The organism is Pseudomonas sp. PDM27, assembly GCF_019219205.1.
GTDB classification, from domain to species: Bacteria; Pseudomonadota; Gammaproteobacteria; order Pseudomonadales; family Pseudomonadaceae; genus Aquipseudomonas; species Aquipseudomonas laurylsulfatiphila.
The window spans coordinates 1-115,343 of sequence record NZ_JAHUWF010000001.1 but is presented as its reverse complement, the minus strand read 5'-3'; the positions used below and the strand labels follow the sequence as shown (position 1 = coordinate 115,343).

General features: G+C 60.0%; 99 protein-coding genes (1 of these 99 running past the window's edge). 35 read left to right on the top strand and 64 right to left on the bottom strand.

What is annotated here, in order from left to right; genetic code table 11:
• A protein-coding gene (locus tag KW838_RS00495; RefSeq protein WP_218500004.1) for an enoyl-CoA hydratase crosses the window boundary here: on the top strand, positions 1–60 show its final stretch. 714 nt of this gene lie to the left of the window's left edge; the window shows 60 of its 774 coding nt (coding positions 715–774); its start codon lies off the left edge, out of view; its stop codon occupies positions 58–60.
• A 213-nt stretch (positions 61–273) separates the two neighbouring features.
• Here KW838_RS00495 and KW838_RS00490 read toward each other — a convergent pair whose 3' ends face one another.
• The 3 genes from KW838_RS00490 to KW838_RS00480 all read right to left on the bottom strand — a co-directional run bounded on the left by KW838_RS00490 (position 274) and on the right by KW838_RS00480 (position 3,593).
• Positions 274–1,425, bottom strand: a complete 1,152-nt coding sequence (locus KW838_RS00490; protein WP_218500003.1) for an acyl-CoA dehydrogenase family protein — start codon at positions 1,423–1,425, stop codon at positions 274–276.
• Positions 1,426–1,428: 3 nt separating this feature from the next.
• Complete coding sequence (locus KW838_RS00485; RefSeq protein ID WP_218500002.1) at positions 1,429–2,535, bottom strand: enoyl-CoA hydratase/isomerase family protein; 1,107 nt, start codon at positions 2,533–2,535, stop codon at positions 1,429–1,431.
• A gap of 164 nt (positions 2,536–2,699) precedes the next feature.
• Positions 2,700–3,593 (bottom strand): LysR family transcriptional regulator, encoded by an 894-nt coding sequence (locus KW838_RS00480; RefSeq protein WP_218500001.1) that lies wholly within the window; start codon positions 3,591–3,593, stop codon positions 2,700–2,702.
• Between the two features lie 101 nt (positions 3,594–3,694).
• On the opposite strand from KW838_RS00480, the gene KW838_RS00475 reads away from it, so the two are divergent.
• Both KW838_RS00475 and speB read left to right on the top strand, forming a co-directional pair.
• Complete coding sequence (locus KW838_RS00475) at positions 3,695–4,786, top strand: polyamine ABC transporter substrate-binding protein (RefSeq protein WP_218500000.1); 1,092 nt, start codon at positions 3,695–3,697, stop codon at positions 4,784–4,786.
• 21 nt (positions 4,787–4,807) lie between these two features.
• Complete coding sequence (gene speB / locus KW838_RS00470) at positions 4,808–5,767, top strand: agmatinase (RefSeq protein ID WP_095966674.1); 960 nt, start codon at positions 4,808–4,810, stop codon at positions 5,765–5,767.
• Between the two features lie 114 nt (positions 5,768–5,881).
• Here speB and KW838_RS00465 read toward each other — a convergent pair whose 3' ends face one another.
• Positions 5,882–6,934: an aldo/keto reductase gene (locus KW838_RS00465; RefSeq protein WP_102700765.1), complete on the bottom strand. Its 1,053-nt coding sequence runs from the start codon at positions 6,932–6,934 to the stop codon at positions 5,882–5,884.
• Positions 6,935–7,092: 158 nt separating this feature from the next.
• Between KW838_RS00465 and zapE the strand changes: the two genes are divergently transcribed.
• From zapE to KW838_RS00450, 3 genes are all read left to right on the top strand, one after another.
• Positions 7,093–8,211, top strand: a complete 1,119-nt coding sequence (gene zapE / locus KW838_RS00460) for a cell division protein ZapE (protein ID WP_218499999.1) — start codon at positions 7,093–7,095, stop codon at positions 8,209–8,211.
• Positions 8,212–8,226: 15 nt separating this feature from the next.
• Positions 8,227–8,808, top strand: a complete 582-nt coding sequence (locus KW838_RS00455) for a DinB family protein (protein WP_218499998.1) — start codon at positions 8,227–8,229, stop codon at positions 8,806–8,808.
• Between the two features lie 117 nt (positions 8,809–8,925).
• Positions 8,926–9,417, top strand: a complete 492-nt coding sequence (locus KW838_RS00450; protein ID WP_015094987.1) for a GNAT family N-acetyltransferase — start codon at positions 8,926–8,928, stop codon at positions 9,415–9,417.
• Between the two features lie 347 nt (positions 9,418–9,764).
• Here the strand turns inward: KW838_RS00450 and KW838_RS00445 are convergent, their stop codons facing one another.
• From KW838_RS00445 to KW838_RS00435, 3 genes are all read right to left on the bottom strand, one after another.
• Entirely contained in the window at positions 9,765–9,974 is a 210-nt protein-coding gene (locus KW838_RS00445) for a hypothetical protein (protein WP_102700763.1), read from the bottom strand.
• 153 nt (positions 9,975–10,127) lie between these two features.
• The gene (locus KW838_RS00440; protein WP_218499997.1) at positions 10,128–11,864 is read right to left on the bottom strand and encodes a phosphoethanolamine transferase CptA; all 1,737 of its coding nucleotides are present in this window, start codon (positions 11,862–11,864) and stop codon (positions 10,128–10,130) included.
• Between the two features lie 199 nt (positions 11,865–12,063).
• Positions 12,064–12,246 carry a DUF6026 family protein gene (locus KW838_RS00435; RefSeq protein WP_218499996.1) on the bottom strand — a complete coding sequence of 61 codons (183 nt, stop codon included), beginning with the start codon at positions 12,244–12,246 and terminating at the stop codon, positions 12,064–12,066.
• Between the two features lie 273 nt (positions 12,247–12,519).
• Between KW838_RS00435 and gnd the strand changes: the two genes are divergently transcribed.
• Both gnd and zwf read left to right on the top strand, forming a co-directional pair.
• The gene (gene gnd / locus KW838_RS00430; RefSeq protein ID WP_102700761.1) at positions 12,520–13,500 is read left to right on the top strand and encodes a phosphogluconate dehydrogenase (NAD(+)-dependent, decarboxylating); all 981 of its coding nucleotides are present in this window, start codon (positions 12,520–12,522) and stop codon (positions 13,498–13,500) included.
• On the top strand, positions 13,497–15,011 hold the full coding sequence (zwf, locus tag KW838_RS00425) for a glucose-6-phosphate dehydrogenase (protein WP_102700760.1): 1,515 nt from the start codon (positions 13,497–13,499) through the stop codon (positions 15,009–15,011). The genes gnd and zwf overlap by 4 nt, the downstream gene beginning before the upstream one ends.
• Positions 15,012–15,541: 530 nt before the next feature.
• Here zwf and nhaB read toward each other — a convergent pair.
• The 3 genes from nhaB to KW838_RS00410 all read right to left on the bottom strand — a co-directional run bounded on the left by nhaB (position 15,542) and on the right by KW838_RS00410 (position 18,962).
• The gene (gene nhaB / locus KW838_RS00420; RefSeq protein WP_218499995.1) at positions 15,542–17,044 is read right to left on the bottom strand and encodes a sodium/proton antiporter NhaB; all 1,503 of its coding nucleotides are present in this window, start codon (positions 17,042–17,044) and stop codon (positions 15,542–15,544) included.
• Positions 17,045–17,122: 78 nt separating this feature from the next.
• Positions 17,123–18,412, bottom strand: a complete 1,290-nt coding sequence (locus KW838_RS00415) for a hypothetical protein (protein WP_218499994.1) — start codon at positions 18,410–18,412, stop codon at positions 17,123–17,125.
• Between the two features lie 283 nt (positions 18,413–18,695).
• Entirely contained in the window at positions 18,696–18,962 is a 267-nt protein-coding gene (locus KW838_RS00410) for a hypothetical protein (protein WP_007983639.1), read from the bottom strand.
• A gap of 342 nt (positions 18,963–19,304) precedes the next feature.
• On the opposite strand from KW838_RS00410, the gene KW838_RS00405 reads away from it, so the two are divergent.
• Positions 19,305–20,630, top strand: a complete 1,326-nt coding sequence (locus tag KW838_RS00405; protein WP_102700757.1) for a sigma-54 dependent transcriptional regulator — start codon at positions 19,305–19,307, stop codon at positions 20,628–20,630.
• A gap of 465 nt (positions 20,631–21,095) precedes the next feature.
• Here the strand turns inward: KW838_RS00405 and KW838_RS00400 are convergent, their stop codons facing one another.
• The 8 genes from KW838_RS00400 to pnuC all read right to left on the bottom strand — a co-directional run bounded on the left by KW838_RS00400 (position 21,096) and on the right by pnuC (position 27,348).
• Positions 21,096–22,403: a hypothetical protein gene (locus tag KW838_RS00400; protein ID WP_218499993.1), complete on the bottom strand. Its 1,308-nt coding sequence runs from the start codon at positions 22,401–22,403 to the stop codon at positions 21,096–21,098.
• A gap of 45 nt (positions 22,404–22,448) precedes the next feature.
• Complete coding sequence (locus KW838_RS00395; RefSeq protein WP_102700756.1) at positions 22,449–23,213, bottom strand: hypothetical protein; 765 nt, start codon at positions 23,211–23,213, stop codon at positions 22,449–22,451.
• 26 nt (positions 23,214–23,239) lie between these two features.
• Positions 23,240–23,920 (bottom strand): C39 family peptidase, encoded by a 681-nt coding sequence (locus KW838_RS00390; RefSeq protein WP_102700755.1) that lies wholly within the window; start codon positions 23,918–23,920, stop codon positions 23,240–23,242.
• Positions 23,921–23,983: 63 nt separating this feature from the next.
• The gene (locus KW838_RS00385) at positions 23,984–24,814 is read right to left on the bottom strand and encodes a heme utilization protein (protein WP_102700754.1); all 831 of its coding nucleotides are present in this window, start codon (positions 24,812–24,814) and stop codon (positions 23,984–23,986) included.
• A 64-nt stretch (positions 24,815–24,878) separates the two neighbouring features.
• A complete protein-coding gene (locus KW838_RS00380) occupies positions 24,879–25,469 on the bottom strand; it encodes an adhesin (protein ID WP_218499992.1) in 591 nt (196 codons plus the stop codon).
• Between the two features lies 1 nt (position 25,470).
• Positions 25,471–25,917: a hypothetical protein gene (locus KW838_RS00375; RefSeq protein ID WP_218499991.1), complete on the bottom strand. Its 447-nt coding sequence runs from the start codon at positions 25,915–25,917 to the stop codon at positions 25,471–25,473.
• Positions 25,918–26,263: 346 nt separating this feature from the next.
• A complete protein-coding gene (locus KW838_RS00370) occupies positions 26,264–26,788 on the bottom strand; it encodes an AAA family ATPase (protein ID WP_218499990.1) in 525 nt (174 codons plus the stop codon).
• Complete coding sequence (gene pnuC / locus KW838_RS00365; protein WP_218481743.1) at positions 26,785–27,348, bottom strand: nicotinamide riboside transporter PnuC; 564 nt, start codon at positions 27,346–27,348, stop codon at positions 26,785–26,787. The genes KW838_RS00370 and pnuC overlap by 4 nt, the downstream gene beginning before the upstream one ends.
• Positions 27,349–27,582: 234 nt before the next feature.
• On the opposite strand from pnuC, the gene KW838_RS00360 reads away from it, so the two are divergent.
• Both KW838_RS00360 and KW838_RS00355 read left to right on the top strand, forming a co-directional pair.
• Entirely contained in the window at positions 27,583–28,413 is an 831-nt protein-coding gene (locus tag KW838_RS00360; RefSeq protein WP_102700749.1) for an undecaprenyl-diphosphate phosphatase, read from the top strand.
• Positions 28,410–28,841, top strand: coding sequence for a DUF1294 domain-containing protein (locus KW838_RS00355; RefSeq protein ID WP_102700748.1), 432 nt, complete (start codon positions 28,410–28,412; stop codon positions 28,839–28,841). Before KW838_RS00360 ends, KW838_RS00355 begins: the two co-directional genes overlap by 4 nt.
• An 8-nt stretch (positions 28,842–28,849) precedes the next feature.
• Here KW838_RS00355 and KW838_RS00350 read toward each other — a convergent pair whose 3' ends face one another.
• Positions 28,850–29,209 (bottom strand): MmcQ/YjbR family DNA-binding protein, encoded by a 360-nt coding sequence (locus KW838_RS00350; protein WP_218499989.1) that lies wholly within the window; start codon positions 29,207–29,209, stop codon positions 28,850–28,852.
• Positions 29,206–30,114, bottom strand: coding sequence for a LysR substrate-binding domain-containing protein (locus KW838_RS00345; protein ID WP_218499988.1), 909 nt, complete (start codon positions 30,112–30,114; stop codon positions 29,206–29,208). The genes KW838_RS00350 and KW838_RS00345 overlap by 4 nt, the downstream gene beginning before the upstream one ends.
• A 131-nt stretch (positions 30,115–30,245) precedes the next feature.
• On the opposite strand from KW838_RS00345, the gene KW838_RS00340 reads away from it, so the two are divergent.
• Positions 30,246–30,857 (top strand): FMN-dependent NADH-azoreductase, encoded by a 612-nt coding sequence (locus KW838_RS00340; protein WP_102700745.1) that lies wholly within the window; start codon positions 30,246–30,248, stop codon positions 30,855–30,857.
• Positions 30,858–31,025: 168 nt separating this feature from the next.
• Positions 31,026–32,063 (top strand): dienelactone hydrolase, encoded by a 1,038-nt coding sequence (locus KW838_RS00335; protein WP_218499987.1) that lies wholly within the window; start codon positions 31,026–31,028, stop codon positions 32,061–32,063.
• Between the two features lie 28 nt (positions 32,064–32,091).
• Here KW838_RS00335 and KW838_RS00330 read toward each other — a convergent pair whose 3' ends face one another.
• The 3 genes from KW838_RS00330 to KW838_RS00320 all read right to left on the bottom strand — a co-directional run bounded on the left by KW838_RS00330 (position 32,092) and on the right by KW838_RS00320 (position 35,735).
• On the bottom strand, positions 32,092–32,580 hold the full coding sequence (locus tag KW838_RS00330) for a tail fiber domain-containing protein (RefSeq protein WP_256358685.1): 489 nt from the start codon (positions 32,578–32,580) through the stop codon (positions 32,092–32,094).
• Positions 32,581–32,682: 102 nt separating this feature from the next.
• Positions 32,683–33,879 carry an MFS transporter gene (locus tag KW838_RS00325; RefSeq protein ID WP_218499986.1) on the bottom strand — a complete coding sequence of 399 codons (1,197 nt, stop codon included), beginning with the start codon at positions 33,877–33,879 and terminating at the stop codon, positions 32,683–32,685.
• A 269-nt stretch (positions 33,880–34,148) separates the two neighbouring features.
• Positions 34,149–35,735, bottom strand: a complete 1,587-nt coding sequence (locus KW838_RS00320) for an ABC-F family ATPase (protein ID WP_033044478.1) — start codon at positions 35,733–35,735, stop codon at positions 34,149–34,151.
• Positions 35,736–36,206: 471 nt separating this feature from the next.
• On the opposite strand from KW838_RS00320, the gene lpxO reads away from it, so the two are divergent.
• The gene (gene lpxO, locus KW838_RS00315; protein ID WP_102702518.1) at positions 36,207–37,106 is read left to right on the top strand and encodes a lipid A hydroxylase LpxO; all 900 of its coding nucleotides are present in this window, start codon (positions 36,207–36,209) and stop codon (positions 37,104–37,106) included.
• A 50-nt stretch (positions 37,107–37,156) separates the two neighbouring features.
• On the opposite strand, the gene KW838_RS00310 is transcribed toward lpxO, so the two are convergent.
• Positions 37,157–38,017 (bottom strand): Ku protein, encoded by an 861-nt coding sequence (locus tag KW838_RS00310; RefSeq protein WP_218499985.1) that lies wholly within the window; start codon positions 38,015–38,017, stop codon positions 37,157–37,159.
• 193 nt (positions 38,018–38,210) lie between these two features.
• Here KW838_RS00310 and KW838_RS00305 point away from each other — a divergent pair, with 193 nt between their 5' ends.
• Complete coding sequence (locus tag KW838_RS00305) at positions 38,211–38,558, top strand: hypothetical protein (protein WP_218499984.1); 348 nt, start codon at positions 38,211–38,213, stop codon at positions 38,556–38,558.
• A 65-nt stretch (positions 38,559–38,623) separates the two neighbouring features.
• Entirely contained in the window at positions 38,624–39,775 is a 1,152-nt protein-coding gene (locus KW838_RS00300; protein WP_218499983.1) for a PQQ-dependent sugar dehydrogenase, read from the top strand.
• A 101-nt stretch (positions 39,776–39,876) separates the two neighbouring features.
• Here the strand turns inward: KW838_RS00300 and KW838_RS00295 are convergent, their stop codons facing one another.
• Positions 39,877–40,974 (bottom strand): GNAT family N-acetyltransferase/peptidase C39 family protein, encoded by a 1,098-nt coding sequence (locus tag KW838_RS00295; RefSeq protein WP_218499982.1) that lies wholly within the window; start codon positions 40,972–40,974, stop codon positions 39,877–39,879.
• Positions 40,975–41,067: 93 nt separating this feature from the next.
• Here KW838_RS00295 and KW838_RS00290 point away from each other — a divergent pair, with 93 nt between their 5' ends.
• On the top strand, positions 41,068–42,654 hold the full coding sequence (locus tag KW838_RS00290) for a RimK family protein (RefSeq protein WP_256358684.1): 1,587 nt from the start codon (positions 41,068–41,070) through the stop codon (positions 42,652–42,654).
• Positions 42,655–42,661: 7 nt separating this feature from the next.
• The gene (locus KW838_RS00285; protein ID WP_218499981.1) at positions 42,662–43,585 is read left to right on the top strand and encodes a magnesium transporter CorA family protein; all 924 of its coding nucleotides are present in this window, start codon (positions 42,662–42,664) and stop codon (positions 43,583–43,585) included.
• Positions 43,586–43,660: 75 nt separating this feature from the next.
• Here the strand turns inward: KW838_RS00285 and KW838_RS00280 are convergent, their stop codons facing one another.
• A complete protein-coding gene (locus tag KW838_RS00280; RefSeq protein WP_218499980.1) occupies positions 43,661–43,996 on the bottom strand; it encodes a DUF2834 domain-containing protein in 336 nt (111 codons plus the stop codon).
• A 247-nt stretch (positions 43,997–44,243) separates the two neighbouring features.
• On the opposite strand from KW838_RS00280, the gene ilvA reads away from it, so the two are divergent.
• Positions 44,244–45,257, top strand: a complete 1,014-nt coding sequence (ilvA, locus tag KW838_RS00275; protein ID WP_218499979.1) for a threonine ammonia-lyase, biosynthetic — start codon at positions 44,244–44,246, stop codon at positions 45,255–45,257.
• Positions 45,258–45,288: 31 nt separating this feature from the next.
• On the opposite strand, the gene eco is transcribed toward ilvA, so the two are convergent.
• On the bottom strand, positions 45,289–45,771 hold the full coding sequence (eco, locus tag KW838_RS00270; protein ID WP_218499978.1) for a serine protease inhibitor ecotin: 483 nt from the start codon (positions 45,769–45,771) through the stop codon (positions 45,289–45,291).
• A gap of 294 nt (positions 45,772–46,065) precedes the next feature.
• Here eco and KW838_RS00265 point away from each other — a divergent pair, with 294 nt between their 5' ends.
• Positions 46,066–46,332: a DUF1652 domain-containing protein gene (locus tag KW838_RS00265; protein ID WP_102702507.1), complete on the top strand. Its 267-nt coding sequence runs from the start codon at positions 46,066–46,068 to the stop codon at positions 46,330–46,332.
• Here the strand turns inward: KW838_RS00265 and KW838_RS00260 are convergent.
• The 14 genes from KW838_RS00260 to KW838_RS00195 form a co-directional block, all read right to left on the bottom strand.
• Entirely contained in the window at positions 46,329–46,724 is a 396-nt protein-coding gene (locus KW838_RS00260) for a hypothetical protein (RefSeq protein WP_095966704.1), read from the bottom strand. The genes KW838_RS00265 and KW838_RS00260 overlap by 4 nt on opposite strands.
• Before the next feature lie 91 nt (positions 46,725–46,815).
• Entirely contained in the window at positions 46,816–47,082 is a 267-nt protein-coding gene (locus KW838_RS00255) for a DUF2790 domain-containing protein (protein ID WP_218499977.1), read from the bottom strand.
• A gap of 289 nt (positions 47,083–47,371) precedes the next feature.
• The gene (locus tag KW838_RS00250; RefSeq protein WP_218499976.1) at positions 47,372–48,316 is read right to left on the bottom strand and encodes a carbohydrate kinase; all 945 of its coding nucleotides are present in this window, start codon (positions 48,314–48,316) and stop codon (positions 47,372–47,374) included.
• 13 nt (positions 48,317–48,329) lie between these two features.
• On the bottom strand, positions 48,330–49,826 hold the full coding sequence (gene xylB, locus KW838_RS00245) for a xylulokinase (RefSeq protein ID WP_218499975.1): 1,497 nt from the start codon (positions 49,824–49,826) through the stop codon (positions 48,330–48,332).
• A gap of 146 nt (positions 49,827–49,972) precedes the next feature.
• Complete coding sequence (locus KW838_RS00240; protein WP_218499974.1) at positions 49,973–51,445, bottom strand: mannitol dehydrogenase family protein; 1,473 nt, start codon at positions 51,443–51,445, stop codon at positions 49,973–49,975.
• A 16-nt stretch (positions 51,446–51,461) separates the two neighbouring features.
• Entirely contained in the window at positions 51,462–52,565 is a 1,104-nt protein-coding gene (locus tag KW838_RS00235; RefSeq protein WP_218499973.1) for an ABC transporter ATP-binding protein, read from the bottom strand.
• A gap of 155 nt (positions 52,566–52,720) precedes the next feature.
• Positions 52,721–53,551, bottom strand: coding sequence for a carbohydrate ABC transporter permease (locus KW838_RS00230; RefSeq protein WP_095966710.1), 831 nt, complete (start codon positions 53,549–53,551; stop codon positions 52,721–52,723).
• 8 nt (positions 53,552–53,559) lie between these two features.
• Complete coding sequence (locus KW838_RS00225; RefSeq protein ID WP_218499972.1) at positions 53,560–54,486, bottom strand: carbohydrate ABC transporter permease; 927 nt, start codon at positions 54,484–54,486, stop codon at positions 53,560–53,562.
• 153 nt (positions 54,487–54,639) lie between these two features.
• Positions 54,640–55,950 (bottom strand): sugar ABC transporter substrate-binding protein, encoded by a 1,311-nt coding sequence (locus KW838_RS00220; protein WP_218499971.1) that lies wholly within the window; start codon positions 55,948–55,950, stop codon positions 54,640–54,642.
• 340 nt (positions 55,951–56,290) lie between these two features.
• The gene (locus tag KW838_RS00215) at positions 56,291–57,196 is read right to left on the bottom strand and encodes an AraC family transcriptional regulator (RefSeq protein ID WP_218499970.1); all 906 of its coding nucleotides are present in this window, start codon (positions 57,194–57,196) and stop codon (positions 56,291–56,293) included.
• Between the two features lie 108 nt (positions 57,197–57,304).
• Positions 57,305–58,183 (bottom strand): phospholipase, encoded by an 879-nt coding sequence (locus KW838_RS00210; protein ID WP_218499969.1) that lies wholly within the window; start codon positions 58,181–58,183, stop codon positions 57,305–57,307.
• Between the two features lie 177 nt (positions 58,184–58,360).
• Positions 58,361–59,236: a phospholipase gene (locus tag KW838_RS00205; RefSeq protein ID WP_218499968.1), complete on the bottom strand. Its 876-nt coding sequence runs from the start codon at positions 59,234–59,236 to the stop codon at positions 58,361–58,363.
• A gap of 212 nt (positions 59,237–59,448) precedes the next feature.
• Positions 59,449–60,744, bottom strand: a complete 1,296-nt coding sequence (locus KW838_RS00200; RefSeq protein WP_102701667.1) for a glycosyltransferase — start codon at positions 60,742–60,744, stop codon at positions 59,449–59,451.
• A gap of 74 nt (positions 60,745–60,818) precedes the next feature.
• Positions 60,819–61,181: a response regulator gene (locus tag KW838_RS00195; RefSeq protein ID WP_102701666.1), complete on the bottom strand. Its 363-nt coding sequence runs from the start codon at positions 61,179–61,181 to the stop codon at positions 60,819–60,821.
• A 257-nt stretch (positions 61,182–61,438) separates the two neighbouring features.
• Here KW838_RS00195 and KW838_RS00190 point away from each other — a divergent pair, with 257 nt between their 5' ends.
• The 5 genes from KW838_RS00190 (at position 61,439) to KW838_RS00170 (ending at position 67,965) form a co-directional block, all read left to right on the top strand.
• Entirely contained in the window at positions 61,439–64,930 is a 3,492-nt protein-coding gene (locus KW838_RS00190) for a response regulator (protein ID WP_218499967.1), read from the top strand.
• Complete coding sequence (locus KW838_RS00185; RefSeq protein ID WP_102701664.1) at positions 64,930–65,745, top strand: protein-glutamate O-methyltransferase CheR; 816 nt, start codon at positions 64,930–64,932, stop codon at positions 65,743–65,745. The genes KW838_RS00190 and KW838_RS00185 overlap by 1 nt, the downstream gene beginning before the upstream one ends.
• A complete protein-coding gene (locus tag KW838_RS00180) occupies positions 65,742–66,335 on the top strand; it encodes a chemotaxis protein CheB (protein WP_102701663.1) in 594 nt (197 codons plus the stop codon). The genes KW838_RS00185 and KW838_RS00180 overlap by 4 nt, the downstream gene beginning before the upstream one ends.
• On the top strand, positions 66,329–67,510 hold the full coding sequence (locus KW838_RS00175; protein ID WP_102701662.1) for a hybrid sensor histidine kinase/response regulator: 1,182 nt from the start codon (positions 66,329–66,331) through the stop codon (positions 67,508–67,510). Before KW838_RS00180 ends, KW838_RS00175 begins: the two co-directional genes overlap by 7 nt.
• Before the next feature lie 77 nt (positions 67,511–67,587).
• Positions 67,588–67,965 carry a response regulator gene (locus KW838_RS00170; RefSeq protein ID WP_007970583.1) on the top strand — a complete coding sequence of 126 codons (378 nt, stop codon included), beginning with the start codon at positions 67,588–67,590 and terminating at the stop codon, positions 67,963–67,965.
• Between the two features lie 4 nt (positions 67,966–67,969).
• Here KW838_RS00170 and KW838_RS00165 read toward each other — a convergent pair whose 3' ends face one another.
• The 3 genes from KW838_RS00165 to KW838_RS00155 form a co-directional block, all read right to left on the bottom strand.
• On the bottom strand, positions 67,970–69,640 hold the full coding sequence (locus KW838_RS00165; RefSeq protein WP_218499966.1) for a response regulator: 1,671 nt from the start codon (positions 69,638–69,640) through the stop codon (positions 67,970–67,972).
• Positions 69,637–71,139 carry an ATPase domain-containing protein gene (locus tag KW838_RS00160; protein ID WP_102701660.1) on the bottom strand — a complete coding sequence of 501 codons (1,503 nt, stop codon included), beginning with the start codon at positions 71,137–71,139 and terminating at the stop codon, positions 69,637–69,639. The genes KW838_RS00165 and KW838_RS00160 overlap by 4 nt, the downstream gene beginning before the upstream one ends.
• Before the next feature lie 184 nt (positions 71,140–71,323).
• A complete protein-coding gene (locus KW838_RS00155; protein WP_102701659.1) occupies positions 71,324–72,379 on the bottom strand; it encodes a tetratricopeptide repeat protein in 1,056 nt (351 codons plus the stop codon).
• A gap of 277 nt (positions 72,380–72,656) precedes the next feature.
• On the opposite strand from KW838_RS00155, the gene KW838_RS00150 reads away from it, so the two are divergent.
• The 4 genes from KW838_RS00150 to KW838_RS00135 all read left to right on the top strand — a co-directional run bounded on the left by KW838_RS00150 (position 72,657) and on the right by KW838_RS00135 (position 80,300).
• Positions 72,657–76,919, top strand: coding sequence for a hypothetical protein (locus KW838_RS00150; protein ID WP_218499965.1), 4,263 nt, complete (start codon positions 72,657–72,659; stop codon positions 76,917–76,919).
• Between the two features lie 85 nt (positions 76,920–77,004).
• Complete coding sequence (locus KW838_RS00145) at positions 77,005–79,140, top strand: FUSC family protein (protein ID WP_102701657.1); 2,136 nt, start codon at positions 77,005–77,007, stop codon at positions 79,138–79,140.
• Complete coding sequence (locus KW838_RS00140) at positions 79,130–79,330, top strand: DUF1656 domain-containing protein (RefSeq protein ID WP_095966728.1); 201 nt, start codon at positions 79,130–79,132, stop codon at positions 79,328–79,330. Before KW838_RS00145 ends, KW838_RS00140 begins: the two co-directional genes overlap by 11 nt.
• A 4-nt stretch (positions 79,331–79,334) precedes the next feature.
• A complete protein-coding gene (locus KW838_RS00135; protein WP_102701656.1) occupies positions 79,335–80,300 on the top strand; it encodes an HlyD family secretion protein in 966 nt (321 codons plus the stop codon).
• Between the two features lie 206 nt (positions 80,301–80,506).
• Here the strand turns inward: KW838_RS00135 and KW838_RS00130 are convergent, their stop codons facing one another.
• Genes KW838_RS00130 through mexE form a run of 3 tightly spaced genes read right to left on the bottom strand, consistent with a single transcriptional unit; the run spans position 80,507 to position 86,373 of the window.
• A complete protein-coding gene (locus KW838_RS00130) occupies positions 80,507–81,928 on the bottom strand; it encodes an efflux transporter outer membrane subunit (protein ID WP_041474859.1) in 1,422 nt (473 codons plus the stop codon).
• Positions 81,928–85,107 (bottom strand): efflux RND transporter permease subunit, encoded by a 3,180-nt coding sequence (locus tag KW838_RS00125; protein WP_102701655.1) that lies wholly within the window; start codon positions 85,105–85,107, stop codon positions 81,928–81,930. The genes KW838_RS00130 and KW838_RS00125 overlap by 1 nt, the downstream gene beginning before the upstream one ends.
• 12 nt (positions 85,108–85,119) lie before the next feature.
• A complete protein-coding gene (mexE, locus tag KW838_RS00120) occupies positions 85,120–86,373 on the bottom strand; it encodes a multidrug efflux RND transporter periplasmic adaptor subunit MexE (RefSeq protein WP_218499964.1) in 1,254 nt (417 codons plus the stop codon).
• A 459-nt stretch (positions 86,374–86,832) separates the two neighbouring features.
• Between mexE and KW838_RS00115 the strand changes: the two genes are divergently transcribed.
• A complete protein-coding gene (locus KW838_RS00115) occupies positions 86,833–87,840 on the top strand; it encodes an Ldh family oxidoreductase (protein ID WP_218499963.1) in 1,008 nt (335 codons plus the stop codon).
• Positions 87,841–87,965: 125 nt separating this feature from the next.
• Here the strand turns inward: KW838_RS00115 and KW838_RS00110 are convergent, their stop codons facing one another.
• The 16 genes from KW838_RS00110 to KW838_RS00035 form a co-directional block, all read right to left on the bottom strand.
• The gene (locus KW838_RS00110; RefSeq protein ID WP_218499962.1) at positions 87,966–89,546 is read right to left on the bottom strand and encodes an aldehyde dehydrogenase (NADP(+)); all 1,581 of its coding nucleotides are present in this window, start codon (positions 89,544–89,546) and stop codon (positions 87,966–87,968) included.
• Positions 89,547–89,686: 140 nt separating this feature from the next.
• Positions 89,687–91,081: a fosfomycin efflux MFS transporter AbaF gene (gene abaF, locus KW838_RS00105; RefSeq protein ID WP_218499961.1), complete on the bottom strand. Its 1,395-nt coding sequence runs from the start codon at positions 91,079–91,081 to the stop codon at positions 89,687–89,689.
• Between the two features lie 72 nt (positions 91,082–91,153).
• Complete coding sequence (locus KW838_RS00100) at positions 91,154–92,071, bottom strand: dihydrodipicolinate synthase family protein (protein ID WP_102701650.1); 918 nt, start codon at positions 92,069–92,071, stop codon at positions 91,154–91,156.
• An 89-nt stretch (positions 92,072–92,160) separates the two neighbouring features.
• Positions 92,161–93,225 carry a proline racemase family protein gene (locus KW838_RS00095; RefSeq protein ID WP_218499960.1) on the bottom strand — a complete coding sequence of 355 codons (1,065 nt, stop codon included), beginning with the start codon at positions 93,223–93,225 and terminating at the stop codon, positions 92,161–92,163.
• A 117-nt stretch (positions 93,226–93,342) separates the two neighbouring features.
• On the bottom strand, positions 93,343–94,065 hold the full coding sequence (locus KW838_RS00090; protein ID WP_047530195.1) for an amino acid ABC transporter ATP-binding protein: 723 nt from the start codon (positions 94,063–94,065) through the stop codon (positions 93,343–93,345).
• Entirely contained in the window at positions 94,058–94,708 is a 651-nt protein-coding gene (locus tag KW838_RS00085; RefSeq protein WP_007997727.1) for an amino acid ABC transporter permease, read from the bottom strand. Before KW838_RS00085 ends, KW838_RS00090 begins: the two co-directional genes overlap by 8 nt.
• A 10-nt stretch (positions 94,709–94,718) precedes the next feature.
• Positions 94,719–95,384, bottom strand: a complete 666-nt coding sequence (locus KW838_RS00080; RefSeq protein ID WP_007997725.1) for an amino acid ABC transporter permease — start codon at positions 95,382–95,384, stop codon at positions 94,719–94,721.
• Positions 95,377–97,155: an aconitase X gene (locus KW838_RS00075; protein ID WP_218499959.1), complete on the bottom strand. Its 1,779-nt coding sequence runs from the start codon at positions 97,153–97,155 to the stop codon at positions 95,377–95,379. Before KW838_RS00075 ends, KW838_RS00080 begins: the two co-directional genes overlap by 8 nt.
• A gap of 10 nt (positions 97,156–97,165) precedes the next feature.
• The gene (locus tag KW838_RS00070) at positions 97,166–97,984 is read right to left on the bottom strand and encodes a transporter substrate-binding domain-containing protein (protein ID WP_218499958.1); all 819 of its coding nucleotides are present in this window, start codon (positions 97,982–97,984) and stop codon (positions 97,166–97,168) included.
• 377 nt (positions 97,985–98,361) lie between these two features.
• The gene (locus tag KW838_RS00065) at positions 98,362–99,111 is read right to left on the bottom strand and encodes an AraC family transcriptional regulator (RefSeq protein ID WP_102701648.1); all 750 of its coding nucleotides are present in this window, start codon (positions 99,109–99,111) and stop codon (positions 98,362–98,364) included.
• Positions 99,112–99,185: 74 nt separating this feature from the next.
• On the bottom strand, positions 99,186–100,442 hold the full coding sequence (locus tag KW838_RS00060) for an FAD/NAD(P)-binding oxidoreductase (RefSeq protein WP_218499957.1): 1,257 nt from the start codon (positions 100,440–100,442) through the stop codon (positions 99,186–99,188).
• A complete protein-coding gene (locus tag KW838_RS00055; protein ID WP_218499956.1) occupies positions 100,439–100,675 on the bottom strand; it encodes a 2Fe-2S iron-sulfur cluster-binding protein in 237 nt (78 codons plus the stop codon). Before KW838_RS00055 ends, KW838_RS00060 begins: the two co-directional genes overlap by 4 nt.
• Positions 100,668–101,783 carry an FAD-binding oxidoreductase gene (locus tag KW838_RS00050; protein WP_218499955.1) on the bottom strand — a complete coding sequence of 372 codons (1,116 nt, stop codon included), beginning with the start codon at positions 101,781–101,783 and terminating at the stop codon, positions 100,668–100,670. The genes KW838_RS00055 and KW838_RS00050 overlap by 8 nt, the downstream gene beginning before the upstream one ends.
• Positions 101,780–102,712 carry a 4-hydroxyproline epimerase gene (locus KW838_RS00045; RefSeq protein ID WP_218499954.1) on the bottom strand — a complete coding sequence of 311 codons (933 nt, stop codon included), beginning with the start codon at positions 102,710–102,712 and terminating at the stop codon, positions 101,780–101,782. The genes KW838_RS00050 and KW838_RS00045 overlap by 4 nt, the downstream gene beginning before the upstream one ends.
• Before the next feature lie 114 nt (positions 102,713–102,826).
• Complete coding sequence (locus KW838_RS00040; protein ID WP_056724751.1) at positions 102,827–103,510, bottom strand: GntR family transcriptional regulator; 684 nt, start codon at positions 103,508–103,510, stop codon at positions 102,827–102,829.
• Between the two features lie 150 nt (positions 103,511–103,660).
• Positions 103,661–104,575 (bottom strand): LysR family transcriptional regulator, encoded by a 915-nt coding sequence (locus tag KW838_RS00035; RefSeq protein WP_053160139.1) that lies wholly within the window; start codon positions 104,573–104,575, stop codon positions 103,661–103,663.
• A 269-nt stretch (positions 104,576–104,844) separates the two neighbouring features.
• On the opposite strand from KW838_RS00035, the gene KW838_RS00030 reads away from it, so the two are divergent.
• The 4 genes from KW838_RS00030 to pgm all read left to right on the top strand — a co-directional run bounded on the left by KW838_RS00030 (position 104,845) and on the right by pgm (position 111,511).
• A complete protein-coding gene (locus tag KW838_RS00030) occupies positions 104,845–105,867 on the top strand; it encodes a zinc-dependent alcohol dehydrogenase family protein (RefSeq protein ID WP_102701643.1) in 1,023 nt (340 codons plus the stop codon).
• 954 nt (positions 105,868–106,821) lie between these two features.
• Entirely contained in the window at positions 106,822–108,312 is a 1,491-nt protein-coding gene (locus tag KW838_RS00025) for a hypothetical protein (protein WP_218499953.1), read from the top strand.
• A gap of 40 nt (positions 108,313–108,352) precedes the next feature.
• Positions 108,353–109,753: a PLP-dependent aminotransferase family protein gene (locus KW838_RS00020; RefSeq protein WP_102701362.1), complete on the top strand. Its 1,401-nt coding sequence runs from the start codon at positions 108,353–108,355 to the stop codon at positions 109,751–109,753.
• Between the two features lie 111 nt (positions 109,754–109,864).
• Entirely contained in the window at positions 109,865–111,511 is a 1,647-nt protein-coding gene (gene pgm, locus KW838_RS00015) for a phosphoglucomutase (alpha-D-glucose-1,6-bisphosphate-dependent) (RefSeq protein ID WP_015095048.1), read from the top strand.
• A 175-nt stretch (positions 111,512–111,686) separates the two neighbouring features.
• On the opposite strand, the gene KW838_RS00010 is transcribed toward pgm, so the two are convergent.
• Positions 111,687–112,382 carry a pirin family protein gene (locus KW838_RS00010; RefSeq protein WP_102701364.1) on the bottom strand — a complete coding sequence of 232 codons (696 nt, stop codon included), beginning with the start codon at positions 112,380–112,382 and terminating at the stop codon, positions 111,687–111,689.
• A 279-nt stretch (positions 112,383–112,661) separates the two neighbouring features.
• Between KW838_RS00010 and KW838_RS00005 the strand changes: the two genes are divergently transcribed.
• Entirely contained in the window at positions 112,662–115,136 is a 2,475-nt protein-coding gene (locus KW838_RS00005) for a UvrD-helicase domain-containing protein (protein ID WP_218499952.1), read from the top strand.
• Positions 115,137–115,343 lie beyond the last annotated feature (207 nt).

The window sequence follows — 115,343 nt, the reverse complement described above, 5'->3', positions numbered from 1 at the left end:
CAGAAGGAAGGCATGGCGGCGTTCATTGCCAAGCGTGAAGCGGAGTTCGTCGGTAAGTAATGCGGCGTATTTGCTGACGCTATCGCTGGCAAGCCAGCTCCCACAGGGTCCGGGGTGTACACAACATGTGTGAACAACCGCAAACATTGTGGGAGCTGGCTTGCCAGCGATGCCTTTAAGGCTTCAAACCAGTTTACAGCCAAAAGATCGCAGCCTTCGGCAGCTCCTACAGGGCTTTGTGTAGGAGCTGCCGAAGGCTGCGATCTTTTGCTTTTAAACCAGATAGTTCTTCAGTTCACGGGCAATCACCATCCGCTGAATCTCGCTCGAGCCTTCGTAGATCTGCGTGATCCGCGCATCGCGGTAGTACTTCTCCACCGGATAGTCTTCCAGATACCCGTACCCGCCATGAATCTGAATCGCGGACGAGCAGACCTTTTCCGCCATTTCCGACGCAAACAGCTTGGCCTGTGACGCCTCCGACAGACAGGGTTTGCCAGCCGTGCGCAGGCGCGCGGCGTGCAGGATCATCAGCCGTGCAGCGTTCAATTGCATGTGCATGTCGGCCAGCAGGTTGGCGATGCTCTGGTGTTCATTGATCGTCTTGCCAAACTGCACACGGTCACGGGAGTAGGCCAGCGCCGCTTCGAACGCCGCGCGGGCGATGCCCAGCGCCTGGGCGGCGATGCCGATACGGCCGCCTTCGAGGTTGGACAGGGCGATGGCCAGGCCTTTGCCGCGTTCACCCAGCAGATTGGCTTCGGGGATGGTGCAGTTGTTCAGGGTGACGGCGCAGGTGTCGGACGCGCGGATACCCATTTTGTGTTCAGTGCGGTCAACGATAAAACCGGCGGTATCGGTCGGCACCAGGAACGCCGAGATGCCGCGTTTGCCCAGGTCCGGATCGGTCACGGCAAATACAATCGCCAGCTTCGCGCGCTTGCCGTTGCTGACGAATTGCTTGGCGCCGTTGATCACCCACTGGCCGTCGCGCAGTTCGGCGCGGGTGCGCAGGTTGTGCGCTTCGGAACCGGCCTGGGGTTCGGTCAGGCAGAAGCAGCCGATGACCTTTCCGCTGGCCAGGTCCGCCAGCCAGGTCTGTTTCTGTTCTTCGCTGCCGTAGTTGAGCACCGGCCCGCAGCCCACGGAGTTGTGGATGCTCATGAAGGCGCCGGTCGCACCGTCGCCGGCGGAAATCTCTTCTACTGCCAGCGCATAGGCCACGTAGTCGACATAGGTGCCGCCCCATTCCTCGGGGACCACCATGCCCAGCAGGCCCAGTTCACCCATCTTCGCCACCAGAGCGTCATCGATCCAGCCGGCCTTTTCCCAGGCCTGGGCATGGGGCGCGATTTCGCCACGGGCAAAATCCCGGGCCATGTCGCGGATCATCACTTGCTCTTCGCTCAATTCGATATCGTGCATGGCTCAGCCCTCGTTCCGGTCAAACCCGCTGAAGAAGCTCGCCACGTGTTCGGCGTCCAGCGCCTGAAGAGTGGGCGGGTTCCAGCGTGGTGTCTTGTCTTTGTCGATCAGCAAGGCGCGCACGCCTTCGATCAGGTCGCCGCGCTCGAACCACTGGCGGTCCAGGTGCAGCTCAAGGGCGAAACATTGTTCAAGGGGCAGCTCGCGTCCGCGACGGAGCATTTCCAGGGTGACGCCCATGGCCAGCGGCGAGCGGGTTTCCAGCAGGTCGGCGGTGCTGACGGCCCACTCATGGCTGTCGGCGACCGTGACCTGGCGCAGTTGCTCCACAATACTCGGCACGTCGGGTTGGGCGAAGAAGTGGTCGATGGCCGGACGCAATGCACTCAAGGGCGCGTCGGGCAGTTGCTGCACGGCGAGTGTTGCCAGCAGGCCTTGCAGGTCCTTGAGCGGCGTGTCGTGCCATTCGAGCTGGTCGAGTTTTTCGTCCAGTGTGCCCAGCCTGGCGCTTTCGAGGTACCAGTCGGCCAGGCCGCAATACAGCGCATCGGCGGCGCGAATCTGCACGCCGCTGACGCCCAGGTAAATTCCCAGCTCACCGGGAATGCGTGGCAGGAAGTAACTGCCGCCGACGTCCGGGAAATAGCCGATGCCGACTTCCGGCATCGCCAGACGGCTTTTTTCGGTAACCACGCGCAAGTCTGCGCCTTGCACCAGGCCCATGCCGCCGCCGAGGACAAAACCGTCCATCAGCGCCAGCACCGGTTTGCGGTAATGGTGGATCGCGAGGTCGAGGGCGTATTCCTCGACGAAGAAATCTTCGTGCAGGGTGTCGCCGCTTTTGAAGCTGTCATGCAGCGAACGAATGTCGCCGCCGGCGCAGAAGGCTTTTTCGCCGGCACCGCGCAGGACCACCGCATGCACGTGCGGGTCGTGGGCCCAGGCGTCGAGCTGGCGGTGCAGGTTGCGCACCATGTCCAGGGTCAGGGCATTGAGGCCGGCGGGGCGGTTGAGGGTCAGGTGACCGATGTGGTTGCGAACCTCGGCCAGCACTTCGTTTTGCATGGCATCCATGGACAGCGTCCCCTTCGATGTAACCTGAGCAGTCATCACTAACTCCCTGCTTTTATTGTTCTTTATCGAGATGCTCGCGCGCGAGCGATGGCGGATCGTATCAGTGCAAATTTGCCTTGTACAAGCCGGATAAGTGCAGGTTATCTGTGCATTTTTGCATGTGGATGTCCGGCATTGTTACAGCGTAGACCACGGCGGATTCAGGCAAACGCTGCGAGCAGATCCTCTTCGAAGGCCTTCTGTGCATCCCCGGCCACCTGTGCCCGGTGCCGGGCCAGGTGAAACGCGACGTCGAAACTCATGTCGCTGCGCCGCACCGACCGCAACAATCCCTTGTCTTCCCAGGAGCGGGCAAAGTGGCTGGGCAGATAACCGACATGCTTGCCGGACAGGATGAAGGCGAGGGTGCCTTCGACCTGTTCCGAACGGGCCGAACACCGCTCGCCCTGAAAGGGCTCGTCACTGCGCAGGAAACGGTAGGGGTGACCGACCCGGTCGCTGGCCTGCAAGTCCTGATCGTCCGGGTTCTCATTGGAGAACAGTGGATGGCCGGGGGCGCAATACAGGTGCTGGGTTTCAATGAACAGTTCGCGGTAGTCAAACGCGCTTTGCACCTGCGAGAAGTAGCCGATGGCCAGGTCCAGCCGCTGTTGCAGCAGCAAGCGCTCCATCTCGCCGGGCATGGCGCTGATCAGCTCGATGCGCACCGACTCGTCCCGTTCACGAAAGCGCCGGATCGCCTCGGCCACCCGCTGCAACACCGATTGATCCAGCGCCTCGGACAGGCCCAGGCGCACTTCGCCGATCAAGCGCCCGGCGACGCCGTTGGACTGATGGCGGAAGGCTTCGATGGACTCGAACAGTCCACGGGTGGCGCTGAGGAGTTGTTCGCCCTTGGGTGTGATCCTGAACCCGCCTTTACCGCGACTGCACAGCCGATAGCCGAGGCGGGTTTCCAGCTTGGCCATCTGCTGGCTGATGCTCGACTGGCTCAACCCCAGTTGGCCCTGGGCGGCGCTGAAACCGCCGCACTCCACCACGCTGACAAACAGACGCAACAGGTGCAGGTCCAGATCATGCAGTTGGCCGAGCATCAAACATTACTCCGTCATAAAGTCAGGTTAATTAACTTGATATTTCACCAATGTATCCGACGACGCATCCTGCAACCACTTCCTCTGGTCAGGTGTTCGTCATGGCTCCCATGTTCAAGCTGTGTTTACCCGCGTTATTCCTTGCCATGGCCGCATCGGCCCAGGCCGAGGACAAGGTGGTCAATCTGTACAGTTGGGCCGATTACGTCGCCCCCGAAACCCTGCAACGGTTCGAGCAGGAAACCGGCATTCATGTGCGCTATGACACCTTTGATTCTTCGGAAGTGCTGGAGACCAAGTTGCTCACTGGCGGCAGCGGTTATGACGTGGTGGTGCCGTCCTCCAGCGTGCTGGCCCGGGGCCTTGCCGCCGGGGCGTTGAAACCGATTCCCCACGAAGGCCTCAAGGGGTACGCCAACCTCGATCCGGATTTGCTGGAAAAGCTCGCCGCCGTCGATCCCGGCAACCGCTACGGTGTGCCTTATACCTGGGGCACCCTGGGTTTGGGCATGAACGTCGAGGCAGTCAAGCAGCGCTTGCCGGACGTACCGCTCAACAGCCTGGATCTGCTGTTCAAACCCGAGTACGCGAGCAAGTTGAAAGATTGCGGCATCGCCATTCTCGATTCACCCCAGGAGGTGATCGGACTCGCTTTGCATTACCTGGGTAAAGATCCCTACAGCACCGACAAGAACGATCTGTCAGCCGCCGAGGCGTTGTTGCGTCAGCTGCAGCCGAACGTGCTGTACGTCGCCACCGGGCGGCAGATCAGCGACCTGGCCAATGGCAGCGTGTGTTTAGCGCTGACCTACAACGGTGACGCGAGCATGGCTGCCGACCAGGCGCGCAAGGCCAGCAAACCCTATGAAATTGCCTACCGGATTCCCAGGGAAGGCACCCTCGTCTGGCAGGACAACCTGGCGATTCCCAAGGACGCGCCGCACCCCGAAGCCGCCCGTGCGTTTATCGAGTTCATGTTGCGCCCCGAGTCCGTGGCGGCACTGACCAACACCCTGTTCTTCGCCACGGCGAACCAGGCTGCGACGCCGCTGGTGGATGAAGCGGTGCGCACCGATCCGGACATCTATCCGTTGGCCGATGTGCGCGAGCGGCTGTATGCCGACCGCAGCATGAACCTCAAGGACCTGCGTCAGCGCACCCGCCTGTGGACCACTTTCCGTAGCCGCCAGTAAGAAAAAGACAAGGAGCCTTCAATGGACGTCCCGATGCAAAACGATCAAGCCCTTACCCGTGACAGCCTTTACGGCACGGCCGCCGAAAGCACCTACGCCGGTATCACCAGTTTCATGCGTCGCCGCTACAGCCGTGACTTGCGCGGGGTCGACGTGGCGGTCAGCGGTGTGCCCTTTGACACCGCCACCAGCAACCGCCCCGGCGCACGCTTCGGACCTCGGGGCATTCGCGCCGCCTCCGCCGGGATCGCCTGGGAACGGCACTGGCCGTGGGCCTTCGATCCGTTCGACCATCTGGCGGTAATCGATTTTGGCGATTGCAAATTCGATTACGGGTCGCCGCAATCGACGCCGGAATGCATCGAGGCCCACGCCGAGCACATCCTCAACGCCGGCACGGCGATGCTCACCTTTGGCGGCGACCACTTCATCACCTATCCGCTGCTCAAGGCCCATGCCCGCAAGCACGGGGCATTGTCGCTGATCCACTTCGATGCCCACAGCGACACCTGGCCGGACGAAGAGGGCAAGCGCATCGACCACGGCACCATGTTCTGGCACGCGGCCAGGGAAGGGCTGGTGGATCCATCGCGCTCGGTGCAAATCGGTTTGCGCACCACCAATGACGATCACCAGGGCTTTCAGGTACTGGACGCGCGACAGGTGCATCGCCGTGGCTGCGAAGCGATTGTCGAGGCGATTCGCGCGCGGGTCGGCGATAACCCGGTGTACCTGACCTTCGACATCGACTGCCTCGATCCGGCATTCGCCCCAGGTACCGGAACGCCGGTGTGCGGCGGCCTGAGCACGGTGCAGGCGCTGGAGATCCTCGGTGGCCTGCGCGGGATCAATCTGGTGGGCATGGACGTAGTGGAAGTGGCGCCGGCCTATGACAGTGCGGAGATCACCTCACTGGCGGCGGCGACATTGGCGATGGAGATGCTGTGTCTGTATGCGGCCAGGCATAAGGTCGACAAGTAGTACAGGGTCGAAATGTGGGAGCGGGCTTGCTCGCGAAAGCGGTGTGTCATTCAACACCAATGTCGACTGATACGACGCCTTCGCGAGCAAGCCCGCTCCCACAGTCGTGATGGGTCAGGCTACGGGAACGATTGGCAAGTCGAGGACCTGACCACCGCTGAACCGCGTGAACGAACCGGCAATGGATTCGTGCGGCACGCCTTTGGCCACGTCACTGACGCCGTCCAGCCGTGCCACCTGCTCAGCACTCAACTGCACAGTCAGCGCGCCCAGCGTGGCGTCCAGCTGCTCACGAGTCCGCGAACCGAGGATCGGAATCAGCGCCGTGGTCGAGCGCCTGGCCTTTTCCCGCAGCCAGGCAATGCTCACGTGGGTCGGGCTGGCGCCGAGTTCTGCGGCGACGTCGATCAAGGTGTCGAGCAGGGCGGTTTCGCGGGCGCTTTTTTCAGCATGAATCAGCACACCGAGCTTGTTCGCGCGATTGTCGCCTTCGCTGTTGCGATACTTGCCAGTGAGGAAGCCGCCACCCAGGGGCGACCACAGCGTCGCGGCCAGGCCAAGGGCTTCGGCCATCGGCAGCTGTTCGCGCTCGGCGGTGCGTTCGGCGAGGCTGTACTCGACCTGGATCGCAGCGATCGGCGCAAAACCACGGACTTCAGCCAGCAGGTCGGCGCGGGCGATGCGCCACGCGGGGAAGTTCGACAGCCCGGCATAGTGGATCTTGCCGGCACTGACCAGGTCGTCGAAGCCGCGCAGGATCTCTTCCATGGGGGTGACGCCGTCGCTCATGTGGGCCCAGAACAGGTCGATGTGATCGGTGTTCAGTCGTTTCAGGCTCTCTTCGACGGCGCGTACCATGTTCTTGCGGCTGTTGCCGGTGTGGGAAATACCGGCCGCCGGTGTAGTCCCAAGGGTGTATTTGGTGGCGATGACCAGGCTATCCCGTTCCGCCTGGATGAATTCGCTGAGCATGGCCTCGGACTGTCCGCCCTGGTAGCCATTGGCGGTATCGATGAAGTTGCCGCCGGCTTCCAGGTAGCCATCAAAAATGCGCCTGGCTTCGTCACGCTCGGCACCATGGCCCCAGCCGGTACCGAAATTACCGGCACCCAGAGCCAGTTCGGACACTCGCAAGCCGGTTTTACGACCGAAAACTTTGTAATGCATGGGATAACTCCAGAGGGATGACGGCAGGATTTATAGATGATCAATGACATGTATTAAATATGATGCCAATCATATAAATCGTCAAGGTGCATTTCTTTCCTGCACAAAACCGCCGATCACCGGTCACGACATCAATGCGCAATGGCATACTGCCGCCCATGACTATCGAATCCCCTTTAAGCGCCTGGCAGCACGCGATCGAGCAAAAGGGCTTCGTCCAGGACGAGGCCCAGGAGCATGCCGTGTGGGCGCTGCAAAAATGCCACGAAGCGCTGCATGAAGGCCGCTCAGCCGTTTCCGGCGTGTACCTGTGGGGGCCGGTGGGGCGGGGTAAGACCTGGTTGATGGACCAGTTCTACCAAAGCCTGCGAGTGCCGGCGCGGCGCCAGCACTTTCATCACTTCATGGGCTGGGTGCACCAGCGTTCGTTTCAACTGACCGGCACCGCCGACCCGCTCAAGGCGTTGGCCCGTGAGTTGTCCGAAGAAGTGCGCGTGCTGTGTTTCGACGAGTTGTTCGTCAATGACATCGGCGACGCGATCATTCTCGGGCGCCTGTTCCAGGTGATGTTCGAGCAGGGCGTAGTGGTGGTCTGCACCTCCAACCTGCCGCCGGACCAGTTGTACGCCGACGGCTTCAATCGTGACCGTTTCATGCCCGCCATCGCCGCGATCAAGCAACACATGCAGGTGATTGCGGTGGATGGCGGGGAAGACCATCGCCTGCATCCGGGGGCCGCTTCGCAGCGCTATTGGGTGGCCGAACCAGGCAAGCCCGACGCGCTGGGTGAGGTGTTCCAGGCGTTGAGCGACGGCCAGTCGGCATCGTGCGAGCCGGTCCCGGTCGGTTACCGCTCGCTGGAGGTGGTCAAGGCCAGCCCGACCGTGCTCTGGACCCGCTACGCCGCACTGTGCGAGCAACCCTTCGCGGCCATGGATTTCATCGCCCTGTGCGATACCTACGGCGCTATTCTGTTGGGGGACGTACCCAACCTCAGCGCGCAAACACGTGCCGGTCGCATCGCCCGCGGTACCGAGGACGGTGTCGAGCGGGTGGAAGCGGGGGACCGCGAGCTGCCGCAACTGTCGGTGCATGACGACGGCGTAAGGCGTTTCATCGCGCTGGTGGACGAGTGCTACGACCGCAAGGTGCCGCTGTACCTTGAGGCGCAAGTGCCGATGGCAGCGCTTTATACCGAGGGTTATCTGGAATTCCCGTTCCGCCGCACCCTCAGTCGATTACAGGAAATGCAGTTGCAACGGTTTGCCGAAGTCTGATCGGGAGCAGCACACATGAATCAGCCCCTGTCGCACCACCTGCTGACCATGGCTTATCAGAATGCCTGGGCCAACCACCGACTGGCCAAGGCCTGGAGGCAGTTGAGCGCGCAGGAGTTGATCGCCGCACGGGTCAGCTTCTTCGCCAGCATCCGCGCGACCCTCAACCACATCCTCACCTGCGACTGGTTTTATGTGGATGCGCTGGAGCGCGAAATGCGCGGCGACGATCCGCATCCCGATTGCCGGGTGTTTTTCAAGGAAGACGAACCCTGCCTCATCGCGGCGGACCTGGTTCGTGAACAGGCCCATGTCGACCGTCGATTGATCGCTTACTGCGAGCAGCTGCGCGACGCCAGCCTCGGCAAAATCGTGACCATCGCCCGCGACACACCGCAACACGACAGCCGTTTGCGCCTGCTGTCCCATTTGTTCGAACACCAGATTCATCATCGCGGCCAGGTTCACGCCATGCTCAGCGGCACCTCGGTCATGCCACCGCAACTCGACGAGTTTTTCTGCGCCGGCGAGTCGCACTTGCGGGCCGAGGATTTTGCCGAGCTGGGGTGGACGGAAGCATTGATCTGGGGCGTTTGAACGCCAAGGAATTGCGCGGTGGTGATTGTCGATACCCGGGTGCTCGCGCTATGGTCCGCCGGCACTTCAGCGTGAAATACATGCTGGGGGCTACTTCATGTGTGATCGAGGATGGAAATGGACTCCGCAGAAATTCTTGTGCTTCAGGCCAGCTACACCAATCCGGTGCATGCCGAGGCTATTTGTCTGGTGTTGAACCACTACGCCGAGGACCCGATGGGGGGCGGCCAGCCGTTGCCGGCCCATGTGCTGGAGCAACTCCCGGCAGAGCTTGCCAGGCGCCCCCACGCTTTCAGTGTGCTGGCCTTTGTCGGGGGCGAGCCGGCCGGGCTGGTCAATTGCTTCGAGGGCTTCTCGACCTTTGCCTGCCGGCCGTTGGTCAATGTGCACGACGTGTCGGTGGTGAAAAAATTTCGCGGCTTGGGCTTGAGCCAGAAGATGCTGCAAAAGGTCGAGGACATCGCCCGTCAACGTGGCTGCTGCAAGCTCACCCTGGAAGTGCTGGAAGGCAATGCCGTGGCGCAGGGCTCGTATGAAAAAGCCGGTTTCGCCGCCGGCATGTTCGACCCGGCCCATGGACGCATGCTGTTCTGGACCAAGAGCCTCTAACTCGACAGAACGTTTTTTGGGTTTTCACTTTCCGCGAGGGCGCGGCCCCCTGTAGGAGCTGGCGCAGCCTGCGATCTTTTGATCTTCAAACGTCAAAAGATCGCAGCCTTCGGCAGCTCCTACGGGATTGGCGTACGCCCTTTGATCACGGGTGTGCGCGGTCGGCGTAGGAGCTGGCCTGCCAGCGATGGTCGTTAACGATGACGCGTGTGATCTGGATGAACGCGGCGCACTTGAGTCCATCGCCAGCAGGCTGGCTCCTACAGTTTCCCGGAAATACCCAAGAAAAGGGCGTCCATCAGGACGCCCAAACGGTCTTCTGCGACTGTAGAGCCGCAGTCAAAGGATCATTTCGGTCTGTAGGTTTCCGTCATTTGTGCGGTTTGATCGTCAGGCACCCGTAGTTCGGTGCTCGGGATCGGATGGCCGAGGGCTTCTTGCTGGGCCAGTCGCAGACTTTCGTAGTAATAGCGCATGCGTTCGGCTCCTCCTTCGGCGAATGCGCTGGTCGAACCCAGTGCCATCAGGCCGGCGAGGATCACGGCGGTGCGTTTCATGGTATGCCTCCCACTAAAGTTGTCGGATGCCTTTCGTCCATGAATCAATGAAGCAGTGTCGAAATGGCATTATCCGCCGATTCGCTTAAATGGGAATTAACTTCACTGCTGGCTGCCGCATGAAAAAGGGGCCGGAACCGGCCCCTGAAAGGATTACTGCTGAACGACTGCGGGTGACGTTTTCGGCTTCATCAGGCTGAAGTCGATCAACGCGCGCTGCTCTCGCTCATAGGGGTTGCCGATCATCAATGGCCGGGCCTTGAAACTGTCGCTGACCACACTCTTGCTGCGATCGAGTTCGTCGAAGCTCAGGCCTGCCAGATCGGCCCAGGTGTGGATCAGGTGCGAGCTGCTGTAAGGACGCGACAGATCGCCAGCGAGGTTCCAGTCATGGCTTGCCCGCCATTTCGGCGAAGCCCAGGCCATGAACGGAATGGTGTACATCGGAGCCGTCGGCTTGTTCTCGTTGCGCCCCAGGGTGTTGTGACCCGCGGAATCGAACACGTCTTCGCCATGGTCGGAGAGGTACAGCAGGAAGCCGTTCGGATCGGTTTTGGCGTAGTCCTTGATCAGGCTGGACACCACGAAGTCGTTGTACAGCACGGCATTGTCATAGCTGTTGTACGTCGGCACCTGATCGTCACGTACGCCAGCCGGAACGCCATTGCGGTCCTGGAACCTGTCGAAGGTCGACGGGTAGCGATACTGGTAGCTCATGTGCGTGCCGAGCAGATGCACGACGATGAGTTTGCGTGGTGCCCCGTCGGCCAGGGCCTTGTTGAACGGCTCGATCACGTCGCCGTCGTACTGCGCGGCGTTCTGGTTGCGGTTGTTGTTCAGGTACACCTGTTCGTCGGCCTGTTCGGAGAAGGTCGTGAGCATGGTGTTGCGCTTGGTCATGGTCTGCTGGTTGGTGATCCAGAAGGTTTTGTAACCGGCCTGTTTCATCATGCTGACCAGCGATGGCGTCGACAGGTACAGGTCCGGGTTTTCTTCGTCGGCGAAGGTCAGGACCTGTTGCAGCGCTTCAATGGTGTAGGGGCGCGGGGTGATGACGTTGTCGAAAACGTCCAGTTGATCCTTGAGCTTGTCCAGTTCCGGCGTGGTTTGCCGTGGGTAACCGTACAGGCTCATGCGCTGACGGTTGGTGGACTCGCCGATCACCAGCACCAGGGTCGCAGGCGTGTTGGCCGTGGCGTCCTTGAGGTTGTGCAGCGGTGCAATCCTGCTGGCGCTGTTGAGCATGTCCTGCATGCCGGCCAGGGTTTCCAGGTAACGGTGATAGGCCACGGCCATCTGCCATGGCACCGCCGGCTCGATGCGGGTTTCGAACTTGTCGAAGCCTTCGGCGAAACTGCCGGTGCGCACGGTTTGCTTGATCAGCGGATAACCGACCACCGCCACGACAATGGCCGTCGCTGCAGTGATCGCCTTGCCACGGGGCAGGTACACCGGGCGCAGGCGAGTCCACAGGAAATAGGCAAAAGCTGTGTGGGCCAGGAACGCCGGGATCATCCACCAGGCAAAGTACTGGGTCATGTACTCGCCGGCTTCAGCCACGTTCGACTCGAACATGATGAAGATGACGCTCTGGGAAAATTCCTGCTGGTAAATGAAGAAGTAGCCCAGGCTCGCCATGGAGCACGCCCACAGCACGACGCCGATCACGGCGGCCATGACACGGGTCTGTTTGGGGAACAGCAGCATCGGCGCCAGCCAGATCGCGCTCATGACGAAGGCCTGGCGGAATCCGCTAAATCCGGAGGTGCCCGTCAGCTGGATCAACAGTTGGGTAATGCCGGAAAAGTACCAGAAGAATACAAACAGCCAGACGAATCCGGCCCAATCAAAACCTGCCGCAGTCGTTTTGCTGCGTTCGAACAAAGACATTCAGCGCTCCAGCCGAGAATTCACTACCACCGCCGGGACTTGAAAATCGCGGACGACGAACGAGGGCCGCGCGGAACCGGGCGGCCTGGAGCTTGTAATTATCGTGAGACAATTGTGAAAATTTCGTGAGTTGCCGGGGACGGCAAGGCGTGAGCCGGTGCGGAAGCAGTGCAGACTGCTCCCGCTTGAGACGGGGGAATCAGGCGAGTGGGGCGCGTTGCACCGCAACCAGGGGGTGCGTCTGACCCGTTTGCAGCAGCAGTCGCAACTGCGCCAGCTCCTGTTTCAATTGATCGCGTTCGTCCTTCAACTGACGCAATTCATCGCGACGGATAGTGACGTAAAGGGTTTGTGCTGGCAGTGCGGTATGTACTGTGCCCATTGCTCACCTCGCAAATGGCGTGTCTCAACTGTAGGGCCGCGTCGACATCAACGGCTGATCTACTATCGGCGCCAATTTTGATTTCTTTTGCTCCGGAAGGGAACTTTTTTATTTTTCATTGTCGTTGTGTCTTCGGCTTGATTCCCGACGTTATCCATCAGGATCGGGCACAATGCCCGGAAACTTCACGCCAACGCTCTGGACTAACCTCATGAGTCGCGTTGGGCTATAACCTTTGACACACATTTTATTTGTAGTAGGGAGCATCAGCACATGCAACTCGGGATTATTGGACTGGGCCGCATGGGCGGCAATATTGCGCGGCGCCTGATGCTCAACGGGCACACCACCGTTGTTTACGACCGCAATACCGCCTTTGTCGAAGCCTTGTCCGCTGAGGGCTCCACCGGCGTCGCCGATCTGCCTGCGCTGGTCGCTGGCCTGACCAAACCGCGTGCGGTGTGGGTTATGCTGCCGGCAGGCGCACCAACCGAAGAAACCATCGACACCCTGAGCAACTTGCTCGAAGCCGGCGACACCATCATCGACGGCGGCAACACCTTCTATAAGGACGATATCCGCCGCGCCAAAACCCTGTCGGAAAAAGGCCTGCATTACATCGACGTCGGTACATCCGGCGGCGTCTGGGGCCTGGAGCGTGGCTACTGCATGATGATCGGCGGCGATGCCGCGACTGTTAAACGTCTCGACCCGCTGTTTGCAACCCTGGCCCCGGGCATGGGTGACATCCCGCGTACCAAGGACCGCAAGTCCGACGACGATCGTGCCGAGCGTGGCTACATTCACGCCGGTCCCGCCGGCGCCGGGCATTTCGTGAAGATGATCCACAACGGCATCGAATACGGAATGATGCAGGCCTTCGCCGAAGGCTTCGACATCCTGCAAACCAAAAACAGCGAGAACCTGCCAGCCGACCAGCGTTTCGACCTGAACGTCGCCGACATCGCCGAAGTCTGGCGTCGTGGCAGCGTGGTGTCCTCGTGGTTGCTCGACCTGACCGCCGACGCCCTGGCCAGTGATCCGAAGCTCGACGGTTTCTCCGGGTCGGTGGCTGACAGCGGTGAAGGCCGCTGGACCATCGAGGCGGCGATGGAGCAAGCGGTGCCGGTGCCGGTGCTGTCGAACTCGCTGTTTTCCCGCTACCGCTCGCGTGGCCAGGGCACCTTTGGCGACAAGGTTCTCTCGGCCCAGCGCTTCGGCTTCGGCGGCCATGTGGAGACCTCGAAAAAATGACCCACGTGATCCGCAGGAAATCCAAGGCTGAGCCCGCACCCGCGACGACGTTGTTTCTGTTTGGCGCCCATGGCGACCTGGTCAAGCGTCTGTTGGTGCCCGCGCTGTATAACCTCAAGCGCAACGGGCTGCTCGGGGATGGACTGCGGATCATCGGCGTTGACCACAACGCCATCAGCGATGAAGGTTTTGCGCAAAAGCTCGAAGACTTCATTCGGAACGAGATGGCTGGCAAGGGTGATCACACCCTTGATCCAGTGGTCTGGTCCAGACTTGCCAAAGGCATCAGCTACGTCCAGGGCGATTTCCTGGACGACAGCACTTATCAAGCGCTGGCGGCGAAAATCGCCGACAGCGGAACCGGCAATGCGGTGTTCTACCTGGCCACCGCGCCGCGTTTCTTCAGTGAGGTGGCGCGCCGACTCGGTGCCGCCGGCTTGCTGGAAGAAACCCCCGAGGCCTTCAGGAGGGTGGTGATCGAAAAGCCCTTCGGCTCCGACCTGCAAACGGCCGAGGCCTTGAATGCCTGCCTGCTCAAAGTGATGACGGAAAAGCAGATCTACCGGATCGATCACTATCTGGGCAAAGAGACCGTGCAGAACATTCTGGTCAGCCGGTTCTCCAACAGCCTGTTCGAAGCGTTCTGGAACAATCACTACATCGACCACGTGCAGATCACCGCCGCTGAAACCGTCGGCGTGGAAACCCGTGGCAGTTTTTATGAGCACACGGGCGCGCTGCGGGACATGGTGCCCAATCACCTGTTCCAGTTGCTGGCGATGGTGGCGATGGAACCGCCCGCCGCGTTTGGCGCCGATGCGGTGCGCGGCGAGAAGGCCAAGGTCGTCGGCGCGATCAGGCCCTGGACAGTCGAGGAGGCCCGCGCCAACTCGGTGCGCGGCCAATACGCCGCGGGTGAAATCGACGGCAAGGCGCTGCCGGGCTATCGCCAGGAAGACAAGGTTGCGCCCGACAGCAATACCGAAACCTATGTGGCCCTCAAGGTCATGATCGATAACTGGCGCTGGGTCGGGGTGCCGTTCTACCTGCGCACCGGCAAGCGCATGAGCGTGCGTGACACCGAGATCGTCATCTGTTTCAAGCCGGCGCCCTATGCGCAGTTTCGCGATACCGAGGTCGATGAACTGCAGCCGACTTATTTGCGCATTCAGATCCAGCCGAACGAAGGCATGTGGTTCGACCTGCTGGCCAAGCGTCCCGGTCAGGCGCTGAAAATGGACAACATCGAGTTGGGGTTTGCCTACAAGGATTTCTTCGAGATGCAGCCGTCCACGGGCTACGAAACCCTGATCTACGATTGCCTGACCGGTGATCAGACGTTGTTCCAGCGCGCCGACAACATCGAAAACGGCTGGCGCGCCGTGCAGCCGTTCCTCGATGCCTGGCAGCAGGACGCCAGCGTGCAGAGCTATGCCGCCGGGGAAAACGGCCCGAAGGCCGGCGAAGAACTGCTCACCCGTGACGGTCGAGTCTGGCACCGCCTCGGGTAATGTGGGAGCGAGCTTGCTCGCGATAGCGGTCTGTCAGGCACTTGGATGTGAATGTACCGCCGCCATCGCGAGCAAGCTCGCTCCCACAGGGTTGGGGCTACAGCCAGTAGCTCACCGCATAATGTCTGGCACCGCCTCGGATAATGTGGGAGCGAGCTTGCTCGCGATAGCGGCCTGTCAGGCACTTGGATGTGAATGTGCCGCCGCCATCGCGAGCAAGCTCGCTCCCACAGGGTTGGGGCTACAGCCAGTAACTCACCGCATAATGTCTGGCACCGCCTCGGATAATGTGGGAGCGAGCTTGCTCGCGATAGCGGTCTGTCAGGCACTTGGATGTGAATGTGCCGCCGCCATCGCGAGCAGGCTCGCTCTTACAGGGGTGGGGGCTACAGCCAGTAGCTCACCGCATACTGTCTGGCACCGCCTTGGATAAAGTGGGAGCGAGCTTGCTCGCGATAGCGGTCTGTCAGGCACTTGGATGTGAATGTGCCGCCGCCATCGCGAGCAAGCTCGCTCCCACAGGGTTGGGGCTACAGCCAGTAACTCACCGCATACCAGCCCAATATCCCCATCACAACGGTGTACGGCAACGCCATCCAGACCATCCGCCCGTAAGACAGGCGCACCAGCGGTGCGATCGCCGAGGTCAGCAAGAACAGGAACGCCGCCTGGCCGTTGGGCGTCGCCACGCTTGGCAGGTTGGTGCCGGTGTTGATCGCAATGGCCAGCGTCTCGAAATGTTCACGGGTCATCTCGCCCGCCATGAATGCGAGCTTCACTTCGGTGATGTAAATGGTCGCGACGAACACGTTGTCACTGATGGCTGACAGCAGGCCGTTGGCAATGAACAGCATGCCCGGTTGTTGGTCCGCCGGCAGCGCGAGTACCCAGTGGATCAACGGCGAGAACAATTGCTGGTCGTGAATCACTGCGACCACGGCGAAAAACACCACCAACAAGGCGGTAAACGGCATGGCGTCCTTGAACGCGGTGCCGAGGCGGTGTTCGTCGGTGATGCCGGTAAACGCGGTGATCAACACGATCACCATCAAGCCGATCAAGCCCACTTCGGCGATGTGAAACGCCAGCCCGGCAATCAGAATCAATGCGGCAGCGCCTTGTACCACAAGCGCTGCCCGTTGGCGGGCGGTGCGCTCGGCATTGTCTTCGGCGGCATAGTTGGCCAGCACCGCACGGACGTTATCCGGCAGCAGCGTGCCGTATCCGAACCAGCGCAGCTTTTCCAGCAGGACGCATGTCACCAGGCCTGCAACCAGTACCGGCAGGGATACCGGCGCAACCTTGGTGAAGAACTCGGCGAAATGCCAACCCATTTCATGGCCGATCAGCAGGTTCTGCGGCTCGCCGACCAACGTACACACGCCGCCCAGTGCGGTGCCTACGGCGCCGTGCATCAGCAGGCTGCGCAGAAAGGCGCGGAACTGTTCGAGGTCGCCCTGATGCAGGGTCGGCAGATGTTTGTCGTCGCTGTACTCGCTGTCCTGGCGCGGGTCGTTACCCGAGGCGACGCGGTGATACACCGAGTAAAAGCCTACGGCGGCACTGATGATCACGGCGGTCACGGTCAAGGCGTCGAGGAACGCCGACAGAAAGGCCGACAAGAAGCAGAACATCAGGGCCAGCGCAGCCTTGGAGCGAACCCCCAACAGCAGGCGCGAGAACAGGTACAGCAGCAAGTCCTTCATGAAGTAGATACCGGCCACCATGAACATCAGCAGCAGGATCACCGGGAAGTTGTGCAGCAACTCGTCATACAGCGCCTGGGGCGTGGTCATCTTCAGCAGCAGGGCTTCAATCAAGAGCAGTCCGCCGGGCATCAGCGGATAACACTTGAGCGCCATGGCCAGGGTGAAGATGAACTCCAGCACCAGCAGCCAGCCGGCCGCCACCGGACCTGCGGTCCACAGAACCAGGGCATTGAGAATCAGAAAGCCGACGATGCAGGCCTTGTACCAACGGGGCGAATGCCCGAGAAAGTTGTGCGCGAACGCCTGGGCCATTGAACCGGACATCGGCTGCTCCTTGTTTTAAGAAGCGCGCAACTTGCCGCAAGCGGGGGAGAAGATCAAGCGCAGGAAAAATGCACGTGCCTACCCGTGGTAGCGAGTGATGACCGCCTTGTAGTTTCCATGCAGTGAATAGCCGCCGACGACGATGTTTCCGTCGGCCTGCACCGCGACACAGGTGGCGGTATCCAGGCTCGGGCCGAGGCGAGTACGTGTATAACCGCTGCCTTTGCCGAAACGGCGATCGGGAAGGCCGTCGGGCAGGTATCGCCCGACAATGAAGTCTGCTTCGATGCCGCCGATGGTTGCGCCCGCCGTGAGCACACTGCCATCGGGCTGTAACTGCGCGGCATTCCACTGGCAGCCGCTGTGGCCAATCACCAGACGTTGCGGCTGGCCGCCGTTGCAGTGGTTGTCGGGGCGGCCGTTGCTGTGCATCTTGAACGTCAGGCAGTGCATCGGCTCGAGACTGCTGCCGAAACACAAGACGTCGCCGTTGATTTGCTGGACCACTTGACTGACCCGGGCGCCATGCCCGTGCGCCTTGAACGTCAGGAATCCATCCACGGCGAAACTGTCGTCGAGGCGGCCGTCGGCGTGGTAGCGCGCCAGCAAGCCCTCTTCAGGAAAGTTGATCGATCCACCCACCAGCACCCGGCCGTCACCTTGTACCGTCAGGCTGCTGAGCCAGGTATTCATCAGCAGGTGCCGGACCACCACGAAGCCACGGCCATTGAACGAGCAGTCCAGCGAGCCTTCGACATCCAGCCGTATCAACAGGCCCACGTGATCGGCCAGTTCGAAGTGATGGTTGGCCAGAATCAGGATCCGGCCGTCTCGCTGTACGCCCACATCACAGGCTTCAGCGCCCGGCACACCGGGAGGCAGCCAGATATCGCGCATACCGAGGGACAGACCGCCAGGCAAGCGCACGACGCGGCGGCCATTGTCGCCAAAGCTTCGAACCAGGCGACCCTCTTGATCGAACAATGCCAGACCCGGGAGCGTGCGGTGTGCGTTATCGTATTGCAGGCCGGCCAACAGGATATTGCCATCGGGCATGAGCAGAACCTTGGCGCCCATGGCTTCGAACCCGGGTTCGAATTGCCCGATGACGCTGCCTTGCCTGCCGAACGCAAGGTCTGCCGAACCATCCTCCAACAAGCGGGCCAGGCCAAAGCGGCTGCCGTCGGCCATGGCGACCTTTGCCGCCACCAGCATACGGCCCCGGGCATCGATTGCGACGTCGTTGGCCATGCTGGAAAGGCTGTCGGCGAAATACACCTGGGTTTTGCCGTTGCCTGCAAACGTCGTATCGAGAGTGCCTGCTGTGGTCCGGACGGCGGAGCAGGCAATGGCGGACTGGATTGACATGAACCGCATCTCCTTGCGAGTCGTCCTGATCCAGAAGTTTGGTGGCGACTTTGTAAGGAGAATATTCAATCCCTGAATGGGGAGATACACAACTGTAAGAACTAACAGACGGAGAGTCGCTGTGTGCCACAACAGTGTCTTTTCGAACCAATGGCAAGCCTGCAAAGTATAGGGTGCACAAAAGTTCAAACTAACGGGGCAATGAGTGCGAATGGGCGAGAACGATCAGCCTAACTAAAGACAGGGAAGGGCGCGGATTACCCCGGAGTAATCCGCAAAACGATTAGTGCGGCATCGACCACGACTGCAGCGTGTAACCTTCCTGGCTCAATTCGGCACGGGCCTGTTCCAGCAGCAGTTCGAGTTGTGCAGGATCGGAATAAGCGCTGCTTGGGATCTGCTTGCGGCCAATGCTGGTGCTGGTTCGGTCGATAACGGTCAGGCTGAGTTCGCCATTACCGTCTTGTGGAGCCCAGGCCACGCATTTGAATGGTTTAAATGCGCGGTCGGCAATCAAAAGTGCTTCGTTGATACGGAGCGGGGCGTTCATAGGGTCTTCTCTCTGTGTGCCCAATCAAGTGATGTGCCGTCGGTTGGGCTTACCGTTCGGCTGGTTACTTGTACTGATGCCCGCAACCGGGGTTCGGGTCACACACAATCAAAAGAAATTTCGACTTTATTTCACAGGCTCAAGAATGAACCCGGCATTGAAAGCTGAATGAAAGAAAAGAGTCGTTAGGTAACTATCAAACTCGCTTCTTATAACTGGATGTATCGCAATCCTATAGTCAAACGGTACAAGGGGCTGTCAAGTTCTTGCTAATGTTACAGTCAGGTCCGCCAAATGATTGTTTTTAATAAATTTTCTAAATTTTGGCGCCAAGGAACAGTCATGAGCGATGTGCCAGCTTCACGACGTCTATTAGTGGTGGACCCCTGTGACGATTGTTATCGTCTGCTCCCTGGATTGCGCGAAATCGGTTGGGACGTTGACAGCTGCACGCTGGAGCACGCCGCTGAGCGAACCTGTGACGTGGGCCTGATACGCCTGCAGCCGTATCACCTTGAGCACCCGGAGCCCGTCAAGGAATTGATCGGGCGCAGTGGCGCAGAGTGGATAGCCGTACTCAATCAGGAAGTGCTGCGACTGAAAAATGTCGGCGACTTTGTCTGTGAGTGGTTTTTTGACTTTCATACCTTGCCATTCGATGTGTCCAGGGTTCAGGTCACGCTGGGCCGGGCATTTGGCATGGTGCGGTTGCGTGGGCAGGGTACGGTGCATGTTGACCAGCCCGAGCACGAATTGCTCGGCGACAGCAAACCTGTGCGAGAACTGCGAAAACTGTTGAGCAAACTGGCTCCGACCGAATCTCCGGTATTGATTCGCGGTGAAAGCGGCACTGGCAAGGAATTGGTCGCACGAACCCTGCATCGCCTGTCCCAGCGTCACAGCAAACCCTTCATCGCGATCAATTGTGGTGCGATCCCCGAACACTTGATCCAGTCCGAGTTGTTCGGTCATGAGAAGGGCGCATTTACCGGCGCACATCAACGCAAGGTCGGACGAATAGAAGCCGCTAACGGTGGCACCCTGTTTCTCGACGAGATCGGTGACCTGCCACTGGAGTTACAGGCCAACCTGCTGCGGTTCCTCCAGGAAAAACACATCGAGCGGGTGGGCGGCAGTCAGCCGATTCCGGTCGATGTGCGGGTGCTGGCGGCGACGAATGTCGACCTTGAAGCCGCTATCGCGAAGAAACGCTTTCGCGAAGACTTGTATTACCGCCTGAACGTACTGCAAGTGCTGACCGTTCCGCTGCGCGAGCGCCATGGGGACTTGTCGATGCTGGCTAATCACTTTTCCCATTTCTACAGCCATGAAACCGGACGTCGCCCCCGCAGTTTCAGTGAAGACGCCTTGATTGCCATGGGCAAACACGACTGGCCAGGCAATGTTCGTGAGCTGGCCAATCGCGTTCGCCGCGGACTGGTATTGGCCGAAGGCCGGCAGATCGAGGCCCGCGACCTGGGGTTGATCAGTCAGCATACAATTGCCGCGCCGATGGGCACCCTCGAAGAATACAAGACCCGGGCCGAACGCCAGGCGTTGTGCGATGTATTGAACCGCCACAGCGATAACCTGAGTGTCGCCGCCAAAGTGTTGGGCGTGTCACGTCCGACGTTCTACCGGTTGCTGCACAAGCATCAGATTCGTTGAATTCCCGCTTCGAACAAAAAGACCGCTGCAATGAAAATTGCGGGCGCGGCGCACTTGAGTCCATCGCCAGCAAGCCTTTGTAGGAGCTGGCCTGCCAGCGATGGTCGTTAACGATAACGCGGGTGAACCTGGATAAACGCGGCGCACTGAAGTCCTTCGCCAGCAGGCTGGCTCCTACAGTTTCAGCGTGGGCACGGTCCTTTGTAGGAGCTGGCCTGCCAGCGATGGTCGTTAACGATAACGCGGGTGAACCTGGATAAACGCGGCGCACTGGAGTCCATCGCCAGCAGGCTGGCTCCTACAGTTCCAGCGTTGGCAGGGTCCCCTGTGGGAGCTGGCCTGCCAGCGATGGTCGTTAACGATGACGCGGGTGAACCTGGATAAACGCGGCGCGCTTGAGTCCATCGCCAGCAGGCTGGCTCCTACGGTTTCCCGGGATTGCGTGAAGAGCCTTTCTGGTTCGGGTCAGAAGTAGTAAGGGAATTTCAGGCTGAACTGGAAGTCCGGGGCGTCGTCCGTCAGGCCGATGGACAGGTTGGGTACGATGGTCAGCCTGTCGGTGGCCGCAATGGTCATGCCGATGTTGAAGTAACCCGCGTTGGCATCGCTGGACACCACCGATTGCCAATCCCCGCCATCTTCCTTGAGCTGGCTTTTGCGTTGCACCAGGTCTGAGACCGAGAACGACATGCTCATCTTTTCGTTCAAGGCGAACGCAATGCCGGCGCCAATCTGGAAACTGTCGCCAATACGTACTTTGCCCGGCGTCTTGAGCGCCGGGTTGGAGCTGATGTCGTCGAAGGACTCTTCCAGGTTGTGCGTGTACGAGAGGCTGCCGAACAGCACTGCCGGATCGAAGGTCTTGACCAGAGAGATCCCCGGCGTAATCGACCAGACGCCGTTACCGGTCGGCAAGGACTCAGGCACGGCCAGGTTGGAATTGGCGTCCACCCGAACCAGCTTGATGCCGAACGGGTCTTTGCCGGTCGGTGCCTTGACGCGCAAGGTCAGCACGGCATCCGGCGTGTTGGCCGACTCATCGAGGAATTTGTAGGCGATGCCGAAGTTGACGTCGCCAATGGTCGGGTCTTCCTTGACGGTGTCTTCGGTGGTGACGTTGGCGGCGCCGCTATTGCCGCCACCGGACTGGTAGGTGGACTGGCGGTAGACCACCGGCACGTTCAGGTCGAACTGCCAGCGATTGTTGAAGTTGTAGCGGCCGGTGAGGTCCAGCGTCCAGGTGTCGGCCTTGATCCGGTCCAGGTTGATGGCACCGAGAAAGATCGAGTCCAGGGCGAGAAAACCATTGAGGACCAGTTGGCGGGTATCGTATCGGGAGTAGGTTATCCCGGTTTCGACGCTGAACTTGCCACCGCCGAAGAACCCGCTGGCCTCGTCATACAGGTTTGAAACGCTTTGCGCCGGTTGTGAGTCATCGGCCAGCGATTGCCCATACGAACTGCCGCTGCCCCCGGCGGCCCCCCCTGAAGCCGCCGCGGCACCGGTGCCGTTGGCGACGTTTGGATTGCCCTTCAGGTCCGCCGGCGACTTGGCCAGGCGTTTGGGCGGGGGTGGAGCGGGCTGTTCTTCAACCTGGCGGACCCGTTGTTCGAGAACCGCCAGGGCTTTCTGCTGGACTTCGTATCGTTGTTTCAACTCCAGAAGCTCTCGTTTGAGAGCCTCCAGTTCCGGGTCAGGTGCTGCCTGCACCATCGCCACCGGGAGTAGAGAGCACAAGCATACAACTGCACGCAGTGATACCGATCGGTACATGAAAAAGCCGTCCATTTGTGCCCAATGGTCGTGACTTAGCGTAGCTCAATACCCCAAGGTCCGTAATGCAGTGAGTTGGTTCAGGTTGTAGCCCAATGCACCAGCACTCGGTTTTTTATTGTCGAGCACGACGCTGAGTCGGGTCATGTTGTTGACCACATTGCTGTTGCCCAGCAACCGGGTGTCTTGCAGTAACCCGCCTTGGGCGACTTGTTGCAGGCTTGAGCCCTGGTTGTTGTTGGCGGTAATGGCCACCTGAACGCCGCCGCCGGTAGCGGACACGGCGACACTGCCTGCAGCATTGCTGCCGGTGATGGTTTGACCGGCTGTCAGCGCCTGGCCCCGGCGGTTCTGCACCGGTGCAGGGGCCGTGCTGGCCTCTTTGACGTTGATGGCGATCTTGTTGTTTGAACTGTTGCCATCGCCCGCAGCCCGTGTGACCTGGGTGATGCCCTGAGAAGTGCTCAGCCCGGCGCCACCCGTTACACGACCGCTACCCGAATTGGGCGAACCGCCTTTACCGCTGTGTTTGATGGTTGAAACGTAGAACTCGGGCTTGACCGTTGAGGCTTGAAGTCGCATCGAGGTGGTTGCCCCGATCAGATCACCACTGGCGTTGCGCCAGGTACTGCTCATGACTACACCGAAGCTGATGATCCGCCCCGGCATCACATACCGGCCACGCAACTCGGCCAGTTCCTGGTCCTTGATTTCGATGGGTCTGAACTCATCAGCAAAACCTGAAGTGGTCGCTGCCAGACAGGCAGTGACCACCCAATACGAGGTTTTCATTTGCTGCTCCCGGAGCATCCTGCCCCCAGTTATCTTGTTGGCGATTAAAAGAAGTCGCTCTGTATGAAACCAAATTCCATCAATTCAGCATCTTTGACCGGGTTGAAATTATCCATCTTGTTCTTGGCAGTCAGCGGTTCCGGAGGACTGCGTAACGCGTTGGTCTTGTCGTAACCGGGACCGATGATAGCGAAGACAATGCCATTCCAGCCTTTGACAAAGTCATCATGGGAGTAGCGTTTGTGACCGAGCACCGGGTCGCCTATGTAGACCCAGTTCTTGTCCGCCCGCTGCAACACGACGAAGTGCTTGTAGCCGCGAATGTCCATCAGTACTACCACCGGAATCGTCACGGCATCGAGTCGTTCAGGCGGGATCTTGTAGCCCCGGGCGCGCATGCCGATGCTTTCTATGTAGCGCTTCATGTCCAGCATGGAAAAACCCTGGGTACGGACCAGGTCCTGGTCGGCGAAGACCAGCATGCCCTTGATGATGTGCTCCTCATCGACGTCGAGCCAATAGGCCTGGCGCAGTATCGTTGCCAGCGCGGCGGCGCCGCAGCTGAAGTCGGTTTTCTGTTCGACGATGTCGCTGAACTTGCGCTCACGCAAACTCTGTACGTGCTTGTACACCAGCACGCCGCCCGGCAGGGCGGCAACCGGCATCTGTGCAGCCTGGGTCAGGCCAGACAGGCAGAGCAGGGCGAAAAGGGCCGTCTTACGCATGGGCGATACGCCTTCAGACCGAGGAAAAGCGCCGTCGCCGAGGCTCTTTCATGGCGGTCGCGACTATGGACATGATTTGCAGCCTGCGGCGATGGACAGCGAGTTGCTTTGCTGATTGCCGACGCCGGACGATACGTTGGCTCCGCCGTTGCCGGAGAAGTTGTTCATCGAGCCCGTGATCGAAGCATTGTTGGTTACAGGAGGTCTCCAGCCTTCCGGCGTCACCACTTGTTGAGTGGTTATGCCGGACAGACCGAGTACACCTACGGGTACGAACTCAGGCCTGGCGTTGTTGGTGACTTTGAGCCCGGACGTGCTTTGGTTGGCCGCCGCGGCGGCGACTGCTACACGGCCGCCCGAAACGGCAATCGCCAGGTTGTTTTTCTGTTGGTTGAAGTCGCCGGTGGTCACGTTGATGCCGATGTTGCCGGAACCGCTGTTGCCAGCGTTGTTGAGCGTTGTGTTGTTGGTATTGGAGTGGTTCCTGGCGGTGTTGCCGGTGCTCTTCTGAGTCGCGCTGGAGACGGTGACGGCGGAGCCGAAGATGAAGGCTTCGTCCGCCGTGGCAAGGGCGGCGGCGTTGTCTTGCTGGTTGCCGTTACCGGCTGCAACGTTGGCGCCCATGTTGCCGTTGGAGCTGTTCAGGGAGTTATCGATCCTGGCGTCGTTCTGGGTGCCCCGATTCACTACCCCGCTGTCACTGCTTTCCTGCGAGTCCAGCACGGCGGCCCCGGCGCCTGAGGTAATCTGCAGAATCTGATCCAGCGACGGGCCATCAGGCGGTGGGTTGCTGCCCTGTCCATTGCCCTGCACGGGATCAGCAGCCTGGGCTGCAAATGCCATCACTGCTGCCAGGGCGAAAGCCAGTGGTTTGAGAGCAGTTGTCGGGTTCATGGTGATTCTCCGTGCTCATTAGTTGTTCAAGTGTTGGTACTTCCCCATTCGCACTGTATCGGGGTCAGTCAGAGACCCGGATACTCAGGGTGTTAGCCATTCGGTTCCCCACCCCGGCACTCTGGTTCACCTGGATCACGCCCCGGCTGCCGGTGAAGGCCTGGTCGCTTGTCACGACCTGGCGACTGCCGATTGGGGTGCCAGTTGCTCCCGAGTTCGGTAGCAACGCCACGTTCTGTTGAGAAAGAGCACTGTCGTCGATGGCTTGCGGTGCCGCGCCGATGCTGATGCGCAGGGCGTTGGCCATCTGGTTGTTCGCCCCGGCACTCTGGTTGACGCCCAGTACGCCGCTGCCATGACTGAAGGAGGTGCCGCCGATAGTGGCCGTCGCATCCATCGCTGGATCGGCGGGCGTGGTGATTCTCTGCCTGACACTGGTGGTCGCACCGGCTTCGGTACCAATGGCGATCGCGCGGACGTTGGCCTGTTGCTGTTGATCGCCGGCCGCCTGGTTGACGCTGAAGTTGCCTCGGTATTGAGTACCGGAATCCTGGAGGGTGGCGTTGTTCACCGAACTGACGCCCGAATCGGCCATCACGCTGGTGCAGCCGAGCAGGGCAAGTAACAGGGCAGGTAAGAGAAGGGAGTGATCCATCTCATTGCCCCCCCGCCATTCTGCCCAGTGGGCTGAGGCCGGTGCTCAAGGCACGGTTGATGGTTCCGGAAATCGCGCCGCCGCTGCCGCCACCGTGGCCGACGGACATGCCAGGCAAACCGTTGGGGTTGGTGATGACATTCAGGCCGTGCATGCTGCCCGGGTTTTGCCCGTAGCTGTTATGAGGGGTTGTTCCGGTGGTTACCCCGGCGATATCGGCGTCGCTGAGTTCGCCGGTGACGCGGGCAGAAGGGTTGGCACTGATGGTGGCCGGGTTCGGATCCCTGCCGCCACTGCGACCGATGAGCGTTGGGTGAACGGTACGATCAAGCACGATGACACCGTTGCCTTCGGCTTGAACGTTTAAACTGTGTACAGTGCCGGCAGCGCTCGCGATCACCAGGAGGCACATCAAGCCTTTTGTTTTGAATATCTCCACGACATTCATTCCTTCATTTGTAAGCTGGCCCCGGTCAGCTGTGTGAGGAATACAGCGAAAGCTGTGCCGCCTTTTGAATATCAAGTTGATTCAATGGCTTACAGACTTGGTTCGCAAACCCTTTGTCGAGGATGTAACAACGGTGAGACGAATCCCTGCGCAGGCAGCCCGTAATTGCGGGCAAACCCCTCTGGAACAAGGGTTCTAGCGTCGCTGTAACAACGCCTTGACACATCCGGTGAACAAACGGTGAGGGGCGCTGAAATGGGTGGTTTCAGGCAGGGAGGGTGTTTCAGGATCGGACACTTTCCCCCCCACAGCAGGGGGAGGATGGGGAAATTGCCCCAAACGCCGGTCAGGCACCGAGCAATCGGGTCACGGCGTCCAGTGCCTGGACTCGGCGTTCTGCCCAATCTCCGTGCAGCACTTGAACCGGTTGTGCGTGGCGTTCAAGCCAGGCCAGGGTCTGGTCGAAAAATGCCTGGCGCTGACTCAATCGGGGCTGGCAACGCTGGCCGTCATCCGTCCACTCGACGTGCTCCGGTGACAGCAGCAGGTGCAAGTCGTAATGCCTGGCCAGTAGCGCTGGTTCAATCCAGGCGGGGCAATCGCCGAACAGGGTCTGGCTCCAGAGGATATTGCTCAGCAGGTGCGTGTCGAGGATGAGCAAAGGTGGTTGTTGCGCCCGAGCCTGATCTTCCCATGCCAGTTGACCGCGGGCGATGGGTGTAATGTCGGCCAAGGTGGTGTCCCGCGGATTCTGCTCGATGAACCAGCGCACGTACTCGTCCACCAGCATCCCGCCGAAACGCTGTTGCAACTCGGCCGCCAGCCAGCTTTTACCGCTGGATTCAGGCCCTGTGAGGACCAGGACTTTCATGCGCGCAATGCCGGATCGGCACGCCATTCGCGCCAGCCCTGTACGGCGATGACGGCGAACAACCCGTACAGGGTGGCGGTCAGGTACAGGCCTTTATAGACGAACAACCCGACGAATATCACATCCAGGGCGATCCACAACGGCCAGCACTGGACACGTTTTTGCGCCATCCAGACCTGCGCCACCAGGCTGAACCCGGTCAGCGCCGCATCAAGCCAGGGTTGTGCCGCGTCCGTCCAGTTGGCCATGGCCGCGCCCAGCAACAGACTGCCGACTGCACCAATGGCCAGGCTCAACACCAGGGTTCGAGCGTCGAGGCGACTGACTTCGCGGCCATGGGTCGTGTCGCCACCCCGTGTCCACTGCCACCAGCCGTAAAGCTGCAAGGCGGCATAGACGACTTGCAGCAGCATGTCGGAATACAGCTTCACCTCAAAAAAGATCCAACTGTAGAGCAGCACCATGACCAGGCCGATAGGCCAGCACCAGGGGTTCTGTTTGACCGTCAGCCAGACGGCAATGACACCGAGGGCGGCGGCAAACAGTTCAAGCCCGGACATGGAGATACCTTGGGGTAGTCGAAGAGGGACGGATTGTAACCGTCGATCGGACTTGTCTGATAGGATTTCGCCCCCCCGCGCGGGTAAAGCTGATTCAAGGTGGTTTTTTCACAGGATTTTAACGGTTCTGTGGTGATCCTTGATGCGCGGGACCTCAGCGACGCTGAGCGCAATCAAAGCATTTGAAAAAATATTATCGGGGCATGCCGGCGTGCATAGCCTTTTGGGGGATTGATGGATCTTTGGACCGCCTTTCAGGCATTGATTCTTGGGGTTGTAGAAGGGCTGACCGAGTTCCTGCCCATTTCCAGTACCGGCCACCAGATCATCGTGGCCGACTTGCTCGGCTTCGGGGGCGAGCGGGCGATGGCGTTCAACATCATCATTCAGCTGGGTGCCATCCTGGCGGTGGTATGGGAGTTTCGACGCAAGATATTTGACGTGGTCATCGGTCTGCCAACCCAGCCGGGTGCCCGGCGGTTTACCGCAAACCTGTTGATCGCGTTCTTGCCGGCTGTGGTGTTGGGTGTGATCTTCGCCGACCTGATCCACCATTACCTGTTCAATCCGATCACTGTGGCAACGGCGCTGGTCGTGGGCGGGATCGTCATGTTGTGGGCCGAGCGCCGCCAGCATGAAGTACACGCCGAATCCGTGGATGACATCACCTGGAAAGATGCCTTGAAAGTCGGCTTCGCCCAATGCCTGGCGATGATTCCGGGCACTTCGCGTTCGGGCTCGACGATCATCGGTGGTTTGCTGTTCGGCCTGTCGCGCAAGACCGCTACCGAGTTCTCGTTCTTCCTGGCGATGCCCACCATGGTCGGCGCGGCGGTGTACTCGGGCTACAAGTATCGTGAGCTGTTTGTCCCGGCGGATTTCCCGGTGTTCGCCGTCGGCTTCGTCACGGCGTTCATTTTTGCGATGATCGCGGTCCGCGGGCTGCTCAAGTTCATTGCCAACCACAGCTATGCGGCGTTTGCCTGGTATCGCATTGTGTTCGGCCTGATCATCCTGGCGACCTGGCAGTTCGGCTGGGTCGACTGGAGCGCGGCCAAGCCGTGAGTGACTCGCGCTCGCGCAACAACCCCGGACGCCCGTCCGGGGGACAGATCCGCCATTCACGGCTGAAGTGGCTGGTGTTTGCAATCCTGTGCGCGTTGCCGCTGTCGGGTTCGCTGTCGTCATGGCTGCACGGGGAGTCGCTGATTCCCCTCGCGGCCTACGGCATCGTCAGCGTCGTGACGTTTTTCCTGTACTGGAGCGACAAGCGCAAGGCGCGCGCCGAGCAATGGCGTACGCCGGAGAATGTCTTGCATGCACTGGAGCTCGCCGGCGGCTGGCCCGGTGCGTTGCTGGCCCAGCAGGCGTTTCGCCACAAAACCCGCAAAGTCTCGTACCAGTTGGTGTTCTGGATCATCGTGCTGTTGCACCAGGTGTTCTGGATCGATCACCTGTTTCTCGGCGCACATGTGTTCGCCTTGACCCGATAAACAACGCCCTACAGCAACAGTCCGACTTGAGTGCGCTTGGGCAGTCTGCTCACCACCAATTGGTGGGAGCGCTGCAGCAAGCCCTGCAATTCCTCGCTGCCTAGCGGGTAGGGCGTTTGCATGATGATCCACTGGGCGCGGGCCAGATACGGCGCCGGGTGAATGCCCGGGCGGTCGCAATGACCGAGAAACAGATCCTTGTCGACCTTGAAGGCCAGGGAATCACCCCTCAGGCCCTGCAAGGCGAACATCTTGTTCCCCGCAATCGAAAACACCCGCACGCCTCCCCATTTATAATCCTCCCGCGCACCGGGCAGGGCGAGGCAGAAGTTCGCGACGTCCTCTTCGCTCATCCGTCCAGCTTTCATAACAATCGTTCCCCACAGGCATTGAAGGATTCGACCAGGTGGTCAATCCAGGCGCGTACCGCCGGCATCACCCCGCGTCGATGAGGATAGACCGCTTGCAGCCAGCCACCGGGCAGCGACCACTCGGGCAATAACTGCACCAGCGAGCCGTCTTCCAGCTCCTGTTCGCAATACATCATGGGCAGCATCGTAAAGCCGAGGCCGGAAAGGGTGCTGGCCTTGCGCACGATAAAGTCATCGATGCCCAGCCGGGCCTCGAGCGCGAGTTCACAACTCTTGCCCTGTTGATCCAGCATGCGGATGTGCACCATGCGGTCGGCTTCCAGTGCGCCGAGCACCGGCAGGCTTTTCAGGTCTTCGGGGTGATTGATCTCACGACCTTTGAGAAAACCGGGGCTGGCGACCATCACCATCTGCGCCTGACGCAGGCGGCGGGTGACCAGCAGCGGGTCTTCGTCGCCCAGCTCCCGCACGCGCAGGGCAACGTCAATGCCTTCGTTCACCAGGTCAACCCGGCGGTTGAGCAGCATGACCTCCAGCTGGACTTGCGGAAAGCGCTCGAGAAAGTCGCTGATCACCCCCGGTAATATTTCGTGGGCCAACCCGACCGGGCAGGACACCCGCAAACGCCCGCGGGGCTCACTGGACATGCTGGCCACGGCCTCGTCGGCCATTTCCGCTTCCAGCAGCATCGCCTGGCAGTGCCTGAGGTAGCGTTCACCCACAGCGGTCAGTTTCAGCTGTCGGGTGGTGCGTTGCAGCAAACGTGCACCCAGGCGTTCTTCCAGTTCGGCGATGCGCCGCGACAGTCGGGACTTGGGGATGCCCAGCAAGCGTCCGGCTGCCGCGAATCCCCCGGCTTCCACGACTTTGGCGAAGTAATACAGGTCGTTGAGGTCTTGCATGATGTGAATCCGACTGTTCTATCTGTGGGACGAACTATCGCATTGTTGCCGACTAATCAGCTATTGGTTTCGTCTGTAGGATTAGTCCCATCAGATCGCCCTTGTGGGCGATCCTCACTTGGAGATCCCACATGAAACTGCTGCATATCGATTCGAGCATCCTGGGCGACAACTCGGCTTCCCGTCAGTTAAGCGGTGAAGTCGTCAAGGCCTGGCAAGCCGCCGAGCCGACCGCCGTGGTGACCTACCGCGACCTGGCCGCTGACGCCATCAGCCATTTCTCTTCCACTACCCTGGTCGCCGCCGGCACCACCGCTGAACTGCGTAACGCCGCACAACAGCACGAAGCCGAACTGAGCGCCTCTACCCTGGCCGAATTCCTGGCCGCCGATGCCGTGGTGATTGCCGCACCGATGTACAACTTCACCATCCCGACTCAGTTGAAGGCCTGGATCGACCGCATCGCTGTAGCCGGCCAGACCTTCCGCTACACCGAAGCCGGCCCTGAAGGCCTGTGCGGCGGCAAGAAAGTGGTGATCGTTTCGACTTCCGGCGGTATGCACGCCGGCCAGGCAACCGGTGTTGCCCATGAGGAATACTTGAAGTTGTTGTTCGGTTTCATCGGTATCACCGACATCGAAATCGTCCGCGCCGAAGGCCTGGCTTACGGTGACGACGTCCGCAGCAAAGCCATGAGCGCTGCTCATACGCAAATCAGCGAGCAGTTGTTCGCCGCCGCGTAAGGCTTGCGTAAAAGTTCGCAACCGTTCAGGTAAAGCCCAAAAAACTCTGTATTCTGGTTACGCAAGTACCAGCTACGGAGTTTTTTGTTTCTGGTCGTTTCAGGGTGTGGCCCGACTTATGCAGTCCAGGGTGTACGTCTCAAGTCCGGTAACAAGGTGGGGCATCCCATGGTGCGTCTTTGTGCAACTTTGCTGATTTGCCTGCTCAGCAGCCTGAATACAGTGCACGCCGCGCCTGCACCGCATCCGCACTGGAGCGTCGGCTTCCACGAGATGACTTTTCTCGACCCACTGGACCTGCAGCCGATGCGCGCCATCGCCTTCTATCCTTCCAGTGATTGGGAGCACACCAGCAAACTCGAGGGTTACACCGTCGAAGCCGGGGAGGACACCAAGGTCGCGATAGGCCGCTTCCCAATGCTGATGCTGTCCCACGGCAACACCGGAACCCCCCTGGCCTTGCACGACCTCGCCACCTCGCTGGCACGCAAAGGTTTCGTCGTGGTGGCGGTGATCCACCCCGGTGACAACTCCAGGGACCACAGCCGCCTCGGTACTTTGAGTAACCTGTACGGCCGGCCGATCCAGATTTCCGAAGCCATCACCGCCACCCTGGGCGACCGCATGCTGTCCCCCTTCGTCAACGCCGATCAGGTCGGCGTCATCGGTTATTCGGCCGGGGGCGAGACCGCATTGATTCTGTCCGGCGCCACGCCGGACCTGGATCGCCTGCGCCGTTACTGCCAGGAACGTCCGGACGACCGCGATGCCTGCAACACTCAGGGTGAATTGATTGTCGACCGCGACGACCTGCAGCCGGTGGCGGACCCAAGGGTGCACGCCTTGATGCTGATGGCGCCGCTGAGCCTGAAGTTCGGTCGCCACACCCTGGCCGATGTGCACGTGCCGGTGCTGCTTTACAGCGGTGATGGCGACAAGCTGGTGGCAGTCGACAAAAACGCCGCGGCGCTGGCGCGCAAACTGCCGACGGCGCCTGACTTCAAGTTACTGGCGGGGGCAGGGCACTTCGTCTTCATGGCGCCGTGCAATGACGAGCAGATAGCGATCATGCCCGCGCTGTGTACCGATGCCGATGGCGTCGATCGGCAAGACATTCACCGCAACCTGATCTCTGAAGCCGGAAGCTTCTTCTCGCGCACCCTGGGCCGGGCGACCCGGGCGGGGATGCAGACCGCCGATCAATGAACGCAGGATCGGCGGATTTCATTAACCGTTACTTGTTGGCCAACGCTGTTTCCAGTGTTTTAACTCTGGCATCAAGTTCACGAACAGACTCGATAAGCGGCGCTACCAGTTTTTGATAGTCCACTTGCAGGTGTTCGCCATCGGTGCGCACTAACTGTGGATATACCTTTTGTACGTCCTGAGCAATCAAACCAACATCGGCCTGGTTGTTTTGTTTCCAGTTAAATGTAACTCCGTGAAGTTTCAGGAGGGTTTCCGTTGGATTTTCAAGGCGTTTCACATCGGTTTTCAGTCGCTCGTCGCTGAATGGGCAGCACTCGTCACCCGGTCCCGGCGGGTCGCCGATGTCCCAGCATTGACCGTTATGACAGATTTGCTGTATCGAGCTTTCCGCATGGGCAGTGGAAGAAAGTGAAAGAACCATTGCCGGGGCAAGAAAAGCTAAAGGCAGTATACGCACTTTTGGTACATCCTGATTTTCGACTTGAAGAGAAAATAGCGCGCCGGATTTTGTCAAGATTTACTGCCGAGACAATGCTGGCACTCTAACTAATCGATTCTGGATGTTGCATTTAAGTTGTAGTCTGAAACAATTTAGTCTTTATTGTTACTGGGATGTTCAATTGGTTCTGTGTCGGGCCTGACGAGACAGTATCAGTGTCAAACAAAGTCCGGTTACCGACAACAACGCCGCACTGAAGAAAATCCACGAATACCCCATGTTCAATGCAATCGCGCCCATCAACGGGCCGGCAATCGCCAGCGCCAGGTCGAAAAACACCGCATAGGCACTCAATCCGGCACCCCGACTGGAATTGGGCACCTGTTTGATGGCCTCGACGCCCAGCGCCGGGTACACCAGCGACAGGCCGAAGCCGGTCAGGCCGGCGCCAATCAGTGCGTACCCGGTCGACGGTGCCAGCCACAGCAGCACCAGGCCCACTGTCTCGATGCACATGCAGGCAATGGCGCAGGTGAACCCGCCGAACCGGTTGATGGCGGAAATGAACAGCAGCCGCGACAGAATGAAACAGACCCCGAACACGGTCAGGCAATAGGCGGCACCGGTCCAGCCGCGATTGACGTAATACAGGGTGATAAAGGTCGTCAGGGTGCCGTAGCCGATGGAAGCCAGGCTCAGGCTCGCGCCAAACGGCGCAATGCGCCCGAACACTGCCCAAAACGGCAAGCGTTCACCGCGTACCACCGGCACCGAGGGCTTGTTGCGAATCAGCAACAATGCCGCCAGGGCCAGCAGCGACAGGGCGATGCCCAGGCTGGCGAAACCGAGTTGTTGCACCATGACCACGCCCAGCGGCGCACCAATGGCAATCGCACCATAAGAGGCGATGCCGTTCCAGGAAATCGACCGCGCGGTGTGCTCGGCGCCCACCTGACCCATGCACCAACTGATGGTGCCGACGCCGATCAAGCCTTGGGCTATGCCCAGCAACAAGCGCCCGGCGATCAGGATCAGCAGGCTGAGCAACGGCAAACCTTGCAACAGGGTCGACAGCAGCGTCAGCACGCCACTGAGCACAATCCCGGACAAGCCATAGATGATCGCCCGCTTGGTGCCGACGCTGTCCGACATGCGCCCGGCCATGGGGCGACTGAGCAGGGTGGCGAGGTATTGCGAGCCGATGGTCAGCCCGGCCACGATGGCACTGAACCCCAGTTGCTCGTGGACATAACCCGGCAATACCGCAATCGGCAAACCGATGCAGAGGAAGGCAATAAAGGTATAGAACACGATGGAGACGATCTGCAGGGTGATCGCCATGGAGCTTTGCGGGGGCACTTGCTGCACAGACATGAGGGCTCGTTCGCGGGCGGCGGTGGGAGAACTGCATCATGGCGCGGTGGTGGGATAAAAGGAAGCAGGCTAACTAATTATCGCTGTTCTTGAAGACCTCTTCGCGAGCAAGCCCGCTCCCACATTTGGAACGCATTCCCCCTGTGGGAGCGGGCTTGCTCGCGAAGGATTCGGCACTCAACAAAATCCTGGCCATGAAACACAAAAAGCCCCGTCACATGGACGGGGCTTTTAACTTGCCGCTTGTAGCTTGAAACCAATAGCTGCCCTTAGAACACCACACCCTGACTGCGCAGGTAATCATCATAGGTGCCGCTGAAGTCGGTCACGCCGTTCGGGCTCAACTCAATGATGCGGGTGGCCAGGGACGATACGAACTCACGGTCGTGGCTGACGAAGATCAGCGTGCCCGGGTAGTTTTCCAGCGCAAGGTTCAGCGCCTCGATGGATTCCATGTCCAGGTGGTTGGTCGGTTCGTCCATCACCAGAACGTTCGGCTTTTGCAGGATCAGCTTGCCGAACAGCATGCGGCCTTGCTCACCACCGGAAATGACCTTGACCGACTTGAGGATCTCGTCGTTGGAGAACAGCATGCGACCCAGGGTACCGCGAATGATCTGTTCGCCCTGGGTCCACTGGCCCATCCAGTCGAACAGGCTGACGTCGTCTTCGAAGTCATGGGCGTGGTCCTGGGCGTAGTAGCCCAGCTCCGCGCTTTCGGTCCACTTCACGGAGCCGGCGTCCGGGGTCAGCTCACCCATCAAGGTACGCAGCAGGGTGGTCTTGCCGATACCGTTCGGGCCGATGATCGCCACGCGCTCGCCGGCTTCGACGGTGAAGCTGAAGTTCTTGAACAGGGTCTTGCCGTCGAAGCCCTTGGACATCTGTTCGATGGTCACGGCCTGGCGGTGCAGTTTCTTGGTCTGTTCGAAGCGGATGAACGGGCTCACGCGGCTCGATGGCTTGACTTCGGCCAGCTGGATCTTGTCGATCTGCTTGGCGCGGGAAGTGGCCTGCTTGGCTTTCGAGGCGTTGGCCGAGAAGCGGCTGACGAACGTTTGCAGTTCGGCGATCTGGGCTTTCTTCTTGGCGTTGTCCGACAGCAGTTGCTCGCGGGACTGGGTCGCCGCGGTCATGTACTCGTCGTAGTTGCCCGGGAACAGACGCAGCTCACCGTAGTCCAGGTCGGCCATGTGGGTGCAGACGCTGTTGAGGAAGTGACGGTCGTGGGAAATGATGATCATGGTGCTGTTACGCACGGTGAGAATCGATTCCAGCCAGCGAATGGTGTTGATGTCCAGGTGGTTGGTCGGTTCGTCGAGCAACAGCACTTCCGGATCGGAGAACAGCGCCTGGGCCAGCAATACGCGCAGCTTCCAGCCTGGAGCGACTTCGGACATCGGACCAAAATGCTGCTCCAGGGGAATACCCAGGCCCAGCAGCAGTTCACCGGCGCGGGATTCGGCGGTGTAGCCGTCCATTTCGGCGAATTCGGTTTCCAGCTCGGCCACGGCCATGCCGTCTTCTTCGCTCATTTCCGGCAGCGAATAGATGCGGTCGCGCTCGGCCTTGACCTTCCACAGCTCTTCGTGACCCATGATCACGGTGTCGATCACGGTAAATTCTTCGTAGGCGAACTGGTCCTGGCGCAATTTACCCAGGCGCACGTTCGGCTCCAGCATGACCTGGCCGCCGGACGGCTCGAGGTCGCCGCCGAGGATCTTCATGAAGGTCGACTTGCCGCAACCGTTGGCGCCGATCAGGCCGTAACGGTTGCCACCGTTGAACTTGACCGAAACGTTTTCGAAGAGCGGCTTGGCGCCGAACTGCATCGTGATGTTAGCTGTAGAAATCAAAGGTTTTTCCTGCGAAGCATTCAGAGTAGCTAGGGTTGCGGCAGTACCGGTTCAGTACCCGTTTCCACTGTCCGGACCACGGGACATTCATCCCGATCGGCAGTGGAAGTTCCATCTGGCATTAAGTGGACAGCAGCATGTGGCGCGCCTGGCCCGAGTCAACGTGCGCTGAAAGGGGATTTTTCCGCTTTCAACCTGGGGGCGCGTAAAGTTTGGCGGCGATTGTACTGGTCTGGCTCTTTAAACGATAGGGCGTTGAGGCCGCAGTGACGTTTCGGCGGATTTTGTGGACAGTTTTTCACAGTTACAGGTTAACTATTGGTTACAAACTGTGGCTAAAATGCCATCCGTCGGTTGAGCGCCGATCGTCGGCGTAGTTCGATGGCGCTACAGGGCCGCTGTTTCGTTTTCAGCCGCTGCACAAGACCCGCGAGGGCGCAGTTTGTTTCCTTCTGACGTGTGACGATTTCCGTGAAACTGATCATTGCCGTTATCTATGTTGTCTCAATTGCGTACGTCCACCTGCGTGGCCAGGTGCGCCATAAGCTGGGCCGCCAGTTGAGTGATCACTCGACGTTTCTGGCGCCGATCAATTGCTTTCTATATCTGTTTTCGAAAATCCCCAACAAGCCCTATCTCGACCCGGCCGACTTCCCCGACCTGCGTCCGCTGCAGGCGCACTGGGAAGAAATTCGTGCCGAAGGCCAGAATTTGCTTCGGGCCGGCGAGATCAAGCGTTCGAACCAATTCGATGACGTCGGTTTCAACTCGTTTTTCAAGACCGGCTGGAAGCGCTTTTATCTCAAGTGGTACGGCGACAGCCATCCATCGGCCATGAAGCTCTGCCCGCGCACCACCGAGCTGGTGCAGGGCATTGGTTCGATCAAGGCGGCAATGTTCGCCGAGTTGCCACCGGGTTCCAGGCTGGTGCGCCACCGCGACCCGTATGCCGGTTCGTACCGTTACCACCTGGGGCTGGAAACCCCCAACGCCGAGGGTTGCTACATCAATGTCGATGGCCAGGACTACCATTGGCGCGATGGCGAAGCGGTGATGTTCGATGAGACCTACATTCATTACGCAGAAAACACCACGCAGCAGAACCGCATCATTTTGTTCTGCGACGTCGAGCGGCCGATGAAATACAGGTGGGCAGCGGCATTCAATCGCTGGTTCAGTCGCCATGTCATGTCGGCGGCGGGTGCGCCCAACGAGGCGGGCGACAAGACCGGCGGCCTCAACCGCCTGTTCGGCAAGATCTACAAGGTGCGCCTGCACGGCAAGCAACTGAAAAAACGCAACCGCAAGCTTTACTACCTCGAAAAGTGGTCGATCTTCGCCGGGTTGCTGGTGGTCATCATTCTGATCTGAAGGGGGTGTCCGGGCGGCGTTCCAACGAAGAGGCCCGGACATTCAGCCAATCACTTGCCGGCTTTCTTCTTCGCCGCCGGTTTGCTGCTCGCCTTCGGCCTGGCCGTTGCTTTCCCGGCACCCTTGCTGCCCAGGCTACGCTTGAGCAGCTCGGTCAGGTCAATGACATCCGCCGTTTTACGTAGCTCTTCACCCGAGGCGGTTTCGACGTCTTCAATCTTGCCTTCATGGGCCTTCTTGTCCACCAGGGCCATGATCTTGTCCTCGAAACCATCCCGATAGTCTTGCGGCGACCATTGGGCACTCATGTCCTCCACCAGGCGCCTGGCCATGTCCAGTTCGCCCTTGGCCAGTTCCGGCCGGGTCACTTCGCTGCCCAGCGCCAACTCATCGAGGCTTCGGACTTCTGCCGGCCAGCGCAGCATCACCAGCACCAGCGCCGACTCCAGGGGCATCAGCGCGGCCAGGTGCTGGCGGGTATGCAGTACCACATGGGCGAGGGCGACCTTGCCGGTTTTGCTCAGGGTTTCGCGCAGCAGGGCATAGACCTTGCCGCCGCGCTTGTCGGGTGCCAGGTAGTAAGGCGTGTCGATGTTCTGCAAGGGAATCTGCTCGCCGTCGACAAAGGAAAAAATGTCGATGGTCTGGGTCGAGAGCGGGTGCGCGCTGCGGATCTCCTCCTCACTGAGCACCACGTACCGGCCTTTTTCGTATTGCACGCCCTTGACGATGTGCTCCTTGGTGACTTCCTTGCCCGTGACCTTGTTGACACGCTTATAGCCCACCGGGTCCATGCTGCGGCTGTCGAGCCAATCGAAATCGACGCCCTGGGAAGACGTTGCCGAGACCAGCGCCACGGGGATATGCACCAGTCCGAAGCTGATTGCGCCTTTCCAGATTGCCCGTGCCATGGTCGTCTACTCGCGAGTGATGTTCAGGTGACCTGCGGCCTCGAACAAAAGTTTCCGTGGCCTGTGGGGCCGTTCCTTTAATCGGATCAACGTCGTGTTACATCTTGCCGGGGAGGTTTTTGTTAACAAATACGAACCCCGGGCGTAGCGTGGTATCGAAGTCCTTATCCACGTGACGCAGCGAGGCCCTCCCATGAACCGATACCTGTCTGGCGCCCTTGCGCTGGCCTTGAGTGCCATGCTGGTGCCACTGGTCCAGGCCGACACCTCCGCTTCGTTGCACATGGTCCAGAACCTGCCGGGCAGCACCAACAACAACCCTTACAGCAGCCCGATCAACCGGGCCAATCCCAACAGCATGCAAGGCACCCGACCCAGTGCGCCGGCCATTCGCGGGCCCAATACCGTGCCGGTCCCGCGCCCGCCGACACTGGACAACGGCGGCATCGGTAATCGCTATCCCGAGCGGAGCGCTCCCGCCAGCCCCCCGACATTCATTCCCAACCCTGCGCCACGAGACGCCGGCACCGGCAACCGTTGAGTGGCCGGCATGAGCTGTGCCCAGTGTTTTTTCCAGGCCTCATGATCATCAGAAAAGGAGTCTGCATGTTGCGCAAGAACCCATTGGCAATCCTCTGTGCCGGCGTATTGATGACCGCCACTGTCCCTGTGCTTGCCGCGCCCCCCCAGACAATGAAAAGCGAAGAAGGCACACTTGAGGTGACCACCGTCGTGAAGGGGCTGGAGCACCCCTGGGCGTTGGCATTTCTGCCGGATGGTAAAAGCATGCTGGTCACCGAGCGGCCCGGCAACCTGCGGCTGGTCACCGCCGACGGCAAGCTGTCGGCACCGCTCAATGGCGTGCCAACCGTCTGGGTCAAGGGGCAGGGCGGCTTGCTCGACGTCGCGTTGTCACCCGATTTCAAACAGGACCGGATGGTCTATCTGTCCTATGCCGAAGGGGGTGGAGAGGACAACAAGGCCGGTACGGCGGTGGGGCGCGGCCGGCTCTCCGACGATCTGACGGCGATCAAGGATTTCCGGGTGATCCTGCGCCAGGAACCCAAACTCTCGGAAGGCAACCATTTTGGTTCGCGGCTGGTGTTCGATCGCGACGGCTATCTGTTCGTGACGCTGGGGGAAAACAATGAGCGCCCGACCGCCCAGGACCTCGACAAGCTGCAAGGCAAAGTGGTGCGAATCTACCCGGACGGCACGGTGCCCAAGGACAACCCCTTTGTCGGCCAGGCCAACGTGCGCCCGGAAATCTGGTCCTACGGGCAGCGCAACCCGCAAGGCGCGGCGCTCAACCCGTGGAACGGCACGCTGTGGGAAAACGAACACGGCCCTCTGGGCGGCGATGAAATCAACATCATCGAGCGTGGCAGGAATTACGGCTGGCCGCTGGCGACCCATGGCATCAACTACTCCGGTAAACCGATTCCCGAAGCCAGGGGTGAAACCGTCGAAGGTACCGTTGCCCCGAACCATGTCTGGGAAAAGTCCCCGGGCCTGAGCGGCATGGCGTTCTACGATGCCGATCGGTTCAAGGCCTGGCAACGCAATGTGTTCATCGGCGCGTTGGTCAGCCAGGAGCTGATTCGTCTCGAGTTCAATGGCGACAAGGTGGTGCACGAGGAGCGCTTGCTCGGGACGTTGAGAAAGCGCATTCGCGACGTTCGGCAGGGGCCGGATGGGTATTTGTATGTGTTGACCGATGAAGAGGAGGGTGAATTGTATAAAGTCGGTTTGAAGTGAATCTCACACGCCGCCTTCGCGAGCAAGCCCGCTCCCACAGGGGGAATGCATTTCAAGTGTGGGAGCGCGAAGGCGGTGGGAGAACCCCACAGAAGTAGCGACTACTTCTGTCCATACACAATCACAGCTGCCCTCAATTTGTCCCGGCCAAAGCTGCACATCTTCTCGAACTCCCCATGGCTGACCGGCAGGTGCTGGCAGTCCATGGCCTGGCGATGCTGGCTGTGGTCCACATCGGGATCGTGCAGATAGACAAATTCTTCATCGCAATCGGTCACTATCACCCAGTGCGGCGATTTGGAGCGGGTCAGGCGATAGCTGCTGATCAGCACCAACGGTTGCCCGCCATGCTCCAGCAGTTGCGCAAGATCCAGCGGCCCGCCGATCTCGCACACGACGTCACTGGCAAGCAGCTGCGCGGTGAACTCCTCGTGCACCAGGCGCATTACGTCTTTTTTATGCTCATCGCGCACCCCGTCAAGGAACAACGGCCCGGCTTTGCTCAGTTGCAGGCGCACCCGAAACTCGCGGCGCCAGGCCGCCAATGCCAGGCCTTGCGGGCTGCAACCACCGTGGCCGGAGGTCATGAACACGGTGGTTGCCTCGCGCCAGATTTGCAGTTCTTCACGCCGCTCCAGCAAACGCCCCGGCTGCAACGCGCCCATGGCCATGAGCAGGCAGGCCGGACCGCAGGTGAAATCGGTGGTCTGTGGGTAGTAGGGCACTTGGATATTGCGTGATTCGCGGTGCTGGAGGATGCGTTTTTCCAGGCGCAACGCATCGGCGTGGTCCTGATAATAGTCGTGGATCAGGGCAAAGCGCCGGTAGCCGTTACGTTCATACAGGGCAATCGCCGCCGGATTGTCGAGACGCACCTCCAGACGCAAATAGGCGCAATCTTGTTCCAGGGCAATGGCTTCGGTGCGCTCGAGCAGTTGCTTGCCCAGGCCATTGCCCCGCGCCTGTGCCGCGATGGCGATCGAATAGAGACGCGCCAGCGACGTACCGCGGTGGAAAAGCACCAGGGCGTAGCCCAGCAGATGCTCGCCGCGCTGGGCCACGAGCAGTTGCCCGTTGGCGCGGCTGATCATCCATTGAAAGCTGCGACTGTTGAGCCGGTCGGTGGTAAAGCATTGCTCTTCAAGTTGCAGCAGTGCGGGTAAGTCTTCTATTGCTGCCAAACGAAAAACTGTATTCATAATGACCGCCGTAAAAGTTGCGTAACGAAACGGGACTTTCGAAAAAGTTCGTGCTTAATAGGAAAGGTCTTGTTCTCCAACGGATCAATCACTATGTCAGCGGTACAAGGTCATTGGCGCGAAGTATCCGAGCAAACTTTGCCGACAGCAATCACTTCGGCAACTTATTTAAATGACTCCAATAAAACTTCCAGCCAGTTGATTATCATCGTCGAACGCAAGGAAGACTGGGCCTCCTATTTTCCCAGCGAAGACATCGTCACGGCCCAGGAGTATCTGGAACAAACCCGCGACAATGAGCAGGGCAAGCGCGTGCAGGTCATCAACCTGTGCCGCAGTTACAAGTACCTGGGGCACGGTTACTACTGCTCGCTGCTGGCTGAAGCCCGTGGGCACAAGGTCATTCCGTCGGTGCGAACCATCAGCGAACTGACCCGCAAATCCCTTTATGGCCTGGCCCTTGACGACCTGGATAAAACCCTGGAAAAAGCGCTCAGTCATCATGTCTACAGTGACACCGAAGGGTTTACCCTGACGTTGTATTTCGGCAAGACCAATATTGAACCCTTGCAGGATCTGGCCAGGCAATTATTTGAAGTGTTTGCCTGTCCGATCTTGTTAGTTGAATTTCGCCGAACTAACGGTTGGCATATCGAAGGTATAAAGTCGGGTGCGTTGCACAAGTTGCGGGAGGATCAGGAAGATCAATTTGCCCACTCCCTCGACAGTTTCAGTCGCAAGATCTGGCGACTGCCGCGCTCACGACGGCTGGCCCGCTACGACCTGGCCATCCTGCACGATCCTCAGGAAGCCCTGCCACCGTCGAATGCCAGGGCGCTGGACAATTTCGTCCGCGTCGGCAGGACTCTGGGTATCGATGTCGAACTGATCGAGCGCAAGGACTATGCGCGGATCGCCGAATACGACGGCCTGCTGATCCGCGAGACCACCAGCGTCGACAACCATACTTATCGCTTCGCCAAGAAAGCCGAGAGCGAAGGGCTGGTGGTGATGGACGACCCGACGTCGATCCTGCGCTGCACCAACAAGGTGTATCTGGCCGATCTGCTCAAGAGTCATCAACTGGGCATGCCCGCCACTGAAATCCTCTACAAGGAGCGACCGGAAGACTTTGAACGGGTGGGCGAACGACTGGGCTTTCCGCTGGTGTTGAAGATCCCCGACGGTTGTTTCTCCCGGGGTGTGATCAAGGTCGAGAGCCAGCAGGCGTTGCTCGAAGCCACCGCCGAACTGTTCGAACACTCGGTGCTGTTGCTGGCCCAGGAGTTCTTCTACACCGAGTACGACTGGCGCATTGGTGTGCTCAACCGCAAGCCGATCTTTGCCTGCCAGTACTTCATGTCCAAGGGCCACTGGCAAATCTACAACCACAAGGCCAAGGGCCAGGACATCAACGGTGAATGCCGCACCCTGGCGGTTCACGAAGCGCCGCGAGCGGTGGTGGAACTGGCGGTGAAGACGGCCAACCTGATCGGCGATGGCCTCTACGGGGTCGACCTCAAACAGTCCGGCGACAAAGTGGTGGTGATCGAGGTCAACGACAACCCGAACATGGACGCCGGCATCGAAGACGCCTACCTGCAGGACGATCTGTACAAGCTGGTGCTGGAGGAGTTCGTTCGGCGCCTGGAGCTTAAGCGTCGCGGCCAGGCCTGGTGAAGCAGCGATGATCAAGAGTTTTCAGTTGAGCGGTGGAACGCTGCAGGCCGTCGAGCGACTGGACGCCGAGGTGATGCTGTTCAGTGACCCCGATGCGGCCGAGCGCGACCTGCTGCACAGTCATTTCAAACTCGACGAACACGCCTTGGCCTCGGCGCTGGACCCTGACGAGGTGTCGCGCATCGAGTTCCATCCCGACAACCTGTTCCTGATCTGGAAGCGTCCGGACAGTTACTCCGGTGCCGACAACCTGGGGTTCCAGGTGTCATCCTGTGGCCTGCTGTTTTCTCCGGGGCGCTTGCTGGTGATCGCCACCGATGACGCACCGCTCAACGGGCTCGGCAGGCGCCAGGCGCTCGACACGCCACTGGATGTCCTGCTCGATCTGCTGTTCAACAACATCCACCACTATCTGGGGCACTTGAAGGTGATCAAGCTGATCGCCCGGGAATTGCAGCAGAAATTCAACGCCTCGATGCAGAATCAGCACCTGATCCAGATGTTCAACCTCAGCGAAAGCCTGATCTATTACATCAATGCGATTCACAGCAATGGCGCGGTCCTGAACCGACTGCGAAATCATGCGCAAAAGCAGGGCTTCAACGCCGAGGCCATCAGCCTGATCGATGACCTGATCATCGAGAACAACCAGTGTTACAAGCAGGCGGAAATCTATTCGACGGTGTTCTCCGGCCTCATCGACGCCCGGGGCAACCTGATGAACAACAGCATGAACAACCTGCTGCGCAAGCTGACCTTGATCAACGTGGTGTTTTTGCCGTTGAACCTGATTGCGAGCATCGGCGGCATGTCCGAGTTCAGCATGATGACGGCGGGAACGCCGTGGTGGGTTTCGTACCCCTTGCTGCTGTCGACGATGATGATCGGGGCGGGGGCGATGGTAGTGGGGCTCAAGCGGTTGGCGAAGTGACGGTGGTGCAGGTCAATCCCTGTGGGAGCGAGCCTGCTCGCGAAAGCAATTTCAGCTTCACCACAGGGGACCGGGTCAGATTTGCCGAGTCGCGGCCGCCAATCTCTTACGATCCTGAACCCCGCGTACCACCAGATACAACAACGGCCCAACCGACACAAACACAGCGGTGATCAATAGATAGGGCACCACCGTAAGCGCCGAACGCCCGCGCTTTCGCGCATCCCGGTACATCCAGATACCCGCCAGCGTCGCCAGCAGGTAAAGATCGATCACCACTTGCGCAGTGTCGGGACGTGACATCAGGCTGATGCCGAAGTCGATCAGCGATTGTTCGGCCTGGAGCATCACCGAAAGGGTATAGCCGGCAAAGGCGATCAGGGCGATAAGGGGCAGGGCAATGGCATTCATGTGTTCCTTCCTTGGGCAATGACTGGAATCGGCAGCCTAGAGGGATCTGCATAAATTTGCCATTGACTTGCCATCAACGCCCGGCTAATTTCGAGCCATGACTTCCACCGTATTGCGCTGCCAGCCAAGCATTATTACCGCCATTCCTCATCTGGCGGGCTAGCTCACGACTGCAGCACCCAACCCGCCCTCGAGGCGGGTTTTTACTTTCTGTCTCCTGGGCCCCGATCAATGTCAGGAGACGACCATGAGTTTTACAACCGACCAGCAAGCCCTGCTTGAAGGCTACGTCAAAAAAATCCTTGCCGCGCCGGTGTATGAACTGGCGGTGCGTACGCCGTTGCAAGCGGCACCGGCCTTGTCCGAGGCACTGGGCAACCAGATCCTGCTCAAGCGCGAAGACCTGCAACCGACCTTTTCCTTCAAGATCCGCGGCGCCTACAACAAGCTGGTGCAACTGAGCGACATGCAAAAGGCTCGCGGCGTGGTCACGGCTTCTGCCGGCAATCATGCGCAGGGTGTGGCGCTGGCGGCGCGGGAGTTGGGGATCGGCGCCACCATCGTAATGCCTTGCACGACGCCGCAATTGAAGGTGAACGGGGTTCGCAGCCGGGGCGCCGATGCGGTTTTGCATGGCGAAAGTTTTCCGTTTGCACTGGCCTATGCACTGGAGTTGGCCGGGGAAAGCGGTCGCACCTTTGTATCGCCCTTTGACGATCCGGATGTGATCGCGGGCCAAGGCACGGTGGCCATGGAAATCCTGCGTCAGCATCAAGGTCCGCTGGATGCGATCTTCGTGCCGGTGGGGGGCGGGGGACTGATCGCCGGCATCGCCGCTTACGTCAAATACTTGCAGCCGCAGGTGCGCATCGTCGGCGTCGAGTCGGAGCATTCGGCGTGCCTGCAAGCCGCGTTGCTGGCCGGTGAGCGAGTCATCCTGCCCAAGGTCGGCACCTTTGCCGATGGAGTGGCGGTGGCGCAGATCGGCGCTTACGGTTTTGAGGTCTGCCGGTTTTGCGTTGATGAGGTGGTGACGGTCAGCAATGACGAGCTTTGCGCCGCCATCAAGAATATCTACGACGATACCCGCTCGATCACCGAACCTTCCGGTGCGCTGGCCGTGGCCGGAATCAAGCAGTACGTGGCACGCAGCGGGGCCCGCGGTCAGACCCTGGTGGCCATCGACTCCGGTGCCAACATCAATTTCGACAGCCTGGGGCATGTGGCCGAGCGCGCTGCGTTGAGCGGCGCGCCGGCATGACCCTGGTGCAGGCCAATAGCAGATGCCCGGGTTATTCCTGAATGGCCTTCTCGACCTTGTTCGACGCCGACCAGATTCGGTAGCGCACTTCGATGTCCTTGGGTACGTACAGCACGAGCGGCAGCTTGCTGTTGTAACGCAGCAGGAAGCCGTCACCGACCACCGGCACAAAATCCTGTTTGCTCGTGCCGTCCGGGCAGGCCATCAGCGTGCTCATCGGGCCAATGACTTTGTCCAGGCGATAGAAGGGGTAGCCCCAACCCTCGAGGTTTTTCTCTTCGAGAATGCCGCCCAGACGCGGGCGGTTGCAATCCACGGCCATGGTTTTGCCGGCCAGGATCTCGACCTGGAAGTCGTCTTCCCGCGGCTGTGGCGCGAGGTGAATCACTTGGCGGGTAAAACCGCTCTCGGCCTTCGGATAGGGCGCGGTGTCTTCGAGTTTGGCGGCGTGCGCCACGCTGGCAAGGCTGAGTGCGAACAGCGCTGCGCAAGCGTTAACGGTCAAAGAATTCATGATGCCTCCTTGCTTGAAGTGAAGGGCGGCATTTTCACTGTCGAGTGGTACGAATGCAAATCCGTGGCGCCCAGCGTGCAAATTGCAGGGGGCGCCAGGGGCGTATAATGCAAGCTGCACGGCAGGTTTTACAGGTGACAGGCCTAAACCCTTGAATTGCCGATGAACTGCGCTCCGAGATCCGGGGTATGTTTTATGCTGTAGCTGTCCTTGAAGCTTGCCGAGCTTTTATATGAGAGCGCATACGAGCGAGCGTTGATGTTGATTGGCAGTCTCACAAAGGAGAAGGTCGCCATGTTTCTTTCTGCCTTGGAACTTCGCAATATCATCGAAGCCAGCTTTTTACCCAAACGTTGCGAGTGCACGTTGTCACCAGATCTGTCGATGACCGTGAAGATCTATGCCGACGGGCAAACCGATCAGCTCGATCTGATGGTCACCGGCATCGATGCCTCCGGACTCAATGGTTGTCGGGAAATAAACGAGTTGATCGCCCAACTGCGTTCCAGACAGCATCACGTAGCAGTAGAACCACACTCGATGCTGGGCAGGGCGCTTTAACCAGCAGTTTCGAGCTCCACCGACACGCGCCGGGTCTGGAAGAACGCCAGGCCCAGCGCCAGTTCAAGCCCGACAGCCAGCAACATGCCCGGCCCGACATGGCCGGCGAGCCATTCGGCAAAACCCAGCACGGCCAATCCCCAGCAGCCGACGACGAAGCCGAGGCTCAGCGCATTGCGGGTTGCACAAGGGGGCGCGTTGCGGACCAGGTAAGAGATCACGCTAAACGCTGCGAACAGCACGGCGGTGCGGCGCGCGACCAATCCGGCCACGAATGAAAATTCGATCCCCCACAGCGACAGTAGCCACTGAGGTGCCAAACCCCAGACCAGGCTCAGCAAAAGGCATAAGGCAGCGGTAAACATCGACAAGGTGCGAAACGAAAACTGCATGGCCAATCCTTGCGGGCAGTGAGGGAGGCGCTAGAGCATAGCGCCACGGCCCTCAAAGGAATACCGCCAGGTGTCAAATCAGACGTTTCGGTCAGCCTTGGTTCTCGCAGGCGTCGGAAAGTTTACGGTAGGTGATTTCTGCGGCTTTCCCCGTTTCATCGAGGTACTTCATGTCGGCCTTCACCACCTTGCACTCCAGGGTGTCCGGCTCGGTCAGTGAAATCACTTTGCTGACATGCAATGGCATGCCGTAGTGGTAGGGCACGGCCTGAGAAGTAGCGGTGTCATTGGCCTGGGCCAGGCCGGCAAACGCGGTGCAGGCGAGGGCGGCGGTAACCAGCAAGGTGCGAGTGTTCATCAGCGATCTCCAGTGCGTACGGGAAGTCAGTTCGATGTGTGGCTTGTCGAACCTGCCGCACCGGGCGTCAGAACAGTCTGAGGGCGTGCGGTCCAGTGAAGTGTTGGACCGCACGGTTAAACGAGGGTTAACCCGGCTGAACGCCGCCTGTCGCGAAGGCGCGATCCTGTGTATCAGTTAAGACCATCGCGAGCAGGCTCGCTCCCACATTGCCCGAGCGTCGACACGAATGTCATGAACGACCCGCAACCCTGTGGGAGCGAGCCTGCTCGCGAAGAGGCCCTCGAAATCAGCGCAGATCCAACTGCTCCCGATAAGGCAGATCCGGCCCGGTCTTGCTGCACGTCAACGCCGCCGCCTGCACCGCGAACTTCAGCATGCCGTCAATCTGCTCGCGGCCAAGTTGTTTTACACCTTCCACCGAATCCAGTTGCTGCTCGGTCAACCAGGCAATCAACGCCGCTTGAAAGGTATCCCCTGCGCCCACGGTGTCGGCGATTTTTACCGCGCAGGCCGGAGTCGACCACGAGCCGTGAGCCCGGCTGAACACGCTCGCGCCTTCGCCACCCCGGGTCAGGAACACCAACTGGCAGCGATGCTGCATCCAGCCCTCGATCACTTGCGCCGGGTCCTGGCCTGGGTACAACAGATGCAGGTCCTCGTCGCTGACCTTGATCAGGTCGGCCAATTCCACCAGCAGCGCGATCCGTTTACGCCACCGTTCAATGTCCGGTTCCGGGTTCAGGCGCACGTTCGGGTCGAGGCTGATCAGGCGATTGCCACTTTCCCGGCGCACCAATGCCAACAGGGTGTCGGCGATCGGCTGCACCACCAGGGAAAACGATCCGATATGCAGGCCACGCACTTCAGGCCCGAGTGCCGGCAGGTGCTCCGGCTGCAACTGTCGATCGGCGCAGCCTTCGCCACGGAAGCTGTATTGCGGCGAGCCATTGGCACCCACGGCGACCATCGCCAGGGTGGTCGGCGCGGCGAAATCCAGCAGGAAGTCCTGGCGCACACCTTCATCCCGCAGCACCTGCAACAGGCGCCGGCCCAGGTAGTCGGTGGACAACCCGGCCAACAGCGCCGAATCCACGCCCAACCGGCGCAATCCCACGGCCACGTTGAACGGCGAGCCACCGGCGATGGCTTTGAAGTTCACTTTGGACGCCAGACCGCCGGCGTCGTCTTCACTGAAAAAATCGAACAGCGCTTCGCCACACACCAGGTACATAGTTGTTCACTCTTCAAAGGGTTGCGACATGCTGTCGATAGCGTTCATAAGCCTGCTGACTGGCTCGTACATTGTCGGCGACCGGCAGGGTTTCACTGGTCGGGTCGAGTTTCACGCAGCGCTCGCACAGGTCCGCCAGGCTGAGTTCGTTGCCGTTTGCCCGGAATACGCACCAGGCCGCCTGGATCGCCGCACCCAGGGCCGCGGCCTCGCTTTGTTCCGTGCAGATCACCGGGGTATTCATGGTATCGGCGACGATCTGCCGCCACACCGCGCTTTTCGAACCACCCCCGATCAGCCGAATGCTGCGGCTTTGTAAGCCATTGTGGCGCAGCAGGTCCAGTCCGTAACGCAAACCGAATGTCGTGCCTTCGACCACCGCGCGGCACAGGTTGGCCCGGGTCAGGTTGCTCATGGTCAGGCCCGACAGGCTGCCGCTGGCATGGGGCAGGGCGGGCACCCGCTCGCCGTTGAAGAACGGCAACATGCTCACGCCTTCGGCACCGATGGGCGCTTGGGCAACCAGTGCATTGAACTGATCGATGTCGAGGTCCAGCAGGTCGCGAACCAGGCCGGTGGCATTGGTCAGGTTCATGGTGCAGATCAATGGCAACCAGCCGCCACTGGAAGAACAGAAGGTGGCGACTGCGCAATCCGCGGCGACGTTCGGCCGGTCGGCGTAGGCGTACACAGTGCCTGACGAGCCGAGGCTCATGGTGATTGCACCGGGCTGGATATTGCCGGTGCCGATGGCCCCCATCATGTTGTCGCCGCCGCCACTGGACACCTGGGCCCGCGGATTGATGCCCAGGTGTTGGGCAATGTCCGGCAGAATCGTGCCGACCGCCTGGTGCGCGTCGATCAGCTCGGGTAGCGCCGCTTGCAGGCGTCCGCTGGGGTCGATGTCGCGCAACAATTGCAAATCCCACTGCCGGGTACGCACATTGAAATACCCGGTGCCCGAGGCATCACCGTATTCGCTGCAACTGCGGCCGGTGAGCCAATGGTTGAGGTAGTCGTGGGGCAGCAGGATACGGGCGATCCGGGAAAACACCTCGGGATGCTGCTCTTTGGTCCAGAGCAGTTTGGACAGGGTATAGCCCGGCGCGATGACCACGCCGAGGCGTTCCAGCGAAGCCTTTTCGCCGCCGAGGTGGGCCAGGAGACGGTCATTCTCCGGCGTGGTTTCGGTGTCGCACCAGAGCTTGGCCGGACGCAGCACCTGGCCCTGATCGTCGAGCAGCACCAGGCCATGTTGCTGGCCGGACACGCCAATGCCGAGGATCGACTGGCCATCGACCCTGGCCGCGAGCAACGCGCGGCGGGTGGCCGTGGCGAAGGCTTCCAGCCACTGATGGGTGTCCTGTTCGCGACGGCCATTGGCCGCGCTGATCAGGCTGTGGCTGGCCGCGCCCTGGCCGAGCACTTCACCACTGACCGCGTCGAGGATGATGGCCTTGGTGCCCTGGGTGCCGCAGTCGATGCCGAGGAAGAGTTGTCGGGTTGTCATGCAAGATCCTTCGATATCAGTAGACCCTCTTCGCGAGCAGGCTCGCTCCCACAGGAGATCTTCAGTGGACACACATGTTGTGCTCGACGGATATCCATGTGGGAGCGAGCCTGCTCGCGAAGAGGGCAGTTGTCACACCACCGTCCTTACGCCAACACCCGCTCCAGCGTCCGCGACACCCCCACCTCGCGCAAACTGTTGCAGCACCACTCGAACGCCGCGACAAACTCCGCCGAGCGGGGTATCGCCGTACCAAAAATCTCTTCGACAGCCAGCAACCGCTGGGTGATCAGCACATCATCGACCACCAGCGCCTGGCAGAACTCGGCACGAGGATCGGGAATGCTGTACGTGTCGCCATGTTCATCCACGCCCTTCAGATACAAGGCCCACGCCGCCACCACCAAGGCCGCGCGTTTGGTCTCGCGGCCATCGGCGATCAGGCGGTTGATGGTCGGCACGGTGAATTTCGGAAACTTCGACGAACCGTCCGAACACACCCGTTCGAGCTGGTCGGCAATCGCCTGATTGGAGAAGCGCGCCACCAGGGTGTTCTTGTACTCGGTCAGGTCGATTCCCGGCACCGGGGCCAGTTGCGGCGTCACGTCCAGGTCCATGTAGGCGCGCATATAGCGCACGAACAGCGGATCGTTCATGGTTTCGTGGACGAAACGGTAACCCTTCAGGAACCCCAGGTAGGTCAGCGCCAGATGGCTGCCGTTGAGCAGCTTGATCTTCATGTCTTCGTAGGGCGTGACGTCGTCGGTGAACTGCACGCCGACCTTTTCCCAGGCCGGGCGACCGTTGACGAACTTGTCTTCCAGCACCCATTGCACGAAGGGTTCGCAGACCACCGGCCAGGCATCGTCTACCCCGTGCTGGTCCGCCAGTTGCAGGCGGTGTCGGGTGCTGGTCATCGGCGTGATGCGGTCAACCATGGCGTTGGGGAAACTGACGTTGGCGGCGATCCAGTCGCGCAGGGGGCTGTCGTGCAAGGCGGCGAAGGCCAGCAGGGCTTTGCGGGTGACGGCGCCATTGTGCGGCAGGTTATCGCAGGACATCAGGGTGAAGGCCGCTGTGCCCGCGGCGCGGCGCCTGGCCAGTGCGGCACAGAGCAAGCCGAACACGGTCGTTGGCGTGTCGGGGTGCGCGAGGTCATGCTGGATCTGCGGCAAGTGCGCCATGAACTCACCGGTGCTGTCGTCGATGCAGTAACCGCCTTCGGTGATGGTCAGCGAGACGATGCGGATCTGGGGGCTGGCCAGTTTGTCGATCAATGCCCGGGTGTCGTCTTCGGCCAGCAACATGTCGGTGATGGCCCCGATCACCCGCACTTCGGTATCGTCGCCATCGCCGAGCTCGAACAGGGTGAACAGGTAATCCTGATCCTTGAGATCGTCACGGGCGCGACGGTCCTCGGCACGCAGGCCGATACCGCAAATGGCCCAGTCCAGGCCTTCTCCGGTGTTCATCAGCGCATCGGTGTAAAACGCCTGGTGGGCGCGATGGAAACCGCCGACGCCGATGTGCGCAATGCCTTGACGGGTATCGTCCAGCGCGTAGGCGGGCAGGGTCACTCCGGGCGCGAGGCGGCTGAGGTTCTGTTTATTGAGTTTCATCACAGTCTCTCTGGGATCAGGCAGCAACGCGCAACGGGCGGGTCAACGCCACGCCGTCGGCATCGAATAAATGGCAGTGTTGCGCGTCCAGGTGCAGGCTCAGGGTTTCGCCGTAGCGGCTGGCCAGATCGCCGCGAACGCGCAGGGTCAGGGCTTCGCCGGAGGAAGTCCGGACGTGGCAGAACGTGTCGCTGCCCAGGCGTTCGCTGACATCGGCGGTGACCTGCAAGGTGCAGTCGCCGGGCTTGGCCAGTTCCAGATGCTCCGGGCGAATGCCCAGGGTCACTGCGCTGCCGACGCTCAGATGGGATCCGCTCAAGGGCAGGCTGATGCGGGTTCCGGCCTCCAGTTGCACTTCGCAGCCCTGGCTGTCGACGCGGCTGACCTTGCCCTTGAGGAAGCCCATTTTCGGCGTGCCGAGGAAACCGGCGACGAACAGGTTGGCGGGCTGGTGGTAGAGATCCAGTGGCGAGCCGACTTGCTCGATCTTGCCGCCGTTGAGCACAACCACTTTGTCGGCCATGGTCATGGCTTCGACCTGATCGTGGGTGACGTAGATCATCGTCGCTTGCAGGTCTTTGTGCAGGCGCAGCAATTCCAGGCGCATCTGTACGCGCAGGGCCGCGTCGAGGTTGGACAGCGGTTCGTCGAACAGGAAAATTTTCGGGTTGCGCACGATGGCCCGGCCGATCGCCACGCGCTGGCGCTGGCCGCCGGACAGTTGCTTGGGCTTGCGCTCCAGCATCGGCCCCAGTTCGAGGATGCGCGCCGCTTCGCTGACCTTTTTCTCCACTTCGGCTTTCGCTACGCCCGCCAGGTCGAGGGCGAACGACATGTTCTTGCGCACGCTCATGTGCGGGTACAGGGCGTAGGTCTGGAACACCATCGCCAGGTCGCGCTTGGCCGGGCTCACTTCGGTGATGTCGCGGCCGTCCAGTTCGATGGTGCCGCCGCTGACCTCTTCGAGCCCGGCGATCAGGCGCAGCAGCGTGGATTTGCCGCAGCCCGACGGGCCGACGAAGACCACGAATTCCTTGTCGTTCACTTCGAGGTCGATGCCCTTGATGATGGAAAAACCTTCAAAGCCTTTTTGCAGATTCTTGATTTTCAGGTTGGCCATGGTGGTGGGCCTCCGGTTGTTTTTATTCAGATTGAGCCGGGCAGGCTTTTTGTAGGAGCGAGCCTGCTCGCGATGAACGTTCAGGCGACGCGCTCTTCCAGTCAGCCATCGTTATCGTTCACGTCCATCGCGAGCAGGCTCGCTCCTACAGAGATTCATTTCACAGCGCCGAACGACAGGCCGCGGACCAACTGTTTCTGGCTGATCCAGCCGAAGATCAGGATCGGCGCGCAGGCCAGGGTCGAGACCGCCGACAGCTTGGCCCAGAACAGCCCTTCGGGGCTTGAGTAGGAGGCAATCAAGGCGGTCAGTGGCGCGGCTTTCGACGAGGTCAGGTTCAGCGACCAGAAGGCCTCGTTCCAGCACAGGATCAGCGACAGCAGCACCGTGGACGCCAGGCCACCCTTGGCGATCGGCAGCAATACCCGGAGCATCTCCTGGACCAGCGTTGCGCCATCCAGCCGCGCGGCTTCGAGGATGTCCCGGGGGATGTCCTTGAAGTAGGTGTAAATCATCCAGACCACGATCGGCAGGTTGATCAGCGTGTAGATGACGATCAGCGCGATCCGCGTGTCGAGCAGGCCGAAACTCTTGGCCAGCAGGTAGATCGGCATCAGCACGCCCACCGGCGGCAGCATCTTGGTCGAGAGCATCCACAGCAGCGTGCCTCGGGTGCGCCGGGTTTCGTAGAACGCCATGGAGTAGGCCGCCGGCACCGCGATCAGCAGGCACAGGGCCGTGGCGCTGAAGGAAATCACCACCGAGTTCCAGGCGAAGCTGAAGTAGTCGCTGCGCTCGTTGATGTGCAGGTAGTTCTCCAGCGTCGGCGTGAAGATGAACTGTGGCGGCGTGGCGAAGGCCTCGATTTCGGTCTTGAAGCTGGTCAGTACCATCCAGAAGATCGGGAAGAAGATCAGGATCGCGATGGCCCAGGCCAGCGTACCGAGCAACAGGCTTTGCAAACGACGGGATTGTTGAAGAGTCATGGCAGGCCTCAGGCTTTGTCGGTCAGGTTTTTGCCGATCATCCGCACCAGAATGATCGCCGCGATGTTGGCAATGACCACCGCGATCAAGCCGCCCGCCGAGGCCATGCCGACGTCGAACTGCACCAGCGCCTGGTTGTAGATCAGGTAAGCGAGGTTGGTCGAGGCGTAGCCGGGGCCGCCGTTGGTGGTGGTGAAGATTTCGGCGAACACCGAGAGCAGGAAGATGGTTTCGATCATCACCACCACCGCAATCGGTCTTGCCAGGTGCGGCAGGGTCAGGTGCCAGAAGATCGCGATGGGGCCGGCACCGTCCAGGCGTGCGGCCTCTTTCTGTTCCTGGTCGAGGGACTGCATGGCGGTCATCAGGATCAGGATGGCGAACGGCAGCCATTGCCAGGAGACAATGATGATGATCGACAGCAGCGGGTAGTGCGCCAGCCAGTCCACCGGTTGTGCGCCGAACAGTTTCCAGACGTAGGCGAGGATCCCCGACACCGGGTGGAAAATCAGGTTCTTCCAGATCAGCGCGCCGACCGTGGGCATGATGAAAAAGGGCGAGATCAGCATGACCCGCACGATGCCGCGACCGAAAAACTCACTGGCCTCCAGCAGCGCACTGATCAGCACACCGAACACCACGCTGATCAACAGCACGCTGCCCACCAGCAACAGGGTGTTGGTGGCGCCGGGCAGGAAGCCTGAATCGGTGAGGAAGTAGGTGAAGTTCTCCAGCCCGACGAACGCGTTCTCGCCGGGATCGAGCAGGTTGTAGCGAATGATCGAGAAGTAGAGGGTCATGCCCAGCGGTACGATCATCCACAACAGCAGCAGTGCCACCGAAGGGCTGACCAGAAACCAGCCGGGATTGGTCACGCGGCTTTTGCGCAGGGGTAGGGCAATGTCCATGTGAGCTTTGGCAGTTGATGTATTCATGGCGTTAAACCGTTTGGGTACAGGCAATGAAGTTCAACTGTGGGAGCGAGCTTGCTCGCGATGGCGGACTGTCAGTCGATACAAATGTTGAATTTGACGGCCTCATCGCGAGCAAGCTCGCTCCCACAGTAAGCAGGAGCAGGCTGGTGCGGGTTACTTGGGATACCCCGCGCGCTTCATCTCACGCTCGGTGGTTTGCTGGGCCGCCGCCAAGGCCTGGTCGACCGTGGTCTGGCCGATCAGCGCCGCCGAGAAGGATTTGCCGACCTGGGTGCCTATGCCCTGGAACTCGGGAATGGTCACCAACTGGATGCCGATATAAGGCACCGGTTTCAGCGTCGGCTTGCCCGGGTCCGCGGCCTTGAGCGATTCGAGCGTAACCCTGGCGAACGGCGCCGCACTCATGTAGGCCTCGCTGTAGGTCGAGGCCCGGGTGCCCGGCGGCACGTTGGCGATGCCGTCCTTTTCCGCGACCAGTGCACTGTATTCCCGGGAGGTGGCCCAGGCGCTGAAGGTTTTCGCCGCGTCCTTGGCCTTGGAACTGCTCGGAATGGCCAGCGCCCAGGAATACAACCAGGCCGAGCCCCTGTCAGTGACCTGATGCGGCGCATAGGTGAAACCAACGTGGTCGGCGACCTTGCTCTGGGCCTTGTCGGTGACGAACGAGCCGGCAACGCTGGCATCGACCCAGATCGCGCATTTGCCGCTGTTGAACAGCGCCAGGTTTTCGTTGAAACCGTTGCTCGATGCACCCGGCGGGCCGGATTGCTTCATGGTATCGACGTAGAAGTTCAGCGCATTCTTCCACTCGGGCCCGTTGAATTGCGGCTGCCACTGTTCGTCGAACCAGCGCGCGCCATAGGCATTGGCGATGGTGGTGACCAGCGCCATGTTCTCGCCCCAACCGGCCTTGCCGCGCAGGCAGATGCCGTACTGTTCCTGTCCGGGTTTATTCAGTTTGGCGGCGAACTCGGCGATCTGCTCCCAGGTCGGGCGCTCGGGCATGCTCAGGCCGGCGTCCTTGAACAGGTCGGTGCGGTAATAGGTGATCGAGCTTTCGGCGTAGAACGGCAGGGCGTACAGCGAGCCTTTGACCGACAGGCCTTCGCGCACCGACGGGAACACGTCGTCCAGGGCATAGCTGGCCGGTAAATCCTTCATCGGCTCCAGCCAGCCCTTGGCACCCCAGAGTGCCGCTTCGTACATGCCGATGGTCAGCACGTCGAATTGCCCGCCCTGGGTGGCGATGTCGGTGGTCAGGCGCTGGCGCAGGACGTTTTCCTCGAGCACCACCCAATTGAGCTTGATATCCGGGTGCTGGGCCTCGAAGGTTTTCGAGAGCTTTTGCATGCGGATCATGTCGCTGTTGTTGACGGTGGCGATGGTCAGCGTCTGGGCACCAAGGCTGACGCTGCTGAGGGTCATGCAGGTGAGGGCAAGCAGGGCTTTTACCGAAGGTTGCATCGTGCACTCCTTTTCTGCACCCGTCGGGTTACAGAAGGACAGTTATTGTTTTTGTGTCTTCCGAAGGCAGGAAGAATGTGCACGGATTACAACCTTCAATGGCGGGCTAGACAAATCATCCATCGCACTTTGATCGATACTTTTTTGCACTGAACTTTAGGGGGGTAGACGCAAGGAAGGGGTTTTCAGCGATGGGGCGATATTCAATCCGTACAGGTTTCGAGCTTGGCTACGACCCCTTGTGGGAGCGGGCTTGCTCGCGAAAGCGGAGTGTCAGGCGACACTTCTCAACCTGACACTCCGCTTTCGCGAGCAAGCCCGCTCCCACATTTGATCGCATCTAGCCGAGGTTTTGCTCGGTCAGCCGCTGCACCACCAATCGCCGGTAATGCGAAGGCGTCATGCCCTTGAGCTGCTGGAAGCGCCGGTTGAAGTTGGAAATGTTGTTGAAGCCGGATTCGAAGCACACGTCCGTGACCGGTTTGTTGCCATCGGCCAGCAACTCGCAGGACTTGCTGATGCGCAGGCGATTGACGAATTCGATGAAATTGCGCCCGGTGGCCTGCTTGAATACGCGGCTGAAATACGTGGGTTTCATGCCCAGATGTTCGGCGACTTCTTCCAGCGGCAATTCCCGGCCGTAATGGGCGAAGATGTAATCCACCGCACGGTTGGTACGATCGATGTTGTTCTCGTCGGCCAACTGTGGCGTCGTGGCGCCGGAGAGCAATTGGTAGTCGTCGGTGGCGGCGAGCAATTCGAGCAGGATGAAAAAATGCCCGAGCCGGGTCATGCCGCTGGTATCGGCAATACGCTGCATCAACTGCATGGCCTGGGCAATGGTGTGCTTGCTGCGAAACTCGATGCCGTATTGCGCGCGTTCCAGCAAGGGGGCCAGGGTCTTGAGCTCGGCGAACACTTGATAGCCGCTGTCGAACAACTCGTCGGTGAAGTTGACCAGCATGTCGCGCTTGGGCACCACTTCGTCCTCGGCCACCTGGCTGATCCAGTTGTGGGGCAGGTTGGGGCCCGTCAGGAACAGGGTTTGCGGATAGAAGTTGCCGATGTAATCGCCAATGAACACCTTGCCGGAACTGGCGACGATCAGGTGCAACTCGTATTCCTTGTGGAAATGCCAGCGCACCAGCGGGCAGGGGAAACCATGCTGGCGGTAAATGATGGACAAACCATTGTGGTCGTCCATCAACTCGTAGGAAGGATCGGTGACTCTGGCAGTACGGGGCATGTCGATACACTTTTCTTGTTATCGCGTCCTGATCATGCCTCTTGTGGGGGGGCTAATGCCAGTTGTCGATGTCGCGCAACCTGACAGGAGCCTTCTCGGCTTTCGCGACTATCTGGCTTTTCTGGCTCTTCTGGCATTTATCAAGCTCGCGCTTCGGCAGTAGGCAACCAGTTGCGACTCCTCCATGAAGTCGACATTGATAATGTTGCACCTTTCGCTTCGGTCGTGGGAGGCGGGATCAAACCAGTTATCCAGTTCATCATGGATATCGACGGGGCCTCCAGCTATTGAGTAGCTTGTGGCGGACAGTGACCACAAGCTGCTGCGGGGAGGTGGCGTCCTCAACACGTTCGTGATGTGCTGCTCCAGTTCCTTGACACTGGTGTCGCCAATCCCGCTCCATTTGTGTTCGATTTTATTGCAGAACCAGTCGGGATTTAACTCCGGATGTTGTTGGGCCGTTACCAGAACTCGTTGCTTGCCGCTGATTTTCTTGAGCGCGCCAAGTGGCAGGCCTCTATTGCCGGTAGGGATTATTCTCTGGCCAAGATAACGGAGCATCATCTCGTTGAAGAGTGCGTAGTCGAACGATTGTTCCCCGTCCTTGAGTTGATGAAAATCCAGAATCACAAACTCGTCAGGGTTATCGCGTAAAAACAGATTCACTGCAGCAAATAAATCCAACAGGTTACGAGATGAGCGATAGCCATTGTGCTGGAATCGGAATTTTTCAAACTCTATGGCCGGGCCGTCAAAGTCCAGTCGTAAATCGAGTACGCGTGAGCCGTTGTTGAGTTGAGCTGCGAACGAACCGTGCTGGCAGGCCAGCCAGTGCGCGCCGGGGATCAGTGGATAGCTCGCTTGCCAGTCGCACCCCGCATTGTGTGTGCCGGGTAGTGTAAGTTCACCAAGCGAGAGGTTATCGATTGCCGGTGTAGCGCTCATCCAGTTATTGAGTGCGTAATCGTTTCGGGTCGTATTGTTCATGAATGCGTCCTTGCATTGATTGATGAATAACAAGTTGCGCCAAAGTAGTGTTGATTAAAGGCGATCAAGTATTTTGTGGTGGGGCGCGCGCGGTCAATCATCAACTTCATACGGGATGTTCGGTAGCGGCAGGCCAGCGAGTGCCGGTCCTGCGCACTTTATTGTTTCTCGCCTCGATCATGTCTTGTGCAGTGAGAGGCCGTAAACGGCCTTCATGCTGCTGGCACTCCAGCAGTAACGGACAATTTCAGATGTGTCGAAAAAGTCGGTATTGATGATGCTGCAACGCGTCACCCAGTCTCCGGTGGTATTGAACCAGTCGTTGATCTTTTCTTTGATATTCCTTGGTCCGCCAAATAGCGTGTACGCAGTTGCCGACAATGACCAAAAAAATGTGTCGTAAGGCGCATCTTCCAGGGTTTTCGCAATATGGGTCCGCAGATCGCCGGAACCGGTGAATGTACTGTCGCGCCATTTGTCGGGGATGCGCGGCCAGAAATAGTTATCGTCCAGACCAGGCCTGAACTGCGCTGCCATGACAATTCGCCGGCTTGTACTGGAGCGCTTGAGTTCGCCCACGGTGGCATACCTGTTGGCGGGAAGTATGACCCGCATCCCGAGACGCCGCACCAGTTGGTCGTTGAGCTTCTTATAATCGAAAGGTTTGCCGCCATCCCTGAGTTCATGAAAGTCCAGTACGAGGAATTCATCCGGGTTGTGATCAAGAAACGACAGCAATGCCTCGATCAACTCGTCCAGTACTCGACCCGAGCGATGGCCACTGTGCTGAAAGTGAAAAACCGGTTTCGGATCTTCCGCGTATTCGAGGCGAATATCCAAGGCCCGTGCGCCATTGGCCAGTTGCCAGGCAAATGAATCGCTCTGGCAAGTGGTCCAGTTACCGGTCACATCATCAAAATCAGGTGCTTTTTTGTCCATGCCGGCGTTATGGGTGCAGGGCCAGACAATATCGGTGAGTTTTAATCTGTCTACGTCGAGGATGTTGCTCATCCAGTTCTGTTTGTAGATAAATTCCGTTTTTTTGACTGTCATGGTTGTTCCTTTGTCTGAATGCACTGGCAACCTGAAGGCTTCAGGTTCCAGGCAGCCCGAAACTATCCGCAGTGACAAAGGGAGGGGTGTTACTTATCTACAGCGTCGCGGTGCCTTGAATAGGTTAGCCACCCTGAAATGCAAAACGCCGACGGAATTCAGTGAGTATCCTGTCGGCGTTTTGATGGGGATATGGACGAGCGCTACAAAATTTATGCTTGATTGCGATTTTTTTCCTCGATCCATTGCGCCATGTACTGGGTACTTTTGTGTTGATGATGGCGCAACATGCTGCCGGTAAAGTTATCGCGCCTGATCTGTGGCAGATGCCTTTGGCATTCGATCAGCCTTTCGATCAACGCAGGGCCATGGGTGGACTGCGGGTAGCGGCTGGCCAATAGGTGACGGGCCTGGGTCTGGGCGACAAGCCACTGCGCCTTGTCCTGATAAAGCCGCACGGCGCTGTCGGCGAATTCGCGCGCCGTACGGGTTATGGCACCGGGCCAGGGCTCTTGATCGTGCATGGCTTCCGCGCCCACTGGCGTGGTGACATTGGGTGTTCCACAGAGCATCGCATCGACGATCTTGCCTTTGATGCCGGCACCGAAACGCAGCGGTGCCAGGCACACCCGCGTCTTCGACATCACCTGCAAGGCATCTTCTGCCCAGTTCAGCACATGAAAGCCCTGTGCCGCGTTGTGCAGGGCAGTGGCCTTGGGCGGGGTGTACGCGCCATAGATGTGCAACTGCGCATCAGGCAGCTGCGCGCGGATCAGCGGCCAGATCGCGGTTTTCAGCCAGAGCACGGCATCCCAGTTGGGCGCATGGCGAAAGTTGCCGATGTGCAGGAAATGCGCGCGATCTTCGTACTCTACTGGCGCGCCGGCCGGAAGATCGACCATCAATGGGCACCAGTGCAGCAAGTTGCGCGGAATTCTGAACTGCTCGACCAGCAATTCGATTTCCACTTCGGAAACCATCAGCGTCAAATCACAACGATAAAACGAGGCGATTTCGCGCTTGGCCAGATCGGTATTGGCCATGTGTTCAAATTCTTCACGCGACGCCGGGGCGAACAGGCCGCTGAAGTCATTGTTGTCTTCACTGGCCTTCAAGCGCTCCTTGAGGCGTTGATGCCGACCCTGCCTGAGGCTTTGCAAGTCGCAACTTTCCAGCACGCGCAACGCATCGGGACAATACTTCTCGACCCGCCAACCGAACTGTTCCTCCATCATGAATTGATCGAACAGCACGATGTCCGGCGCCAGTTCACTGATGAATGCGTCGAAACTGCTGTTGTTCAACTCGATGGGTACTTCACGAATACCCAGCGCCGTCAGGTCTGCGCGCTGTTCGCCGAAACCTGCCGGGCTGCTGAAGGTGATATCCCAGCCTTGCTCCAGGAAAATCTCGAGAATCTGCATGACATGCCCGCTGGCCGCGGAAGAGCGGGGCTCGGGCCAGACGTAACCAATGACCAGGACTTTGGTTGCGCGGGGCTCACTCATGTACGGAATTTCCTTGAAGCGAAGACAGGGCAGGGACAAAAAAGGCGCGCATTAAACCACAGTGGATCGCCAGGTCACCCGATAATGCTTTTTACCTTGTCGCGCAACTGATCAATGGAGAAGGGTTTGCCGATCACGTGCATGTCGGCGGGCACGTCGATGCTTTCGGCATAACCGCTGGCAAACAGGATGGGCAGGGCAGGACGCAAGACACGTGCTTCCTTGGCCAGTTCGCGGCCATCCATGACCGGCAGGCCGACATCCGTCATCATCAGGTCTATGTGTTGGTTAGAGTCCCTGAGCGTCTCCAGCGCCTGTTCGCTGCCGTCGGCTTCCAGCACCTTGAACTCCAGTTCCTCCAGTACGTCGACAATCAGCATGCGCACGATGGCATCGTCTTCGACGACGAGGATGGTGGAGGCGTTGGCGGATGACATAGTGGACTTCCTGAAAAAGATTGGCATTGCCGGTCACTGGAAATCACCGGCCTCTTGCATCAGTAAGTGGCAGCTCCAGACAAGTTCCCGAGGCGGCGCAAAAAAGCAGGCGACGCAGGTCAGCAAGGATAACCCGCTGTTTAGCGTGGGCGCAGCGGAATGTAGGAGTTTGCGCGAAAACATGTCAGAAAAATGGATCCATGTACCAGTTTTGGGGCAAACTCCTTGCATTCTGACAGTACGACAAGGCCTGCCCCATGACCTCCGCGTCCTCGGTTGATGAGCAACGATTTCGTAAACTCCTGAGCCGCAATATCAGCCTGCCGTTGGGGCTGGGCCTTATCAGCGCGGTGTTCTTCGTTTCGCTGATCAGCTATCTGCTGTCGACGATCCAGTGGGTGGAACACACCGACCGGGTGATCAATAACGCCAATGAAGCGGTCAAGCTGACCGTGGACCTGGAAACCGGGATGCGCGGTTTCCTGCTCAGTGGTGACGAGCATTTCCTCGATCCCTACGAAACCGCCAAGCCGCGGATTGCCGTGGCCCTCAACACCTTGCTCGAGCTCACTGCCGACAACCCGGTGCAGACCGACCGCTTGCTGCGGTTGCAGGCGTTGCAACAGGAGTGGGCCAGCTATGCGCAATCGATGATCGATCTGCAGCGCAGCAGCGGTGATTATCGCTCGGTGGTGAAGGCAGGGCGCGGCAAACGCCTGACCGATGAAATTCGCAAGCAGTTCGAGGAGGTGATCGACAGCGAACAACAGTTGCGCACCACGCGCAATGATGAGGTGCGGCGCACCACGGTCTGGAGCATCAGCCTCTATCTGTTGTTCATCGCCGGCGTCAGTGGTTTGCTGGCGTATGTCGGGCGGCGCGATTTGCTCAGCCTTTCACAAAGCTACAGCGTCAATCTCGCCGCCCAGCAAGCCAGTGCCCAGCGCCTGGAGCAACAGGCCTGGCTGCGCAACGGCCAGACCGAACTCGCCGAGCAGGTGCTGGGACAGTTGAGCCTGAACCTGCTGGGACGCAACATCCTGCAGTTTTGCGCGCAGTACCTCGGTACCGCCGTGGCGGCGATCTATGTTCGGGAAGACCACGGCGGTCTCAGACGCATCGCCAGCTACGGTTTTTCCCGCGAACAGGAAGAGCGGGATCAGCAGATTTACAGCGATGAAGGCATTGTCGGCCAGGTGGCGCAGCAGGCGCGGCTGATTCGCCTGGACGAGGTGCCGGGGGATTATTTCAAGGTCAGCTCCGGCCTCGGTGACGGTTTGCCGCGCAGTGTGCTGGTGGTGCCGACCAGCGACGACGACCGGGTCAATGGCGTGATCGAGTTGGGTTTCCTGCGTCCGCTGGATGACCGCGATGTCGCGTTGCTGGAGTTGATTGCCGGCAACATCGGCACGTCCATCGAGGCCGCTCGCTATCGCCAGCGCCTGCAGGAAGTGCTGGCCGAAACCCAGCAGCTCAATGAAGAGTTGCAGGTGCAGCAGGAGGAGCTCAAGACCGCCAACGAAGAGCTCGAAGAACAGTCGCGGGTGCTCAAGGAGTCCCAGGCGCACTTGGAAACCCAGCAGGTGGAGCTGGAGCAGACCAACGAACAACTCGCCGAGCAGGCAGAAGTGCTGGCCGAGCAACGCGACGCCATGGACCTGAAGAACACCGAACTCAATCAGGCGCAGATCCAGCTCGAAGAGCGCGCGCTGGAATTGCAGCGTTCGAGCAAGTACAAGTCCGAATTCCTCGCCAACATGTCCCACGAGCTGCGCACGCCGCTCAACAGTTCGTTGATCCTGGCCAAGCTGCTGGCGGAAAACCCGGAAGAAAACCTCACGGCCGAGCAAGTGAAGTTCGCCGAGTCGATCTACTCCGCCGGCAATGACTTGCTCAACCTGATCAACGACATTCTGGACATTTCCAAAGTCGAGGCCGGCAAGCTGGAAATCCGTCCGGAGAACACCAGCGTGGCGCGCCTGGTCGATGGCCTGCGCGGCCTGTTCCAGCCATTGGCCACGGACAAGCAGCTGGATTTCCAGGTGGATTTGCTCGACGGCGCGCCGCCGATGCTGTTCACCGACCGCCAGCGCCTGGAGCAGGTGCTCAAGAACCTGTTGTCCAACGCCGTGAAGTTCACTGAAAGCGGCAGCGTCGGCCTGTCCGTCGCCGCGGCGCCGGATGACGGCATCGCGTTCAGCATCCGCGATTCCGGGATCGGCATCGAGGCGGATCAGCACGACAGCATTTTCGAAGCCTTCCGTCAGGCCGATGGCACCACCAACCGGCGTTACGGCGGCACCGGGCTGGGCTTGTCGATCTCCCGTGATCTGGCCGCGTTGCTCGGCGGTTCCATCAGCGTGACCAGCAAACCGGGGCAGGGCAGTGTGTTCACCCTGGTCTTGCCGCAGCAGTACGTGGAACCGGGCGACGTGCCTGTCGAACCGATGCGGGCCGTTGCGGTGGCGGCTGCACCGGATGCAGTGGCGCCCACGTTGTCGCCATTGGTGGCCGAAGTCGACATTGCGCGTTTCGACGACGATCGCCACAAGGGGCCGTTCACCAGCCGTTGCATTCTGGTGGTGGAGGACGAGTCGAACTTTGCGCACATCCTCTACGACCTTGCCCATGAGCTGGGTTATCAATGCCTGGTGGCCCATGGCGCCGACGAAGGCTACGACCTGGCCAAGGCCTTCATCCCCGACGCGATCCTGCTGGACATGCGGCTTCCGGATCATTCCGGCCTGACCGTGCTGCAACGCCTGAAAGAGCACGCCGAAACCCGGCACATCCCGGTGCATGTGATTTCGGTCGAAGACCGGGTCGAAGCGGCGATGCACATGGGTGCCATCGGTTATGCGGTCAAGCCCACCACCCGCGAGGAACTCAAGGACGTATTTGCGCGCCTTGAGGCCAAGCTGACCCAGAAGGTCAAGCGTGTGCTGCTGGTCGAGGACGACGACTTGCAGCGCGACAGCATTGCCCGCCTGATCGGCGACGATGACATAGAGATCACCGCCGTTGGCCTGGCGCAGGAGGCACTGGACCTGCTGCGCACGTCGGTCTTCGATTGCATGATCATCGACCTCAAGCTGCCTGACATGCTCGGCAACGACTTGCTCAAGCGCATGTCCACCGAAGACATCTGCTCCTTTCCGCCCGTCATCGTCTATACCGGGCGCAACCTGACCCGCGATGAAGAGGCTGAACTGCGCAAGTATTCACGTTCGATCATCATCAAGGGCGCGCGCTCGCCGGAGCGGCTGCTGGACGAGGTGACACTTTTTCTGCACAAAGTCGAATCACGGTTGTCCCATGACCGGCAGAAGATGCTCAAGGTCGCCCGCAGTCGCGACCGGGTCTTCGAAGGCCGCAAGGTGCTGCTGGTGGATGATGATGTGCGCAACATTTTCGCCCTCACCAGCGCGCTGGAGCAAAAGGGCGCAATCGTGGTCATTGGTCGCAACGGCCGGGAAGCGATTGAACGACTCAATGAAGTGGAGGACATCGATCTGGTGTTGATGGACGTGATGATGCCGGAGATGGATGGCTTTGAAGCCACCGTTGAAATCCGCAAGGTCCCGCGTTGGCGCAAATTGCCGATCATCGCGGTGACGGCCAAGGCCATGAAGGACGATCAGGAGCGCTGCCTGCAAGCTGGGGCCAACGATTACCTGGCCAAGCCCATCGACCTGGACCGCCTGTTTTCGCTGATTCGCGTGTGGTTACCGAAGATGGAACGCATCTAGTGGAGCGAAGCAGTGAAATCGAATTGCGCTTGTTGATCGAGGCGATTTACCTCAAGTACAGCTACGATTTTCGCGATTACTCCGGCGCGTCGATCAAGCGTCGGGTCAACCATGCGTTGAGTCAGTTCGAGTGCCAGACCATCTCGGCGTTGCAGGAAAAGGTCCTGCACGATCCGGCCGCTTTCATGCAATTGCTGCAATTGCTGACCATCCCGGTCAGCGAGATGTTTCGTGACCCCTCGCACTTCCTGGCCATCCGCAAGGAAGTGGTACCGCTGCTGCGAACCTACCCCTCGATCAAGATCTGGATCGCCGGATGCAGCACCGGGGAAGAGGTGTATTCGATGGCCATCCTGTTGCGCGAAGAGGGCTTGCTCGACCGTACCATCATCTACGCGACCGACATCAATCCGCGTTCCCTGGAAAAAGCCAAGCAAGGGATTTTCTCGATGGAGAACGTCCGCGCCTACACTGCTAATTACCAGCAGGCCGGTGGCCAGTGTTCGTTTGCCGACTACTATACGGCGGCCTATGGGTACGCGATTTTCGACAAGACACTGCGCGAGAACGTGACTTTCGCCGATCACAGCCTGGCGACGGACAGTGTGTTCTCCGAAACTCAATTAATTTCATGTCGTAACGTATTGATTTATTTTAATAAAAAACTCCAGGATCGGGCGTTCGGACTGTTTCATGAGTCCCTCTGCCATCGCGGATTCCTGGTGTTGGGCAGCAAGGAAACCCCGGATTTCTCGGCTTTTGGCGATGAATTCGAGCCGCTGGTCAAACAAGAACGGATCTATCGAAAAACATGAACAGTGCAACGAGCCTGCCAGCTGTCGAAGCGATCGTGATCGGTGCCTCCGCCGGTGGCGTCGAGGCGCTGTTGAACATCCTCGGCCCGCTGCGCGAAGGTTTTGCGTTGCCGATCATTGTCGTGCTGCACCTGCCGGACGAACGCCGCAGCCAGCTGGCGGATGTGTTTGCCCGCCGGGTTGCCATGCCGGTGCTGGAGGCCTGCGACAAGACCGCAGTCGAGGCCGGCACGCTGTATTTCGCCACGCCCGGTTATCACCTGTCGGTGGAGCGGGACCGCAGCTTTTCCCTGAGCCTGGAGCCTCGAGTGCATCATTCGCGACCCGCCATCGATTACCTGTTCGAATCGGCTGCCGATGCCTACGGCACCGGGCTTGCTGCTGTCTTGCTCACAGGCGCCAACCGCGATGGCGCGCGCGGGCTGGCCCAGGTCAAACAGAACGGTGGCATGACCATCGTGCAAGACCCGCAAGAGGCTCAGGTCGCCACCATGCCCCAGGCTGCGCTGGATATGCATCAGCCAGACCACATACTTTCTGTACGCGGCATCGGCCGTCTGCTTGTCGAGCTGGAACGAATCGCATGCTGAGTAATATCCAGGCCAAACTGCTGATCGTCGACGATCTGCCGGAAAATCTGCTGGCGCTCGAAGCGCTGATCAAGCGTGAGGACCGGATTGTGTACAAGGCGCTGTCCGCCGACGAAGCCTTGTCACTGCTGTTGCAACACGAATTCGCCATGGCCATCCTCGATGTGCAGATGCCGGGCATGAATGGCTTCGAGCTGGCCGAGTTGATGCGCGGCACCGAAAAAACCAAGAACATCCCGATCGTTTTCGTCAGCGCCGCCGGGCGTGAAATGAACTACGCGTTCAAGGGCTACGAAAGCGGTGCCGTGGACTTCCTGCACAAACCGCTGGACATCCACGCGGTCAAGAGCAAGGTCAATGTGTTCGTCGACCTGTATCGCCAGAGCAAGGCGATGAAGGAGCAAGTGCTGGCCCTTGAGCAAAGTCGCCGCGAACAGGAAGCCCTGCTGGAGCAACTGCAGAACACCCAGCTGGAACTGCAGCAGGCGGTGCGCATGCGCGATGACTTCATGTCCATCGTCGCCCACGAAGTGCGCACGCCGCTCAACGGCCTGATCCTTGAAACCCAGCTGCGCAAGATGCACCTGGCCCGCGACAATGCCGCCGCCTTCACCCTGGACAAGATGCACGCCATGGTCGACCGCGACGAGCGGCAGATCAAAAGCCTCATTCGCCTGATCGAGGATATGCTCGATGTCTCGCGTATTCGCACCGGCAAGCTGTCGATCCGGCCGACGCGGTTCGATCTTTCGACGCTGGTTCGCGATTTGCTGCACAACTTTTCACGGCAGATCGACGCCGCCGAAACGTCGGTCACCCTCGATGCCGAGCAACCGGTGATCGGAAACTGGGATGAATTTCGGATTGAGCAGGTCATATCCAACCTGTTGACCAATGCCTTGCGCTACGGAGCCAAGAGCCCGGTCACGGTGAAGGTATACAGTGAAGGAGGCCAGGCGCTGGTAGACGTGCGCGACCAGGGGATCGGGATCAGCGAAGAAAACCAGACGCGCATATTCCAGCAGTTCGAGCGCGTATCGGCCAGGCAGGCCGTCGCCGGACTGGGCCTGGGATTGTTTATTTCAGAACAGATCGTGACCGCCCATGGCGGTACAATCACCGTCCAGAGCCGGATTGGCGAGGGCGCCTTGTTTCGCGTTTGTCTGCCGCTGTAGGAAAACAGCCAGATAAACGCAACCTCTGACCGACCCCACGGTCGTATCAGCAGCAAATGACCGAACAAAGGCTTCCCATGAGCGAAGATGCACAAGACGTAGTACTCGTTGTCGAGGACGATCCCTCGATTCTGATGGTGCTGTCCGCTTACCTGTCGGGCGAGGGTTATCGCGTATTGCAGGCCGAAAACGGCGAACAGGCTTTTGAAATCCTGGCGAGCAAACCCCACCTGGACATGATGATCACCGACTTCCGCCTGCCCGGTGGAATCTCCGGCGTGCAGATCGCCGAACCTGCCGTGAAGCTGCGACCGGAACTCAAGGTGATTTTCATCAGTGGCTATGCCCAGGAAATCCGAGAGACCGACAGCCCGATCACGCGCAAGGCGCCGATCCTGGACAAACCATTCGATCTGGATAAGTTGCAGGAACTGATGCAGGACATGCTTTCGTAAGCATTCAGGCGCTGATCATCTCCCGCACCTTCGCCGTCAACAGGTCGAAGGTGAACGGCTTGGTGATCATCTGCATGCCCGGATCGAGGAACCCGCCGCGCACGGCGGCGTGCTCGGCGTAGCCGGTGATGAACAGCACCCTGAGATCGGGCCGCAGTTGCCGGCCGATTTCCGCCAGTTGCCGGCCGTTCATGCCGGGCAGGCCGACATCGCTGATCAGCAGGTCGATGCGCTGGGCCGAATCGAGTATCGGCACCGCGCTATCGCCATCACAGGCTTCGACGAAGGCATAACCCAGGTCGCTCAACACCGTGCTGACCAGCACTCGCACCGCCGGATCGTCCTCGACGATCAATACCGTCTCGCCATTGTTGGCGAAGGGCGAGTGTCCGACATTGACCGGATGCTCCTGAGGCAGGTCACCCCCGAAGCGTGGCAGAAACAGACTCACCGTGGTGCCTTCGCCCACTACGCTGTGGATGACGACATGACCGCCTGACTGCTTGCTGAAGCCATAGATCATGGACAAACCCAGCCCGGTGCCCTGGCCGATGGGCTTGGTGGTGAAGAACGGGTCGAAGGCGCGGTTGACGATGCTTTGCGCCATGCCGCAACCGGTATCGGTGACGCTGAGCACGACGTAATCACCGGCATCGAGATTGCTCTGGGACTGAGCAAAGTCCTCGTCAAGGTGCCGGTTCGAGGTAGAGACCACCAGCCTGCCGCCATTGGGCATGGCGTCGCGGGCGTTGATCACCAGGTTGAGCAGGGCGCTTTCCAGTTGATTGGGGTCGGCTTCGGCCACCCACAGTTGCTCGTCGAGTTGCATGTCCAGGCGAATGCTTTCATTGATGCTGCGTTGCAGCAGTTCATCCATGGAGATCACCAGGGCGTTCATCTCCACGGGTTTGGAGTCCAGCGACTGGCGGCGGGAAAACGCCAGCAGGCGGTGAGTCAGGGCCGCCGCGCGGTTGGCCGAGGTCACCCCCAGGTCGATCAGGCTGTCCAGGTCTTCGGTACGCCCCCGGGCCAGGCGTCGACGCAACAATTCCAGGCTGCCGATGATGCCGGTCAACATGTTGTTGAAGTCATGGGCGATGCCGCCGGTGAGCTGGCCGACGGCTTCCATTTTTTGCGACTGGCGCAGCGCCTCTTCGTTGTGACGCAGTTGCGCGGTGCGCTCTTCCACCTGCTGCTCAAGGGTTTCGAGGGTGTTTTGCAGGCGCAGTTCACTCTGGCTCAGGTCGATCAGCCGATCCCTGGCCTCGTACTGTCGTCGTCGTCCGCGCAAGGCGGTGGTGACCAGACTGATCAGTGTGATCGGGTGAAAGGGCCGTTCGAGGAAGGTGACATTGCCCAATTGCGGGCCGAAACGGGATGCCGGATTCTGTTGCGGGCCGCCATGGTGCGTCATCAACACGATCGGCAGGTCCGACCATGCGGGCTGCTGTTCAATCAGCCGGATCAGCGGTTCGAGATCACTGCCCAGCAGCGCTTCGCTGGAAATCAGCAGCAGGCCGGCACCGAGCTCCAGCTCGGCGCACAGTCCGGGCAGGTCCTGGCTGATCACCCCGTGAAACCCGGCTTCGTTGAGCATCATCAAGGCAATCTGGCTGTCACGCCCTCGCGGCGCAAGGATGAGGGTGCGCTCGGGTGTCGCCAGCAGCGCAGTCACCGGATATCTTCCGCAAGCAAGGGGTTGCTGGCCCCGAGATAGGTGGGCACCCCGCGCAGTACGCCCTGGAAGGCTTCCAGCGGTTCACCGATGGTCATGCCCTGGGCGCTGATGCGGTATTCACGGATGGTCGATTCATGGCTGCCGGTGCGTTTCTTGATGATCGAAATGGCCCGGCGTACCTTGCCCAGGGCTTCGAAGTAACGCAGCAGGATCACCGTATCGGCCAGGTAGGTGATGTCGACCGGGGCCTGCATGTCGCCGACCAGGCCATGCTGGGCCACCGTCATGAAGGTCGCGGCGCCTTTTCGATTGAGGTACAGCAACAACTCGTGCATGTGCAGCACCAGGGCGTTCTCTTCCGGCATTGCTGCCTGATAGCCATTGATGCTGTCGATCACCACGGTCTTGATATTGCCTTCGTCGACACAGCGCCGGACCCGGTGGGAGAACTCGCCGGGAGACAGCTCGGCGGCGTCCACCTGTTCGACCAGCAGATTGCCGCTGTCTTGCAGGGTCTGCAAATCGATGCCGATGTTCTTCATGCGCTCGTACAGCAACCCCAGCTCTTCATCGAAGATGAACAACGCGGCTTTTTCACCCCGGGCCACCGCCGCGGCGGCGAACACCATGGAGATCAGCGATTTGCCGGTCCCGGCCGGACCGAGAATCAAGGTGCTGGACCCGGTTTCGATACCGCCGCCCAGCAGCGCATCCATTTCCCGGATGCCACTGGTCAATTGCTGGCGCAGGTATTGACCGCGATGTTCGGCGGCCACCAGACGCGGAAATACATGCACGCCGTCGCTGGTGATGGTGAAGTCATGAAAGCCGCCCCGGTATTTCTGGCCGCGGTACTTCACCACGCGCACGCGCCGTCGCTCGGCACCGTAATTGGGCGTCAACTCTTCCAGGCGAATCACGCCGTGGGCGACGCTGTGCACGGTCTTGTCCAGTGACTCGGTGGTCAGGTCGTCGAGCAGCAGGACCGTGGCGTCATAACGCACGAAATAATGCTTGATGGCCAGGATCTGCCGGCGATAGCGCAGCGAGCTCTGTGCCAACAGGCGAATTTCGGAAAGGCTGTCCAGGACGACGCGGGTCGGTTTGACCCGTTCGACCACTTCGAAAATCTGCCGGGTGGCCTCGCCCAGTTCAAGGTCGGAGGAATACAGCAGCGTCTGCTGCTGTTCGGCATTGAGCAGGTTTTCCGGAGGCGTCAGCTCGAAGATGTGGACGTTGTCATCCATCTCCCAACCATGGGACAAGGCGCCCTGGCGCAGCTCGCGTTCGGTCTCGGACAGCGTGATGTACAACGAGCGCTCGCCGGCTTGCGCGCCGGCCAACAGGAAGTGCAGCGCCACCGTGGTCTTGCCGGTTCCCGGTTCGCCTTCCAGTAGAAACACATGGCCGCGGGACAATCCTCCATCGAGGATATCGTCCAGGCCTTCGATACCGGTGGCCGCCTTGGTACTGTTCAATTCGTTGGTTAGAGACAAATAAGTGTCCTCTCGTGGCCAGGAGCAATGAGGCAGCCAATTGGAAGTGCCGCAACGGGCTGCCTTTTCACTTGACCCCTGGCCCGGACGAGCGTTCAACCTTTTTTAACGCAAAAGGATCGCAGCCTTCGGCAGCTCCTGCACCTACCCTGTAGGAGCTGCCGAAGGCTGCGATCTTTTGCTTTTAAAGCCCCTGTTGCAACGACGGATCATCAGGGTTCATCTGCTCGAGCTGGGCCGTCAGGATCTGCACGTTTTGCAACTGCCCGCTTTCCTTCCAATAGTTGATCAGCAGCACCCGTGCCTTGCGATCGTTCGGATGGCGCTGGACGATCTCCTGCAACTGTATCTGCGCCGCTTCGAGTTCCTGCTCACCGCGCAGCGTGGTCGCCAGGTCGTAGCGGTAATCCCGGTTATCGGGCTCAAGCTCAACGGCCCTGGACAGGCCGAGCAGGGCGAATTCGCTTTGGTCGTGATGCAGTAGCCAGAGCCCCAGGGCATGTTGCAGATAGGCCGAGTTGGGCTGTGCCTGCAGTTGCCTGGCCAATAGCTGCCGGGCGGCGTCGTTCTGGCCCTGTTTGTCCAGCACTTCGATTTGCAGCACCAGCGCCGGCAGGTTGTCCGGCGCCAGGCGCAGGGTGTTGTCCAGTGCCTGTTGCGCCTCCTTGAGTTCGGCGTTGTGCAGGTGCAATCGGGCCAGCTGGTATTGGTTTTCGGCGCTTTGCGGTTCGCTCTTGAGCACCAGCTCCCAGGCATCGATGGCTTGCTCCAGCGGCCCGAAATACAAGCCGAGTTCATCCGGGGACAAGCCCAGCAGCGCATTGATCGCCGCCAGCCGCACGTTCTGTTCGCTGTCGTCGAGCAATGGCCCCAGCAAAAGACTGCGCTGGCCGTTCGGTACCAGGGCGCTGATGCTCCTGATCGCGGCGATGCGCACTTCGGGCGACTCGTTCTGCAGGTCGGCATCCGCCAGTTTCAGGGCCACCGAGCTTGGATAATTGGGCAGCTCGGCATGCAGCCAGACACGGCGCTTGGGGGACAGGTCCGGACGCCCCAACTGCTGATAGAGCACCCGCGCGGCACCGGGTTGACCACCCCGGGCCGCTGCCAGCGCTTCGCTGTAACCGTGTTTGATGGCTTCGGGAACCACTGGCGTGGTATCGCGCAGGAAAAACCCTGCAAGGCCGATGACGAGCAGGGCGAAGAGGCTGATAAACAGATAGCGGCGGGACTGGGGCATGCAAAAATCCGGAAGATGAGGCATCAGCAAAAGAGTGCCAGCTTCGATCAGTCCGAGAAGGGAGTCAAACCTGCGTGGCTCTGAGTTGCCGTCGCCATGTTCCTGGTGGGCGGTTCAGTAGCGTTTTTTACAAGTTGTTTACCGTGACAGTGCTTAAGCTCGCGACGACTGAGTCAGCTGAAACGGAAAATCCCGAGTGCCTCTCCCTCCTAGCGTCACAAGCATCAGACATGCGTCACCCACAACTTCTTCAACCTGCGATCAAAAGAAGCGAACGTTGGTTTCCGACGAGGTCCGGCATACCGAGAACACGCCCCTGGTTCTGCACAAGTCCGGTCGTGCACCTGCAAGGCCCACGGGCGCTAATGTCGATATTCCACCCCCAATGCTCGCGCGCAACGCCTTCGAAGATCGCTTCACCGGTCAGGATGATCTCGAACAGCAGTGGTCAGAACTCAAGGCGCAATTGCAGACGGCGTCTCTTACCGAGCAAGAAATACTAGCTGTTCTGAGAAGCGGTATTTTGCAAACGAACACAGGCCAAGCCATTGCCGATCTATTTGCAGACGCAATGTTACGTTCGATCCGACCATTGGGATCGAGGACCGACAATCGTTTGAAAGATATAGTTGATGTGGTTTGTCATTTGCCGCCCGGCCAATGGCAGTTGGAGCTGGGTGAAAACATTGGGCTTACGAGTGGACAAAACACCGAGCGGGTGACGGGCTTTATCCAGTCACAGCTGGATCGTTCAACAGCGCTGCTGAATGAACGAATCGCAAACAACGAGTTGCTTACAGACTCCCAGTGGGGGGCTTTCAAGCAAATTACAAAGCAAGCCCGGACCTATATTCGTCCTTCAGGTGAAAGCGTGCTCAAAAGCGCCCTGATGATGCTTGAAGACGCGTGTGTTGTTCGGCCTTCTCCCAAGGACGCGCATCAGCAGTTGGTCAAGTTCCTTGATGAACTGCGCAAGCCGGAACAAAGCGGGCGAGTGCGGTGGCCGAACCGCTTTCCGATAGAGGTCGAGGCGATCTGCAATCAGCTTAAACCCGCTGAAGAGGATAAACAGACTTGGCAGGAGTGGCTGATCGACCCCCGCTGGTTGGAAAGCCCGCTCGAGCCATCGAATTCATTTTCAACGCCGATGAACTCATCGGAACCCGCGCAAGATGCAAAGCCAACCACCGAGAAGTCCACGCCTCTGCTATCGACCTTGCAGGCATTCGAGCGCAACGCCGACTTTTACTTGAACGTCAGCACAAAAGGCTCGAGCATTCCCGAGGGTTTTGCTGCCAGGCTTTTGTGGGTTTGCAATGTGCTGGATTCGTTCGGGGCGTTGAGATTGGACAGCAGGCATATTGCAATCGGTCGACCCGCTTCGACACAAGACGACCAGACGAGCAGGGGGGCAACCGAAGATCTGCCGGCATCCTCGGCTGATTTGTCGGGACATCAACCCGATGCCGCCTCCCATTCGTTCGAACAGTTTGCCGCGCAGTTGGACGGCGTTTTAACCCGGTTCATCAACAGCATTACGCCCTGGAACAGCGCTTATGCCAATGAGCTTGAACAGGTTAGAGTTCTGCTGAATGAACATGTCTACAACCCGACAACCGAAGCTCTGCCATCCGATTCACTCTGGTCCCGTATGCCCGACATGGACGCACTGGGAAATCAACTGGGCAATTGGCTGAGTGCAATGAGTGGGCGGTTGCTCAGCACGGGCGTCGCGGTCCTGAGCCGAACGGGAGACTTGATAGAGCGCAATCCGCTCGTTCCCGCAGGAGCCTTTGCTGCCTACGTGGCGATCAGCAACTTTTACATCAGTTGGCTTCTGCCTGCCAATGACGAAACTGCCGAAGCAAGACAATCGAACTCAAAACCTGACTTTGAACCTGATGAAGCATTCGTTGTTCATGAAAATACAATAGAGGGCATCACTGAGCTCCTTGATGAACAGCCAGACTTTGCAGATAAGGTTCTACAGCGAATCAGCAAATCCGACTATCTTGATCCGGGCGACGATCCACAGCTGATAGAAGATATCGAGGTGCTTTTAAAGCAGACCATCCACGGTAGTGCCGATGTAACTTACCAGGATTATCTCGAAGAAATTATCCAGTTGGCGGCTGCCGATGCTCACGAGGAATTCGAGGAGTTCGAGGAATATTCAGGAGGAGGTTCAACCACGGAGCATGCTTCAGCTCAGGTGGAAACTGATGACATCCATGGTGGCGTGCGCAGGAAGCGAAGCCTGGGCGGTTCGCGTTACATTGAAGCAAAAATACAAGTAAATGAAAAAGGCGTATACGCACATGCTTCTGCTCGTTGGCTAATCGAGGCGGGACAACACTCATTAAACGCTCGCGCACCAGGTCGCTCGGACGAGGAAATAGCGCCTGGCATGACGATTGGTCAGGCAGCTGAGAGCTTCATCAATGCGCTTGAAGGTCTGCAAAAGGTTTCCGATCCTTCAGTTTTTATACGGACAGTCATCAAGGACACCATCGCTGGTTCGAATCTGCCGGAGGACATAAAGTCAACGCTGGGTTATAAAACCAAATTCAAAGTTCAGTTTCGAGCGTTGGCAGTGGCGCACGGGCCTACAGAGATTGTTAACAAAGAGTTTGATCTGGCACAGTTATTTGCGGGGCAACATAAAAAAGAAGCTGCGGGCAAATCAATTTTCATATCGTGGCCTGATCGTTACACGTCGCAGTTTATTGCACAGGTTGACGGGATGAATCTTCAGGAGTTGTACAAGGAGCAGTCGCAGGAAGTATTTTCACAGCCAGGTGTTTTTGATTTTTGGAAGATTGGCAAGCAAAAAGAACTGGAGCGCGCCCTGAAAATATTCCTGCGGGAAGGTAAGGGCGCAGCGCAAAATATGGATATTGCAAAGAAATTTCTTGAAGGCAAGATCAAGGCGCGAACGATCTCGATTCGTGATGGTGCTCTCAGTAACCCTGACAAAGTGAGTAACGCTGTTTTTTTGCACGACGGGAGTCGTACGGGAGGGTTGTTCGTTTTTTTGGGTGGGAACAGCACGGTGATCGAGCACCCTCCAGAATTGAGAGAAAGAACGAAGTCAATCGAAGAGTTTCCAGAGTTGCGAGGTAATTTGTCCATGCGAATTGCTGTGAATGAACTTTTGGGGCGGGACGAATATGACTTCAAGTATAGTCTTGGTTTTATCGATCCTGAAAAATTAAAACCGAAACCAATTGATTTTCTTGGCTTGTTTAACCTTCCTTTGCATTTCTCACAAAAGATAGACGGGAAGTTACCCTATGAGCCTATTCTGTTTGGATGGGAAGACAGTGATGTCGAACCGATTTATGAGGAGCTTTTCAAAAGACAAGGTGATCAGGTCAAGGCTGCCATAGACATGTTGACCTCAACCACAGCCGAGCGCATAACAGATGCCATGTTGAACTTCGTATCCGATGCACTTGCCATGCTGTCGATGTGCACCGCATTTATTCCTGGCCCTGGTGCTGTAGCAGCGGGACTGTCGATGTTGTTCGGCGTTGGCTCGGCAGCTGCAACTTTTGTACGAGGTGAACTGGAGGACGATCCGGGCCTGGCAGCCCAACACAAGGCCAATGCGTTGCGTGGAGCCATTTTCGAACTTGTCGGGCCATTTATAGGGAAAGTGACTGGTAAAGCTATTCCCAAGTCTTCATACAAAAAAATTGGCAATGAAGTAATCGAGCGGATGGCTTCGTCAGGGCGTGTGTCGGATGATGTAGCTAAATATTTACCGATAAAACCCCCAAAAAATCCCATTCTGGAAGCAGTAAAGAAAATGCCCGGATGGGTCGCTCCTGTGGAGAAGGATTTCCTGGAAATACTTTCAAAGGTTGACCGGAAGTTTATAAGTTATCGAACTGCAAACAGGTTTATGCGATTGAATCGTGGGCCGCAGGTGGCGCAGAAATTAATGGATAGCACGGGGGTGACGTATTTTGCTGGGCCATCAAAGGGTTATATGTATAGGGGGGTCGTCATGCGAGGGGACATGCGCCCGCCAAGCGAAATTTTCAAGGAAGGCTTCAAGTTACGCAAGGAATATACGGATATAAAGCAGATTAATGGAATGCAGGGTGGTTTTGGCGGAGATGCAAATGCACTTGGTCTGGACGGGAAGGGGATATCAACTTCTGCTTATTATGAGGGGGGTAAAGAGGGGGCGTTTTATTATGGGGGTAAAAAAGGAGGGTATACGTATGTCGTTGATGGTCGAGATATAGACGGTTTTCATATGTATTACAATCAGGAATTGGCAACTAATCCCGGTTCAAAACATAAGAAAAAGGCCTACGAAATCAACTACCCAAATGACATTCCTCCTGAAAAAATACTAGGCGCTTATGACGCTAAAAGGAATTTCATCCCTAACCCAGCGGCCATCGGCAGAAGTGTTGCACTAAGCACTCCTAAATATGGTTCAAGTGTTAAACTTCCGATGCAGAAAGCAGCAACTAATAGTACAGGCATTACTTTCCCTCTGAGCGGCGAGCGGGCCAACCAATAAACCTGAACATCGCCTCGGCAGGGATTCCTGTCGAGGCGCCGCACAAATGACTACGCTTGCTGGAGACAGTCCGACAGGCTTTCCCATGCAAGCGCTACTGCAATACTTCAAGGCGATGCTCAACCCCGGCCCCGGGGTGCTGTTGTTTGCCTTGCGAACCATCGCAGCCGGGTTATTGACCCTGTACCTGGCGTTTTTGTTCGATTTGGACCAGCCCAAGTGGTCGATCATGGCCGTGGTCATCATCAGCCAGCCACTGGGGGGCATGGTGCTGGCCCGCAGTTTTGGCCAGGTGATCGGCACCACGTTGGGCGCAGCCGTGGCGGTGTTGATCATGGCGATCTTTCCCCAGGCTCCGCTGCCGTTCATTACCACCCTGGCATTGTGGCTGGCGTTGTGCACTGCCGGTGGCACCTTGTTGCGCTATACCAGTTCCCAGGCGTTTGTCCTCAGCGGCTACACCGCCGTGGTGGTGGCCTTGCTGGCGGTGCCGGATCAGGACGGCATGTTTCTGCTGGCGGTGACCCGCGTCACCGAGACCTTGCTGGCGGTGGCCTGCGTGTGTCTGGTCAGCCTGCTGACCGCCAGGCCGGAAACCGTGGCCCGTGACTACTTCGCCAGGATCGACCAGATCATCCGGTTGCTGGCCACCCATGCCAGCGCCGTCCTGCGCACCGAAGAGAGCGAAGCCGATTTCCAGCAGCGACAAATGCAGCTGTTGGGCCAGATCAGCGGCCTGGAGGGCGTGCGCCGGCACATGTACTTCGATGCGCCGCGGTTGCGCAGTGCCAACGGCCTGGTGCAACTCTTGGGCAACCAATTGGTGTTGTTGACCGCGCGGCTGACCGCCCTGCGCCATCAGCGGCTGTTGTTGACCGAGCGCTGGGAGGGCGAGTTGCCTGAGGAAATTCAACGGATACGCGCCGAAGAACTGGCCTTTCTCGATGAACTGGCGCAGCAGGGGCGTTCGCTGTCCAGTGAACAGCGCCATCATTTCACGTCGTTGCAACAACGCTTCGATGAGCTGGCCTACAGAGCCGAACAATTGACCGAGCCGTTGCCGGCCACCTTGCGCTCGCTGGCCTGGTCGCTGCGCTGGGAGCAGGCTCGCCTGTTGCAGCAGCTGGAGCAGATTCTAGAGTTGAGTGACGCCATCCAGAGCGGGCGACCGGCCAGCAGCGTGTTTCGCGGGCGGGAAAATCCGCTGCACCTGGACTTCACCCTGGCGACCATGAACGCCATCCGGGCTTTTTCCGCGCTGTTGATTTGCGGCCTGATCTGGATCGAAACCGGCTGGGACGGTGCACGAGGCGGGATGGTGCTGGTGGGCATCCTTTGCTCGCTGATGTCGACCTTTCCAAGGCCGCTGCTGGCCGTGCAAAGCTACGCGAGGGGCTTCGGGCTGGCACTGGTGGCCTCGGCGCTCCTGCAGTTCATGTTCGTGCCGATGATCAGCAATTTCGAGATGCTTGCCTTGCTGTTGGCGCCCTTGCTCTATGCCGTTGCGGTGGGGCTGGCCAGTCCGGCCACGACAGGCACCGGCATTGGTCTGGGGCTCACTACGTTTCTGCTGCTCGGTCCGTTGAACGTGGGTATCGGTCAAAACACCGCGATCCAGTGGTTCGAATTTGCCGGGGCCTATACCTGCGCGACCGTGCTGGCGTTGAGCGTCTATGCGCTGATCTTTCCGTTCAGGCCGGATTTGCGCATGAGACGGCTTTATAAAGAGAACTGCGAGCAGGTGTACGCCTTGCTGAAAACCGCGCCGACCGATGAACAGCAGTTTGCTTTCGAGAGCCGCATGGTTGATCGCCTGACCATGATGCTGGGGCTGCTGCCGGCAACGCAGGAACCACAATCCCGTGAGCGCTTTCAAGTCAGCCTGGCCTGCATGGCACTGGGGATTGCCATGAATCAGCTCAGGCAGCAGGGGCAGAACAACGCACTGTTGAGTCCGGATCTGCAAAGTCGCCTGTTTTCCACCGTCCGGGAAACGGGCAGGCTGGTCGCCGGCCGGCCCGGGGTCGAAGTGGTACAGGTGCTCGATAGCCTGCACGCCCTGGGCGACGAACTGGATGCCTTGCATACCGATGTCCATGAGCGTTTGTGGTCGGTGTTCCGCATGCGCGTGGCGCTGTTGATCGTGGTGTCGTTCGTCGAGCGTTATCGCGGCTACTTTCAACCCTCCGCCATTGAAGGAGACCCTGTCCTTGCCCATTGATCTGGAAGTGGGTGGCGCCTATCTGCCCCCGATTGCCCAGGCGTTGCTGCTGGGTTTGCCGATTTTCCTGCTGCTGGACTGGGTGCTGCGGCGCTTCGGTGTGCTGCAGTTCGTCTGGCATGAGGCCTTGTTCGAAGGCGCGTTGTACGTCTGCGTCTGCGCCACGTTGATACTGGTGATGGGAGTCTGATGCCTTGAAGAACATCCTTCCCCGACTTACGACGCTGGCGGTTGTACTGCTGGCCCTGATCCTGGGCTGGTTCGCCTGGGAGCATTACACCCGTGCCCCCTGGACCCGGGATGCCCGGGTGCGTGCCGATGTGGTGACTCTGTCCGCCGATGTTTCGGGGCGTATCGTCAGCCTGGCCGTGCAGGACAACCAACATGTGAACAAGGGCCAGACGCTGCTGGAGATCGATCCGGCGCGTTACACGCTGGCGGTGGAGCATGCCAAGCGTGCCGTCGAGGTGTCGAAAGCCTCGCTCGGACAGGCCCAGGCGTCCATTACCGCCAGCGAGGCCTTGCTCAAGCAGCGTCAGAGCGAGGAGCAACGGCGGCGCACGCTCAAGGATCGTTCGGCGATTTCCGGCGAAGAGTGGGAAAAAGCCAACACCGATGTGTCGGTGGCCCAGGCTGATCTACTGCGAAATCAGGCCAACCTGGTGCTGGCCCAAGCCAACGTGCAACTGGCCATCGCGGCCTTGACCCAATCGGAGCTCGATCTGCAGCGTACCCACGTCGTCTCCCCGGTGACCGGCTTTGTCACCAATCTGCTGACCCGGGAGGGCGACTACGCCTCGGCCGGGGGGCCATTGCTGGCGCTGGTGGACAGCGATTCGTTCTATGTCAGCGGTTACTTTGAAGAGACCAAGTTGCCGCGGATCGGCGAGGGCGACCGGGTCAGGATCGAGTTGATGAGTGGCGAAACCTTCGGCGGCAAAGTGCAGAGCATTGCCTTTGCCATTGCCGACCGGGAAAACCTGCCAGGCGGTCGCCTGTTGGCCAACATCAACCCCAGTTACACCTGGATCAAACTGGCGCAGAGGGTGCCAGTGCGGATCGAGATCGATGCCGACTATGCCGGTAAAGACAAACTCAGGGCGGGGACCACGGCCACCGTGACCGTTCAGGAAAACCAAAAATCCAAAGATCAACAATAACCCCTGTGGGAGCGGGCTTGCTCGCGAATGCGGTGTGTCATTTGACATTTGCATTGCCTGACACACCGCCTTCGCGAGCAAGCCCGCTCCCACAAGGGATCTACATTACCGTTGAAAAGGCAAAAAAAGCCCCGCGACCGAATGAGACGCAGGGCAAAGGAATTGGTTGGTTGCGGCCAACCAAAGGAGCGCTTCAAAGCATCGGGTTAATTGCTGGCGACCGTCTCGGGCTGCCAGCCGCCACCGAGGGCCTTGTAGATCGCGACGATGCCGCGATACAAATCGACTTCAGCCTGGGCCTGGGTGTCTTCGGCCGCCAGGCGTTCACGCTGGGCGTCGAGCAGAACCAGGAAATCCGCCGTGCCTTCGCGGTAGCGAATCTCGGCGAGATCGGCAGCGGAACGGCTGGACTCGCTCTGGCGAATCAGCGAAATCAGGCGCTGTTGGCGCTTGCCGTAGTCGCTGAAAGCGTTTTCCGATTCTTCCAGCGCCAGCAACACTTGCTGCTCGTAAGTCGCCAGGGCGCCTTCGGCATCGGCATCGGCGGCGCGCAAACGGGCGCGCACGCTGCCCAGGTCGAACGCCGCCCAGGTGATGCTCGGGCCCAGCGCCCAGGCGTTGGCCGCCGAGGAACCGATTTGCGAACCACGCCCGGCGGTGAAACCAAGGAAGCCGCTGAGGCTGACTTGCGGGAACAGGTCGGCCTTGGCTACGCCGATCCGCGCCGTGGCCGACGCCAACTGGCGCTCGGCACTGCGAATGTCCGGGCGACGTTGCAGCAGTTCCCCCGGATTCCCGATCGGCAAAGCCTTGGCAATCGCCGGCAAGTCTTTCGGGCTCAAGTCCACGGTCAACTTGTCCGGACGCTCGCCCAGCAGCGTGGCGATACGGTTCTTTTCCCGAACCTGCTCGGCCTGCAATTGCGGCACGCTGGCTTCGACCGACGCCAGTCGGGCATCGGCACGTTCCACATCGAGTTGATCGCCGACGCCGGCATCACGCAGGTTGATGGTGATCTTGCGCGACTCCTGCTGGTTCTCCAGGTTGGCCAGGGCGATCTTTTCCCGCAGTTGCGCGCCGCGCAGTTGACCGTAGGCATCCACCAGTTCGGCAATCATGCTCACCTGCAGCTGGTACAGATCGGCTTCAAGCGACTGTTGCTCGGCATTCGCCGATTCCAGGTTGCGCTGGATACGGCCAAACAGGTCGATCTCCCAGGCCATGTCCAGGCCCAGGTCGTAGCGTTCGCTGTTGACCCGGTCGGTGGTCTGGCCAGGAATCTGGCCCTTGCCCAAGTCACTGCTGACACGGCTGGTGACGACCGGCAAGTTGTCGTTGCTGATGTCATCGCGGATCGCCCGTGCGGCTTTCCAGCGGGCAAAAGCGACGCGCAAATCACGGTTGCCCTTGAGCGATTGCGTCACCAACTGGTTGAGGGTCGGGTCTTCGAACTGCTGCCACCAGATGCCTTCGAAACGCGAACGGTCAAAGTTCTTCTGGCCGGCGGCGCCATCGGTGGCGGCCGTGATGTTGGCCGCCTCGGTGTTGGGCGTCTGGTAATCCGGACCCACGGCACAGGCACTCAAGGCCAGGACCAGCAGGCTCGGCAGGAAGGCTTTCAAACTCATCAGTGCGACTCCAGCTTCAGGGCGACCTTGGCGGCTTTGCGCGCTTGGCCACGCTCGACAAAGTTACGAATCAATACGTAGAACACTGGCGTCAGCAACAGACCGAAGAAGGTCACCCCGAGCATCCCGGAGAACACCGCCACACCCATGGCGTGACGCATTTCGGCACCGGCACCGCTGGAGAACACCAACGGCACAACACCCATGATGAACGCGAAGGAGGTCATCAGGATCGGCCGCAGACGCAGACGGCAAGCTTCCAGTACCGCGGCCAGCGGGTTGAGGCCCTCCAGCTGTTTGTCCTTGGCGAACTCGACGATCAGGATCGCGTTCTTGCACGCCAGGCCCACCAGTACGATCAGACCGATCTGGGTGAAGATGTTGTTGTCACCACCGGAGGCGATCACACCGGTGATGGCCGACAGCAGGGTCATCGGTACGATCAGGATCACCGCCAGTGGCAGGCTCCAGCTTTCGTACTGGGCCGCCAGTACCAGGAACGCCAGCAGGACGCAGAGCGGGAACACGAACAACGCGGTGTTGCCGGACAGAATCTGCTGGTAGGTCAGGTCGGTCCATTCGTAGGTCATGCCGTTGGGCAGTTCCTCCTTGAGCAGTTTCTCGATGGCTTTTTCGGCCTGGCCGGAGCTGTAGCCGGGGGCTGCCGCACCGTTGATTTCAGCGGTGATGAAGCCGTTGTAGTGCATCACGCGGTCCGGGCCCGAGGTGTCGCTGACCTTGATGAAGGTCGCCAGCGGGATCATCTCGCCTTTGTTGTTACGCACTTTCAGTTGGCCGATCTGGTCGGATTCGAGGCGGAACTGTTGCTCAGCCTGAACGTTGACCTGATAAGTGCGCCCGAAGCGGTTGAAGTCGTTGGCATACAGCGAACCCAGGTAGATCTGCAGGGTGTCGAAGATGTCGCTGACGGCCACGCCGTGGGTCTTGGCCTTTTCCCGGTCGATGGCGGCATCGACCTGCGGCACGTTGACCGTGTAGCTGGTGAACAGGCCGGCCAGTTCCGGCACGCTATGGCTCTTGGCGATGATGTTCATGGTTTCCTTGTACAGCTCTTCATAGCCCAGGTTGCCCCGGTCTTCGATCTGTAGGCGGAAACCACCAATAGTGCCCAGACCTTGCACCGGCGGCGGCGGGAAGATCGCCATGTAGGCTTCCTGGATGTTCGCGTACTGGCCGTTCAAGGCCCCGGCAATCGCACCGGCGGACATGCTCGGGTCTTTACGTTCGTCGAACGGTTTGAGGGTCACGAACACGATGCCGGCGTTCGGGCTGTTGGTGAAACCGTTGATCGACAGGCCAGGGAAGGCCACCGCGCTTTCCACGCCAGGCTGTTTCAGGGCCAGGTCGGACATGCGCTTGATCACGTCTTCGGTACGGTCCAGGCTCGAGGCATCCGGCAATTGCGCGAAGGCCACCAGGTACTGCTTGTCCTGGCCGGGTACGAAACCGGTCGGGGTGCTGGAGAAACCGAAGAAGGTCAGGACCATCAGGCCGGCGTACAGCAGCAGGGCGATGCCGCTTGAGCGGATCACACGGGCAACGGTGCCGACATAACCATGGCTGGCCTTTTCAAAGAAACGGTTGAACGGACGGAACAACCAGCCGCCAAACATCTTGTCCAGCACCCTGGAGAAGCGGTCTTTCGGTGCGTCATGGCCCTTGAGCAACACAGCAGCCAGTGCCGGCGACAGGGTCAGGGAGTTGAAGGCCGAGATCACCGTGGAAATCGCAATGGTCAGGGCGAACTGCTTGTAGAACTGCCCGGTCAGGCCGGAGATGAACGCCGCCGGAACGAACACCGCACACAGCACCAGCGCCGTGGCAATGATCGGGCCGGTCACTTCACGCATGGCGCGCTTGGTGGCTTCAATCGGGGTCAACCCGAGCTCGATGTTCCGCTCGACGTTCTCCACCACCACGATGGCGTCGTCGACCACGATACCGATGGCCAGTACCAGGCCGAACAGTGACAGGGCGTTGAGCGAGAAGCCGAACAGGTGCATCACGGCAAAGGTACCGATCAGCGAAACCGGCACCGCCACCAGCGGAATGATCGAGGCGCGCCAGGTCTGCAGGAACAGGATCACCACCAGTACCACGAGGATCAGTGCTTCGAAGAGGGTGTGCACCACCGCCTCGATGGAGCCGCGCACGAAGATCGTCGGGTCATAGACGATGCTGAAATCCATGCCTTCGGGGAAGCTCTTCTTCAGCTCGGCCATTTTCGCCCGGACTTCGTTGGAGATCTCGATGGCGTTGGAGCCAGGGCGCTGGAAGATCGGGATCGCCACCGCCGGCTGATTGTTCAGCAGCGAACGCAGGGCGTACTGGCTGGAACCCAGCTCGACGCGAGCGATGTCCTTGAGGCGAGTGATTTCACCGTTGTCGCCAGAGCGAATGATGATGTTCTCGAACTCTTCCTCACTGACCAGGCGGCCCTGAGTGTTGACCGACAGCTGGAAGCTTTGGGCATTCGGGGCAGGGGGAGCGCCCAAGGCACCGGCGGCCACCTGGCGGTTCTGCTCACGAATGGCGGTGACCACGTCAGTGGCGGTCAGGTTGCGCGAAGCGGTCTTGTTCGGGTCGAGCCAGACCCGCAGCGAGTAGTCGCCCATGCCGAACAGTTGCACGTCACCGACACCGCCCAGCCGCGCCAGCTCATCCTTGATGTTGAGGATCGCGTAGTTGGACAGATAGAGCATGTCGTAGCGTTTGTCCGGCGAGGTCAAGTGCACCACCATGGTCAGGTCGGGCGATGCCTTGTCCACGGTGATACCGATGCGCGTCACTTCCTCGGGGAGTTTCGGCTCGGTCCGGGTCACGCGGTTCTGCACCTGTACCTGCGCGTTGTCCAGGTCGGTACCCAGGGCAAAGGTGATGGTCAGGGTGATCTTGCCGTCGGCGGTCGACTGCGAGGACATGTACAGCATGTTCTCGACGCCGGTGATGGCCTGCTCCAGGGGAGCGGCCACGGTTTCACCGATGACCTTGGGGTTGGCACCCGGGAAGTTGGCGCGCACCACCACGGTCGGCGGCACGACTTCCGGGTATTCGCTGATCGGCAACTGGAACAGCGAGATCGCACCGGCGATCAGGATCAGCAGCGATAGAACCGCTGCAAAGATCGGCCGCGAAATGAAGAATTGGGAAAAATTCATCGTAAAAATCCCTTAACCGCGTGGGGTCGTGGCAGCCAGTTTCACAACCGTGCCCGGCGCAACCTTGGCAGGCGCGACTTGGGGCATGTTGCTGGCTTCCAGCGCTTGGCGTTGTTGTGCGAGTGCCGCGAGGGTCTGTTCGCTGGCCATCGGAATCACTTCAGGGGTGACCGATGAGCCGGGACGTACCCGTTGCAAACCCTTGACGATGATGGTGTCGTCCTTGTTCAGGCCGTTGCGCACGATGCGCAAGCCTTCGATCTTCGGCCCCAGTTCCACCGCGCGGTAGGCGGTCTTGTTGTCGCCGTCCAACACGATCACGAACTTCTTGCCCAGGTCGGTACCCACCGCTTCATCGTTGATCAGCATGGCGCTGTAGGTGCCGCTGCCCACCAGTTTCAGGCGGGCATACAGGCCCGGGGTGTAGCTGCCATCGCTGTTGTCGAACACGGCGCGGCCACGGATGGTGCCGGTCTTCGGGTTGACCTGGTTGTCGACGAAGTTCATCACGCCCTGGTGCGGGTTGCCGTCCTCGTTGGACAGGCCCATGTAAACCGGGGTGGTGGCGCCGCGTTTGCCCTGGCGAGCAAGCTCGGTGTACTTGAGGAACACACGTTCGTCCGCGTCGAAGTAGGCGTAGACCTTGTCGGTCGAGACCACGCTGGTCAGCGGCGTGGTGTCGGCGGTCACCAGGTTGCCGGCGGTGATTTCCGCACGGCTGACACGGCCGCTGATCGGTGCGGTGACGCGGGTGAAACTCAGGTTGAGCTTGGCCAGGTCGAGCTGTGCCTGAAGCGCACCGACGGCGGCGCGGGCTTCCTGGGCGGCGCTGGTGCGCGAATCGGCCAGCTCGGCGGAAATGGCGTTGCTGGTGCGCAGGCGCTCACCGCGCTGGGCTTCGTTTTCGCTGCGGGTGGCATTGGCACGCGATTGTGCAACCAGGGCTTCGAGGCGGCGGACCTCAGCCTGGAACGGACGCGGGTCGATCTGGAACAGCAGGTCGCCTTTCTTGACCAGGGCGCCTTCAGTGAACGCCACTTCATCGATCTGGCCGGAGACCCGTGGACGAATCTCGACCGTTTCCGGCGCTTCCAGGCGCCCGGTGAATTCGTCCCACTCGTTGACCGGTTGTTCCAGCACCTTGGCCACGCTGACCTTGGCTGCTGGCATCGTGGCGGCGGTTTCCGGGGCCTTGCCGCAAGCGCTGATCACCACGACGGCCAACAAAGCCAACGGGAAGCGCAAATGTTTGAATGACTGTTCCATGGATGCATCCGCCAATGTGTTGAGATTGGCGAATGATGCGCGGCGGGTTTGTATCTCACGAATCGAATGGGGCGAAGGTAACTATCATTCGGAATGATATAAGACCCGAGCCAGCCCTCTAGATTGCGCCTTTGATCAATCGGCGATCAATTGGATTGATGACAATTGTGTGTTGCATTGGATGCAATAGTCAGACTTGAAACCGTGTTGCGGCCATCGCGAGCAAGCTCGCTCCCACACTGGTTCTGTGGTGTACATGATCCCCCTGTGGGAGCGGGCTTGCTCGCGAAGAGGCCAGCAGCCTTCTACACAACAGGATCAGGGACCCGTCATCAGCCATTGGTTCAACGGGGGCCAACGGCCTGCACTGTGCCAATTTCGTCATCGCCAATGCCCAAACCCATCAAGCCATGACGCCTCGGATAGACCACCCTGACCGGTCTGTCCAAGGAGATGACCATGATCCGACTGACCCTGATCGAAGCCCGTGAGTTGGCTGAATCGATCTTGTTGCACAACGGTTTTAATCTGGCCCATGCACAAGCGGTGGCGGCGACGGTGATTGCTGGCGAACGTGATGGCTGTGCCTCCCACGGTTTGTACCGGATTCTGGGGTGTGTGAATTCCCTGCGGGCCGGCAAGGTGTCAGCCGATGCCCAGCCACAGGTGATCGACCAGGCGCCGGCGATTGTGCGGGTGGATGCTGGCGGTGGGTTTTCGCAGTTGGCGTTTCAGGCGGGGTTGCCGTTGCTGGCGCAGAAAACCCGGGCCAACGGCATTGCGGCGTTGGCAATCAACCGCTGTGTACATTTCTCGGCGCTGTGGGTGGAGATCGAGCAACTGACGGCCGCCGGTCTGGTGGCGCTGGCGTGTAATCCGAGCCACGCCTGGGTGGCGCCGGCTGGAGGACGACTGCCGGTGTTCGGCACCAATCCCATTGCCTTCGGTTGGCCGCGTGCGGGGCAGGATCCGTTTGTGTTCGACTTCGCCACCAGCGCGATTGCCCGTGGTGATATCGAACTGCACCGGCGTGCCGGCAAGGCGATTCCCGAAGGTTGGGGCGTGGACGCCCAAGGCCAGCCGAGCACCGACGCCAACGTGGTGCTGGATAGCGGCGCGATGCTGACGTTTGGCGGGCACAAGGGGTCGGCGCTGGCGGCCATGGTGGAGTTGATTGCCGGGCCGCTGATCGGTGACCTGACCAGTGCCGAGTCGTTGGCTTACGACGGGGGCAGCAAGTCGTCGCCGTACCATGGGGAGTTGATCATCGCCCTGGACCCTCGGCGCTTTCTGGGGGACGCCACTCAAGAGCATTTGGCCCGGGCCGAAACGTTGTTCCAGGGCATTGAAGGGCAGGGCGCACGCTTGCCGTCGCAGCGACGATACGCGGCGAGGGCTCGCAGCCTGGTGGAAGGCGTGCAAATTCCCGAGGCGCTGTACAACGACCTGAAAGCACTGCTGGCTTGAATGGAATGGGTGCGCCCACTCCTGTGGGAGCGAGCTTGCTCGCGATGAGGGCATCAGACTCAACATTTTCGTCGACTGACACACCGCTATCGCGAGCAGGCTCGCTCCCACAGGAGGTCGTGTTGTTAAACCGGCTCGCGTTGGCTGCTGCCATCCACCAGTCGTGCAATCCCCAGTGGGTTGGCATTTTTCAAGGCGTCGGGTAGCAAGGCGTCCGGGCAGTTCTGGTAGCACACCGGCCGCAGGAATCGCTCGATGGCCAGGCTGCCAACCGACGTGCCACGGGCGTCGGAGGTTGCAGGGTAAGGCCCGCCATGGACCATGGCATCGCAGACTTCGACCCCGGTGGGGTAACCGTTGAACAGTACCCGGCCGACTTTTTGTTCCAGCAGTATCAGCACGTCCCCATGGGTCTGAAGATCCGATGCTTCGCCAATCAATGTCGCGGTCAGTTGCCCGTGCAATCCGTTCAACGCCTGCCGCAGCTCAACCTTGTCCGCCACTTCAACGACAATGGTGGTCGGCCCGAACACTTCTTCCTGTAGCAGCGGATCCCCATTGAGCAGCAGGCTGACGTCGGCCTTGAACAGTTGCGGCCGCGCCTGATTGCCCTGCTGGTCGTGGCCCGCCAGGTGCGTCACGCCCGGATGCTCGAGCAAGGCCCGCACCCCTTTTTCATAGCTGCCGAGGGTGCCAGCATTGAGCATGGTTTGCGCTGGTTGTTCGGCCATCAGGTTGCTTAATCGCGCAGTGAACGCCGTCCATTCAGGGGTCCGAATACCAATGACCAACCCCGGATTGGTGCAGAACTGCCCGCAACCCTGGACCACCGATGCCACCAGCTCACCAGCGATTTTCTCGCCCCGCGCGCGCAAGGCTTCGGGCAATACCAACACTGGGTTGATGCTGCTCATCTCGGCGAACACCGGGATGGGTTGTTGCCGTGCAGCGGCCATGTCGCAAAGGGCACGGCCACCTTTGAGCGAGCCGGTGAAACCGACGGCCTGAATCGCCGGGTGCTTGACCAGCGCTTCACCGACACCCGCGCCGTAGATCATGTTGAACACACCCTTGGGCATGTCGGTCTGCTCGGCGGCGCGCAGGATCGCATTGGCCACGCATTCGGCGGTTGCCATGTGCCCGCTGTGGGCCTTGAACACCACCGGGCAACCGGCGGCCAGGGCCGCTGCGGTATCGCCGCCAGCCGTCGAAAAGGCCAACGGAAAATTGCTGGCGCCGAACACTGCCACCGGGCCGACGCCGATCCGGTACTGGCGCAGGTCAACCCGTGGCAGCGGCTGACGCTCCGGCAGGGCACGGTCGATGCGCGCGCTGTAGAAATCGCCCCGACGCAGGACTTGAGCGAACAGACGCATCTGGCCGCTGGTGCGGCTGCGCTCGCCCTGAATCCGGGCGCTGGGAAGGGCGGTCTCGCGTGTCACCAGGGCAATGAACTCGTCATCCAGGGCATCCAGTTGCGCGGCGATGGCTTCAAGGAATTGCGCCCGGCGCGTCGCCGGCAAATTACGAAAGTCTGGATAGGCGGCCGCAGCGGCCTGGGCGGCCGCGTCGACTTCTTGCGCGGTGGCTTGCATGAAAGAGTAGGGCAGTGCTTCGCCGGTGCTGGCGTCATGGCTGTTCAGAATGATGCCGCCAGCGGCGCTGCGCGCTCCGCCGATATAGTTGTGGCCAAGGATCTCAGACATCAAAAAAGCTCCTGTCGAAAAAATGGGGTAGCAACACAAAACCTCTGTGGGAGCGAGCTTGCTCGCGATGAAATCAAAGACGCCGCGGGGTATCAGGTTCCCCGCGTTATCGTTGACGTCCATCGCGAGCAAGCTCGCTCCTACGCCAGAGAATCGGCCCGGCGTGGGCTAGTCGGGGCTGGGTCCAGCGCCGCAACCCGCGCCGCCGACTCCGCATCCACCTGGCGCAATGACTTGCCACGGGTCTCGCGGGTCAGGCCGACAGCCACCACGGAAATCAGCGCGGCGCCCACCAGATACCAGGCGATCGGAGTCGAGCTTTGGTACTTGTTGAGCAAGGTGATGGCGATCAGCGGTGCCAGGGAACCGGCGAAGATCGGCGCCACCTGGTAGCACAGGGACAGCGCGGTGTAGCGTACGTGGGTCGGGAACAGTTCAGCCATCAGCGCCGAGTAAGGCGCATAAGTCATCGACTCGATAGCCAGGCCCAGGGTGATGGCGGCCATGATCAGCCAGTTGTTGCCGGTGTCCATCATCGGGAAACCGATGAAACCCCAGAACGCTGTGAGCACCGCGCCGGTCAGGTACACCGGCTTGCGCCCGATGATGTCCGACAGATAGCCCATCAGGGGAATCAGGAAAAAGTGCACCAGGTGCGCGCCAAACATCAGCAGCAGAATTTGCGAAGTGTCCTTGTGCACCACCAGTTTCAGATAGGTAATCGAGAACGTCACTACGGTGTAGTAGAGGATGTTCTCGGCAAAGCGTGCACCGATTCCCACCAGCACCGAACGCCAGTGATGGCGCAGCACTTCCACCACACCGAGCTGCTGCTGTTTGGTCTGGGCATGACGGGCCTGGGCTTCCTTGAAGATCGGCGCGTCATCGACGCTGGTGCGAATCCAGTAACCGATCAACACGACCACCGCCGAGAACCAGAACGCCACGCGCCAGCCCCAGGCAAGGAACTGTTGCTCTGACAGGTTCGACGACAACAGCAGCAGGGCGAGCGTGGCCACCAGGTTGCCGGCCGGCACCCCGGCTTGCGGCCAACTGGCCCAGAAGCCCCGACGATTGTCCGGGCAGTGTTCGGACACCAGCAGAATCGCGCCGCCCCATTCGCCACCGAAAGCGAAGCCCTGGATCAGCCGCAACAGCACCAGTAGCACCGGTGCTGCGTAACCGATCTGGTCGAAACCAGGCAGGCAACCCATCAGGAAGGTGGTGATGCCGACCACTACCAGGCTCAGTTGCAGCAGGCGTTTGCGGCCGAATTTGTCACCGTAGTGACCGAACACCAAGCCGCCTAACGGCCGGGCGAGAAAGCCGACCGCGTACAAGGCGAAGGCGGCAATGATGCCGTCGATGGGGCTGTCGGTCTGGCGGAAGAACAGCTTGCCAAAAACCAATGCCGAGGCGGTGCCGTAGAGAAAGAATTCATACCATTCGGCGACGGTGCCAGCCATGGCGGCAGCCACCACGCGTTTGAGTCCCGAGGGTGTGGTTGCGCTTTGCGTGTGTTGAGGATTCGACATGCTGACGTACCTTGTTGAGACGCAAAAAACGGGCAGCCGGGCGGGGCCGGTAAAGGCCCGCCCGGCAATCACTCAGAGACCGACGTCCGGCAGTTCCGGGCGGTTGGCCAACGCCTTGGCCATGATCTGCTCGACGAATACGCGGTCGGCTTCCGGCAGGGCCAGGCGTGGCGGACGGGTCAAGGCGCTGCCGCGACCGGCAATGGCTTCACACAGCTTGATGCACTGCACCAGGTCGGCACGGGCATCGAGGTGCAGGATCGGCATCAGCCATTCGTAGATCGGCATGGCTTCGGCGAAACGACCGGCCTTGGCCAGGCGGAAGATGGTTTCGCCTTCTTTCGGAAACACGTTGGACATGCCCGAAACCCAACCTTCGGCACCCACGGCGATGCTTTCCAGCACCACGTCGTCGAGGCCGGCGAACAACACGAAACGGTCACCGACTTCGTTGCGCACGTCGATGAAGCGGCGGGTGTCGCCGGAAGAATCCTTGAAGCACACCACGTTGTCGCAGTCGGCCAGGGAAATCAGGATGTCCGGGGTGACGTCGTTCTTATAGATAGGCGGGTTGTTGTAGACCATCAGCGGCACGTCGGCGTTTTTCGCCACGTAGCGGTAATGCTCGGCGGTTTCGAACGGCTTGGAACCGTAGACCAGCGCCGGCATCAGCATCACGCCATCGACGCCGACCCGGCGTACGGCATTGGCGACCTTGGCCGCTTGTAGGCTGGTGAACTCGGCCACGCCGCAAATCACCGGTACCCGACCGCGGGCGGCATCGACAGCGACTTCAGTCACGGCGATTTTCTCTTCGGCGCTCAGCGAGGTGTTTTCACCCACCGAGCCGCAGACCACCAGGCCAGACACGCCGTCGCGGATCACGTTGGAAATCACCTGATGGGTTTTTTCCAGGTTGATGGAGAAGTCATCGTTGAATTGAGTGGTCACCGCTGGGAAGACGCCACTCCAGTTAATGCGCTTGCTCATTGTTACCTCCGGTTCGTTAATTGTATTTCGTATACGATATTTAAAATGACAATGCTCGGCTAGTGCTTTTTTTGGTTTTTCAGGGGTTTTTACTGGCCGTTGGTCTGGGGGGCAGGGATTGCGTGATCGGCGCCGGGCCAGGTGTCGGACAGGCGATAGCCTTGTGGCCACGGATCGCTTGGGTCGAGCAGCAATTGATGGGTGCCGGTGATCCACGCCCGGCCGGAAATGCACGGGTAAATCGCGGCGCGGCCGGCGACTTCGGTCAGCGAATCAATGCGGCAGTGGAACTCCGAGCCGATAATCGAACGGCCGACAAAGCGCTCGCCAACCTGCATCAAGCCTTTGGCTTGCAACACCGCCATGCGCGCCGAGCAACCCGTGCCGGTGGGGGAGCGGTCGATCTTGCCCGGCTGAATCACCACCGCATTGGCGCCGGTGGCGATGCCGTTCTCATGGATGATGGGCGCGGCGATCTGGCAGAAGGAAATGTGCGACCACTCGGGATTCAGCGGATGCACGAAGCCCAGTTGTTCGTTGGCCGCCCGAGTGATTTTCAGCCCGACCGCGACCAGATCGGCCGCTTCATCCGGGCGGATGGAGAAACCCAGGCCCTTGGCATCGGCAATCACAAAACTGTCGCCACCGTAAGCGGTGTCAACCTTCAGCGAGCCGATGCCTTCGACTTCAATCCAGGCATCCAGGCGATCAGCGAAGGACGGCACGTTTTTCACTTCCACCCGCTGCACCTTGCCATCGCGGCAGTCGGCCACGGCTTCGATCAGGCCGCCGGGCGCTTCCAGCACCAGGCGGGTTTGCGGCTCGGTCATGGGCAGGATGCCGCTGTCGAGCAATACGGTGGCGACGCACAACGAGTTGGAGCCGGACATCGGCGGGGTGTCCGCCGGTTCCATGATGATCCAGGCCATCTGCGCCCGTGGGTCCTTGGCCGGGACCAGCAGGTTGACGTGGCGGAACACGCCGCCGCGGGGTTCGTTGAGGACGAAGTTGCGCAGGGTTTCGTCCCGGGCGATCCAGCGCGACTGTTCCCACACGGTGGCGCCGGGCGGCGGGGCGACACCGCCGACGATCACGTCGCCGACTTCGCCTTCGGCGTGGCAGCTGACTACATGAATGACTTTTGATGAACGCATGACTTGATCCTTGTTTTATCTGTTAGGGCCCCTTCGCGAGCAAGCCCGCTCCCACAGGGTTTGATGGTGTACACAAAATCAGTGTGGGAGCGAGCTTGCTCGCGATGAGGCCAGTCGCTATTTCACCGATTTCAGAAACGCCGCAGTCTCCGCATGCACCGGATTGCCAATCACCTGATCCGGCGAACCAATCTCATGCACCAGGCCATTGCGGAAGAACGCCACACGGTCGGACACGTCCCGGGCAAAGCGGATTTCGTGGGTCACCAACACCATGGTCATGCCGTCTTCGGCGAGCATGCGCATGGTGTCCAGCACTTCACCGACCAACTGGGGGTCGAGGGCCGAGGTGGCTTCGTCAAACAGCATGTAGTCCGGTGACATCGCCAGGGCGCGGGCGATGGCCATGCGTTGTTGCTGTCCACCGGACAGCTTGCCGGGGAAAGTCTTGAGCTTGTCGCCCAGGCCGACGTGGGTCAGTTGCTTCACCGCTAGCTCTTCAGCCTCAGCCTTGCTTTTGCCCAGCACTTTGCGCGGAGCGAGCATGACGTTTTCCAGCACCGTCAGGTGCGGGAAGGCATTCCATTGCTGGAACACAATGCCAATCTTCTGCCGCAGGCGATTGAGGTCGGTGGCGCTGTGATGGACCTCGACGCCGTCAACGCGGATGTTGCCTTTCTGGATCGGTTCCAGGCCGTTGATGCACATCAGCAAGGTCGATTTGCCGGAGCCGGAGCCGCCGATGATCGACACCACTTCGCCCTTGTTCACCGTCAGGTTGACGCCCTTGACCACTTCGAGGTTGCCGAAGGATTTATGTACGTTGTCGATCTCAATCATTTTCTTGCCACCTTCTTTCCAGACGAGCGCCCAGGCGTGCGACCACCAGGCTCATGACGTAGTAGATAAGGCCCGCGATGCACAGCACCAGCAACGGTTCCTGGATGCGGGTGACGATGGTTTGCGAGGCGCGCAGCAGTTCGACGATGCCGATCCACATCACCAGGGCGGTGTCTTTCATTACACCGAGCACCAGGTTCAGCCAGCCGGGGAACGCTACCCGAGTGGCCATCGGCAGGACGATCCAGCGCAAGTCCTGCAAGAAGCTCAGCCCCAGCGAACGGCTGGCCCGGCGCACGGTGAACGGCACCGCCAGCACGCCGGCACGCACGATCTCGGTGAAGTACGCCGCAGCGTAAACCCCCAACACAATGCAGCCGACGCTGAAGGCGCTGATGTTCAGGCCGATGATGCTTTTGAGTGAGTTGAACAATACGAACTGGATCAGCAACGGCACGCTGCGAAACACGTCCAGCACCCAGGCCAGCGGCTGGCTGGCCCGTGGCAACAAGGCCCGCAGCAGGCCGAAGAACAACCCGGCCAAGGAGCCGAGAATGATCGACCAGAACGTCAGTTGCATCGTGACCCACGCACCGTTGAGCAGGAACATCAGGTCATTCGAGGAAAAATCGGTGGAAAACATGGACAGCTCCTCAGTAACGGAACAACCGCCAGGCCATCAGCCGGGCTGCCGCGACGATCGCCTTGGCAATCAAGTAATACAGCACCGCTGCGATGGCGAAATACTCGAAGGTGCGGAAGGTTTTGACGTTGTATTCCTGGGTCACACCGGTCAGGTCATTGTTTAGCCCGACGATCACCCCCAGCGACGTCATCAACACCGCCCAGACCATCTGATTGGTCAGCGGGTAGAACACAATCCGCAGCAGTTGCGGGACGATGATCATGCGGTAGGCCTGGAAGGCACTCATGCCGAGGGAACGCGCCGCCCGCACCTGCGTGTCAGGCACAGCCTTGAGGCCGCCGCGAAAGTTCTCCGCCAGATACCCGGCATTGTTGAAGGTGATCCCGGCCAGCAGGGCGAACCAGGAACTGACGTGCAGGTTCAGCGAGCCGAGGCCGAAGTAGAGGATGTAGATCTGGAACAGCGACGGGGTGTTGCGGGCAATCGACACCCAACCGTTGCCGAACCCGCGCAGTAATGGGTGTTTGGCCTCGCGCATCACCGTCAGGGCCAGGGCGATCAGCACGCCGAAGATCATCGACAGCGCGGCGGTTTCGAAGGTGACGATGGCACCGGCAAGCATGTCCGGCAGGGCGCGCAGGGCGGAGCGCCATTGGAAGCTGTAGTCAAACATGCGCAGGGCTCTCCAGTAGGGCAGCAGGTTGTAGCCAGGCCGGCAAACGTCCACTGGCCGTTGCGGTGCAGGCCGCGTCGACGCATTCGGCAAGGCTGGCGAAGTGCACCTTGCGGCCGACCAGGCCCGGTGCGTAGTGGGCGTATTTGCCCGAGTTGGTCATCAGGTTTTTAGCCGCCAGGGGGATTACGGGTTCGCCGAGCATGCACCAGCAGGTGTCGGTGACCAGGGTCGCGCCAAACGCTTGGATCACGGCGATGTGCCCGGCCTCGCGGGCCTGCTCCAACACGGCACGGCCGCAGGTGATGGCAAGCACCACATCCGGGTGTCTTTGTCGTCCCCGGCACAGGCGTGCCAGGTGAGCGAACTCGCTGAGGGAAAAGTGCGGGTTACCCAGCGACACCACATCCACCCGGTTATCGCGAGCACTGTTGAGTTCGCGCCAACTCGGCAGCAGGTCCTTCAGGCGGATTTTTTCCACGGCAATGGAAATGTCCGCATCCAGCACCTGCGCTGGGTCAATGGCCTCCGGGGTGACTCCGGCGATGTGGAACAGTGGCGCCGCAGAGGTGGTGGCGAAGGCCGCGCCAAAGGCTTTGAGGTCGTCCAGGCTCGGCTTGCGTTTTTCCAGTCCCAGCACCAGCGGCACGCGACTGCCGGCCAGGGCACCAATGTGGTAACCCAGCAGCGGGTAGAAGGCATCGTCCAGTTCGCCGAGGGCAGGCAACTCGAGCTGCAGCCGGGCCTTGCGTGGCGCGTCCAGGTGGCAGCCGATCAGCGGGGCACGACCGGTGAGGGCGATGCAGATGTCCAGGTAATCCGGGTATTTCAGGGTGCGTGCACCGAGCACGCTGTTGGCGTAGACCACTGCGTTGGATTCCGCCCAGACGATTTGCTCGCCAGCCTTCGGTGCAGTGTCGAGCAGGTACGGCGCGCAGGTGAAACTGAGCTGTGCACCCATCGCCATATAGGCATCGCCCAAGGCACTGGCCGGTTCACCCAGTGCCGGGTCGATACCCAGTTCGCGCCAACGGCGCTGGTCGACGGAAATTGAATTGAGGGTGGTGGGCACTCGTACTTTTGCTCCCCATTGCACCAGTTGCCCGGCAAAGCGCAGGCTCGCCGGTCCCGTGTAAATGCAGCCGTCGATGTGTGCTTGAGTGACATCCACCAAGTGCTCGGCACCCTGCAGTTCGGCCATGCGCAGGACGATCTGCATGGCCATTTGCGCGGCCTTGCCATGCTGGCCATCGAGCAGCGCCCGATCGTGCTCGGTGAGCCTGATCGAGGCGGTGCGGTCAGTGTCTGGTAATGGGCTGTCGAGCGCCTGCCAGGCGTCGCCCGGCAGGTGATCGAACAGGCTCAGCGTTGTGTTTTCGACCCGGGCGAAGGCCTGGCCGCGCAAGGCGGCGAAGGCCTCCCGACCGATGCACAGCACCGGCAGGGAACGGGCGAAAATGGTCTGCGCCACCAGCACGCCCAAGGTCAGGATCTCGTCGGCTTCGGCCAGCACCAATGCCGCCGGTGCATGGCCGTTGCTGATCAGTTCCATCAACACACTGCTGCCGGTGCACGAGCCGCGGCCACTGGGAATCGCCAGCACGCGGCCGGCCAGGTGTTGGCCGCTGAGCGGGTGATGGCGGTCGATCACTTCACCCGTGCAGGGATCGACTCCGCCCCAGAAACTCAAGCCGACATCGGCGAACAGCAGGGCGCCTTGCGCGGCACCCGCCACCAGGCTGCGCCCGGTCAGAGACATTGGCCTAGGCATGCCGGACATCTCAGTAGTAGACCTGAGGCACGGTGAGGTTGGTCGGCGAGATCTCGGTGCCGACCCATTTAACGAACAGCTCCTTGTAGCGACCGGTGCGCACCTGTTGGTTGACGAACAGGTTGAGGTAGTTGAGCAGGCCGTACTCGCTGCGCTTGGCGCCCAGGGACACGTAGTCGATGACGTAAGGGGCGTTACCGGCGACTTTCAGGTTTTTGTATTTGCCCGACTTGAGGGTGGCGGCGGCCACGGTGTTGGTGACCACGGTGGCATCGATGTGGCCTTGGGTGACGGCCAGCAGGGTATCGTTTTGCGACTGGTAGGCTCGGAAAGTGCCCGAGCCCCAGTTCTTCACGTCTTTCTCCAGGGCGATGGCCTCATAGGTGCCGCTGGTGTTGCCCACTGCTTTGCCCTTGAGGTCGTCGAAGTCGTTGATGCCGGTGTCGTCGCGGGTCAGCACCACCATCTGGAAGGCAAAGTAGGGCACGGTGAGGCCAACGGTCTTGGCGCGTTCGAGGGTGTCGGAGGTGGACGCGACGATCACGTCAGCCCGGCCGGAGACCAGTGCCGGAATACGATCCGGGAACGGCGTTTCCACCACCTCGGCCTCGACCCCGAGGATCTTCGCCAGGTCGCGGCAATAGTCCACATCGAAGCCGGCCGGCGAGTTGCTGGCATCGCGAAAGCCCATGGGCGGGAAGTCCAGGGTCACGGCGCAGCGCAGCTTGCCCGAACCGATGATGTCGTCGAGCTTGTCGGCCTGGGCAGTGGCGATAAAGGAAGTACCGAGAACAGCGCTGAGGGCTACGGCAAATGCGGGGTTTTTCATAGAGGCCTCGTTGATGTGAAGTGCTGTTGAATATCGTATTGGGGATTTCGTATACGATATTAACAATAGCAATCAACGTGCCTATTTCCAGTCCGAGGGGTGAATTAGTTGTCAGGCCTTGGCGTAGAGGTTTTGTAGCAGTGCAACCCGTCGCGAGGTGACGCCAAGGCAGTGAGGACAGGTGTTACGTATGGGAGCAGCGGTAGCGTGGACGCACCTTTAAGGAACACTGGCAGGTGAGCCGTGCGTGCCTGCTTATCGGTTCATTGCAGGTTTTGTGGTGGATGGGCTGGCCTCATCGCGCAAGGTAAATGCGATCCCCTGTGGGAGCGAGCTTGCTCGCGATGAGGCCCGGAAGAACTCTCTTCATCACCCGCCTAACGCTGATTATCGCGATACTGACTCGGCGACAAACTGGTCAGCGCCCGAAACTGCCGGCTGAAGGCACTGTGGTCGGTGTAACCACAGCGCAAGGCAATCTCGGTAATCGGCAACTCGGTGTGCAGTAACAACCGCGAACCTTCTTCCAGGCGCGCCTTGTGAATCATTTGCCGTGGGGTGAGCTGGAACACCCGTTTGCAGTGCCGCTCCAATTGCGCCACGGAATAGCCAGCGATGGCGGTCAGTTCGGCGAGGCTGATGGAGCGGGCGAAGTGGCGGCGGATATGGGCATCCACGGCGGCGAGTTTCTGGAAAGCCGGATGGTTCGACTGCGGTGATTGCAGGTCGCGGGAGATACCGGCCAGGCCCACGATCCGACCCTGCTCATCCTTCAGGGCGAGTTTGTGGGTCAGGCACCAGATCGGCTGATTGCCATAATACAAATGCAACTCCAGCTGATCGGCCAGTTGGCGACCACTGGACAGCACTCGCCGATCCTGCTCGGTGTACAGCGGACCGAAGCGTTCCGGGAAGACCATTTCGGCGGTGCGCCCCAGCAGCTCGTCCCTGTGTTTGAAACCACAACGCCGGGCCAGGGTCTGGTTGACGAAGGCGTAGCGGGCCTCGCAGTCCTTGATGAAAAACACCACGTCCGACAAGGTATCGAGCAACGGCGCGATGGGCTGAAGGCTGTTCAGCAGCGTCGGCAGATCGCAAGGTTTGAAGGTGGTGAGCGATGGATACATGGCGCCGGGAGTCTGAGGGTGACCCCCGGGATCATAGAGACTCGGCAGCGTGGCCGAAACCCCAGGCGTGGTCATCACGCCGGCGGGGTATCGTCCAGGGACATCAAGGTTTCGATCCGCGCCGGGCTGAAGGGTGGGCGCGGTGCCGAGGGCTGCCAACCAAACAAATGCTGCACTGCGCCGCCACACACCCGACCCTGGCAGGCGCCCATGCCACAGCGACTGGCGAGTTTGGCTATGCGCCAGTCAGAGTGACCGGTCAATGCCGCGTAGGGCACGTCTTCGCAGCGGCAAACCAGGGTGTCGGGTCGGGCCAGGGACTTGAGTCGCGGGTCGAGGGCGAACGCGCTGTTCAGCGCCTTGGCGAAACCCTGCCAGCGCGCCCGGCGCGGCCACAATTGCCTGGCGGCTTGCAGATTGTCGACCGCAGCGTGGCCGGCAATCGCCCCTTCCACCAAGGCCAGCTCACTGCCGCCGAACCCTGTGCATTCGCCCGCCGCATAATGATCGGCGCGGTTGCTGGCCTGCCAGGCATCCACCGCGATGGCTTGATCTTCGATGGCGCAACCCAGTGCCTGAGCCAACTGGATGTTCGGAATCAACCCGAATCCACAGGCCAGCCGATCACATTCCAACTCAACGATGTTGCCTTGTTGCTGCAGGCGCACGCCTTCCACTCGGTCGGTGCCAAGCGCCGCCAATACGTGGGTGGCAGTGCGGTAATGGTGGTCGAACAGGCTGAACGATTGCAGCCATTTGCCGGGCCAGCGCGGCAGTTGCGCGGCGAAACCGGCGAGGGCGCTGCGGCTGGCTTGTTCGGCGATGCGTTGCATTTGCGCGCCATGCTGTTTGGCGGTGGCGGCACTGGCCAGTAACAGCGGGCCGCTGCCGGCAATCACCACGCGCTCGTCCTGCACCGGCAAACCCGCCTTGATCAACGCCTGCAAACCGCCCGCACCGGTGACACCCGGCAGGGTCCAGCCGGGGAAGGGCAGCAGTAATTCACGGGCGCCGGTGCACAGAATCAGTTTGTCGTAGCTGATCAACCAGCCATGGTCGTCATCTTCCACCAGCAGTTGTTTCGCGCCGGGGGCGGCGATCACCCGAGTACCGGCGTGAAGGCGGATGTTGTTGCACGCCGCCAGACGCTCGCGCAGGCGCCGGGCCTGACCGGGTACGTTGGCTTGAGGTCCGTCGCGCCAGATTTGCCCGCCCGGCAGTGGGTTGTCGTCGAGCATGACAATGCGGGCGCCGCTGGGGGCGGCGGCAAGGGCGGCGCTCATCCCGGCAGGGCCCGCGCCAATGATCAACAGATCAGCGTACTCATTCATGGGCGAGTCTCCACCTGCATGCCGTCACGGCACAGGGTCTGGCAAGCCAGGCGACGCCGGCCATCGATGGTCACCCGGCATTCCTGGCAAATGCCCATGCCGCACAGTGGCGCACGGCGCTGACCGCTGACCGAGGTGCGCGTGCATCCGTCACTGGCCAACGCCAGGGCAGCGGCGACGCTGGTACCTTCGGTGACTTTCAGGGCGTGGCCGTCCAGCAACAATTCAGGCATAGACCGGTTCTCCGAGAAAACGCTGGGGCAGATAAGGTTGTGCGGCCAGTGGCGGGGTTTCGTTGAACAGTTGCGCCACCAGTAAATCGGCGGTGCCGGGGGCGGTGGTTACGCCCAGTCCTTCGTGACCGACTGCCAGCCACAAGCCTTGACGTTGTGGATGCTGGCCCACCAGCGGCAAGCCGTCGGGGCTGGCGGCGCGGAAGCCGGTCCAGGCACGGATGCCATTGAGCCGGGCCAGCCCCGGCATGTACTCGGCGGCACGCTTGAGCATCTTCGCGAGCATCCAGCCTTCGACCTGCGGGTCGGTGGTTGCGAATTGCCGCGAGGCGCCGATGAACAGTTGCCCGGTGGGGCGCGGCTGGATATTGCAGGCGGTCGACGGCCCCGTGGCGTTGTGGGCACTGGTGACGTAACCCAGTTCCACCAGGGTATGGGTGACGCTGCCGGGGTAGCGGTCAGTGATCAGCAAGTGGCCTTTTTTCGGCTCGATGGGCAATTCCGGGCACAGCTCGTTGGCTTGAATACCGTTGGCCAACACCACGGCATCGGCACTCAACCAACGACCATCATCGAGGCAGACGCGGTGGCCATCGACCGCATTGACCCGCGCCCGGCGCTGGCGGATGTTCGGTGTTTCGAGCATCCATCCGGCCGTCGCCGGGGCGTATAGAATGCCGTCGCCATTGATCAGCAAGCCGCCTTCCAGTCCTTCGCGCAGTTCCGGTTCGCGCTGGCGCAAGGCATTGGCGCCGATCAGTTCGCAAGCCACGCCCTGGGCTTGCAGGTTCAGGAATTTGCTGTGGGCCACCGCCATTTCTTCGGCATTGGCCGCCAGCCACAGCGTGCCGTTGCAGCGGTAGGCACAGCTGTCGGGCAGGTCTGCGCCCAGTTCGCGCCAGCGCTGCAACGAATATTGACTCAGGGCCAGTTCGGCGGGGTTGTCGTCGAGTACCAGCAAGTGGCCCATGCCGGCGGCCGTGGCGCCGTGCAGGCCAGCGTCCAGCACCAGCACCTGCAAGCCGCGACGGGCCAGCGCCTGGGCACAGGCGGCGCCGATAATGCCGGCGCCGATCACGATCACATCGGCCACCTGGCCCTCGTTCATGGACGGATGCCCCAGGCGAACGGGTCGTCCTGTTCGATGATCAGGCTCGCCTCGGCACTGACGAACGCGCGACCACGAATGGTCGGCACGATGCGCTCACCCTGCAGTTCGTAGGAACCCTCGAACTCGCTGCCGATGACGCTGGCCTGGCGCCAGATCTGCCCCGGTTGCAACTTGTCGTCGGCCGCCAGGCATGCCAGTTTGGCACTGGTGCCGGTGCCGCAGGGCGAACGGTCGTAGGCTTTGCCGGGGCAGAGCACGAAGTTGCGGCTGTCGGCGTGATCGTCGTCGGCGAACAACTCGACGTGATCGATCAAGCCGCCGTCTTCACCACGAATGCCTTGGGCTTCCAGTGCTTGCTGCACGGCGAAGGTGTAAGCGGTCAGCGCTTCGAGGTTGTCGCCGGCCACCCGCAGGCCGTGCTCGGCGACCAGGAAAAACCAGTTGCCGCCCCAAGCGATATCACCGACCACTTGGCCGATGCCCGGCACCTGCACCGCCAGCGCCTTGCGATAACGGTAGGCCGGCACGTTGCGCACACTCACCGAATGGTCTTCGTGCAGGGTGGCCTGCACCGTGCCCACCGGCGTTTCGATGCTGTGCACGCCGGGGCCGATCTTGCCCAGGTGCGCCAACGACGCCACCAGGCCGATGGTGCCGTGGCCGCACATGCCCAGATAACCGGTGTTATTGAAGAAAATCACCCCGGCACAGGCACCAGGGTCCACCGGCGTGCAGAGCAGGGCGCCCACCAGTACGTCACTGCCCCGTGGTTCCAGCATACAGGCGGCGCGCCATTGATCATGCTGTTCGGCTAATACCTTGCGCCGTTCGGCCATGCTGCCGGTGCCCAGGTCAGGAAAGCCGGCGGTCACCAGGCGGGTCGGTTCGCCGCCGGTGTGGGAGTCGATCACTGAGATGCGTTTCATGGGAGGGCCACGTCCATTCGGTTGAGTGAACGCAAGAGTGGCCCGTGCGGCGGTGCGTCGGCTTGATGGATTTAGTCTGTGTCGATGACGAAATCGGCACAGCATCCACAGCGGTCAGTGGCTGTGGGGCAGGTGCTCGAACAAGGTCGTGCAGACGCCGGCAATGTGCTCGTCCAGAAGCTTCACCGCCAGGTCCACATCCCCGGCGCGGCAGGCCGCCAGGATCTCGCGATGTTCGTGATCGGCCCGTTCCTTACCGGCCGACAAGCTCATCTGCATGCGTAGATAACGCTCCAGCTTGTCGTTGACCGAGCGGATCAGACTCACCAGGAACGGTCGCTGCGCAGGCTCGTACAGGCAGGAGTGCAGCTCCCAGTTGAGCTCGGCCCAGCGCCCCACGTCGTCCTCGCCGACGAACTCCTGACAGATGCGCTCGGCACGGGCGAAGGTTTCTTCGGTCATGTTCGGAATGGCCAGGCGCAGAATCTTGTCCTCCAGCAACATCCGCACTTCGAACATCTGCGCCAGCTCCGCATCGGAAACCCGCGTGACCATCGCCCCGCGATTGCGCTGGAACATCACCAACCCTTCGGCCTCCAGACGCTTGAGGGCTTCGCGCACCGGGATCTTGCTGACATTGAACTGGCGGGCGATGTCGTCCTGGCGGATCGGCTCATCCTCGGCAAAATGCCCGGCGACAATCGCATCCCGCAGATGGCGGGTGATGATTTCCGAAGTCGAAGGCGTGTTACCAAGGTCGGGTGCGTTGAGTTTGGGTAGGTTCACGGCGGCGGTCATTTGGAGTGAGATAGCGCTAGGGTATACGAAATTCTTTTGCTGATCTTCCCCGGTTAGACGTCGGTGCACCCGATGCCGGTCATGCCACTCGCTACAACAAAACGGGCGCCAGTCAGGGCGCCCGCTTTCATTCAGGCTTGCGCCGCCTTCTCAGAGACTATCCGGATCCCCGAAAAACATCTGAATCCGCGACCGCAACCAGCGCTCCCCCGGATCGTTATCCTGCGACCCGCGCCACGCCATGTGCAGTTCAAAGCTGCGCACCGGCAACGGCGGATCTTCCGCGCGCACACCGCCTGCGGCCGTCAGCGCATCGGCCGTGTAGTCCGGCACGGTTGCGACGATGTCAGTGCCGGCCAGCAAGGTGCTCAAGCCATTGAACTGCGGCACCGCGAGCACCACATGACGTTTGCGTCCGAGCTTTTCCAGTTCTTCATCGATAAAGCCGCTGAGGTCGCCGGCGAACGACACCAGTGCATGGGGGCGCGCGCAGTAATCATCCAGGCTCAATGGCCCCGGCACGGTGTCGGCGCGCAACAGCTTGGGCTGGCTGCGGCGCAGTACCTTGCGCTTGGCGTTGGCCGGCAGGTCGGTGGTGTAGCTGACGCCGATGGAGATCTCGCCGGAGGCCAGCAACCCTGGCATCAGGATGTAGTTGACCCGACGCACCACCAGCACGATCCCCGGCGATTCGGCCCGCAGGCGCTTGAGCAGCATGGGCAGCAAGGCGAATTCGACGTCGTCCGAAAGGCCGATGCGGAACACGGCGGTACTTGTGGCAGGATCGAACTCGGCCGCACGGCTGACCGCGGTGGAAATCGAATCCAGTGCCGGCGAGAGCAGGGCGAAGATCTCGATCGCCCGGGCGGACGGCTCCATGCTGCGGCCGGTACGCACAAACAAAGGGTCATCGAACAACCCGCGCAGGCGCGAGAGCGCCGCGCTGATGGCCGGCTGGCCGAGGAAGAGTTTTTCCGCAGCACGGGTCACGCTGCGTTCGTGCATCAATGTTTCAAAAACGATCAACAGGTTCAGGTCGACACGACGCAGGTCATTACGATTCATCTGGAGTCCTGGCAGAGTCAGCAAACTTGACGTGGGCGGCCATATGAGAACAATGGCCAGCAGGAATATTACGGGGAAAGGCTGGTACTCTGCACCGGGTAATTCAGATTTCCTGCAAAGGTGGCTTCGGTTTCTTGCGGCATTTCACAATGTCGCCGCCGCTGCGGAATCAATGACAGGCATGTCGACTATTAATACCCACTGATAGTGTTGGGTTGAAAGCCCAGCTAGAGTTCAAGGCATTAGAGGTTCAATTGGCGAGGTTTGCGATGTCCCGCACGATTCGTTTTCACAAGTTTGGTCCAGCCGAGGTGCTCAAATGCGAAGAGCATGCGGCGGCTCTGCCTGCACCGGGCGAAGTGCAGGTGCGCGTCGAAGCGATCGGCATTAGTTGGTATGACACTCTCTGGCGCCAGAACCTGGCGTCGTCCCGCGCCCGTCTGCCTTCCGGCCTTGGCCAGGAGATGGCCGGTATCGTCACGGCTGTCGGAGAAGGTGTGGATGACCTGGCGATAGGTGACAAGGTCGCCAGTTTCCCGGCCCAAAGCCCGAACGACTATCCGGTCTACGGAGAACTGATTGTCCTGCCGCGCTCGTCGCTGACCCGTTACCCGGACGTACTGAGCCCGATCGAAGCCAGCGTGCATTACACGCCGCTGTTGGTCGCCTATTTTGCTTATGCCGACCTGGCACGGGTCAAGCCCGGGCAATTCGCCCTGGTGACCGACGCCAGCCATTGCGCCGGACCTTCGTTCGTACAGCTGGGCAAGGCCTTGGGTGTTCGAGTGATTGCCGCAACCAAGTCAGCAGAGGAGCGTGAGTATCTGTTGTCGCTGGGTGCCGAAAAAGTCATCGTTACCGAGGAAGAAGATCTGCTGGTACGGATCAACAAGATCACCGATAACCGCGGTGTGGATGTGGTCTTCGATGGTTTGGGCGGTCCTCAGATGTCGTTGCTGGGCGATGTGCTGGCGCCTCGCGGCAGCCTGGTGCTGTACGGCCTGCAAGGTGGCAACCAGACGCCATTCCCGGCCTGCGCGGCGTTCCAGAAGAACATTCAGTTCTTCGTGCACTGCATCGGCAACTTCACCGGCAAGCCGGAGCTGGGCATCATCCAGGACCAGGTCGCACTGCAACGTGCCTTGCGCGACATCAACCAGTTGACCGCTGACCGCGTGCTGTTGCCGCTCAAGACTCGGGTCTTCCCGTTTGCCGAGGTGGTCGAGGCACACCGCTACATGGACGAATGCCCTTGCCGCGAGCGGGTCGCCCTGCAGGTCGAACCGGCGTAGCACTTAGCCCCAAGCGCCGACGCAAAAGCCCCCCAAGAGTCCGTGCCCACACGGACTCTTTCGTTTGTGCCCCCCAAAAAAAAAGGTTCTTCACGGAATCCCGGGGGAACACAGATAAAAAAATATCTGTAGGAGCTGCCGAAGGCTGCGATCTTTTGATCTTCAGCAATCTCCAGATCGCAAAAGCAAGATCAAAAGATCGCAGCCTTCGGCAGCTCCTACAGGGGAATGCGTGCACCACCAAACAACGAGGTCGAGCGCAGGTTCTGAGCATTGGGCAACCCGGCATGGATGCCGGGTTGGCCGCGTACGGCCATGGATGGCCGATGGCGGCGGGCTCTGCAGGAGCGAGCTTGCTCCGGGCGGCGTTCCGACGAAAAACCTGAGAGCACCGCGGGGTCAGGCTCCCCGCAGCATCGTTGACCTCCATCGCGAGCAAGCTCGCTCCTACAGAAGAACGAAAAAAAACCGTCGATCTGCAGACCCGTCCAGCAACTGAACTGGTTTTTGCCCGTAATCTGTAGCTTCTAAAAAGCCACTAAGCCCTGATAATTGAATGATTACTTTCATCTCAAGGAATGAGTCATGGCAGGGTGTCAGGCTAAAACTTTTCAATGTGCGCCCTCGGTGCACACCTCCAATTTAGTTAGTTGTTGTGTAGCAGCCAAAGAGTCAGCAACAACTTCTTTCCTTATTTCTTGTGTTAAGTGTCTGTGGGACTCTGTCGGACGCTTCCTAGGACTTCGTCTCCAATCGAGAAAACCCTTGCCAGCCGGGCGCTACAGCCTTGTCTTCGGCGTGCGCAAGAAGGGTTGTTACGATTGTTTCAAGTGATTTCCAGAAAAATCAATTGCTAGCATTTGGCAATAAAGTCGATGACTCCATTCGTGCAGACAGTCCAGCGCAATGTGCTGTCCGCGCGATATTGAACTTACGAGTACCAGGTAAATAAAGATGACCAGCATCCATGACCAAGCGATGAACTATGTCTATCAACAAGTGCTGCAGCGATTGCTGGGTTTCTTCTCCCGTGCCGAGCGCACTGCATTGCAGTTGTTGATTCAACGTCTGGCAGTGGCGGCGGGAGGCATGGAACGTATAGGTGATTACAAGGTGTTGGCCGTACAGTCCGGGGCTCGCGACAACTGCTACAGCCTGGCGCTGTTGCGTGCGGCGCAATTGACCATCGCCACTCGGTCCCCGGCGACCTTCCAGTTGCGCATCGCCTCGTTGCGGTTGAACGGGACCAGCCGGGCGGCCGTGGGAAACATGCACCGGACCAACAGCGCACTGTTTGTCTATGACGATCCGCGGGTCGAAGTGCTGATGGTCGATGATCGGGAAGTCCTGCCGTTCGATCACCTGAGGCCGATCTCCGACGCCGGCCGTGAGTCCAGCCGCGTGAACCTGCTGCTGATCGGCCATCGCCGGGAATGGCACGGCGGGTTCGACCTGTGGGATGACGGATACCTGGCCACGGGAGAGTTCTACGGGCAAATCGCCCGCTGGGACGGTGGTGTCGACGCCTTGCTCGTCAGTGACACGCCGCGTCAGCAGAAACAGTTCATCGACGGCCTGAAGCGTGCCGCCACCAAGGCAGGGCTCAAGCCCTCGCACGTGGGCGAGGCCGGCCATGCGGGGTTGTTTGCATTGCTTGATGAGCTGGGCAGCGACTGTTATCAGGCGTTTTATGCCGATGACAGCCAGGCGCGATGGCGTCCTGAAGAGCGTTTTGAGACCTGCCGTCGTACCACCTGCATCGAGATTCACGACCTGCTGGTCAGCAACCTGGAAGAGCGCTGGTCATTGCTGACTGAATTTCTCGGCTTCCAGCCTGACGAACTGTCCGCGCAGATCAGCGACAACGAATTCGTCAGCGCGTCGATTTCGGCGCACGTGCGTGGGTTGCAAGCGAGCTTCGTGCAGGGTCGCGATTACCAGTCAGGCGTTGAGCAGTACCTGCAACGCGCCCTGGTGATGATGCGTCGCAAGCGCTTGCCCGAGCGTTTGTGCGAGCAGGCCATCGCGGTGTTCGGCAACCCGGCGACACTGGGCGATCAGCGTGCCCGCGCGGCGGCCGAGGCGCAAAGGAACCTGGGCCTGAGCGAAGCACAATTGGTGTGTCTGCTCTTTGCGCCTTTTATCGAAGAAGGTGCGGGGCTTGAGCGATTTTTGCGTCAGTGCCATCCGGGCATGCTGGTGGCCATGCCCGAGTTGCATCGGGCCATGCAGGGGCATCCGGTCGCCGAGCAGATCATGCAATGGATGATTGATGTCAGCGGATTGCCCGTCAGCCTGATTGGCCGGCTTTATCGCATGGAGCGGGCGCCAGGCAGCGGTGACGGGGCGCCCGAAGCACAGATCCAGGACGCCGCGTTGCAAGAGGCAGCGGGCGATCCTGGCACCGGCAACACCTTGGTGGATGAATGGTCAGCGGGTCACTGAGGGTGAGCGGACTATCAGCCAGTGCGGTCGGCCTTCAGCCATGAAAGGTCCACGAGAAACGGATTTCGCCTATCAGGCCGTTTATCGCTATCTGGGCAGCCTGATCAATGAGTCCGAAGGAGATTCACGCATCCGCCTGCCGTCGCTGCGGCAGCTGGCAGAGCGCCTCAATGTGTCGATTTCGACCATTCAGTACGCCTATTCGCTGCTGGAGAAGGAAGGGCGTGTGTTTTCGGTGGCCAAGTCGGGTTATTACGCGTTGCCAGTGTCCTCTTACAACCCGCAGGACAGCGGCAGCGATCTGCTCGAAGCCGTCTATGTCAATGCCAGGCGTCCGGGGATGCTGGTCCTGAGCGCTGATGAACCGGCGTTGCTGCAGCCGCTCGACAGCCCCTTGTTGCTGCTGGAGCGAGAGTTGCTGCGCCAGTATCCAAGGCAGCCGCAGTCGCCCTCGCAACCCTGCGGCGAACTCGAGCTGCGCACCGCCCTGGCAGCACGCTACACCACGTCTCCCATGCGTTACTGGCACGCCGATGATGTCTACATCGGCGCCGACCTTCGCGGCGTCCTGGAAATCCTCATCGCCGTGCTGGGCCTGAAGGACGCCACGGTCGTGGTTGAGTCGCCGTGCGACTGGACGATCCTGCGTTTGTTTCAAGCCGCCTGCGTGCGGGTGATCGAGTGGCCTGTGCAAGCCGATGGTTGCCTCGATCCGCAACGGCTGAAAACCTTGCTGGAGACCGAGCCGGTACGGCTGGTGCTGCTGTCATCGGCCCTGAACATGCCCCATGGCAGCCTGGCGCCTGAGGAAAACCGGCAGGCCATTGCCCGGCTGTTGGCCGCGCATGACAGTTGGGTGCTGGAAAACGACTGTTATGGCGAGCTCGGATTTGACCCGGGCGGCCTGCGCTTTCGCGACGTGCTGGACCCTGAACGGCTGATGGTGTTTTCCGCGTTCGAGAAAATCGTTGGACCGGAAGCGCCCTACGGCTACCTGCTTTCAAGGCACTTGAGCGCCGAGCTGCAACGGCACTTCCTGTTGCGTTCGTTTCGACTGTCGCCGATTCGCCAGAAAGCCATCGCCCGTTTGTACAGCAGCGGCCGCATCGATCAACACCTGCTGGTGCTGCGACGGCTACTCAAGGAGCGCAAGAGTCAAATGACCCAGTTGTTGCAGGAGCGACTGGGTGATGCCTTGCACTTCGTCGAACCGCAAGGCGGTGCAACGATCTGGGTGCGCTCGTTGCGCCGGGTCAATGTGCGCCGTGTGTTCCAGCGCCTGCTGGCACAGCAGGTGGTCATCGCGCCGGGGGAGTTGTTCAGCCTCCACGGTCTGCACGGGCAGCATGTGCGCCTGAGTCATACCTTCGGCGGCGATCACAACCTGGCGGCCGCGCTGGGACTGCTGGGGGATGCGCTGCGCCTGGAATCGATCGAGTGAGTGACAAAAAATAACAACCTCCACTGTGTGGGATCGATCCCATCGCGTTGCGGTCAAACTGCCAGTAAACTGCGACTCACTTCCTGAACCACTCTATTCCAGAGGTTTTGCATGACACTCAGTCCTTTTGCGGGTAAACCGGCACCGGCAGAATTGTTGGTCGACATCCCGCGACTGGTAACGGCCTATTACACCGGCCAGCCTGATGCCGCCATTTCGACCCAGCGCGTTGCCTTCGGCACGTCGGGGCACCGCGGTAGCTCGTTCGACCTGAGTTTCAACGAATGGCACGTGCTGGCGATCAGCCAGGCCATTTGCCTGTATCGCGAAGCTCAGGGCATCGACGGCCCGCTGTTCGTCGGTATCGACACCCACGCGCTGTCCACGCCGGCCGGTGCCAGCGCCCTTGAAGTGCTGGCGGCCAACGGCGTGACCGTGATGATCGCCGCGGGCGACGAGTACACGCCGACGCCGGCCATCTCCCATGCGATTCTCTGCTACAACCGTGGCCGCACCAGCGGCCTGGCGGACGGCATCGTCATCACGCCGTCGCACAACCCGCCACAAAGCGGTGGCTACAAGTACAACCCCACCAACGGTGGTCCGGCCGATACCCACATCACCAAGTGGATCGAAGCCAAGGCCAACGAATTGCTGGCCAACAAGCTCGCCGGGGTCAAGCGCATCAGCTACGAGCAGGCACTGAAGGCCGACACCACCCATCGTCACGATTACCTCAACACCTATGTCGCCGACCTGATCAACGTGATCGACTTCGACGCCATTCGCGAAGCCAAGCTGCGCCTGGGCGTCGATCCGCTGGGTGGAGCAGGGGTGCGCTACTGGTCGGCGATTGCCGAACATTACCGTCTGGACCTGGATGTAGTGAACAAACAGGTCGACCCGACCTTCCGCTTCATGACCGTCGACTGGGACGGCCAGATCCGCATGGACCCATCGTCCAGCCACGCCATGCAAGGCCTGATCGGCCTGAAAGAGCGCTTCGACGTGGCGTTTGCCTGCGACCCTGACCATGACCGCCATGGCATCGTCACGCCGTCCGGTGGTTTGTTGGCACCGAACAACTACCTCGCGGTTGCCATCGACTACCTGTTCCAGAATCGTCCGCAATGGCGCGCCGATGCTGCCGTGGGCAAAACCGTGGTCAGCAGCGGCTTGATCGATCGCGTGGCCAAACGCCTGGGCCGTCGCCTGTACGAAGTGCCGGTCGGCTTCAAGTGGTTTGCCGACGGGCTGTTCGATGGCTCCCTGGGTTTTGGCGGCGAAGAAAGCGCCGGTGCCTCGTTCCTGCGCAAGGACGGCGGCGTCTGGAGCACCGACAAGGACGGCTTGATTCCGGCCCTGCTGGCTGCCGAGATGACGGCCCGGACCGGTCGCGATCCGAGCCAGGCGTACCGTGCCTTGACCGATGAACTGGGTGAGCCGTTCTCGGTAAGGGTCGACGCCAAGGCCAACCCGGAGCAGAAGGCCCTGCTGAGCAAGCTGTCGCCGCAACAGGTCACCTCGACCCAACTGGCCGGCGAGCCGATCCAGAGCATCCTCAGCCACGCACCGGGCAACGACCAGGCCATTGGCGGTCTCAAGGTCATGACCGAAAACGGCTGGTTCGCGGCGCGTCCGTCGGGCACGGAAGACATCTACAAGATCTACGCCGAAAGCTTTGTCAGCGACGACCACCTCAAGCAACTGGTGGCCGAGGCGCAAACGCTGGTGGATGGTGCCATTTCCGCCAAATAAACACACAACCCTGTGGGAGCGGGCTTGCTCGCGAAGGCGGTGTTTCAGTCAACATTGAAGTTGAAGCTGATACCGCTTTCGCGAGCAAGCCCGCTCCCACAAAGGGTTCGATGCAGCAATAAAAAAGGGGCGACCAACACGGTCGCCCCTTTTTTTTGCAATTGCGCTCAGTGAATCAAGCCAGATCCACCAACACGATCTCACTGTCCTCGATGGCCGTCACCCGCAGCACCTGCTCATCGGCCACCGCGACACCGTCTCGAGCTTGTGCGCGCAAACCATTGACTTCAATGACCCCGGTGGCCGGAACCAGGTAGGCACGACGACCGCTGTCCAACAGGTATTCGGCCGTTTCGCCGGCTTTCAGATTGGCGGCCACCAGCCGCGCATCGGCGCGGATGCGCAGGCTCTGCTCGTCGCCTTCCTTGCCGCTGGCCAGGGTGACAAAACCTTCGCGGTCGCCTTTCGGGAACGGTTTGGCGCCCCAGGACGGTGCCAGGCCGGTCTCGTTCGGGATGATCCAGATCTGGAAAATCCGGGTCGGCGTCGCTTCCAGGTTGTACTCGCTGTGGGCGATCCCGGTACCGGCGCTCATGACCTGGACGTCGCCCGCTTCGGTCCGGCCCTTGTTGCCCAGGTTGTCCTGGTGGGTAATGGCGCCTTCACGGACATAGGTGATGATTTCCATGTCCCGGTGCGGGTGCTGCGGGAAACCGGTGCCGGGAGCGATCACGTCGTCATTCCAGACCCGCAGGTTGCCCCAGTTCATGCGCTGTGGATCGTAGTATTCGGCGAACGAAAAATGGTGATGCGCATCCAACCAGCCGTGGTGAGCACCGCCAAGGGTTTTGAAAGGTCTGAGTTCAAGCATGATCGTCTCCAGAAAAGGTTCGTCATGGGGCGAAGCGCCTGAGCCACGAAGCGAGACCGGTGGTTGATGACGGCCATCATCCATCAGGCAACAATCGATAAAAAGCGTAAAAAATGCGGCATTCCCATCGAATCAATTGATATGAAATAGGCTCGAAACGCTCTCATCCAGCTTTCACTTCATCGCATAAGCCAATGAGTCATAAGCAATTCACTAGAACTCAATGGCAAATGCAGACACCATAGCGCTCAACAGCCTCACACCCTGGAGTCAGTCCGCGTGCCGCAACACACCCCCGATCTTCCGCCTGAACTTCGCCCCCTGGCCGAGATGCCGCTGATCAAGCGCCTGCTCGCCCGGTTCTTCGGTTACAGCCTGACCCGCCTGCACGCACAGCATCGTGCGTCGTGGTTGCATGGCCAGGCCGACGGTTTTCGCAGCGGTCACAGCGCCGGGGTCGATTACGGCTACAGGGAAGGCAAGCTCGAGGGGTTGGAGGAGGGTCGCCAGGTCCTGCTGATCCGCGACTCGCGCTCCACTGAACACCGGCCACCGAATGTCGATGACCTGCTGTTCGACGATTGGCGCCTGCCGTTGAGCGCCGAGTTGAAGAAGCGCATGAAGGCGGATGTCGCCCGGCTGCTGCCGGCCCATGCCCAGCCCAGCGCCGCACAGTGGAAAATGATCTTCAGCGACACGCCGTCCACCTCGGTGATCGCCGGTGCCGGCGCAGGCAAGTCGACCACGCTGGTGTTGCGCATCTTGCTGTTGAGCCATTACCTGGGCTTCGAGCTGAGTTCGATGACGGTGGTGACCTTCACCCGCGAGTCACGCAAGGACTTCATCAACAAGCTGATCGAACTCTTTGCCCTCTGGGGCCGCGCGATCAGTTTCAAGGAGGCACGGGACCTGGTGCGCACCTTTCACTCGCGGATCCTGCCGATGGTGCGCAGTCTTCCGGGTTTCGAGCGTTTGCAGGCCTTCGAGAACCTCAGCCTGCGGGCTGCACAGGGTGACGAGGAGGTCGACAGCAATCCGTTCGACCTGCGCATCAACGACGCTCAGCGCCAACAACTCAACGCCTGCTATCACCGTCTGCACAGTAACGACGAGCGCTTTCGTGAGCTGATCAAGCCATTGTCCCGGCATGCCTTGCAACTCAAGGAGCTGGAGCGGGATCACCCCGACGTGCAGAAACGCATGGGCGTCACCGAGCTGGCGGCCAAGCGTGATGAAGAGCTGTGCGACGCCATTGAAGACCTGTGGTTTCGCGCCGGTGCCTGGCCCATCAAAGGCATCGAACCGAATCGCCAGTCGTTCGATATCAACGGGTCGACATTCCACTGTCACGGCTACATCCCGACGCTGGACGCCTGGGTGGTGCTGGGGTTCGATCCTCGGGAGAACCCGCAGGTCATGCGGCCCAATGCCAAGCTGACGGTGCGCGCAGAGTGGGCAGTAAAGCGCACCCTGTTTCAAGCTTTCTGCCGTAAACCTTTGATATGGCTGGATAGTTACGAATCATCAAGGCGTGTTTTGGCCTCGCTGGCGGGGGATGCCAGCGCCGGGCCGGGCTTCGATTACAAGGTCAAGGGCGAGCTCGCTTCCGCACCGTTGCTCGATTGCTTTGTCGCCGCCGCCGGGTTCATCGAAAACCTCGGACTGGATGTGCCGAGTGCGGTGGGACAGATGAGCTTCGCCAAGGACGATCCCGACCGGTTCTTCTTCGAGGCCCTGAGCCTTTACTGGCGGGCGCTGGAAGATCATTTGCTCGACCAGAAACCGCCGATCATGACCTACAACCGGATGTTCGCCCTGTTCAGCGAGCATTCGCCGGAGAACCTCAAGCTGCTGAGTGATGAGCTGCTGCGGCCGCTGTCACACCTGATGATCGACGAATTCCAGGACGTCTCGCCGCAAATCGTCTCCTGGATCAGGGCCAGCCTGGCGGAGATCCGCAGTCGCGGGCCGGCCATGCACGTCGGGCGGGGTGCCCAGCGTTCCTCGCTGCTCTGTGTGGGTGATGACTGGCAATCCATCTATGGCTGGCGCGGCAGTTCGCCGAGCTACTTCATGGAGTTCAACAAGGAGTTCCCATCGCCGAGCACCACCAAGGTCATGCTCAGCGACAACTACCGCAGCCACCAGCACATCATCGATGCCGCCGAGCACATCGTGCGCGCAGCGCCGGCGATTGCCGGGAAGAAAGCCAAGGCCAGCGGTGAACCCAAGGCATTGCTGCCGGTGAACGTCCTCGATCGTGATGACCAGGGCATGGCGCAGCGCCTGATGGAGCATTACCGAAAGGGTGATTCAATCTTGATGCTTTATCGAAAAAGTAGCGATAAGTCATTGATAGAGCAGCATATTCAGTCAGTAGTTAATGTTGATTCCAGCTTGCCCCATGCAGCTCGCAGGCTCAAGCAACTGACGTATCACAGTGCCAAGGGCCTGCAGGCCGATGCGGTGTTTTTGCTGGGTGACTGCCAACACCTGACCAGTTCGCCTTACAAGAATCAGGTTTACCGAATGGCGGGCCTGGGCAAGGCCGGCGACAGCGAACCCTACGACAATGCCCAGAAGGACGAGATTCTGCGGCTGGCGTACGTGGGTATTACCCGTGCCGTCAGCCATTGCTACTGGTACGTCGATGCACAAGACACCCAGGCCGCGAACATGCCCAAGGCGTCCGACCGGATCGGCAAGGGCAAGGCGTTCTTTGTCGATCATCGTAAAAGTCAAACCACCGCCTGACCTTGTAGGAGCGAGCCTGCTCGCGATGGTCGTTAACGATAACGTGTATTTACTGGCTAAACGCGGCGCACTTGAGTCCATCGCGAGCAAGCTGAACTGGCCTAATGATTTTGGACACTTCAATCGGGCGCTATGATGGCGCCCAAATTTGAGGTGTTTGGATATGCGTAAATCTTATTCCAGTGAATTCAAACTCAAGGCCGCCAG

Bases quoted from the DNA above. Each gene is read 5' to 3' on its own strand.
- KW838_RS00490 (WP_218500003.1), bottom strand. From the start codon at position 1,425: ATGCACGATATCGAATTGAGCGAAGAGCAAGTGATGATCCGCGACATG.
- KW838_RS00485 (WP_218500002.1), bottom strand. From the start codon at position 2,535: ATGACTGCTCAGGTTACATCGAAGGGGACGCTGTCCATGGATGCCATG.
- KW838_RS00480 (WP_218500001.1), bottom strand. From the start codon at position 3,593: ATGCTCGGCCAACTGCATGATCTGGACCTGCACCTGTTGCGTCTGTTT.
- KW838_RS00475 (WP_218500000.1), top strand. From the start codon at position 3,695: ATGGCTCCCATGTTCAAGCTGTGTTTACCCGCGTTATTCCTTGCCATG.
- speB (WP_095966674.1), top strand. From the start codon at position 4,808: ATGGACGTCCCGATGCAAAACGATCAAGCCCTTACCCGTGACAGCCTT.
- KW838_RS00465 (WP_102700765.1), bottom strand. From the start codon at position 6,934: ATGCATTACAAAGTTTTCGGTCGTAAAACCGGCTTGCGAGTGTCCGAA.
- zapE (WP_218499999.1), top strand. From the start codon at position 7,093: ATGACTATCGAATCCCCTTTAAGCGCCTGGCAGCACGCGATCGAGCAA.
- KW838_RS00455 (WP_218499998.1), top strand. From the start codon at position 8,227: ATGAATCAGCCCCTGTCGCACCACCTGCTGACCATGGCTTATCAGAAT.
- KW838_RS00450 (WP_015094987.1), top strand. From the start codon at position 8,926: ATGGACTCCGCAGAAATTCTTGTGCTTCAGGCCAGCTACACCAATCCG.
- KW838_RS00445 (WP_102700763.1), bottom strand. From the start codon at position 9,974: ATGAAACGCACCGCCGTGATCCTCGCCGGCCTGATGGCACTGGGTTCG.
- KW838_RS00440 (WP_218499997.1), bottom strand. From the start codon at position 11,864: ATGTCTTTGTTCGAACGCAGCAAAACGACTGCGGCAGGTTTTGATTGG.
- KW838_RS00435 (WP_218499996.1), bottom strand. From the start codon at position 12,246: ATGGGCACAGTACATACCGCACTGCCAGCACAAACCCTTTACGTCACT.
- gnd (WP_102700761.1), top strand. From the start codon at position 12,520: ATGCAACTCGGGATTATTGGACTGGGCCGCATGGGCGGCAATATTGCG.
- zwf (WP_102700760.1), top strand. From the start codon at position 13,497: ATGACCCACGTGATCCGCAGGAAATCCAAGGCTGAGCCCGCACCCGCG.
- nhaB (WP_218499995.1), bottom strand. From the start codon at position 17,044: ATGTCCGGTTCAATGGCCCAGGCGTTCGCGCACAACTTTCTCGGGCAT.
- KW838_RS00415 (WP_218499994.1), bottom strand. From the start codon at position 18,412: ATGTCAATCCAGTCCGCCATTGCCTGCTCCGCCGTCCGGACCACAGCA.
- KW838_RS00410 (WP_007983639.1), bottom strand. From the start codon at position 18,962: ATGAACGCCCCGCTCCGTATCAACGAAGCACTTTTGATTGCCGACCGC.
- KW838_RS00405 (WP_102700757.1), top strand. From the start codon at position 19,305: ATGAGCGATGTGCCAGCTTCACGACGTCTATTAGTGGTGGACCCCTGT.
- KW838_RS00400 (WP_218499993.1), bottom strand. From the start codon at position 22,403: ATGTACCGATCGGTATCACTGCGTGCAGTTGTATGCTTGTGCTCTCTA.
- KW838_RS00395 (WP_102700756.1), bottom strand. From the start codon at position 23,213: ATGCTCCGGGAGCAGCAAATGAAAACCTCGTATTGGGTGGTCACTGCC.
- KW838_RS00390 (WP_102700755.1), bottom strand. From the start codon at position 23,920: ATGCGTAAGACGGCCCTTTTCGCCCTGCTCTGCCTGTCTGGCCTGACC.
- KW838_RS00385 (WP_102700754.1), bottom strand. From the start codon at position 24,814: ATGAACCCGACAACTGCTCTCAAACCACTGGCTTTCGCCCTGGCAGCA.
- KW838_RS00380 (WP_218499992.1), bottom strand. From the start codon at position 25,469: ATGGATCACTCCCTTCTCTTACCTGCCCTGTTACTTGCCCTGCTCGGC.
- KW838_RS00375 (WP_218499991.1), bottom strand. From the start codon at position 25,917: ATGAATGTCGTGGAGATATTCAAAACAAAAGGCTTGATGTGCCTCCTG.
- KW838_RS00370 (WP_218499990.1), bottom strand. From the start codon at position 26,788: ATGAAAGTCCTGGTCCTCACAGGGCCTGAATCCAGCGGTAAAAGCTGG.
- pnuC (WP_218481743.1), bottom strand. From the start codon at position 27,348: ATGTCCGGGCTTGAACTGTTTGCCGCCGCCCTCGGTGTCATTGCCGTC.
- KW838_RS00360 (WP_102700749.1), top strand. From the start codon at position 27,583: ATGGATCTTTGGACCGCCTTTCAGGCATTGATTCTTGGGGTTGTAGAA.
- KW838_RS00350 (WP_218499989.1), bottom strand. From the start codon at position 29,209: ATGAAAGCTGGACGGATGAGCGAAGAGGACGTCGCGAACTTCTGCCTC.
- KW838_RS00345 (WP_218499988.1), bottom strand. From the start codon at position 30,114: ATGCAAGACCTCAACGACCTGTATTACTTCGCCAAAGTCGTGGAAGCC.
- KW838_RS00340 (WP_102700745.1), top strand. From the start codon at position 30,246: ATGAAACTGCTGCATATCGATTCGAGCATCCTGGGCGACAACTCGGCT.
- KW838_RS00335 (WP_218499987.1), top strand. From the start codon at position 31,026: ATGGTGCGTCTTTGTGCAACTTTGCTGATTTGCCTGCTCAGCAGCCTG.
- KW838_RS00325 (WP_218499986.1), bottom strand. From the start codon at position 33,879: ATGTCTGTGCAGCAAGTGCCCCCGCAAAGCTCCATGGCGATCACCCTG.
- KW838_RS00310 (WP_218499985.1), bottom strand. From the start codon at position 38,017: ATGGCACGGGCAATCTGGAAAGGCGCAATCAGCTTCGGACTGGTGCAT.
- KW838_RS00305 (WP_218499984.1), top strand. From the start codon at position 38,211: ATGAACCGATACCTGTCTGGCGCCCTTGCGCTGGCCTTGAGTGCCATG.
- KW838_RS00300 (WP_218499983.1), top strand. From the start codon at position 38,624: ATGTTGCGCAAGAACCCATTGGCAATCCTCTGTGCCGGCGTATTGATG.
- KW838_RS00295 (WP_218499982.1), bottom strand. From the start codon at position 40,974: ATGAATACAGTTTTTCGTTTGGCAGCAATAGAAGACTTACCCGCACTG.
- KW838_RS00290 (WP_256358684.1), top strand. From the start codon at position 41,068: ATGTCAGCGGTACAAGGTCATTGGCGCGAAGTATCCGAGCAAACTTTG.
- KW838_RS00285 (WP_218499981.1), top strand. From the start codon at position 42,662: ATGATCAAGAGTTTTCAGTTGAGCGGTGGAACGCTGCAGGCCGTCGAG.
- KW838_RS00280 (WP_218499980.1), bottom strand. From the start codon at position 43,996: ATGAATGCCATTGCCCTGCCCCTTATCGCCCTGATCGCCTTTGCCGGC.
- ilvA (WP_218499979.1), top strand. From the start codon at position 44,244: ATGAGTTTTACAACCGACCAGCAAGCCCTGCTTGAAGGCTACGTCAAA.
- eco (WP_218499978.1), bottom strand. From the start codon at position 45,771: ATGAATTCTTTGACCGTTAACGCTTGCGCAGCGCTGTTCGCACTCAGC.
- KW838_RS00265 (WP_102702507.1), top strand. From the start codon at position 46,066: ATGTTTCTTTCTGCCTTGGAACTTCGCAATATCATCGAAGCCAGCTTT.
- KW838_RS00260 (WP_095966704.1), bottom strand. From the start codon at position 46,724: ATGCAGTTTTCGTTTCGCACCTTGTCGATGTTTACCGCTGCCTTATGC.
- KW838_RS00255 (WP_218499977.1), bottom strand. From the start codon at position 47,082: ATGAACACTCGCACCTTGCTGGTTACCGCCGCCCTCGCCTGCACCGCG.
- KW838_RS00250 (WP_218499976.1), bottom strand. From the start codon at position 48,316: ATGTACCTGGTGTGTGGCGAAGCGCTGTTCGATTTTTTCAGTGAAGAC.
- xylB (WP_218499975.1), bottom strand. From the start codon at position 49,826: ATGACAACCCGACAACTCTTCCTCGGCATCGACTGCGGCACCCAGGGC.
- KW838_RS00240 (WP_218499974.1), bottom strand. From the start codon at position 51,445: ATGAAACTCAATAAACAGAACCTCAGCCGCCTCGCGCCCGGAGTGACC.
- KW838_RS00235 (WP_218499973.1), bottom strand. From the start codon at position 52,565: ATGGCCAACCTGAAAATCAAGAATCTGCAAAAAGGCTTTGAAGGTTTT.
- KW838_RS00230 (WP_095966710.1), bottom strand. From the start codon at position 53,551: ATGACTCTTCAACAATCCCGTCGTTTGCAAAGCCTGTTGCTCGGTACG.
- KW838_RS00225 (WP_218499972.1), bottom strand. From the start codon at position 54,486: ATGAATACATCAACTGCCAAAGCTCACATGGACATTGCCCTACCCCTG.
- KW838_RS00220 (WP_218499971.1), bottom strand. From the start codon at position 55,950: ATGCAACCTTCGGTAAAAGCCCTGCTTGCCCTCACCTGCATGACCCTC.
- KW838_RS00215 (WP_218499970.1), bottom strand. From the start codon at position 57,196: ATGCCCCGTACTGCCAGAGTCACCGATCCTTCCTACGAGTTGATGGAC.
- KW838_RS00210 (WP_218499969.1), bottom strand. From the start codon at position 58,183: ATGAACAATACGACCCGAAACGATTACGCACTCAATAACTGGATGAGC.
- KW838_RS00205 (WP_218499968.1), bottom strand. From the start codon at position 59,236: ATGACAGTCAAAAAAACGGAATTTATCTACAAACAGAACTGGATGAGC.
- KW838_RS00200 (WP_102701667.1), bottom strand. From the start codon at position 60,744: ATGAGTGAGCCCCGCGCAACCAAAGTCCTGGTCATTGGTTACGTCTGG.
- KW838_RS00195 (WP_102701666.1), bottom strand. From the start codon at position 61,181: ATGTCATCCGCCAACGCCTCCACCATCCTCGTCGTCGAAGACGATGCC.
- KW838_RS00190 (WP_218499967.1), top strand. From the start codon at position 61,439: ATGACCTCCGCGTCCTCGGTTGATGAGCAACGATTTCGTAAACTCCTG.
- KW838_RS00180 (WP_102701663.1), top strand. From the start codon at position 65,742: ATGAACAGTGCAACGAGCCTGCCAGCTGTCGAAGCGATCGTGATCGGT.
- KW838_RS00175 (WP_102701662.1), top strand. From the start codon at position 66,329: ATGCTGAGTAATATCCAGGCCAAACTGCTGATCGTCGACGATCTGCCG.
- KW838_RS00170 (WP_007970583.1), top strand. From the start codon at position 67,588: ATGAGCGAAGATGCACAAGACGTAGTACTCGTTGTCGAGGACGATCCC.
- KW838_RS00155 (WP_102701659.1), bottom strand. From the start codon at position 72,379: ATGCCCCAGTCCCGCCGCTATCTGTTTATCAGCCTCTTCGCCCTGCTC.
- KW838_RS00145 (WP_102701657.1), top strand. From the start codon at position 77,005: ATGCAAGCGCTACTGCAATACTTCAAGGCGATGCTCAACCCCGGCCCC.
- KW838_RS00130 (WP_041474859.1), bottom strand. From the start codon at position 81,928: ATGAGTTTGAAAGCCTTCCTGCCGAGCCTGCTGGTCCTGGCCTTGAGT.
- KW838_RS00125 (WP_102701655.1), bottom strand. From the start codon at position 85,107: ATGAATTTTTCCCAATTCTTCATTTCGCGGCCGATCTTTGCAGCGGTT.
- mexE (WP_218499964.1), bottom strand. From the start codon at position 86,373: ATGGAACAGTCATTCAAACATTTGCGCTTCCCGTTGGCTTTGTTGGCC.
- KW838_RS00115 (WP_218499963.1), top strand. From the start codon at position 86,833: ATGATCCGACTGACCCTGATCGAAGCCCGTGAGTTGGCTGAATCGATC.
- KW838_RS00110 (WP_218499962.1), bottom strand. From the start codon at position 89,546: ATGTCTGAGATCCTTGGCCACAACTATATCGGCGGAGCGCGCAGCGCC.
- abaF (WP_218499961.1), bottom strand. From the start codon at position 91,081: ATGTCGAATCCTCAACACACGCAAAGCGCAACCACACCCTCGGGACTC.
- KW838_RS00100 (WP_102701650.1), bottom strand. From the start codon at position 92,071: ATGAGCAAGCGCATTAACTGGAGTGGCGTCTTCCCAGCGGTGACCACT.
- KW838_RS00095 (WP_218499960.1), bottom strand. From the start codon at position 93,225: ATGCGTTCATCAAAAGTCATTCATGTAGTCAGCTGCCACGCCGAAGGC.
- KW838_RS00090 (WP_047530195.1), bottom strand. From the start codon at position 94,065: ATGATTGAGATCGACAACGTACATAAATCCTTCGGCAACCTCGAAGTG.
- KW838_RS00085 (WP_007997727.1), bottom strand. From the start codon at position 94,708: ATGTTTTCCACCGATTTTTCCTCGAATGACCTGATGTTCCTGCTCAAC.
- KW838_RS00080 (WP_007997725.1), bottom strand. From the start codon at position 95,384: ATGTTTGACTACAGCTTCCAATGGCGCTCCGCCCTGCGCGCCCTGCCG.
- KW838_RS00075 (WP_218499959.1), bottom strand. From the start codon at position 97,155: ATGCCTAGGCCAATGTCTCTGACCGGGCGCAGCCTGGTGGCGGGTGCC.
- KW838_RS00070 (WP_218499958.1), bottom strand. From the start codon at position 97,984: ATGAAAAACCCCGCATTTGCCGTAGCCCTCAGCGCTGTTCTCGGTACT.
- KW838_RS00065 (WP_102701648.1), bottom strand. From the start codon at position 99,111: ATGTATCCATCGCTCACCACCTTCAAACCTTGCGATCTGCCGACGCTG.
- KW838_RS00060 (WP_218499957.1), bottom strand. From the start codon at position 100,442: ATGAATGAGTACGCTGATCTGTTGATCATTGGCGCGGGCCCTGCCGGG.
- KW838_RS00055 (WP_218499956.1), bottom strand. From the start codon at position 100,675: ATGCCTGAATTGTTGCTGGACGGCCACGCCCTGAAAGTCACCGAAGGT.
- KW838_RS00050 (WP_218499955.1), bottom strand. From the start codon at position 101,783: ATGAACGAGGGCCAGGTGGCCGATGTGATCGTGATCGGCGCCGGCATT.
- KW838_RS00045 (WP_218499954.1), bottom strand. From the start codon at position 102,712: ATGAAACGCATCTCAGTGATCGACTCCCACACCGGCGGCGAACCGACC.
- KW838_RS00040 (WP_056724751.1), bottom strand. From the start codon at position 103,510: ATGACCGCCGCCGTGAACCTACCCAAACTCAACGCACCCGACCTTGGT.
- KW838_RS00035 (WP_053160139.1), bottom strand. From the start codon at position 104,575: ATGAATCGTAATGACCTGCGTCGTGTCGACCTGAACCTGTTGATCGTT.
- KW838_RS00030 (WP_102701643.1), top strand. From the start codon at position 104,845: ATGTCCCGCACGATTCGTTTTCACAAGTTTGGTCCAGCCGAGGTGCTC.
- KW838_RS00025 (WP_218499953.1), top strand. From the start codon at position 106,822: ATGACCAGCATCCATGACCAAGCGATGAACTATGTCTATCAACAAGTG.
- KW838_RS00020 (WP_102701362.1), top strand. From the start codon at position 108,353: ATGAAAGGTCCACGAGAAACGGATTTCGCCTATCAGGCCGTTTATCGC.
- pgm (WP_015095048.1), top strand. From the start codon at position 109,865: ATGACACTCAGTCCTTTTGCGGGTAAACCGGCACCGGCAGAATTGTTG.
- KW838_RS00010 (WP_102701364.1), bottom strand. From the start codon at position 112,382: ATGCTTGAACTCAGACCTTTCAAAACCCTTGGCGGTGCTCACCACGGC.